Below are 114459 nucleotides of genomic sequence, written 5' to 3'. Positions count from 1 at the left end.
GCTCTGGCCGAACAACGGGCAGAAGGACGAGCGTCCGAGCCAGACTGAGCCGTACCGGAAACTGGCACCGATCGCGCCCGCGCATCCCGTGGTGCCGACCGAGGCGCCCGGTGGGTTGCGGCGCCTCCCGATCGAGCCGGTCAACTCGGGCGGCTAGCGAGCGGTCTCTGCCCGCCGGGGGCGGATTCCAACAGGGCCTCGAACAGCCGGGTCAACGTGTCGACGTCCACCGTGCCCGGTTGGAGCACCTCCTCGGAGGCGATGCCGGAGCTGATCGTGACGACCAACTGCGCGAGTGCCGACAGCTGTCTGCCGGGTAGCGACGTGCCGGCCTGTTCGACGATGCGCAGGGCTTGATCGGCGGCCGCGCGACGGCGGGCGACCAGGCGTTCGCGCAGTTGGGGATCGCGTACCGCGCGCAGCCAGTACTCGATCAGCACGATCTGGTACTCCGTCTGATCGTGGATTGACTCCAGCGTTGCGCGACTCAGTGCCGCGGCGATCGCGGCGGTGTCGCCGTGCCCACTGTCGAGCGCGGTGGCGATGAGGGCGCCGCGGCTCTCGAACTGCCGGTCCAGCAGGGCCAGGAACAACTCGTCCTTGGATTCGAAGTTGGAATACACCGCGCCTTTGGTGAATCCCGCGGCCTGACCGATGGCGTCGATGGTGGCGCCGGCGAAGCCTTCTGCGGCGAACACCGTCAGCGCGGCATCCAGGATCCGGTCGCGAACCTCGTCGCGCGTGGGGCGGGTACGTGCCGGTTTGACAGCAGCCATGACCAACACAATACTCGCCAGTATCCAATTGGATACCGACGAGTATCGAAAGGTCGGAGATGGAAGACGAGGACGGCGCGGAGAGCGCGCCGCAGATCGCCACGACCGGACTCGGCGTCGACGGTGAGCACGGCCCGCTGTTCTCGGAGATCGACCTGGAGCTCACGCCCGGTTTTCACGCCATTCAGATGCCCGGGGGGTGGGGTCAGACCGCGCTGCTGTTGACGCTGGCCGGCCGCCTGGCGCCCACCCACGGCACCGTGACCGTGTGTGGCCGGACTCGGCCGCGAGACATCCGCCGACACTGCGCGATCGCGGCCTTCGCCGACATCGACGAACTCGAGGATTCGGTCACCGTCCGCACGGTGCTCGCCGAGCAGCGCCGCTGGCTGGCCCCGTGGTATCGACGGGTGCCGGCCGAATCCGGCGACTCCGCCCTAGAGGAGGTGTTCGGCGACCTGACGCCACCCGAACCCGACACCTACATCAGCGAACTGTCCGACCTCGACCTGTTCCTGCTGAAGGTCACCCTGGCGTTGTTCTCGAATCGCCCCATCCTCGTGGTCGGTGACCTCGAGCAGGTGCGGGACCACTGCCGTCGCGCGATCGCGGTCGAGCGACTCGGCGCCATCTCCACGCAGCGCAGTGTCGTTGTCGGAGTGACCAATCCGCTCGGCCACGATGCTCCTGACCACGGTTTGCACGATCACCGCGTCCTGACGGGAAAGAACTGACATGTTGGCTGGACTCACCGACCTGGTTGCGGGCTCGGAGATCAAACGCTTCGGCCGCAGCCGGATGACCCGGGCCGCGATCGTGGTGCTGATGCTGCTCCCGCTGGTGTACGGTGCGCTGTATCTGTGGGCCTACTGGGACCCCTTCGGTCAGGTCGACAAAATGCCGGTGGCACTGGTCAATTCGGACCGGGGTGCGGTGGTGTCGGGACAACACGTCAACGTCGGCACCGAGATCGCCAAGAGCCTGACCGACGACGCCGGCCTGAACTGGCATGTGGTGGACGAGGACGAGGCCCGCAACGGCGTCGAGCACGGCACGTACTACTTCATGCTCGAGCTGCCGCCGGACTTCAGCGAGGCCATCGCCTCACCGCTGACCGGAAACCCCGAGCAGGCCAACCTGAACGCGGTCTACAACGACGCCAACAACTACATCTCGTCGAACATCGGCCGCACCGCGATCGACCAGGTGCTCAACGCGGTGTCGACGCGGATCTCGGGCCAGGCGGTCAACCAGGTGCTCTCCGTGGTGGTCAGCTCCGGCGCCGGGATCAAGCAGGCCGCCGACGGCGCGGCCCAACTTGCCGCCGGCGCAGTGAAAGTCGACGACGGAGCCGGCCGGCTGGCCGCCGGGCTGCACACTGCGCGGTCCGGATCGGCGCAGCTGGCCACCGGCGCCGAGCAGCTCTCGGTGGAGATCAACAAGGCCACCGATCCGCTGGTCGCGGTCACCTCGGCACTGTCGAAGATCGGTGGCGAGACACAGAAACTGGAAGACGGCACCGCCGCGCTGCGGCAGGCCAACGACCAGATCGGTGCCCTCACCGGAGCGCAGGACTCCGCCGCGGCAGCGCTGACCTCGGTGATCGACCAGCTGTCGACCAGTCCCGATCCGATCGCCAACAATGCCGCCGGAACCCTGCGCGGTGTGGCGGATGACCTTCGGGCCCACCAATTCACCCCGCAGATCCGTCGGCAACTCACCGACGCCGAGAACGCGGCCATCTCGATGACCTCGTCGCTGCGTAACCCCGGCAGCCCGTTGAACTCTGCGCTCGATCAGGTGGGCAGCAAGAACTCCGACCTCAATGCCAAGCTGAACCAGCTGCGTGGGGGAGCCCGGAAACTGGCCACCGGCAACGCCGAATTGGCCAGTGGCATAGCAAAACTCGACACGGGTGCCGGTCAGCTGAAATCTGGCACCGCCCAGTTGCGAGGCGGATCGGCCGAGTTGGCCACCAAGCTCGCCGACGGTGCCGGCCAGGTACCGAAATGGACTCCCGCGCAGAAGGAGGCGATCGCCGACACCATCGGCGGCCCGGTTCACCTGCAGAACTCGGCCGAGAACGCCGCACCCAACTTCGGCACCGGGATGGCGCCGTTCTTCATCACACTCGCGCTGTTCTTCGGTGCGCTGGTGCTGTGGATGGTGTTGCGTCCGTTGCAGAACCGGCCGATTGCCGCGGAGGTCCCGGCGATCCGGGTGGTGCTCGCCAGCTACCTGCCCGCGGTGATCATCGGGGTGTTCCAGGCGATCATCCTGTACTGCGTGGTGCGGTTCGCCCTCGGCATGCACGTGGTGCATCCGGTCGCCATGCTGGGCTTCATGATGCTGGTGTCATGCAGTTTCGTGGCCGCGACCCAAGCGGTCACCGCCCTCGTCGGCCCCGCGGTGGGTCGGGTGCTGCTGATGGCCCTGTTGATGCTGCAGTTGGTCAGCGCGGGCGGGATGTACCCGGTGGAGACCACGTCACGACCGTTCCAGATGTTCCACGACTACGATCCGATGACCTACGGCGTCAACGGATTACGCCAGCTCATCCTGGGCGGCATCGACCACCGACTCTGGCAGGCGATCATCACGCTCGTGGTGATCTGGGTGGGTGCGCTGACCATCTCGTCGCTGTCGGCGCGACGGAACCGGCTGTGGAACATGACCAGGCTGATGCCGGCGATCAGGATGTGAGTCAGACCGCCCGGAGCAGTGCGGCATCCGCGAGCGGTCGGCTCGGCTGTCCGTGGATGTCGACGGGGACGTCGCCGGCCAGCGTCACGCGGTGCATCAGGCGGCGCTGGTCGTCGTAGTCGTCGACGGCGCGGTGCTGGGTGGCCCGGTTGTCCCACATCGCGACGTCGCCCGGGGTCCAGTTCCAGCGAACCGTGTTCTCCGGCATGGTGATCCGACGCTGCAACAACTCCAGCAGGGTCGCGGACTCATGGCTGTCCAGGCCGAGGAAGCCGCGGGTGAAGTCTCCGGCCACCAGCGTGCGCTCACCGGTCTCCGGATGTACCCGCACGACTGGGTGTTCGGTGCGGAAATCGGGCTTTTCGAACGCGGCCCGCATCTGTTGCTGTTCTTCGCTCAGTGCGGCGACGGGTGCCGCCGCGTAGTCGAAGCGGTTGCTGTGGACGGCCCAGAGGTTTTCGGTGAGGGCCTTGAGCGGAGCGGGCAACCGGTCGTAGGCCGCCGCGGTGGAGGCCCACATGGTGGATCCGCCGTATTCGGGCAGCGTCACGGCCCGCAGGATCGAGATGGCCGGGTAGTCGGGCATGAACGTGACGTCGGTGTGCCAGCGGGTGGCCTTCGCGTACTCGGAGTCGAGCGGTGTGATGAGCGGGGCTTGACCTTGCGCGACGGACTGCTTGAGCGCGTGGTGACCGACGGGCTTGCCGAGAAGTCGCGCGAAGGCGTGCTGCCGTTCGTCGGTGAGATCGTGCTGACCGCCGAAGAAGACGACCTTGTGCTCGAGCAGTGCGCGCCGGATCTCGGCGACCGTGCCTTCGTCGAGATCCCCGCTCAGTTGCACGCCCTCGATGCGGGCGCCGATGCGACTGCCCAGCTTGCTGACGGTGAGGCGAGGGGCGGCAAGAGTGGTCATCGGCTTGTCCTTTGGGCTGGTCGAGGTCACTGTAGTCAAGTGACTACATCGGTATGTGAGCTAGTGTAGCCACATGACTACACCGACGCCACCGGGCAAGGACGTGGCCGGTCCGGTGGGCAGGGACGAGGTGGTCGCGGCCGCACTGTCGGCCGCGGCCGAATTGTTCGCCGAGCGGGGGCCTGCGGCCACGTCGATCCGTGACATCGCGGCCGAGTCCAAGGTCAACCATGGGCTGATCTACCGGCACTTCGGTACCAAAGAGCAGTTGGTCGGAGCCGTACTCGAACATCTCGGTGCCCGGCTCACCGCGCTGTTGGACGAGAACGGCCGCCCCGACGAGATCGAGCGGGCCATGGACCAACACATGCGGTTGATGGCCAGGGCGCTGCTCGACGGCTACCCGATCGGCCAACTGCAGACCCGGTTTCCGGGCGTCACGAGGCTGCTCGAGCAGGTCCTGCCGCGTTTCGACGATGAGCGCAGCGGACGTCTTGCGGTGGCCAACGCCGTTGCCCTGCAACTGGGTTGGCGGCTGTTCGAGCCGTTCCTGAAGTCGGCGGCCGGACTGGACGCGATCGACGACGGCGAGGCGCGCGCGGCGGTCGGCGCCGAGATCGCACGGATCCTCGAACCCGGCGCCGCCGCGGCTCAGTCAGTCACCATTGCGGACTGACGACTCGACTTTCTCACCGAGTTGTTTGTCGACGTTCTTCCAGTATTCGAAGGCCCGTTCCAGTACGTGCTCGGAGACCCCCTTCGACAGGTGCCCGGCGATGTTGGAGACCAATCGGGCGCGCGCTGCGTCGTCGAGCACGTCCCGCACCATCGTTCCGGCCTGGCCCCAGTCGTCGTCCTCGGCGTGCAACGTGTAGGCGGCGCGAACCATGTCGCCGTCGGCGTGCCACAGTGATTCGGCGGTGCGGGCCGGATCGGCCTGCGGACCGCCGTAGGAATTCGGGGCGTAGACCGGGTCGGACACATTCTTGATCCGCATCGCGCCGTCTTTCGAGTAGCTGTTCACCTCTACCTTCGGCGCGTTGACCGGGATCTGCTTGTAGTTGCTGCCGAGCCGGTGACGGTGGGCGTCGGCGTAGGCGAAGTCACGGGCCAACAGCATCTTGTCCGGGCTCAGGCCGGTGCCGGGCACCCGGTTGTTCGGTTCGAACGCGGCCTGTTCCATCTCGGCGTGGTAGTCCTCGACGTTGCGGTCCAGATGCAGGGTGCCGACGTCGATCAGCGGATAGTCACCGTGCGGCCACACCTTGGTCAGGTCGAACGGGTTGAACCGATAGTCCTTGGCCTCCTCGAACGGCATGATCTGCACCTTCAGTGACCACGTCGGGAACTCACCGCGCTCGATCGCGTCGTACAGATCGCGCTGGTGGGCATCGCCGTCGATGCCGGCCAGCTCGTCACCCTCTTCCTGGGTGAGGAACTCGACGCCCTGGTCGGTCTTGAAGTGGTACTTCACCCAGAAGATCTCACCGGCGGCGTTGATCCAGCTGTAGGTATGGCTGGAGTAGCCGTTCATGTGGCGCCAGTCGCGGGGGATACCGCGATCGCCCATCAGCCACGTCACCTGATGCGCGGATTCGGGAGACAGGGTCCAGAAATCCCACTGCATGTCGTTGTCGCGCAGGTTGTTGGCCGCACGTCGTTTCTGGGACCGGATGAAGTGCTGGAACTTCAACGGGTCGCGCATGAAGAACACCGGGGTGTTGTTGCCGACCAGGTCGAAGTTGCCGTCGGTCGTGTAGAACTTCGTGGCGAAGCCGCGGGGATCCCGCCAGGTGTCGGGGCTGCCGCGCTCACCGGCCACGGTGGAAAACCGGTTGAGGGTCTCGGTTTTGACGCCCGGCTGGAACACCGCGGCCTTGGTGTAGGCGCTGACGTCGTGGGTCACCTCGAAGTGGCCGAATGCGCCCCCACCCTTGGCGTGCGGTTGGCGCTCGGGGATGCGCTCCCGGTTGAACATCGCCATCTGCTCGATCAGGTAGTGGTCCTGCAGCAGGATCGGACCATCCGGACCGATCGTCAACGAATGCTCATCGCTGTACACCGGAATTCCGGCGTCGGTGGTTGTCGGCTTGGGCTGGGTACCGGTCACTCCGTCGCTCCTTTCGCTGTTCAGCGGAGAACGCCGCGCACGACGAAACCGCTGAGACGTATGGGAGCCGGGTACCCCGCGACGTTCAGGGCCCAAACCTGGTCGGACGATCCCCCTTATCGGTCGGTGTGGCCGGTTCGCCGACGGACCGGTTCCCGCCCGGGCGGCTGGGACGGCGGCGGTAACAGCGGATGCCGGGGAACGATCGCGACGGTGGTCGGTTCGGTCGTTCTGAGCGTCACCTCGCCACCGGCGTGACGGATGGTCAGTACCCCGTCGGGTCCGTCCCGCAAGGTGTAGGTGGCGGTGTCGTGGTGCGCGTCGACGGTCACCCGGAATCCCTTCCACCGCAACCGGAACCGCAGGCACGAGATGCCGTCGGGCAGGTGTGGGTCCAGGGACAGGATGCCCTCGTCGTCGCGCAGTCCGCCGAAACCGGCCACCAGTGCCGTCCATGCGCCGGCGAGCGAGGCCATGTGCAGGCCGTCGCGGGTGTTGCGATGCAGATCGCGCAGATCGATCACCGCGGCCTCATAGGCGTAGTCGTGGGCCAACTCCAGATGGCCGACCTCCGCGCACATCACCGCCTGGGTACATGCCGACAGTGACGAGTCCCGGGTGGTGCGCCGCTCGTAGTAGTCGACGTTGCGGGCCTTCTGTTCCGGGGTGAAGGCGTGGCTCTGCCATTGCATCGCCAGCACCAGATCGGCCTGCTTGAGCACCTGGGCCGGGTACAGCCGTACGTACGGTTCGTGCAGCAGCAGCGGGTAGGAGGTGTTGGCCGAGAAGTCCCACTCGGACAGGGTGGTGAACCCCGTGCACTGTGGGTGCACGCCGAGTTCCTCGTCGTAGGGGATGTGGGCGGCGTCGGCCGCGTCGCGCCAGGCCGCCGTCTCCTCCGTGGTCACGCCCATCGAATCGGATGCTTCGGGATGTCGCATGCAGGCGTCGGCGGCGACCCGCAGGTTGTGGGCGGCCATCAGGTTGGTGAAGACGTTGTCGCGCACCACCGCGGTGTATTCGTCGGGTCCGGTGACGCCGTCCAGATGCCAGATCCCGTGGCGGTCATGGTGTCCCAGCGACATCCACAGCCGGGCGGTGTCCACCAGCACCACGAGGCCGCATTCGCGTTCCAGCGAGTCATCGCCGGTGACAACGCGGTAGCGCTCGAAGGCGGCCGCGATATCGGCGTTGATGTGCCACGCGGCGGTGCCCGCGGGCCAGTAGGCCGAGCATTCCTCGCCCCGGATGGTGCGCCACGGGAAACTGGCCCCGTTCAGATCGAGGAGCGACGCGCGCTCGCGGGCCAGGTCCAGCGTGGAGGCCCGCCATCGCAGCGCGTCGGCCGCCGCCTGGGGTTTGGTGTAGGTCAGTACCGGCAGTACGAAACCCTCGGTGTCCCAGAAGGCATGGCCGTCGTAACCAGGACCGGTCAGTCCTTTGCCCGCGATGGCGCGCCGCTCGGTGCGGGCACTGGCCTGCAGGACGTGGAACAAACCGAACCGCACCGCCTGCTGGCAATCCGGATCTCCCTCGACCTCGACGTCGGCACAGTCCCAGAACTCGTCGAGGTAGGCCCGCTGGGAGTCCAGCAGTCCCTGCCAACCGCGGTAGCGGGCACCGGCGATGGCGCCGGCGGCTTGATCCCGCAGTGCCGGACGTGACCGCAGGCTCGACCATCCGTAGGCGAGGTATTTCACGATGCGAAGCTTCTGGCCGGGTCGCAGCCCGCAGATGACAGTGGTGCGGGCCAGGTCGTCGCGCGAGTCGGTGCCGACCTCGACGCGTCCGGGCACCTCGACGTCATGGTCCATCGCGGCCACCATCATCAGTCCGCTACCGCGGGTTCGGTGTACCAGAAGGGCGCTGTGGTCGGTGTTTTCGTGGTGCACGGCTTGCAGTGGTCGGCGGAGCACCGCCGAGACCCGTGGATCCTCGGAGGTCTCGGGTTGGTCCTCGTTGGTGACAAGCTCGGATTGCACTGTCACCCGGGTGTATTCGTCGACCGCCTCGACGATGTACTCGATGGCGGCGACACCGCGGTGGGCGAACGACACCAGGCGGGTGGACAGCACCTTGATCGCTTTTCCCGCCGGGGACCGCCAGTGGGCGTGGCGGGTCAAGGTGCCGGCCCGCAGATCCAGGGTGCGCTCGTGGTCGAGAAGTTCGCCGTAGCGCACGTCGAAGGGCTCGTCATCGACCAACAGTCGCAGCAGCTTGCCGTTGGTGACGTCGACGACGGTCTGCCCGGCTTCGGGGTAGCCGAACCCGGCTTCGGCGTAGGGCAGTGGGCGGACCTCGAAGAACCCGGCCAGATACGTTCCGGGTAGGCCGTGCGGTTCGCCCTCGTCGAGGTTGCCGCGCAGGCCGATGTGACCGTTGGACAGCGCGAACAGCGATTCGGACTGAGCGATCAGGTTGAGGTCCAAACGGGTTTCCCGCACCTGCCACGGTTCCACCGGGTACGCGTCGTGGGTGATCATCATGGCGCTACATCAACTCCGCCAGATCGGTGACGACGACGTCGGCACCGTCGCGACACAACTGCTCGGACTGACCCACCCGGTCTACTCCCACCACGAATCCGAAGTTCCCCGCCCGGCCCGCCGCCACCCCCGCCAATGCGTCCTCGAAGACCGCGGCCTGGGCGGGGGAGACGCCGAGGAGTTCGGCCGCGCGCAGGAAGCTGTCCGGTGCGGGCTTGCCCGGCAGGTTCTCGTCGCGCATCGTCACCCCGTCCACCCGCTGCTCGATGAATGTGTCCAACCCCGTAATCCTCAGCACCTCCTCGGTATTGGCGCTCGATGACACCACCGCCCGGCGCAGACCCGCATCCGCCACGGCCTGGAGGTACCGCCTTGATCCGGGGAAGACGTCGACGCCGTCCTTCTTCAGGTCTTGCTGGAACATGGTGTTCTTGCGATTGCCGAGGTCCTCGATGGTGTCGGCGGGGAGCTCGATTCCGCGGCCGGCCAGAAACGACCGGACGCCGTCCTCGCGACGCCTGCCGTCGACGTAGCGCAGGTAATCGTCGTCGATGTCGAACGCGACGAATTCATCCCCGGTACGTGCGGCCCGCGTGCGCAAGAAGTCATCGAACATGGCCTTCCAGGCCTTCTTGTGCACGCTGGCGGTATCGGTCAGCACACCGTCGAGATCGAACAGGCACGCGGTGATCTGCTCGGGCAGGCCCAACACAGCGTCCTCGCTTTCGCCGACGTCTTCTCCATCATGCGCAATCACGGCACGAGGGGTGGGATCTCCGGCAAAGTGTTTGCCCCGGCTCGATTCGACTTAGCGGCAACGAGGCAGATTGGTGTGCCGATCACATCTCACGGTGTCGTAATGTGACGAATGGTTGGTGAATTTGTAGTTGTGAGGGGGCTATCGAGTGGTTGGTTTCGCAGACCTTCGTTCTGCGCAGCCGCAACTCTGGCACGAGGCGGCGTTGGATTTGCGGACTGCTTCAGTCCTGCACGACGACACCTGTGATGAGATCCACGCCAACGGCATACGCGCACTGGACAATAACTGGTACGACGCGGTCGGTGATCTTGCGAAGGCTGAATTGAGACATCTCGCCGAGAAGTTTCGCAGTCTAGGACTGTTGGATGCCGGCGCTGCCTCTGCGGTGGACACGCTTGAAGATGCAGTCAAGGTCGCACAGCGGGAGCTCAACGATGCAGTCTATGGGGCGGAAAACAAAGGGCTGGTTGTCTCTACTGATGGACAAGTGAGCCTTCCGTCCGACACCACGGGCTTGGACATCGAACTGCTCGAATTCTATCGCGACAATGCGCAGCGCCTGATCGACGATGCGGTGGAAGCTGCAACGCAGGCCGACGATGCAGGCCGTTCCGCGCTCGAGGGATTGAAGGTGGACCCTGACACGACGACCACAGAACGTGCTCTCGAATTGCAAGCCGACGCTGTCCATGACGCACTGTCAATGATGCGCAACCAACTGCCAGATGGTCTCACACCAGACCAGCAGGCGGCGTGGTGGAACGCGCTCACCCCTGAGATGCAAGAGGACTTCAAGAAGGCCGTCCCACTCGATCTATACAACCTGGCGGGGCTACCGGCCGGCGTGAAGACCGAACTAGAGGCGAAAGATCGGGGTTATAACGCCATGGAGACATTGCAGTATGCCCGGGACCACTGGGACGACACGGACGAGGACCTCTTTCCGAACAACTGCGCCCACTTTGTGTCACAGGCGCTTCATGCTGGCGGACTTCCTTATAAGGGCCAAACCACATTGGACGAGAACGGCTGGGGCCGCAGTCGTGCGGGCGAGTGGGGATGGAACACGCCGGACAGTCGCTGGCTGCCAGAAGTTGAGGGGCTGAGCCACACGAGATCCTGGTACTACGCTGACGCCCAACAAGACTTCTTCCTCAACAATGGTGGCGATCGGGTGGGAATGTCCGGAGCTCGGCCCGGTGATGTGCTCTATTTCGACTACGCCGATGGGCCTGGCGGTCATACAGACGGCGAATCTCATCACGCGGCGCTTGTCACGGCGGTTCTGCCTGACGGTGACGTTCTGTACACGCAGCACACACCTGGTGCGCAGAATTCCAGCCTCACGGGTCGCATCCCGGTTGTCGAACAAGGTGAAGGTGCTCAGCAATACACAGTCGTCCGGCCGAGGCAAGCCTGGTGAAACGCGCCAACATTCGGGTCGCTTCTTCAGCGCTGGCGCTGACCAGCTTTGTGATGCTTCTTGTGGGCGCTGCGGCCGCTGCCGGACTAGAACGCGTCGATACGTACCGATTCCAGACGATTCTGAACGCGCCGTGTACGAAACGAGTGCTGGAAATCGCGCCGTTTGAGGCTCCGCTTTGGTGGATCGCACTGGGCGGGTTGTCCGCGGCCGTGATCGGGTTTTTGGCCACGCTCGGACTGCCGTTTGTCAACCGAGAGTTCCGGGTGCCTCGCGTCGTTTATCTGTTGTTGGTGATTGCGGTTGTTCTGCTGATCTTGTCGGTGGCGGCGCACGCCAACCCGACTGATTTTTCTGACAGCACTCTGCCAACGTGTGGTGCTGCCAGCGGAAGTGTCCTGCGGTGAGGGCCAGGGTCGGTACCGCAATATCTGGTGCGGTCGCGTGGATCGCAGGATTGGTGGCGATATGGTCATTGGCGGGGTTCACCGCAGTGACCGCCTACCGCCGCGGCCAGATTGAAAGTCATCGGTGCCTTGCGGAACTGCCAATTCCTGTGAACCTTTTCCAGGTGGGTGTGGTGGCGCTGATGCTTGCGGTTGGCGCAGGCATCGTGACGGTGTTTCTCAAGAATGGTCAGTCGCAGAAGCTAATCGTCTGCATTTTGGCTGGCTATGTCGCTGTGATGGTCCCGCTTCTGGTGGCTTCGGTTGCCTCGTACACCGGTGTCCGTCAGCCAGAACCGATGGCGCATACCGCATGTATCAGTGGTGACGACGCAGTGCACGAGGGGGACGGTTGACCAACGATATCCACATCAGGCCAGAGGAAGTGAAGAACTCTGGTGGGTTGATAGATGAGAAAGCCGAAGAGGCGCGCGCACGTATCGCGACGCTGTACGACTCAGGGATGCCCGCGAGGGATGGAAATCGGGGTTTCGCCACGGGCGCGGCGCTGGCGGCATACTGCGACGCGATGAGGACCGAAGCTTTGGACGCGGTGCAGCGACTGCAAGAGACGGGACAGAAGATCGTTGCCGCGGCGCAGGGCATCGATCGGACCGATGACAAGTCGGCAGAAGCGATCAGCCGGGTAGCCACGGCGCTCGATGACCCTGGCAGCTGAACTCCGGGTGCCGAATCTCCAGCACTAGACTGTTGCGGTGACATCTGCATCTCCCCGTCCTGTCCTCGTCGTCGACTTCGGCGCTCAGTACGCACAGCTGATCGCCCGCCGGGTCCGCGAGGCGCGGGTGTTCTCCGAGGTCATCCCGCACACCACCACGGTCGAGGAGATCAAGGCCAAGGATCCGCAGGCCATCGTGCTGTCGGGCGGCCCGGCCAGTGTGTACGCCGAAGGCGCCCCCCGGCTGGACCCCGCATTGTTCGATCTCGACATCCCGGTGTTCGGTATCTGCTACGGCTTCCAGGCCATGGCCCAGGCGCTGGGCGGCACCGTCGAACACACCGGGACCAGCGAATACGGGCGCACCGAGCTGAGCGTCGCCGGTGGCGATCTACATGCCGACCTGCCCGGGATCCAGCCGGTATGGATGAGCCACGGAGACGCGGTGACGGCCGCGCCGGAAGGCTTCGAGGTGATCGCGTCGAGCGCCGGTGCTCCGGTCGCGGGCTTCGAGAACCGGGCCCGCCGCCTGGCCGGTGTGCAGTACCACCCGGAGGTGCTGCATTCCCCGCACGGCCAGCAGGTGCTGAGCCGGTTCCTGCACGAGTTCGCCGGCATCGGCGCGACCTGGACCGCCGCCAACATCGCCGAGCAGTTGATCGAGGCGGTGCGCGCCCAGATCGGTGACGGCCAGGCCATCTGTGGTCTGTCCGGTGGTGTCGACTCCGCGGTGGCCGCCGCTCTGGTGCAACGCGCCATCGGTGACCGGTTGACGTGTGTGTTCGTCGACCACGGCCTGCTGCGGGCGGGGGAGCGGGCGCAGGTGCAGCGCGATTTCGTCGCCGCGACCGGCGCCAAGCTGGTGACCGTCGATGTTGCCGACCGGTTCCTTGAGGCATTGACCGGGGTCACGAACCCCGAGGGCAAGCGCAAGATCATCGGCCGCGAGTTCATCCGCGCCTTCGAAGGGGCGGTGCGCGACACCCTCAGCGAAGCGGACATCGACTTCCTGGTGCAGGGGACGCTGTACCCCGATGTCGTGGAATCCGGTGGCGGCACCGGCACGGCCAACATCAAGAGCCACCACAACGTCGGCGGCCTGCCCGACGACCTGAAGTTCAAGCTCGTCGAGCCGCTGCGGCTGCTGTTCAAGGACGAGGTGCGCGCGGTGGGCCGTGAACTCGGCCTGCCCGAGGAAATCGTTGCCCGCCAACCCTTCCCGGGGCCGGGCCTGGGTATCCGCATCGTCGGCGAAGTGACCGCCGACCGGCTCGACACCCTACGCCGCGCCGACGCGATCGCGCGTGAGGAGCTCACCGCCGCCGGGCTGGATCAGCAGATCTGGCAGTGCCCGGTGGTGCTGCTGGCCGACGTGCGTTCGGTCGGTGTGCAGGGCGATGGACGTACCTACGGGCATCCGATCGTGCTGCGGCCGGTGTCCAGCGAGGACGCCATGACCGCGGACTGGACCCGGGTTCCTTACGAAGTGCTGGAACGGATTTCGACCCGCATCACCAACGAGGTGCCCGAGGTCAACCGGGTGGTGCTGGATGTCACCAGCAAGCCGCCGGGCACCATCGAGTGGGAGTGATCAGCGGCCCGGGTCGTTACGCCAACGAAAACTGTTGACGTACTTGCCCATGTCCAAGGCAAGGTCCAAGTTCGCGCCGGACGGAATTCCCGGACCGAAATCCGGGCCGTACGCGTGATACGGGCCGGTTGCCACAGCGATCAGGGCCAAGTCGTCCTTCACCGCGGCCAGGATGACCACCCGCATCCTCATGTAGTCGCCGGTGGCGTTTTGCGGCCAGCTGTCGAGGACCATCCCGTACCCGGGCTGGTAGCCGACCATGGCATTCGGGATCTCGTAGTCCAGATCGGTGTCGGGATAGGTGTTCTCGACCAGGGCGGTGGCGATCTCCTTCGGGGTTCGTCCGGCCGCGGCTTTTCCGATGAGCTGCATGGTGCCGCCGTCGCCGGCCAGGAAATCCGCTGTCACCCCGTCGTCGGCGGTGGTGATCCGGTACGCCGCGCCGGATGCCGGGTAGTTCACCGAGAACGCGCCGTCCGGGGCGGTGAAGCGGGGATTCGTCGCCACCGGATCGCTGGTCGGGGGACGGCCGCAATCCGGTGGACATCGATAGCGTGCGGGTGGACTGCTGACCACGGCCGACACCACGACGAGGGCGGCCGTCAGGAGCATGACGCCGGTCCCCCACGTCACCAGCAGTGTGCGGTCCGGGTGATCCGCCGTCCGTTGTAATGCGCGCATCGCCGTGCCGCAATTCAGGCAGAACGTCATATCGGCAACGGAGTGATCGCATTGCCGGCACCGCACCACTTCGCCGGCATGGACGGTGCCGTGCGCCTCGTGCAGCAAGGCGAGCTGCAGACCGACTCGCAACGCCAGCAAGGCCAACGTAGCCACGGCTAAATACACTGCCAGAAGCAAGATTTCAGGTACGGGTGCAACACCGATCAGGCCGAGGACCGCATAGCAGGCCGGTGCGGATGCGACGGTCAGCGCCAAGGCCGCGCGCACATGTCTCGGGCGCCAGGCGTTGCCGGCCCCCGGTGTGAACCACAGGACCACCCCGCCGAGAGCCCCGGCGGCCGCGGCAGTCAACGGCACCGCCAACCCCTGAATCCCGGCCTGGACCAACAGCCCGCTCAACGGTCGGTCATGGTCCACCATTCCGTCATCGAACTGAGGAGCCAACCGGCTCAGCGTGGCTGCCGCGCTGAAAGCAAGTGCGCCGAGGGCGCCGATAGCTGAGCCGTCCAACGATTCCCGGGTGCGCGGCCCGAACATGCGGATCACCAACACGGGGGTGAGCAGCAACAACAAGGCGCCCAGCGGGACGGCAAGGCCGTCGCGCATCACCCGGAACTCCGGCACGTCGACGCCCATCGGCATGTCGTACTCGCGGGCCACCGCGGTTCCGGTCAGCAGCGCCCAGGCTGCGCCCAGTCCGGCGCCCAGGGCACCGGTCAGCAGCAGGGTTCGCGCCGAAAGATTTTGAATGACAGCGGATTCACGGAGATATGTGACGAACAGCAGTGGCAGACCGAACGCGGCCAGTGCGGTAATCGCGGCGGGCACTCGCAGCAGTGTGCAGGCGAGCATCGCAACCACCAGCGCGGCGATCCCGAGTCGGTACCTCGCGCGCGAGCGGTGCGGTAGCACTGGAAACAGCGAGCTGACCACCGACGGCCACAGCAGGTGCTCGCGACCGGCGCAGTACGCCCGTGGCCTCAGCCACCCGGTGTCATGGCGCTGTGGATCCAGGTAGGCGCCGCACACCCCGCAGAATGTGCCTGCCGGCACTTCGGCTCGGCATACCCGGCACACCCGGCACACCCGGCATTCGGTGGTGAGCGCAGGGTCGTCAGAGCCGGTTCCGGCGTTATTGCCTATGAGGGCTGCCGACCCCGTGGCGCCCGGTGGGCGGCGCCGCCGGTTCTACGTGGGTGGGCGTGAAACGGTTGGGGCTCCGGGTGGTGCCTTGCTTCTCGGTGGGCTGCGCCGGCGGCGGCGTCGACGGGGTCGTGGTCGTCGTCGTGGTGGACGGCGTGGTGGTCTCTGGTGCCTTCTCGCCGGTACCGCAAGCGCTGAGCCCGATCATCCCGACGATCGCGGCGGAGGCTGCGGCAGCTGCGAGGCGACGAGTTGATCGACGTGCCCTCATGATTAGTCCTCACTGTCCCCCGCGGACGAAACAGACACAGGCCCTGAAACGGGTCTGCCAGCAAACTCTAACCCAGAGCGCTCCGGCGCGGGCGTCAATTGTGTCTTTCTGATCCGGACCCCAGACGCCCATGCGGGAGAGTCAGCGGTCGGGATCTCCGCGCCACCGGAAACTGTTGACGTATTTTCCCATGTCCAGCGCCAGCTGCAGGTTGGCGCCCGAGGGTTTACTGGCGCCCGAGCCGGGGCCGAATTCCCGATACGGGCCGACGGCCGACGCGATGAGCGCAAGGTCGTTCTTCACCGCCACCAACACCAGTACCCGCATCCGCGTGTAGTTACTTGTGGCGCCCTGCGGCCAGCAGTCGGCGACCAGACCGAAACCGGGGTGGTAGCCGACCATGGCGTTGGGAATTTCGTAGGCGGTCTTGGTATCCGGAAATGTCTTCCTGACCAGAGAATTGGCGATGTCCTCGGCGCCGCGTCCATTCGCCGGCTCGCTGAACAACTGCAGCATCCCGCCGTCCCCGGCCTGGAATTCCGCGGTGACACCGGTCGGGTTGGTGGTGACCTGGTATGCCGACGAGGCGACCGGGTAGGAAACCGAGAAGCTTCCGTCGGGGGCGGTGAATACCGGATTGATCGCCACCGCCTGTCCGGTGGGGGGTCGCCCGCACTCCGGTGGGCACATGTAGCGGACCGGGGGTTCGCTGGTCGCATGTGAGACCCAAGCCAGCACACCGGCAACCAGGGCGATGCCGACGCCCAGGATCGTCAGTACTTTCAGGGCCGAGGTGCCGCGGACAGCCCGGGTTGTGCCGGTGGAAATGGGTACCGCATAGCCGGGGAAGAACGTGCTCATCCGGCATCGGATCCCGGGTCGCGCACCGGCCGGTGCGCGCGGCGCTCTTCGCGGGAGGTGCGCGACGATGCGTGAGTGGCCGCACCGCAGTGGGGGCAGAACGACATGTCGGGCACGACGTGGCCGCAGCGTGCGCAGAAGATCGGTTGGTCGGAGGCGATCTCGTCCTGCGCTTCGTGCAGCAGCGCCAGATGCACACCGACCCTCAACGCCAGCAATGCCATCGCCGACACCGTGAGATGCACCGTCAACTGGAACCATTGCGGAATGCGCGCGACATCGATCAGACCGAGTGCGCAGTAGACGATCAGCACCGCAACGGCACAGGAGAACATCACCAGCCGGACATAACCGACGTGTTTGTCGACCTTGGTGACGGGGCGGGTGAACCACAACGCCGCACCGATCAGGCCTCCGATGGACGCTGCGGTCAAAGGCACTGCGATACCGCGGATCCCGGCCTCGACGAGCAGCCCGGACATCGGGCGGTTGTGCGCCACCATTCCGGTGGTCAACTGTGGTGCCAGTCGGGTCAGGGTGGCCGCCGCCGTGAATGCCGTCGCGCCGAGAGCGCCGATCATGAAGCCGTCCAACGATTCCCGACTGGCGGGCCGGGTCAGCCGCACCGTGACCGCAGGCGCCAGCATCAGGACCGCGCCGCCCAGTGGAATCCCCAAGCCGTTGCGCATGATCCGGAATCCGGTCACCCCGGAACCGAGTGGGACGCCGTAGGACTTGGCCATGACGTGGCCGGTGAGAAGCACCCACCCCACGCCCAGGGCAATTCCGAGCACGATGGTCAGCGCGAGGTCGGCGCGGTGTAGGTCGCGGAAGGCGTCCGACTCGTAGAGGTAGATCAAGAACAGTAAGGGCAGCCCGAGCGCAGCGACCGCGATCAGGGCCGCGGGCAGTCTCAGCAGCGCGCAGACCACCAACCCGGCCAACAGGACCAGCATCGCGATGCGGAACGGGGTGCGGGACTGGTGCGACAGATGAGGGAACAGTGAGCTGGCGATCGACGGGCGCAGCAGGTGCTCATCGGGAGCGACACAGGATGCGCTGAGGCGCAACCATTCCGGTCCGTCGCCTCGCTCCTTGCCGATCGGCACCCCGCACAGCCCGCAGTACTTCCCGTCGGGCACGTCGATCTTGCAGACGCGGCACTCGGTGGTGGGGACGTCGGGGACGTCGGTCATCGGTGTGCCTTCTGCAGGTCAAGAATGTTCTTGGCGAGGTTCTCCACGTCGGGTGTGCCCAGCCCGGTCACCAGGTCGTATCCGGGCGAAGCGGTGGACACCGCGTTGCCGCCGAGGTTGACGTCACGGAAAGCCGGAAGCGGGGCGCCCGAGGCGATCTTGTACAGCAGCGGGTTGAGGTCGCCGAGCGCACGGCCGCCGTTGGCGATCAGGTACTGATTCATCACTGCGGCCATCCCGGCCCACAACGGTGCGGACTGCGATGTGCCGCCTCCCACCAGAACCTGGTTGTCCAGCACGATTTTCACGCCGGTGAAGGGGTCGGCCACTGCGGCCACATCCGGGGTCAGCCGCCGCCCGGCGCTGCCGCCGGGCGCAGACACATCGCGCTGCCACTCGGGGCGGTCGAAGATCGCCGAGACGCCACCGCCGGTGCCCTGTGACAGCGGGACATCGAACCAGGCCTGCTCGGCCAGCCAGCCGCCGTGGGCGTCGGTGGACAGCGTGGTGCCGCCGACACCGGTCATCTCCGGAAGGGAGGCCACCGAGTCCAGGCCGATGTCATCTTCGCCGGGTGCAGAGGACCAGTCCTGTCCGCCTTTGCATTCCAGACCCGCCAGATCGCCGCTGGCGTCGAATGCGGTGGTGCCGTGGGAATGTGCCGTGGACAGGGCCGAGCGGACCGGGGCGAGATCGGCGGCGGTGATCAGCTTGTCGCAGCCCCAACCGATCGAGAAGCTCCACACTGCACCGGGAAACTGCTGGTCCGCGGACTCGAGCATCTTCCCGATCTTCTCGTAGGCGCCGTCACCCTGGACTGTCGGCCGGGCATTGACCACAACCTTCTGTGCATCCGGGGCGATGGCATGGGCGATCTGCAGATCCATGGTGGTCTCGCCGTGTGGGGCACTCGGTTGCCCGCCGACCACGACCGGTGTGAACCTCGGAAGCCCGAAGGTGGTTGCGAAAGTGTCCAGGTCGGCCTGATCGAAGCCGTCGAACGCGAAGAACACGATGGTGGTGCCCTTGCCGGTGAACCCCTGGTCCGCGAGATTGGCGAGGTTGTAGGTGTTGCGCACCCCCTGTGGCGTCAACCCCTGGTCCGGAACATCGGTCGGCAGGTTACGAAGATCCGGCAGCGACATCCGGTACGGCGTATAGCCCAGGATGCGACCGACCCCGGTGACCTCCCCGGACAACCGCTGGGGTATCGACGGCTGCTGTGGTGAAGCGTAGAAATCCTGACCGCGCCGGCCCCGGTAGTCATGGATGTCCACTCCGAAAGCGGTTGCCAGGTCTGCGGACCGGCCTTCGGCGATCGCCCAGGTATCGCCGGGCCGCCACCGGATCGACAGTGAATGCTGCTCGGCCCAGCTGAACAGTTCAGCGGGTCGGGCGGCGCTGTGCAGTGTCATGGTGAGCTGTGCCGAGCTGTACGCGGCTGGTCCGAGATCGGTTGAGGCAGAAAGTAGTTGGGCGTACGGACCGGTGATGTGAGTAGGTCCGTACACCGTGCCGTCCGGGGTGGGCACGGTCCGCAGGTCGGAGACCAGCAGGGCGCTGAACAGGATCACTGCCAGTAACGCCCGCCCGGAGGCGATGTTCATCCCGGCCATGGCGAGCGACCGACTTTCTGCGCTCCGCGTCTAGTTGTCGCCGGGAACCGCGGTCGGGGCCGGAGGCGCCTTCACGCCGGGCGTGAACAGGTTGCCGCCGGTGGGGTTGATCGACTTCTCGGTCGGCTCGATCGGAGGCGGCGGGGCGGGGGTGGCCGGCGTGGTGGTGGTAGTCGTCGTGGTCGGTGTGGTGGTCTCGGGACCCTTCTGCTCCTCGGTGCCGCATGCCGCGGTGAACGAGATCATCCCGATGACTGCCGCGCCGCCCGCGATGACGGTGAGTCGGCGCGTCAACTGCCCTGACTTCATGATGTTGTCCTCACTGTCCCCGTGCTGTCACAGAACTCTGGTCTTCGGCGAATCGCGGTGGATTCCCACCACCTGTAACGCAAAGTCGTGGCCAGTCCCATCCCGAAGTGGGTTCTGGTCAACGAACTCTAACTGAAGGTTCGCCCGGTCGCAGAGCCATTTCGGCCGGTCCCGCGCCCGGGTCGGCGGCTGCCGCCCGCAGCTTGACGCTGTCGGGGGGTGGGTGTTTACTCAAGTGATCGAACGTATATTCGAACACGATGGAATGCGGATGGTGCGGGAGGTGTTGTTGTGACTGTTGCGGCAGAACGTGATTTGCACCTGCTTACCCGCTCTGAACAGGTCGAACACCTCCGTCGCAAGATTGCCTCGGTGTCAGGGAAGGTGGGCCCCGCGCATCGCGGTGCACCCCGGTCAGAAACCGTGATCCCGGCTCCGGAATCTTTGCTGGATCCCTCTGAAACGCTGGTTGAGGCGTTGCCGGAGGGCCTGCCGACGACGCTGCCGCGTGGGTCTGTCGCAGTGGCGGCGGGTGCCCGGTCACTGTCGCTGGGCATGGTGGCGGCGGTGACGGCCGCGGGCGGGCATGCGGTGATCATCGGCCAACCCGATGTCGGCCTGCTGGCCGCGGTGGAGATGGGCGCCGATCTGAGCCGGCTCGCGGTTATCCCCGATCCGGGTGCCGATCCTGTCGAGGTGGCCTCGGTGCTGATGGATGGGATGGATCTGGTGGTGCTCGGGCTGGGTGGACGTTCGGTTCCGCCGAGCCGGGCCAGGGTGATGGTGGCGCGGGCCCGGCAGAAAGGCTGCACCCTGCTGATCGTCGACGGTGACTGGCAGGGCGCATCGGCTCGGCTGGAGGCCCGGGTATGTGGTTATGAGGTGGCCGGTGCCGGCCAGGACATCCCGACGCCCGGACGAGGCCGGATCAGCCGAGTCCGGCTGGCCATGCGTGCCCGGGGACGGGGCATCGGATCATCTTGTGCGGCAGGTGGATAGCTCGTGCCTGCGGATTCCAGGGTGCTGGCCCTCTGGTGCATGGACTGGCCGGCAGTGGCCGCGGCGACGGCGGCAGGTTTGACCTCGACGGTGCCGGTCGCGGTCACTCTGGCCAACCGGGTGATCGCCTGCTCGGCGTCGGCACGTGCGGTCGGGGTCCGGCGCGGCCTGCGCCGGCGCGAGGCTCAGGCCCGGTGTCCGCAACTGCATGTCGTCACCGCCGACCCGGCCAGGGACGCCCGTCATTTCGAGAACGTGACGCTTGCCGTCGACGATCTGGTGCCGCGCGCCGAGGTGCTGCGTCCGGGATTGCTGGTGCTCTCGGTGCGCGGCGCGGCGCGGTACTTCGGATCCGAACCGGTTGCGGCCGAACGATTGATCGACGCCGTCGCCGCGGCGGGGGCCGAATGCCAGGTCGGTATCGCCGATCAACTTTCCACCGCGGTCTTCGCCGCCCGGGCGGGGTGCATCGTCGAACCTGGGAACGATGCACGGTTTCTGTCCGGGTTGTCGATCCGGCAGCTGTCCACCGAACCCGCCCTGGCCGCCCCCGGCCGCGAGGAACTGGCAGACCTGTTGTGGCGGATGGGTATCCGAACTCTCGGGCAGTTCGCCGAGTTGTCCCGCACCGATGTCGCCTCCCGGTTCGGGGCCGACGCGGTGACGGCGCACCGGTTCGCCTGCGGGGAGCCGGACCGGGGTCCCTCCGGACGAGATCCGGCCACCGAACTCGATGCGGTGATGAACTGTGACCCGCCGATCGAAAGGGTGGACGCGGCAGCCTTCGCCGGACGGTCCCTGGCCGGTGATCTGCACCGTCATCTGGAGGCGTCCGGGGTGGGCTGTACCCGGTTGGCCATCCACGCCCTCACCGCCAACGGTGAAGAGCTGGAACGGGTCTGGCGGTGTGCCGAGCCACTGACCGAGGATGCCACCGCCGACCGGGTGCGTTGGCAGCTGGACGGCTGGCTGAACCGCCGCACCATTGATCGGCCTAGTGCGCCCCTCGTCATGCTGCGCCTGCGCCCGGTGGAGGTGGTCTCGGCATCGGCGCTGCAATTGCCGTTGTGGGGCGGGCTGGGGGAGGAGGATCGGCTGCGGGCCCGGCGCGCGCTGTTGCGGGTGCAGGGGCTGCTCGGCCCGGAAGCGGTACAGGTTCCGGTGCTCAGTGGAGGGCGCGGTCCTGCCGAGCGCATTACCCTCACGCCGTTGGGAGACGAGCCGGTGCCGCGAGCCGACCCGCGCCAGCCCTGGCCCGGCCAGTTGCCCGAGCCCTCACCGACCGTACTGCTCGATGACCCGGTGGAATTGCTTGATGTGCAAGGAAATCCGGTCCGGGTCACCAGCCGTGGGTTGTTCTCGGCCGATCCGGCGCAGCTGGCCGGCGCCGGCCGCCGTGACGGCAGGCTGCGCTGGTGGGCGGGGCCGTGGCCGGTCGACGAGCGGTGGTGGGATCCGGAGAATCGGGGAGCCGGGCGCACGGCGCGGGCCCAGGTGCTGCTGGGCTCTGGAGACCGGGACGAAGACGATCTCGCTCTGCTGCTGTGTTACCGGCAGCGCCGGTGGTATCTGGAGGGCGCCTATGAATGAGGCACGGTCAGCTCAGGCGCTGCGCGAACTCCCCGACCCGGTTGATGAACCGGTCGAAGAACACCGTCGGGTCGACCTCGGTGCCGACGAGGGCATTGGGTGGACGGCCCCAGTGTCCGCGCCAGTCGGCCACCGTCATGCCGCGGGTCAGGGTGCCGCTCAGCTCGACATCGACCGTGGTTTCCCGGTAGCTCACCAACTCCGGGTCCAGCGCGACCGCGGCGGCCAGCGGATCGTGCAGATGCGCCAGATACCCGTCGCCGGTGTCGAAGTGGAACTCGAAGTAGAACCGCATGGCGTCCTCCAGGACGCGGATCAACGGGTTGTCCGCCGAAGACCGCGTACCCCGCTCGTCGAGCACGCTCATCGGCGCCGACGGTGACCCGGCCGCGGCCGCAAGTCGGTTCAGTAACGCAGGTGTCATCGCGATGTTCTCGGTGAGGTTGAGGCCCAGCATGATTGGCATATGGGTGGCATCACCGAGATCCCAGGCGGCGTTCCAGCCGCCGAACACCTCGGCGGCAGATTCGGGGTCGACGCTGATGTTCCACTCCGACACCGGTGTGGTGTTGCCTCGGTAGTCGAAGGCCCCGCCCATGATCACCAGGCGGCGCAGCAGCTTGGGCAGGCTGGGTTCGGCGCGCATGGCCAGTGCCAGGTTGGTCAGCGGCCCGGTGGCCAACCCGATCAATTCACCCGGGTGCGCGCGTGCGGCGCGGACCCAGGCCTGCGCGGCGTCGTGCGCGGTGAGTAGTCGGTCGCTGTCGGGCAACTGCGCGTATCCCAGGCCCTGTGGCCCGTGAGTGTCCTCGGCCGTGCGCAACGGTGCGACCAACGGGCGCTCGGCCCCCTTGGAGACCGGGATCCCGGTCACCCCGCACAGCTCCAGCAGACCCAGGTTGTTGGTGCAGACCTGTTGTACCGGAACATTTCCCGCGGTCGAGGCGATACCGACCACCTCGGCTTCCGGGCTGGCCAGCAGATACGCCAGCGCCATCGCGTCGTCGACACCGGTGTCGACGTCGGCGAACACGGGCGCTGGCGGTGTCGTCACGACACCAACGATAGGACCGAATCGGCTACCAGTGCACGCCGGGCACCAACCGCACCGCCCGCTTGACCGGGCGGGCGACCGCACGCGGGAACCGCAGGGTGCGGACGCTGCGGACCGGTCGCTTCGGCTGCCGCTGGGTCGGTTCGCCTGTCGTCCCCTGCGGGCTCTCGCCGATCTGACCCTGCGCGGCCGCGGAGTCCGGATAGCCCAGATACAGCTGATGCAGAACGCGGCGGGACAGTTTCGGGGTCAGGTAATGACCGAAATCGGCGACGGTGCCCAGCGGGGTGTCGATCCGGGCCGGTTTGTCGACCAGGCCGCGCACCACCATGGCCGCGGCATGTTCGGCCGAGATCGGCGGTACGGGGTTGAGCTTGCGCGACGGCGCGATCATCGGCGTCTTCACCAGGGGCATATGAATATTGGTGAAAGTGACGTGATCCGAGAGCGTTTCGGTGCCGACCACCTCGGAGAAGGCGTCGAGTGCGGCCTTGGACGGGAGGTAGGCACTGTACTTCGGGCTGTTGGCCTGCACACCCGCACTGGACACGTTGACCACGTGGCCGAACCGGCGCTCGCGCCAGTGCGGCAGCAGCGCCAGCACCATGCGTACCGAGCCGAAGTAGTTGACCGCCATGACCCGTTCGTAGTCGTGCAGGCGGTCCGTCGAGTTCACCACCGACCGGCGGATGGACCGACCGGCGTTGTTCACCAGATAGTCGACATGGCCGAACCGGCCGAGGATGTCCTTGACGGTGTGCTCGACCGATGCCGAATCGGTGACGTCGCAGGTGAATGCGTGAATTTCTCCGCCGGCCTGGCCGCCGGAGGAACGGATCTCGGCGACCAGGTCGTCGAGCGCCTCACCGTTGCGGGCCAGCGCGAAGACACAGGCGCCGCGTTCTGCGACCGCGATGGCCGAAGCCCGGCCGATACCGCTGGAGGCGCCGGTGATGATGACGTGCTTGCCGACCAGGGGGCCGGCCGGATCGTCGCGCCGGGCCCGGTCGGGATCGAGCTGCTGGGCCCAGTAGCGCCACAGTTTCGGTGCGTACGTGCAGAATTCGGGAACCGAGATCCCGGTACCGCGCAGCGCGGCGGTGGTGTTGTCCGCGGTGAAGGTCGGCCGCAGCTCGGCCACGTCGAGCACCTCGCCGGGGATGCCCAGCTGGGTGGCGACGATGTTGCGCACCGCCTTGACCCGCCCCCGCGCCTGCAGGACCGGTGCCGCGGTGGCTCGTGGCAGTGACCCGCGCAGCGGAGGCAGTCCGGCCTCGCCGGCCACCCCGCGGTAGATGTCGCGCAGTCCGATGGTCTTCGGCGCGGTGAGGTGGAAGGTCTCACCGTCCTTGCCTTCGACGTGCATGAGCGCGACCATCGCGTCGACCACGAAGTCCACCGGCACCACGTTGGTCCGGCCGGAGTCGGGCAGCATCATCGGCGTGAACTTCGGCAGCGCCGCCAGCCGTGCCAGCACGCCGAAGAAGTAGTACGGCCCGTCGACCTTGTCCATCTCGCCGGTCTGCGAATCGCCGACCACGACGGCCGGTCGGTACACCCGGTAGCGCAGGCCCGGTGTCGAGCGCACCAGCAGTTCGGCCTCGAACTTGGTCTGGTGATACGGCGTGGGCAGATCCTGGGCGACGTCGAAATCGTCCTCGGTGAACACACCCCGGTGGTTGCCGGCCACCGCGATCGAGGACACGTGGTGCAACGTGGCGTCCAGGCGCCGGGCCAGCTCGATCACCGCGCGAGTGCCCTCCACATTCGCGGCCCGTTGCTCGGATTCACCGATCGTCATGTCGTAGATGGCCGCGCAGTGCACCACATGCGAGACGTCACCCAACTCGGCGATATCGGCGTCGGACAGTCCGAGACCTGCCTCGGTCAGGTCGCCGACCAGCGGTTTCACTCGCTCATCCCAGTTCTGGGCCAGCTGCTCGAACCGTGTCAGCGACTCACGGCGTACCAGCACCCACACCTCGGCGCCGGGTTCGCGGGACAGGATCCGGGTGATCACTCGGCGGCCAATAAACCCGGTACCGCCGGTAACGACATAACGCATGCGAGCCATCGTGGCCCTAGATCGGGCAAACGTCAACAAGGGCGTTCGACTCAACTATCGTCGGCACGCATGCCCCTCAATCCGGACGCCGTTGGCGAGACCACCGATCCGATTCCGTTCGAATGGACCGACCGCGACACCCTGCTGTACGCCCTCGGCGTCGGCGCGGGCACCGATGATCTCGCCTTCACCACCGAGAACAGCCATGAGATCGAACAGCAGGTGCTGCCGACCTATGCGGTGATCGCCTGCTCGGCCTTCCCGGCGGCGCTCAAGATCGGCACCTTCAACTTCGGCATGCTGCTGCACGGTTCCCAGGAGATCCGGCTGCATCGGCCGCTGCCCCCGTCCGGAAAGCTCAGCGTGGTCTCCGAGGTCGCCGACATCCAGGACAAGGGTGAGGGCAAGAACGCGGTGGTCATGCTCAGGGGCATCGGCACCGATCCGGCCAGCGGCGAGGTCGTCGCGGAAACCCTTACCACCGTGGTGATTCGGGGCGAAGGCGGATTCGGCGGGCAGCCCGGGCAGCGCCCGGTGGCACCGCAGATTCCCGACCGTGAACCCGACGCCCGGGTGGCGCTGCCCACCCGTGAGGATCAGGCGCTGATCTACCGGCTGTCCGGGGACCGCAACCCGCTGCACAGCGATCCGTGGTTCGCGCAGAATCTCGCCGGGTTCCCGAAGCCGATCCTGCACGGCCTGTGCACCTACGGGGTGGCCGGGCGCGCGCTGGTCGCCGAACTCGGTGGCGGCGACGCCACGAAGGTCCATGCGGTGGCAGCGCGGTTCAGTTCGCCGGTGTTCCCGGGCGAGATGTTGACCACGTCGATCTGGCGTACCGAACCGGGGCGGGCGGTGTTCCGCACCGAGGCTGCCGGGCCCGACGGTGCCGACGCCCGACTGGTGCTGGACGACGGTGTCGCCGAGTACTCCGACTGATCCGCCGGTCGCGGAAATTTCCTCCGAAGCCCTGCACACCGCGGGGTGGATTGACAGGATCGAACCACTACGGTCGCACGGCTAGGTGCGGGATGGGTGGTGGCAGGTGACGCAGGTAAGCCTGGTCGTTGGGTATCTGGCCACCCCCGGTGGCGCCGATGCGCTGGCGTTGGCGGTTCGGTTCGCCCGCACGTTGGCCGCTGAGATCCACATCTGCATCGTGCTGCCGCCCGACAACGCGCCGCCGGGCAGTGTTCCCAAAGGCGGTTACGAGGAATTACTGGCCGGGCAGGCGCAGGGTTGGCTGGATGACGCCCTGGCCCTGGTACCCGACGACGTTGTGGCGCACACGCATCTGAGCTTCGACGAGTCGTTCACCGACGGTCTGATCCGCGAGGCGCTGCGACTGCAGGCGATCGCGATCGTGGTCGGCGGTGCCGGCGGGGGGCTGGTCGGCAGTTACTCCCTGGGATCGGTGGTCAACGAGTTGTTGCACTCTTCACCGGTGCCGGTCGCGGTGGCGCCGCGCGGAACCCGCGATTCCAAAGTTGAGCGGGTACATGAAATCACCTGCGCCCTAGGCCAACGTCAAGGTTCGGATCTGTTGCTCGCCACTGCGGTGCGGGCCAGTCGGGTTGCGGGCATTCCGCTGCGATTGGTGTCGCTGGTCGCGCTCGATCCGACTTTCGGCTCGCTGCGGGGCGACAGTGAGGCCGTGCGGACCCACGCGCTCGAGCATGCCGAACGGACCTTGGCGGCCGCCAAAGATGAACTCCCCGAAGATTTTCCGGTGACCTCCACCATCGTGAACGGTCCCAGTGTCGAGGCCGCCGTCGAACAGCTGGGCTGGGATGACGGCGACATCATCATGGTCGGATCCAGTCGGCTCAGCGCACCGCGGCGGATCTTCCTCGGTTCCACCGCGGCCAAGATGTTGCGCGTATTGGACGTGCCGATGGTTGTGGTGCCCCGGGATGAACTCACAGACGGCGAGGATCACTCATGACCGAGTCGGTATCGGAATCCGCGTCGCATCAGAAGCTCGAAGCCGCCGAACACTCTGCCGGGCTGGTCTCCAAGGGACTGGCCGCCGGCAAGGTCGGCACGTTCTCCGGGGCGATCCTCGGAATCTCGTGTGTGGCACCCGGATACACACTGACCGCGAGTATCGGGTTGATCGTGGCGGCCGTCGGACTCAAGATGCCGGCGATCTTCATCGCCGGGTTCATCCCGATGTTCCTGACCGCCTACGCCTACCGCGAACTGAACTCGCGCGCACCCGACTGCGGGGCATCGTTCACCTGGTCCACCAAGGCATTCGGCCCGTATGTCGGCTGGATGTGCGGGTGGGGCATGGTGATGGCCTCGATCATCGTGCTGTCCAACCTCGCTGCGATCGCCGTCGAGTTCTTCTACCTGTTCATCGCTCGGGTGACCAACCAGCACTCGATCGCCGAGCTCGCCGGCAACAAGGCCATCAACATCGCCACCACGCTGGTGTTCCTGGCCATCGCCACCGCCATCGCGAGCCGCGGCATCACCACCAGCGAACGGGTGCAGTACGTATTGGTCGGATTCCAGATGATGGTGCTACTGGCGTTCGCGGTGATGGCGTTCGTGCACGTGGGCCGCGGGGATGCACCGGCCGGGCTGTCCTTCGACCCGGACTGGTTCAACCCGTTCAGCGGGCTGGCGTTGAGTGCCTTCGTGATTGGCGTGACCGGGTCGATCTTCGCGTTCTGGGGTTGGGACACCTGCCTGACGCTGGGGGAGGAGTCCAAGGATCCGACGAAGGTGCCGGGCCGGGCCGGGCTGTTGTGTGTGCTGTCCATCCTGGCGACGTATCTGCTTATCGCGGTCGCGGTGATGATGTATGCCGGCGTCGGTGAAGCCGACCTGGGACTGGGCAATCCGGACAACGCCGAGAACGTGTTCGCGGCGTTGGCCGATCCGGTGCTCGGCACGTGGGCAGGGCCGCTGCTGTTCCTGGCGATCCTGGCCTCGTCGGTGGCCAGCCTGCAGACCACGTTCCTGCCCGCCGCCCGGGCGATGCTGGCGATGGGCGCCTACAAGGCGTTCCCGCCACGCTTTGCCGAGGTCAGCCCGCGCTACCTGGTGCCGGTATTCGCAACCGTCACCGCCGGGGTGGTCACCGGGGTGTTCTACACCGCGGTGAGCCTGCTGTCGGAGAGCGCACTGCTGGATACCATTGCGGCCCTTGGCATCATGATCTGCTGGTACTACGGCATCACGGCGTTTGCGTGTGTCTGGTACTTCCGCCGTGAGCTGTTCGCCAACGCCCAGAACATGGTGTTCAAGTTCCTGTTCCCCCTGCTCGGCGGAATCGTGCTGGCCGCGGTGTTCGTCATCTCGATCGGCGAGAGCATGGACCCGGACAACGCCAGCGGGGCCGCGGTCGGCGGCATCGGCCTGGTGTTCTACATCGGCTTCGGCGTGCTGATCCTCGGTGCCGTGCTGATGATGATCTGGCGGTCTCGCAGCCCCGAGTTTTTCCGGGGCCAGACACTGCGGCACGACACGCCGTCACTCGTCGAGTAGCGGCTGCCGAAACGCCGAGTCAGCCGGCGGCGTTGCCGATACCGGACTTGCCCGGATTGTGGGCAATGTGAAGTGGATCGAGCAGATCCCACACCGTCGCGACGGCCTGGACCTTCAGATCGGCGGCCGGACCCTCCAGGTTGATCACGTCGGCGACGAGGTCGTAGCCGTAGTACACGAACGATCCCGGCGGGGTGGTCTTGATCAACTCGTTGATGATGGTCTGCCTGGCATCCAGGGCGGCTGCATCGTTGCCGACTGCGGGAGCCAGGTTGGTCACGATCTTGCCGATCGGGATGACGGCGTTGACCCACGGGATCATCTGGCTACCCCGGTAGATCTGTTCGGTCGCCTCACGCACGAGGGGATCGAGCTCATTGGGTGAGGCATCCATCAGTGCGTTCCGGAGATCCATGATCGGCTGGGGGATATCCGTCGGCTCCGGATCGTTGCCGCGGAACGGGTTGGGATCCCATGCCGGGCCATCGTCCGCGGTGTCGGCCTGGGCCTGTACTGCGCGCGGCGCGACGGTCTCGGTGTCCGGCGTGTCGGCCACTACCGGCGCCGGTTTGGGTGCCGCCGCCTGCTTGGGAGTGAACAGGTCCTTGAGCTTGGCGACCTCGCCGGCCTCGAATTCCTCGGCGCTGGGCTTCGGCTTGGGCTTGACCGCCTCCGGCTTGGCGGGTCTTGCGTCCTGTACGGCCTTGTTGACGCGTGCGGCCGCTTTCTCGATCGTGTCGGCCTGCTTGTCGAGGGTGTCCTTGAAGACGTTGTCCTTGAACGTGGACAAAGGCTTGGGGCGCTTGGTCTCGCCGGCCTTGGTCTCACCGCGTTTGGGTCCGGCGTTGACGTGCTGGGATGTGCTGCTGGTCGAGTCCTTGGCCGCGCCGTCGGTCGAATCAGCGTGGGCGGTGCCCTGTCCGGCCACGGCGATCGCCGCCCCGACTCCGGCCGCCACCGCGACACCACCGACGTAGCCGATGTACCTGGTTGATGCTGACGTCGATGCCATTGCCCGTCCTCTCACAGCCGATCCCCAGCCCAGCAGCATCGTAGGGGGCGGCGGCGTGGTCGGCATCACGAGGTACGCACCCCATTCAACTTCGAACAAACGTTCGATATGCTGAAGTGGTGAGTTGGCACAACGGGCCGCCGAGCTGGTCGGAGATGGAGCGGGTGCTGACCGGCAAGCCGCGCCGTTCCGGCCTGCCGTTGGAGCTCGCGGGCGACGGTGGGGACAGCCCGGCCTGGTCGCGTAAGCGCGGCACCTATCAGCCGCCGGAGCTCGACCGGTCGCGAACGTCGATCCGCTATGCCGAACTGCACACGCACAGCGCCTACAGCTTCCTCGACGGTGCGAGCACCCCGGAGGAGTTGGTCGAGGAGGCGGCCCGGCTGAACCTGCGGGCCATCGCGCTGACCGATCACGACGGGCTCTACGGCGTGGTCCGGTTCGCCGAGGCGGCCAGGGAGCTGGATCTGGCCACGGTATTCGGCGCCGAGTTGTCGCTGGGGAACATTCCCCGCACCGAGGATCCCGATCCGCCCGGCCCGCATCTGCTGGTCCTGGCCCGCGGGCCGGAAGGGTACCGGCGGTTGTCCCGAGAGATTGCCAAGGCGCACCTGGCCGGTGGTGAGAAGGGTAAACCCCGTTACGACTTCGACGGCCTCGCCGAAGCTGCCGGCGGGCACTGGCACATCCTCACGGGCTGTCGTAAAGGTCATGTCCGCCAGGCACTTTCAGAAGGTGGGCCGGAAGCTGCCGCCGCCGCGCTGGTCGATCTGGTGGATCGCTTCGGAGCCGGCCGGGTCAGCGTCGAGCTCACCCATCACGGCCATCCGTGTGACGACGAGCGCAATGCCACCCTGGCCGGACTGGCTCAGCGGTTCGGGCTACCGGTGGTGGCGACCACCGGCGCGCACTTCGCTGCACCCGACCGGGGTCGACTGGCCATGGCGATGGCGGCGATCCGGGCCCGCAACTCGATGGACACCGCAGCGGGGTGGCTGGCCCCGTTCGGCGGGTCTCACCTGCGCTCGGGGGAGGAGATGGCCCAGCGGTTCGGCATCGAGATCGTTTCGGCTGCAGCCGATCTCGGTGAGCAGTGCGCCTTCGGGCTGGCACTCATCGCCCCGCAGTTACCACCGTTCGACGTCCCGGCCGGGCATACCGAGGACAGCTGGCTGCGCGAGTTGGTGATGGCCGGGGCTGCCGAGCGGTACGGGCCCGTCGACAACGCAGGCAAGGCCTATGCGCAGATCGAACACGAACTGCGGATCATCGAGCAGCTGAAGTTCCCCGGCTATTTCCTGGTGGTGCACGACATCACCCGGTTCTGCCGGGACAACGACATCCTGTGCCAGGGCAGGGGATCGGCGGCCAACTCGGCGGTCTGCTACGCGCTCAAGGTCACCAACGTCGACCCGATTGCCAACGAGCTGCTGTTCGAACGGTTCTTGTCCCCGGCCCGTGACGGGCCGCCCGACATCGACATCGACATCGAGTCGGACCTGCGCGAGAACGTCATTCAGTACGTCTACGAGCGTTACGGTCGTGACTACGCTGCGCAGGTCGCCAACGTCATCACCTACCGCGGCCGCAGTGCCGTCCGCGACATGGCCCGGGCACTGGGTTTCTCCCAGGGGCAGCAGGACGCCTGGAGTAAGCAGCTCAGCCGGTGGAGCGGTCGCCCCGACTCGCCGGAGGCGGAAGGTATCCCGCAGCAGGTGATCGAGCTGGCCACCCAGATCGCCAATCTGCCAAGACATCTCGGCATCCATTCCGGCGGCATGGTGATCTGTGACCGCCCCATCGCCGACGTGTGCCCGGTGGAGTGGGCCCGCATGGCCAACCGCAGCATCCTGCAGTGGGACAAGGACGACTGTGCGGCGATCGGTTTGGTGAAGTTCGACCTGCTCGGCCTCGGCATGCTCTCGGCGCTGCACTATGCCATCGACATGCTTGCCGAGCACAAGGGCATCACCGTCGACCTGGCCAAGCTGGATCTGGCCGAACCGGCGGTCTACGAGATGCTGCAGAGAGCCGACTCGGTCGGGGTGTTCCAGGTGGAGTCCCGGGCGCAGATGGCCACCCTGCCCCGGCTCAAACCCAGAGAGTTCTACGACCTGGTGGTGGAGGTGGCGCTGATCCGGCCCGGCCCGATCCAGGGTGGCTCGGTGCATCCCTATATCCGTCGCCGCAACGGTCTGGAGGAAGTCACCTACGACCATCCGTCGATGGAATCCGCGCTGAAGAAAACTCTGGGCATCCCGCTTTTCCAGGAGCAGCTGATGCAATTGGCAGTCGACTGTGCGGGTTTCACCGCGGCCGAGGCCGACCAACTGCGCCGGGCCATGGGATCGAAACGCTCCACCGAGAAGATGCGACGGCTGCGCAACCGGTTCTACGACGGCATGGCCGAACTCCACGGCATCACCGGCGAGGTGGCCGAGCGGATCTACGAGAAGCTGGAGGCTTTCGCCAATTTCGGTTTCCCGGAGAGTCATTCGTTGAGCTTCGCGTCGCTGGTGTTCTATTCGTCGTGGTTCAAACTGCATCATCCGGCGGTGTTCTGCGCGGCCCTGTTGCGGGCCCAGCCGATGGGGTTCTATTCGCCGCAGTCCCTGGTCGCCGACGCGCGTAGGCACGGGGTGGCGGTGCACGGTCCCGATGTCAACGCCAGCCTGGCCTACGCGACGTGCGAGAACCGTGGCATGGACGTGCGGCTGGGCCTGGGCAGTGTCCGCCACATCGGTGACGAGTTGGCGGGGCGGTTGGTCGACGAACGAGATGCCAACGGGCCGTTCGGAACCCTGATCGACCTGACCAACCGGGTGCAGCTGTCGGTGCCCCAGACCGAGGCCCTGGCCACCGCCGGTGCGTTGAGTTGTTTCGGGATCAGCCGACGCGAGGCGCTGTGGGCGGCGGGCGCGGCGGCCACCCAGCGGCCGGACCGACTGCCGGGGGTGGGGTCCTCCTCGCACGTGCCGCCGCTACCCGGGATGAGCGCACTGGAGTTGGCGGCCGCCGACGTGTGGGCCACCGGCATCTCACCGGACAGCTATCCCACCCAGTATCTGCGCGCCGACCTCGATGCGCTGGGCGTGATTCCCGCCGACAGATTGCTGGAGGTCATGGATGGGACCCGAATCCTGGTTGCCGGAGCGGTGACTCACCGCCAGCGTCCGGCGACCGCGCAGGGGGTGACTTTCATGAACCTGGAAGATGAGACCGGGATGGTCAACGTGCTGTGCGCCCCGGGGGTGTGGGCGCGCTACCGCAAGCTGGCGCAGACAGCTCCGGCACTGGTGGTCCGCGGCATCGTGCAGAACGCGAGCGGTGCGGTCACCGTGCTCGCCGACCGGATGAGCCCGGTCGAGCTGAGGGTCGGGTCCCGGTCGCGAGACTTCCGCTGAGGCTCAAGCCGGATTCAGCGCTCCGCACTGGTAGCCGGATTCAGCGCTTCCGCACTGGTAGCCGGATCAGCGCTGGACGCGGTGGTGTTGTCCCGGAGCCCGGACCGCAGCAGCGACCACGCCAGTCGCCGCGCGGCGGTGGCCCGCTCGTGCAGCAACCGCTGGACGGCGGGGATGGGGTTGGTCTCCGGGATGCGACCCTCGATCACGTCGGCATGCAGATCCTCGGCGACCTGAATCGCCATCAGCACCGCATCGTTGACCCGGTGCAGTGCATCCTGAAGGCGGTCGTCCTGGCTGAGCAGGTGGGCGTTGTCGAGCTCGACCGAAACGTCGCTCACCACCTGGCTGATCTGCTCGAAGAGGGCGTTCATCGCGGTTTCCCGCTCGTCGTGGTCCGGGTTGCGCAGTTGAGTCGCACCTTCGGTCCACAGCGTCGCGAGCATCCGGGTGTGTGCACCCACCGCACGCGACACCTCGATCATCGCCTGCTTCTGCAGCTGATCGAGCAGGTTGTCGCGTTCGGTGCGGGCGAGTTCCCGCTGGGCCACCAGTTCGGCATCGTGCAGTTTCTGCTGTGACTCCATCTGGGCCCGATGCCATTTCTGGGTCAGGGCGAGTTCCAGTGCCGAACGCTCGTCGGCAGCCGCCAGCTCACGCCGCAGGCGCTCGTCGGCCCGGGCGATGTCGTACTTCGCCTGCCGCTGGATGGTCAGGGTCAGCCACATCGTCACCATCACGACGACGAAGACGACGGCACCGAAGAACCACTCGGCCTTGCTGCCGAGTTCGCCCGGAATGAAGAGCAGAAAACAGATGATGGCCAGGCCGCCCAGGCCGCCGCATACCAACCATCCGATGCTGGTCCTGGCGCCGGACGAGGTCGCTTTCGGGGCCGTGTTCTGATCCACCGCAGCCACAAGCATCGGCTCGGTCACCTCGCCCACCTGGCCGTAGTTCGGCGGGGCGCCCCCTGAAGACTCAGCGGCCCTTGTCGATTCAGTTAGTCCGGCCATGTCGACCTCCTGTCGGCCAAGCCTGCCACCGTGCCGGCGTTCAGAGTAGGGCCATCCTCGGCAGCGGCTGCTACCGGCCGGTGGCCGCCGCATCCGCATACCTTGTTTTCATTCATTCTTCAAGTGCCCCTAGCGATGACGCGCCGCCCCGAAACCGCTAGTGTCATCGGCGTGCTCACCTGAGCGGCGGTAGAGCGGACCCGGTGGGTCCGGGCACCGGCCGCTCATTTCCATTGATCTGTTCGCTTGAGAATTGAGGGCCCATGGGACAAAACGCGACGCTGGAAGGTGATTCGGCGGTCATCGTCAGTCTGTCGGAAGCGGCAATGCACATGTATTCCGCCGCTATCGATGCACTGCCCTTCCCCGAGGACAAGAAGTTCCACAAGCGCGCCGACGTGGTCCTGTCCGGCCTGCGCAAGCTGCGTGCCTCGCTCGCTGAGGCGGCCAGCAGCAGCCGGCCTTCACCTGCGGTCATCGTGGCGCTCAGCGGGGTTCGCCAGCGGTATGACTCGCTGATGGCCCACGCCGCGTCGGCCCCGGGTTCCTCTCTGGGACAGCAGATCTACGTCACCCGCATCCACGCCAAGCTGTCGGCCCAGGAAGTGGCCAACGGTGCCGGCCTGCGTGACGGACTGCTGGACCAACTCGAGGCAGGCGCAACGCCGACGGACGCCGAGGCGGCAAAGATCCGCGACACGATCGCAGCGCTCGGAGGGTTGCCCGGCGACGATCACGGCATCCATGCCGTCCCGGCCTCTGCCGGCTACGGGTCGTCCGACGAGTCGCAGGCCAACGGCTGGGAACCCGTGCTGGTCTCTGACACTGCCGGCTGAGAACCTCGCGTGCCGTCGCGGATCAGGCGGCGGCGTGCAACCTTCATCGGTTAGCTGAGTTGTACTGCGGCGCACGATGATTAGAAGCTCCCCAGCAAACTGCTGGGGAGCTTCTCGCCGTTTCCGGCGGGGCCGGTTGTAGTCTCGCGACATGACAGCCGAACCAGCCCTGAACTTGACCGTCGATGAACTCCTCACCACGACGCGGTCGGTGCGCAAACGCCTCGACTTCGAGAAGCCGGTGTCGCGCGAGGTGCTCATGGAGTGTCTCGACCTGGCGCTTCAGGCCCCGACCGGGTCGAATGCGCAAGGCTGGCAATGGGTTTTCGTCGAGGACCCGGCAAAGAAAAAGGCCTTGGCCGACATCTACCGGGCCAACGCCAACCCATATCTGGATCTACCCAAGCCGGAGCGCGGCGACATCCGCGACCAGCAGATGGATGCGGTGACAAGCTCGGCCAGGTACCTCACCGACAACTTCGAGAAGGCGCCGGTGCTGATGGTGCCGTGCCTTGAGGGCCGTCCCGACGGTGCGCCCGCCGGAATGAGCGCGTCGTTCTGGGGATCGGTGCTGCCCGCGGTGTGGAGCTTCATGTTGGCGCTGCGGTCGCGGGGTCTGGGGTCGGCCTGGACGACGCTGCACCTGCTCGGCGACGGCGAGAAGCAGGCCGCCGAACTGCTGGGCATTCCGTTCGACCGGTACGCCCAGGCGGGCCTGTTCCCGATCGCCTACACCGTGGGCACCGATTTCAAGAAGGCCAAGCGGCTTCCTGCCGAGCAGTTCTCGCACTGGGACAGTTGGTGAGCCAGGGGCGCCGGATGCCACTGGTGTAATCGTGAAGCCGCTGTATGAACACTCTGTGAGATTCGGGCGTGGGGCGCATGGCGCCCCACGCCCGCGGCGTAACTAGACGCCGCCGGCGAACCCGTGTTGACGCCATGCCTCATAGGCGGCGACGGCAGCCGCATTCGACAAATTCAGTGACCGCCTGCCGGCGAGCATCGGAATACGTACCTGAGCGGTGATATTGGGATCGGCCAGAGTTTCTGCGTCCAGTCCGGTGGGTTCCGGGCCGAACATCAGCACATCGCCCGGTTGGTAGGAGACGTCGGTGAACGAGGTCGACGCGTGCGCGGTGAACGCGTACACCCGCCCCGGCATCAAGGCGCGCCAGGCCGCTGCCAGATCAGCGTGCACCGTCACCGATGCCAGGTCGTGGTAGTCCAGACCGGCCCGGCGCAGCTTGGGTTCGGACAGGTCGAAACCCAGCGGCTCGACCAGATGCAGCTCGCACCCGGTGCCGGCCACCATCCTGATCGCATTACCGGTGTTGGGTGCGATGCGGGGAGAAAAGAACATCACCCGGAACATCAGTCGATGATCGTATGGCGACCCGCCTTGTGACGAATCGGGACGCAAATGCGGCCGTGAAATCCGTCCCCAAATCCGAGTGCGAAAATCAGCGCGCGATCCGGCAAGGATGTTGTTGTTTGCTCGATTACCACACAACTGCGCTACAGCTCGGTCACGAACTCTGTCTGTTCAGTAAGAATTGTGGAAACGCTTGCGAGCTGCTGTCATACTCGTGCAATTGCCAAGGCGCTTGACGCCCGCCCCAGCGTGGGCGGAAACAGCAGGAAGTCTTATGAAAAACGCCCCACGAGTAAATTGCGGCCACGCAGCAGGTAGTGCGGTTGGGTGCCGATGACTGCCTTTACGCAGCTGAAACAGGCTGACGGCACCCTCGTCGAATTCTCCCCAACGCCATCGACTCCGGCCAAGCGTCCTTCCCGCTGGTCACCGGCCAACTGGCCGGTCAACCGGAAAGTCCTTGCCATCGTCATCGTGCCGTTGATCCTGGCCGCGACGTTCGGTGGGTTGCGCATCTATGCCAGTGCCGGCGCGGCCGGAGATCTCCGGTTGGCCGCCGACCGGGCCGAATTGATTCCGCACATCGACGACTACATGGCGGCGATGGAGGGCGTTCTCATCGCAGCTACTGAGGGCGGCGATGGGCAGGCTGCGATGTCCACGTTCGATAAGCGGAAATCTGATCTTCAGCAACGCCTGGAAGCCACCGATGCAGCCGAAGATGTCGGCCAGGCGGTCGGCAGCCTGCTCGGTAAGGGGTCGGAACTGGTCGACGCGGTGATGTCGAACTCGATCGACCTGCGTCAGCGCATCCTCGACTACGGCCCGCTGCTGCTGACCGGGGAAGCTGCCATCACCGGTTCTGTGCACAGCAACCAGCAGTCGCTTCAGGCCCAGGTCGAGGCGCTGGCCCGGGCGGTCGGTGCCCGCGGGCAGATGGCTATTCAGCAGATGCTCGTCACCGCCGGCGGCGCCGAGCCGGAACCGTTGCTCCGCACCTCGATGATCACGATGGCCGGTACCGAACCGTCCACGGTCGCGGCACTCACCAAGGTGCTGGGAGGTGGCTCCGAGGAGGCGGCCACACTGCGCGCCGAGATGGTCAAGCGCATGGCGATGATGTCCAACCCGGGGGTTCCGCTGGTCGGTAACGCGGACATGCTGGCCTCGTTGCAGGCCACCGACACGATCGCCGGGCAGATCATCGAGAACACCACCGCGTCGATTCCGGCCGCGGTCGAGGCTCAGGCCAACGATGCCCGCAACGACGCGATCCGTGACGCGATCCTGGTCGCGACCGCGATCATCAGCGCCATCGTCATCGTGTTGTTGGTGGCCCGCTCGCTGGTGCGCCCGCTTCGGACGCTTCGGGACAGCGCCCTGCGGGTGGCTCACCAGGATCTGGCCACGGAGATCGAACGGGTCCGCGCCGGTGGCGAGCTGGTCCCGGTGACCCCGATCCCGGTCCAGACCACCGAAGAGATCGGTCAGGTGGCCCATGCTGTCGACGAGCTGCACGAGCAGGCGGTATTCCTCGCCGGTGAGCAGGCTCAGCTGCAATTGCAGGTCTCGGACATGTTCGAGACCTTGTCGCGGCGTAGCCGGTCCCTGGTCGACCAGCAGTTGTCGCTGATCGACCAGCTGGAACGCAACGAGGACGACCCCCAGCGCCTGGAGAGCTTGTTCCGGCTCGACCACCTGGCTGCCCGCATGCGTCGGAACGGGGCCAACCTGTTGGTGCTGTCCGGGTCGAAGCTGGCACGCGAGCACAGCCGGCCGGTCCAGCTGGCGACCGTCATCAACGCCGCTGCCTCGGAAGTCGAGGATTACACGCGCGTGGTCACCGCGTCGGTGGCCGACGTCGAGATCACCGGTTCGGTGGCCGGCGACCTGATCCACCTCCTGGCCGAGCTGCTCGACAATGCGCTGCGCTACTCACCGCCGATCTCGCAGGTGCGGGTGTCGGCCGTGCATGCGGCCAAGGGGGCGTTGGTGATCGAGGTCAGCGACGTCGGCCTGGGCATGACCGAAGCGGACCTGCGGGTCGCCAACACCCGTCTGCAATCCGGTGGTGAGGTCAACCCCTACACCGCGCGTCACATGGGTCTGTACGTGGTCGGGCGGCTGGCCACCCAGCACGGTCTGGTGGTGCGGCTGCGCAGCACCGTCGCCGAAGAACCGAGCTCGGGCACCACGGCGGGGGTGTACATCCCGGCCACGCTTCTGGCCCGCGACGGTGGCGATGTCGTCGAGGACCTTCCGTACGGCAGGCCTGTCGACGCCCACGCCGGGATCGCCACGGCGCTGTCGTCGGACGCCGATCCCACTCATGGCTCGGACCTCGGATCCGGGCCGGACGAATCCCACCTCAACGGCGGCGAGGTGCCGTTCGACCTGCTGCCGCAGCGCAGTCCGGGCGCCAGCGGTATCTCGGAACTGCCCGGCACGCTCGCCCCGCAACCGGAGCCGGCGGCTGAGGTTCCGGTCGAGGAGCCCGCGGACGAGCCGGTCAGTGAGTGGCCGCAGCAGTGGCCGGTGCACACCGAGGAAAGTGCGGCCCTGGCCAAGGGACAAGCCGCCGCGGCGGCGGACACCGCACCCGTCGACGAGTCCGGACGTCCGTCGCCGACCAACACCTCGTCGTTCTTCGCCTCGCGCGGGCAGGCCGCCACCCACGGTGTCAACGGTGCCGGTGATCTCAACGGACACAGTGCGCCGAACGGTCACAGCGACCTCAACGGTGTCAACGGTGTACACGTTCCGGCCGATGATCCCGGTGAACCGGAAGAACCGGCGGAATCCGCGCCGGACCGGGCCGAAAGCCAGGAGGTCGAGGGCGACTCGATCTATCAGTCGATGATCTCGGAATTCGAGATCGACCCGACGACCCACGTGCGCAGCGCCGACCTGGACTGGAAGACGGTCTGGGAGAAGGGGTGGTCGGTGGCCGCCGCGGCGCAGGACGCGCCCGTGGACCAGCGCACCGAAGAGGGCCTGCCGATGCGTACGCCGGGTGCCCGCCTGGTGCCGGGCGGTGTTGCCGCGGTAGTCGCGGCATCCGCCGACGCCGAGGGGCGTCACCGCAACGGCGGAGTGCACCGCAACGACGACGGCTCGGAGACGGTAGCATCGGCAGACGAACCTGACAGCGGCATGTTCGCGGCGTTCACACCGCGTGATCCTGAGGCCGTCCGGGCGAGCACCAGCAACCTTTTCGGAGGCGTGCACGCCGGGCGATCGCGTGCCCGTGAGACCAGAGGAACCGATAACGAATGACGCGTCCGACGCAGCGCGACTCCCTGGACTGGCTCGTGTCCAAGTTCGCCCGCGAGGTATCCGGGGTGTCCCACGCGGTGCTGGTCTCGGCCGACGGACTGCTGATGGCTGCCAGCGAACACATGCCGCTCGAACGGGCCGATCAGCTCGCCGCGGTCGCCTCCGGTCTGGCCAGCCTGGCCACCGGTGCCTCCCAGTTGTTCAACGGCGGTCATGTGATGCAGTCGGTGGTCGAGATGGAGAACGGCTACCTGCTGTTGATGCGGGTCGGTGACGGCTCCAACCTCGCGACGCTGACTGCTCCTTCATGTGACATCGGGCAGGTCGGCTACGAGATGGCCATTCTGGTCGAGCGGGTCGGCGCGGTGGTGCAGTCTTCGCGCCGTACGCCGCAGCCGTCCTGAGTCGCCGACCCTTCTGCCTTCGCGAGGTGCCTGTGGACGAACCGGAAACCACCGATCGACCGAGTTTGGTGCGGCCGTACACCCTGACGGCCGGCCGCACCGACTCTCGGGTGAACATTCCGCTGGAAGCACCGGTGAAAAAAACCGACACGACCCGTGAACCGCGCTGGACTGGGCACGATGTCCGCGCACAGATCGTAGAGTTGTGCACCGGCACTCCCTCGGTTGCCGAGATTGCCGCTCATTTATCTCTCCCGCTCGGCGTGGCGCGCGTGCTGATCGGGGACTTGGTGACGCAGGGTTATCTTCGGGTGGAAGCCACCCTTGATGACTCGGCGAGCTTCGACGAACGCCGCGAATTGATTGGAAGGACCCTGCGTGGCCTACGAGCCCTCTGAATCCCGCTCGGCCTCCGGCGGCGGCGCCCCCCGGCGTGGGGCCGCCTCTACGAAGATCGTCATTTCTGGCGGGTTCGGCGTGGGGAAGACGACATTCGTCGGCGCGGTCTCCGAGATCATGCCCCTGCGCACCGAAGCGTTGGTCACCAACGTATCCGAGGGTGTCGATGCCTTGGACGGCACTCCGGACAAGCGCACCACGACGGTCGCGATGGACTTCGGCCGGATCACGCTGGACGAGGATCTGGTGCTGTACCTGTTCGGTACGCCCGGGCAGCGACGGTTCTGGTTCATGTGGGACGACCTGGTGCGTGGTGCGATCGGTGCGATCATCCTGGTCGACGTCCGTCGCCTGCAGGACAGCTTCGCGGCGGTCGACTTCTTCGAGGCCCGCAAGCTGCCGTTCATCGTCGCGGTGAACGAGTTCGACGACGCGCCGAAGCATCCCACCCAGGCGGTGCGCAAGGCTTTGGCACTGCCCGAGCACATCCCGGTGGTCGCCGTGGACGCCCGCGACCGCAACTCGGCCAAGGCTGCGCTGATCGCGGTTACCGAGTATTCGTTGAGCACGCTTTCCGCGTTGCCTGGCTGACCCGTGGTAGCCGACGAAACCGCCTGGACGGACCGGGAATTCACCGGTCATGATTTCCGCGACGAAGATCTGAGCCGGTTGCGCACCGAGCGCGTGGTGTTCACCGAGTGCAATTTCAGCGGCGTCGACCTGTCCGAGTCCGAGCATTCCGGTTCGGCGTTCCGCAACTGTAATTTCCGCCGCGCCACGCTGTGGCACAGCACGTTCACCAACTGCAGCCTGCTGGGTTCGGTGTTCACCGAGTGCCGGTTGCGGCCGATCAGGATTGTCGAGTCGGATCTGACCCTGGCCGTGCTGGGCGGTTGCGATCTGCGGGGCGTGGACCTGTCGGGCTGCCGGTTACGCGAAGCCAGTCTGGTCGGGGTGGACCTGCGCAAGGCGGTGCTGCGGCAGGCGGACCTCACCGGAGCACGGGTGCAGGACGCCAAGCTCGACGAGGCGGATCTGCGCGGCGCCCGCGTCGACCCCACCTTCTGGACCACTGCGAAGCTGCGCGGCGCCAAGATCGATATCGCCCAGGCGCTGGCCTACTCGGCCGCCCATGGCCTCGACGTCCACGGCGGGTAGAACTCAGCCGGCCTTGAGGCGGATCCGCCAGCGAACGAACCCGGTGTAGACGATGCAGAGCAACACCAGGATGCCGATGTTGATCAGCCACGCACTCGGGGTGTGCTTCCAGAACGAATCGGCGGGCAGCAGCGGCGGCGGCACCAGGCGGGTCAGGTCGACGGTGGAGGCAGAGGCCGCGAAGCCCCAGCGCGCCGGGGTGATCCAGGACAACTGATCGAGCCCCACGCGGTCGGTGACCGGGATCATGCCGCCAGAGAACACCAACTGGCTCATCACGGTGACCACCAGCAGAGGCATGATCTGTTCGGCCGATCGGGCCAGCGCCGACAGCGCCAGGCCCACCATCGCCGAGGCCACACACGTCATGGAGATGTCGATGAACAACTCCAGGCTGCGGCCGCCGAGGAACGCGCCGCTCTCGACTGCGCCTGGGCCCCAGCCCTTTCCGAGGATCGTGATCACCGTGACGATGGCCGACTGGATCACCGCGAACACGGCGAACACCGCGATCTTGGCCAGCAGGTAGGCGGTCGTCGACAGACCGACCGCCTGCTCGCGACGGAAGATCGCCTGCTCGCCGATCAGCGCCCGGATGGTCAGCGCGGTACCCATGAAGATCGCGCCCACGTTGAGCATCACCAGGATCTGGCCCGGTTCGTTGGGTGCCTCGCCGCCTTGGACTGCCGGCACCGGCAGACCGAATCCGACATCACCGGGCACCGACAGCGACAGCACCCCCATGATGAACGGCAGCATCAGCAGGAACGCGGTGTAGCCGCGGTCGGACACGATCAGCCGGACTTGCCGCCGGGCGATCGTGGACAGCTGCCGGAACAGGCTGGTCTTGGCCGGCTCGCCCAGGTCGCCGGGCTGTGCCGACGACGCCGCTGCCGCCGGTGCCGGGCCGGTGCGCGCCAGATACTTGCGGTGGGCCTCGGCCGGGTCGCCGGCGACGGTGCTGAAGATGTCGGCCCAGTTGGTGGTGCCGAGTTCCGGGCCGATCTGGTCGGGCGAGCCGCAGAAGGCGGTCTTGCCGCCGGGCGCCAGCAGCAGCACCTGATCACACACGTCGAGGTAGGTCAGCGAGTGGGTGACGACCAGCACCACACGGCCGGCGTCGGCCAACTGGCGCAGCATCGTCATCACCTGACGGTCCAGTGCCGGGTCCAGACCGGAGGTGGGCTCGTCGAGGATCAGCAGTGACGGACCGGTCAGCAGCTCCAGCGCCACCGAGGCACGTTTCCGCTGCCCGCCGGACAGCTTGTCGACGCGGGTGTCGAGGTGCTTGGTCATCTCGAGTTCTTCGAGCACCTGCATGACGACCTGTTCGCGGTCTTCCTTGGTGGTGTCGGGCGGCAGTCGCAGTTCGGCGGCGAACATCAGCGCCTGGCGCACGGTCAGCTGCCCGTGCACCACGTCGTCCTGCGGGACCATCCCGATCCGGGAGCGCAGCGAGGCGTACTCGGCGTGGACATCGTGGCCTTCGAAGGCGACGGTGCCGGTGGTCGGATGGGTGTAACCGGCGACCTGTTTGGCGAACGTCGATTTGCCGGCGCCGGACGGGCCGATCACCGCGGTCAGGGTGCCGGGCCGGGCGTCGACGGAGATGCTGTCCAGCAGGGTCTTGTTGCCCTCGATGGTCCAGGTCAGGCCGCGGACTTCGAGCCCGCCGGTGCGGGTGTCGGCCTCGGTTTCGCTGCGGCGGACCAGGGTGCCGCCGGTGAACACCAGGTCGACGTTGCCGATGGTGATGACGTCCCCGTCGTGCAGGACCGCCGACTCGACCCGTGCGCCGTTGAGGAACGTGCCGTTGATGCTGCGCTCGTCGCGGATCTCGGTGCCGCCGGGCAGCGGGATCAAGGTGGCATGGTGCCGCGAGGCCAGTACGTCGGGGATGACGATGTCGTTGTCGGTGTTGCGACCGATCTTCACCGCACCTGCCGGCGCGGGCGTGGTGCGCCCGGGCCGCAGGATCTTGAGCATGCTGGTCGCGATGTTGCCGCCGGGCTCACTGCTACCGCGGTCCGAGCCGGCGGCCGGACCCATCGTGGTCGGCGCCGCGGCTGGGTTCGAGTTGCGTACCGGTGGGGGCTGATAGGCCTGTGGCCCGGGATACCCACCCTGCGGGCCGCTCGGGTAGCCGCCCTGCGGACCGCTGGGATATCCGGTGGGCGGTGTCGGGTAGCGCGGTTGGGGACCGGACGAGTAGCCGGGGCGCTGGGCCGCGGGCGGCTGACCGTACTGCTGCCGGCCCGGGGCGGCCTGGGTGGGCCAGGCGCCGCTGGGTCGGTTCACGATCGGCACCGCCGCGGTCGGGGTGCGGCCGACGGCGCCCTGATGCCGGCCGACCTCGAACGTCAGCTGCGGACCGTCCGGGTTGCCGATGTTGACGACCTGGCCGTCGTGGATGTCGATCGTGGGCACCCGCCGGCCGTTGGCATACATGCCGTTGAGGCTGCCGTTGTCGATCGCGACCCATCGGCCTTGGTCGAAACGCAGCACCACGTGGGCACGCGAGATCAGCGGGTGGGCGATGCGGACGTCGGCGCGGAGGTCTCGGCCGATGACGACATCGCTGCCTGGGGCAAAGGTACGGGTCGAACCGTCGTAACGAACGGTCAGCGCAGGGCTCATCGCGCTCAACTCTATCGGTTGTTTTCACCGGGGCTGGGCCGTTGCCGCGACGTCGCGGCGTGTGACGATGGCACGCATGGGTTCTGAAGGTGCGCAGAAGGCGGCTGTCCGGGTGCTCGGCGGGCTGCGGCAGGTGGGCACGGTCCTGGCCGGTGCGGCAGTGGTGTGGTTGGTGTGGGCCGTGGCGTTGAGCGCCTGGGCGCGGCTGGTTGCACCGCGCAGTGCAGGTGAAAGCGACTGGTACGTATTCGGCCTGCACCGCTGGGGCGACGCATTGCCGGGCCGGATGGCGCTGGCGGTGACGGTGATCGCGCTGGTGCTGCTCGCGGCGATGGCCTACAGCGGGTGGCGCGGACGCACGGACCGTGATCTGGCTGCCACCCCGGTCGGCGCGGCGAGCGTGGCGGCGCTGCTGGTCATCGCCTACATCAGTCAGGGCATTCCGGCGTTCTACCGCAAGGTGATGGACAGCGCCCCGGTCACCACGGCGTTGCCGCTCGGTGCGACAGCGTGGTGGTTGTGCCTGGCTGGTGCGGCGGCGGCGTTCCTGGCGGCACGCGCCTTCCCGCGCTTGGAACGCGGCTCGGTGAAGTTGCTGGCGATCGGTGCAGCGATCGCGGTTGTGGTTGCCGCGGTGGTGACCGTGGGTGCGTTGCGCGCCGGTGACGACGGGCGTTTCGTGGACGCGACGACGGCGCCGGCAACCGATGTGCCCGCAATGCCCGCCGGCTTGGGGAAGCGGACGTTCACCGTGTCGGTGCCCGATGCCTTCGGTGGCGATCAACGTGTGCCGGTGTATGACTTGGATTCTGCGGGCACCGGTTTCGCGGTGTATCGGGACGGCCGCATCACGGCCTACGGTTCTGACGGCAAGGAGCGCTGGCACTACGCGCGTACCGGCCCCGGCGGTGTGGGCGTCGACGGGATGCGAGTGGTCGACAACGGCGCCACGATTCTGGCGTTTCTCGGTGGTGGCCTGGTCGGCCTGGATGCCGTCACCGGCGAACATCTCTGGGCCAGTGACGATGCGGCCTTGCAGGAGGCGGCACGCGGACGTCTAAGTTCTGCGACCGGCCCGTTCATCGTGGGGTGGGATGACGAGCACATCTGGACGCGGTACGACAGCCGGAGCGGGCAGGCGATGTGGAGTGTGCCCGCACCGCATCCCGGCTGCGGCATCACCGAACCCGTCGTGACCGCCTCCGGGGTGGTGTCGACGGTCCAATGTGAAGACGGCAAGGTCTGGTTGAGCGTGCTCGATCCCGAAACCGGGCAAATCGGTTGGGACACAGTGCTGACGGAGAGAAAGATCGACCCGACGGCGCCGGTCGATCAGCGCTATCTCAGACTCGGGGCCAAGCCGGCCAACGGTATCGGGGTCTTCATCTCGCTGCACGGGGCCGGTGCACCCGACTCGGCCCGGTATGCCGATATCGTTCACCGCACCGTCACCGAATTGCCGGCAGACGGTCGCTTGGCCGAATCGTATGGTCCCAGTGACGATTTCGTGGTGTGGTTTCTGACTGACCGGACCACGCGGCTGACCCTGTTCGGGTCTGACGGTCGTCAACGGTGCCAGGTTCCCGACGGCGTCGAGCCGGTTCGGACGAACGTGCCGAGCCGGCGAGTCGACCAACCCGCCTACGTCGCGTTCCCCGACACATTGGTTCTCGCCGACCGCGGCGTCCGGGGCACGCCGGGATCGCTGCGTACGTTCGACGCGAGGACGTGCGCGCAGACCGCGACCGCGCCCGCCGACCTTGTGGAGGGTTTCGTTCCGGCGCCGGGTGCGGTGCTGGTGTTGCGGCGTGACGGGCAGACACTGCAGATCGACGGATACACCGCCTAGACAGGGGTATTGGCCAGGGCCGGCACGGCTGCTTCGGGGTAGCGGTCCTGGGCTTCCCAGACGTCGGCGGTTTGCACGGCCCAGAACACCGCGAACAGCACGATCAGGGTGAGTTCGGTGGCGATGACACCGAAGTGCCACCCCAGGACCAGTAGCACGATGCCGGCCACGACGGTGATCAGCATGAGCACAGCGATGGTGGCGTAGAACCGGGCCAGGTGGTGGCGCACGGCAGCACGTGCGTAACACGCGTGGTAGACCGCCACGAGTGTGATGGCCAGGAACATCGCCACTGCGGCGATGACGTGTGCGTGTTCGGCGAACCAGTCCCACAGCATCAGTGGGGCACCGGCGATGGCGATGGCCAATAGCGCTGCCGGTAGCCACTTTTCGGCCCGCAGCAATGCGGTGGCGACGGTCTTCCACAGGGTGGCGGCCTCGGCGCAGGACTGGGCGGAGGGCACGGGTGCGTTCTGCGGGCGCCGCCAGCGGTTCAGCGCCAGGTACATCCCGGTGCCGACGGCGACGGCAACGAACAGTGCGGCGACGTTGTTGGAGACGCCTCCGAACGGGTCGCTGACCGTGGGAAGCCACGGCCGGCACAGGTCGTCGGAACCGGTGGGAACCAGGGCGACGATGAAGGCCATGAACCCGGAGTAGTTCAACAGCGCGTCCTCGCCGACCCGGCTGCCCTTGTAGGCGATCAGACAGATGCCGATCGCGCACAGGGAAGCCAGGAACACCGCATGGGTGCGGGTGTAGAAGAACGCGCTGATCGACCCCTGTGGGCAGGTGTGTGCCCAGGTCAATGCCAGCGAGGTCAGCAGGAACACCACCAGAGCCACCAGGCCCACCCGTACGTAGCGGTAGGTCACCATGGTGTCGCTGAGGGCGTCTGTGCTCACTTCACGAGTGTGTCGGGGGCTCCCGTCACCACGCAATGGGTGTGGCTGTAGATGGTCGGCATGCACTCGTTGCAGTGCGTGCACAGGGATTTCACGGAACCCTTGGTTTCCTCGGCCTTGATCCGGTTGAGCAGATCCGGTTCGGCGAGCAGCGCGCGGCCCATCGCGACGAAGTCGAAGCCCGCCGCCATCGCCTTGTCCATGGTCTCGCGGTTGGTGATACCGCCCAGCAGGATGATCGGCATGCTCAGCTCGGCGCGGAACTTCTCGGCGTCGCGCATCAGGTACGCCTCGTGGTACGGGTATTCGCGGAAGAACTTGTGGCCGCTCATCCGGATGCCCCAGCTGATCGGGGGTTTGAAGTTCGCGGCGAATTCCTTGACCGGTGCGCCGCCGCGGAACAGGTACATCGGGTTGACCAGCGAGCTGCCCGCGGTGAGCTCGATGGCGTCCAGGCCGCCGTCCTCCTCGAGCCACTTGGCGGTCTGCAGCGACTCGTCCATCGGGATTCCGCCGCGGATACCGTCGCTCATGTTGAGTTTGGCGATGACGGCGATCTTGCGGTCGCCGTGCTTGTCGACGGCGTCGCGCACCGCACGCACCACGCCTCGGGCCACCTTCGCCCGGTTCTCCAACGACCCGCCGAACTCGTCGGTACGCCGGTTGATCAGCGGGGACAGGAACGAGCTGGCCAGGTAGTTGTGGCCGAGGTGGACCTCGACCGCGTCGAATCCCGAATCGATGGCCAGCCGGGCGGCGTTGGCGTGCGCTTCGGTGACGTCGCGGATGTCGTCGATGGTGGCCTTCTTGGCGAACCGCATCGACAGCGGGTTGAAGAACCGCACCGGCGCCAGCGCCTTGGCCTTGTTGGTTCGCGAATTGGCCACCGGGCCGGCATGGCCGATCTGGGCGCTGATGGCCGCGCCCTCGGCGTGGATGGTCTCGGTCAGTTTGGTCAGTCCGGGAACGGCCTCGGGCCGCATCCAGATCTGCCAGCCGTCGGTGCGGCCGCCGGGGGCCACCGCGCAGTAGGCGACGGTGGTCATGCCGACGCCACCGGCCGCGGGCAGCCGGTGATAGTTGATCAAATCCTCGGTGACCAGCGCGTTCGGCGTTGACGCTTCGAAGGTGGCGGCCTTGATGATGCGATTGCGCAGTGTCAACGGGCCGAGCTGGGCCTCACTGAATACATCAGTGAACACATTGGGCTGGGTGTTCATATGCTGAGCCTGCCACGTGGCTGACACAATGGCACCTGTGGGTTCCATCGTGTTGGACGGTAAGGCCACGCGTGACGAGATCTTCGTCGATCTCAAGCAGCGCGTCGCGAAGTTGACCGAAGCGGGCCGGACGCCCGGGCTCGGGACCGTGTTGGTCGGCGACGACCCCGGTTCACAGGCCTATGTGCGGGGCAAGCACGCCGACTGCGCCAAGGTTGGGATCAACTCGATCCGCCGCGACCTGCCCGCCGACATCACCCAGGCCCAGCTCGACGAGACCATCGACGAGCTCAACGCCAACCCGGACTGCACGGGCTACATCGTGCAGCTTCCGCTGCCCAAGCATCTCGACGAGAACGCCGCACTGGAACGCATCGACCCGGACAAGGACGCCGACGGCCTGCATCCGACCAACCTCGGCCGGCTCGTGCTCGGTAAGGCTGCACCGCTTCCGTGTACCCCCCGCGGCATCGTGCACCTGTTGCGCCGGTTCGACGTACCGATCGCGGGGGCGCACGTGGTGGTGATCGGGCGCGGGGTGACCGTCGGGCGGCCGATGGGCCTGCTGCTGACCCGTCGTTCGGAGAACGCCACCGTCACCCTGTGCCACACCGGAACCCGCGATTTGCCCGCGTTGACCCGGCAGGCGGACATCATCATCGCCGCGGTCGGGGTGCCGCACATGGTGACCGCCGACATGGTCAAGCCCGGCGCGGCCGTCGTCGACGTCGGTGTGAGCCGGGTGGACGGCAAGCTCACCGGTGACGTCGCACCCGATGTCTGGGACGTGGCCGGGCACGTGTCACCCAATCCGGGCGGAGTGGGGCCGTTGACGCGGGCGTTCCTGCTGACCAACGTCGTCGAGCTCGAAGAGTCGAAACTGGCGTGACAGTAAACGAATTCGTCCGCAAGGTGTTCGCCGGACAGTGGCCGATCCTGGTGGTCGGGCTGTTCTTCATCGCGGCGTTCGCACTGGTGGCGGCGGGCTACTGGCGCCGCGGGGCGCTGGTCATCGGGATGGGTGTGGGCGCTGCGGCCGCGCTGCGGCTGGCCCTGACCGACGAGCGGGCCGGGCTCCTGGTGGTGCGCTCGCGGACCATCGACTTCACGACCACCGCGACGGTATGTGCCGCCGTGCTCTACATCGCCTGGACCATCGACCCGCTGGGCACCTCGTAATTTTCTCGCCCGAGTGGCAAGTTCTTGCACTGAGCTGGGGAAACTCCGGGTAATAACTGGCCTTTCGGTGCACCGGCAAGGACCTAGATGCAAGGCGCCTGATGGGCTCGGCACTCGCGATCCTCACAGGAAATGCCCAGCGGGCAATATTGCCCAATAGGCAACAATTGGTCTAGCGTGGTGGCATGGAGCCGGGACTGCGGGAGCGTAAGAAGCTCGATACACGACGGGCGCTGAGCGATGCGGCGTTGACGTTGGCGTTCGAGCGCGGACTGGAGAACGTCACCCGCGAGGACATCGCCAATCTGGCCGGGGTCTCGCTGCGCACCTTCACCAACTACTTCGCCGGCAAGTACGACGCGCTGGCATACCGGCAGCAGGAGCGCTTGCGTCGCAGCATCGACCTGCTGAGGTCTCGCCCGGCAGACGAACCGCTGTGGACCGCGATCGCCGAGTCCGTGACCAGTCCGGTGGACGCCGATATGTCCGATGTCTACGGTGCGGAGAACGTGCTGCCGACCCGCCGGCAGCTGGCCGAGGTCCGAAAACTGCTGATGATCCCGGAGATACGCGATGCGACCTTCCGAGGGATGTCCGACGAGTGGGTGACGGCGATCGCCGAACGGACCGGCACCGACCCGGAACGCGATATGTATCCGCGGCTGGTGGCCGCCGTGGTGCGTGCGGTCGGCGATGTCGCGATGGACGAATACGGGATCGCCGATCCACCAGTGCCTTTCACGTCACTGCTGCGTAAAGGGTTCGCGGCGGTGGCCGCGGGCCTGCCTGAGCCAGGAGGGAAGAAATGAAAGATCAGGTAGACGTCGTCATCTGCGGCGCCGGTCCCAACGGCCTGCTGGTGGCGGGGGAGCTGGCGCTGGCCGGGGTGCGGCCGGTGGTGCTCGAGCAGCTGCCCGAGCCGAGCCCCGAACTCAAGGCGAATGGCATTGTCGGGCAGGCAAATCGCGTGCTCGATCTGCGGGGTCTGTATCGGACGCTCAGTGGATCGGGCGAGGCTCCGCAGCCTATGGGCGGCTACATATTCGCCGGCATGCAGGTGCCGTTCGCCGATGTTGTCGAGAACCCCATGTACGGCATGGTGATTCAACAGCCCAAGGTGGTGCGCCAACTGGTGGACTGGGTGCAGGGCCTTGGGGTCGAGATCCGTTGGGGGCACGAGCTCGTCGATCTCCAGCAGCAATCCGATGGCATCACCGTGGATGTCGCGGCATCCACGGGGAGCTACCGACTGTCGACCACCTACCTTGTCGGCGCCGACGGGGGCCGTAGTCCGGTCAGGAAGAAGGCCGACATCGAGTTTCCCGGGCTGACCTCCGAGGTGATCGCACGGGTGGCCCACATCAGCCTGCCGGAGGAGTTGCGTTCCGGCTACGGCGCGTTGAACATTCCCGGTGTCGGACATATCCCTTTCGGGCACAATCGGTTCGACGGCGGTGTACTGATCTATGCGGAATTCCAGCAGGGACGGTCGATGCTCGGGACCATCGAATACGGATCCATCCTGCCCGACGACGCGCCGGACCTGACGATCGACGAGTTGCGTGAGAGCGTGAGGCGAGTGGTCGGCGCTGACCTGCCGATCGCGCCCCCGGACGGGCCGGGACCACATGCCCTGCGCCGGATCAACGGACAGAACACCCGTCAGGCAGCGCAGTACCGGGCCGGTAACGTCTTCCTGGTGGGCGACGCCGCACATGTCCACTCGGCCATGGGTGGCCCCGGTCTGAACCTGGGACTGCAGGACGCCATGAACCTGGGATGGAAACTGGCCGCCACGGTGCAGGGTCGGGCACCCGACGGTCTGTTGGACAGCTACCACAGCGAGCGTTGGCCGGCGGGGCAGCGGGTGATGATGCAGGCGATGGCCCAGGCTGCCCTGATGGCTGCCGGTCCCGAAGTCACCGCACTGCGAACGCTTTTCGGTGAACTCCTGGCGACGCCGGACGGCTCGGCGCACATCGCCGGGGTGCTGGCCGGCTCGGATGTCCGTTACGACGTCGATGACGAGCATCGGCTGTCCGGATTCTTCGTCCCCGATTTCGTCCTGGATGACGGTCGCCGGATTGCCGAGTTGCTGCAGTCGGGGAGGCCGTTGTTGCTCGACCTGTCCGGCGGCGACTACGCCGACGTGATCGAAGGCTGGCGCGACCGGCTGGAGGTGGCGGTGGCGACCGCAGAAGACCGGCCCGCCGCGTTCCTGCTGATCCGGCCCGACGGCTATGTCGCCTGGGCGGCAGACGATGTCGCCGAGTCCGACCGAGACCGACTACGTGGTGCGCTGCAGCGTTGGGTTGGGCCGGAATCGGAACTGGATGCGCTCAGCGCCTGAGGGCGCGGCGCCGGAGCGGACTAGGTCAGGGTCGCTCGGATACCGACCGTGACGTAGGGCAGCGCCAGGCCCGATGAATGGGCCAGCGCCGGGTGGGTGGCCAGCAGTTCACGCACCTGCACCAGCGTCCGGGTGCGCACCCGCTCCGGTGAGGTGATGCAGTAGCTGCGTGAGGCCACCAGATCGATGAGGGCCTGGGGCGTCAGGTAACTCGTCCACTCCACCTGGCGGCGTTCGATTTCCCCGAATGGCTCGGCCAGCGCCACCTCGTTGTTCGGATCGTGCTCGGGCCCGATGATGCGGCCCAGATCCTTGACCCAGCCCGACCGCTCGTCGCGCGTGTTCCACACCAGGCCCAACCGGCCGCCGGGGCGCAGCACCCGGCTGACCTCTTTCACGGCCCGCTCGGGGTCGAACCAGTGCCAGGCCTGGGCCACCAGCACGGCGTCGACGCTGTTGTCGGCCAGCGGGATCTCCTCGGCCGTGCCCAGCAATGCCGGGGTGTCCGGCAACGAGTTCGACAGCAGCTCAAGCATTTCCGGGATGGGGTCGACGGCGATGACGTCCAGTCCGCGCTCGACGAGCCGGGTTGTCAGCTTGCCGGTACCTGCGCCCAGGTCCAGCACATCGCGTGCGTCCGCGGGCAGCAACCAGTCGATCGCCTCCGGCGGATACGACGGCCGGCCGCGTTCGTATGCCGCGGCCTCTGAGCCGAAGGACAGGGAACGCGCCTCGGGTGAGCTCACCGCTGTGCCAGCTCCAGGGTGCGGCGGATCAATTTGCCCACCACTTCCGTCTCGACCAGGAAGCCGTCGTGACCGTACTCCGAGTCGACGACGTCGAGGCCGTTGCAGCCGGGCAGCAACTCGGCCAGTTCCTGCTGGAGTCGAATGGGGTAGAGCCGGTCGGAGGTGATCCCGCCGACGATGACCGGCACCGGGCACCGGCGCAGCGCACTGGCGACGCCGCCGCGATCTCGGCCCACATCGTGGGTGGACAGCGCATCCGAGAGGATCACATAGGTACCCGGGTCGAAGCGGCGGGCCAACTTGCCGCCCTGGTACTCGAGATAGCTCTGTACCCCGTAGCGCCCACCGGTGGCCGGGTTCTCGTCGCCCTGGGCTTCGTTGCCGAAGCGCTCGTCGAGTTCCTCTTCGCCGCGGTAGGTCAGGTGCGCGAAGCGCCGGGCGATCTCCATCCCGGACAGCGGCGCCCGACCGGTGTCGTGGTAGTCACCGCCCTGCCAGTCCGGATCCGCCTTGATCGCTGCCACCTGCGTGCTCTGGGTGCCGATCTGGTCGGCGGTGGCGCGGGCCCCGACGGCCAGGACGAGACCGGCTCGCACCTCGTCGGGGTGTCCGACCATCCATTCGAGCGCCCGGGCTCCGCCCATCGAACCGCCGACCACCACGGCCACCTCGGTGATGCCCAAGGCGGCCAGTGCGGCCCGGTCGGCCTCGACCTGGTCACGGATCGTGATCTGGGGAAACCTTGAGCCCCAGGGCTTTCCGTCAGGGGCCAACGAGCCGGGCCCGGTGGAGCCGCGGCAACCGCCGAGCACATTGGTCGAGATCGCGCACCACTGGTCGGTGTCGATCGGGGCGCCCGGTCCGGCAACCCCGTCCCACCAGCCTGGGGTCGGGTGGCCGTCGCCGGCCGGTCCCGTGACGTGCGAGTCGCCGGTCAGCGCGTGCAGCACCATCACCACGTTGTCGCGTGCCGGGGACAGCTCGCCCCATCGCTGCACGGCGATCGACACGTCCGGCAGGACGATGCCGCTCTCCAGCGTCAGGGCACCGATGTGCACCACGCTGGTCTCGCCTTCGGCGGGCAACGGGAGGGTGGACACGGCGGGTTCTTCGGTGATCGTCATGCCGGTCTTCTCGCCGTCCTACAGCGTCGCCGCGGTCTGCGCGACGCCGCTGAACGGACGGGCGGCGGCGAATCCCTGCTCCAGGTCGGCGAGGATGTCGTCGATGCCCTCGATACCGACGGCCAGGCGAACCAGACCGGGTGTGACGCCGCTGGACAGCTGCTCCTCGGGGGAGAGTTGCGCGTGGGTGGTCGAGGCGGGATGGATCACGAGCGAACGCACGTCACCGATGTTGGCGACGTGGCTGTGCAGCGTCAGCGCGTTGACGAACGCCTTGCCCGCGTCCACACCGCCGGCCAACTCGAACGCGAGCACCGCGCCGGTGCCCTTCGGGGCGAGCTTCCGGCCCAGCTCGTACCAGGGCGAGGAGGGGAGTCCGGCGTAGTTCACCGATGTCACGCCGGACTGCCCGGCCAGATACTCGGCGACCTTCTGTGCATTGGCCACATGGCGTTCAACACGCAGCGACAGCGTTTCCAATCCCTGCGCGATCAAAAAGGCGTTGAAGGGTGACAGGGCGCTGCCCAAGTCGCGCAGGAGCTGCACCCGGGCCTTCAGTGCGTAGGCCGGCGCGCCGAGCTCGGCGAACACCACACCGTGGTAGCTGGGGTCCGGGTTGGTGAAGCCGGGGAAGCGCCCGCTGGCCGTCCAGTCGAAGTTGCCGCCGTCGACGATCACCCCGGCGATCGCCGAGCCGTGCCCGCCCAGGTACTTGGTCGCCGAGTGCACCACGATGTCGGCGCCGAGCGCGATCGGCTGGATCAGGTACGGCGTGGCGATGGTGTTGTCGACGATCAGCGGGACACCGTTGTCGTGCGCCACCGCGGACACGTTCGGGATGTCGAGGATGTCGATCTGCGGGTTGGAGATCGTCTCGGCGAAGAACGCCTTGGTGTTGGGCCGCACGGCGGCGCGCCAGCTGTCCGGGTCGTCGGGGTTGTCGACGAAGCTGACCTCGACACCGAGCTTGGGCAGGGTGTGCTGGAACAGGTTGTACGTGCCGCCGTAGAGGCGCGGGCTGGACACGATGTGGTCGCCGGCGCCGGCAAGGTTGAGGATCGCGAATGTCGACGCGGCCTGGCCGGAGGACAGGAACAGCGCCGCGACCCCGCCTTCGAGCGCGGCGACCCGCTGCTCGACGACGTCGGTGGTGGGGTTCATGATCCGGGTGTAGATGTTGCCCGGCTCGGCCAGGCCGAACAGAGCGGCGGCGTGGTCGGTGTCGCGGAACGTGTAGGACGTGGTCTGGTAGATCGGCAGGGCACGGGCGTTGGTGGCGCTGTCCGGGGTCTGGCCGGCGTGGACCTGCTTGGTCTCGAAAGACCAGTTGGCGTTCTCTGGGGTTGTCATGGCTGGGTCTCCTCGGTGAGGGGATCGGAAGGTAGAAGTGTGGTCGGTTACCGGGGGTCGCGCCTGTCGTCAGCGACGACAGGCAGCAGACACCAGCAATTCACGGACACATACATATGGCTGACCTCCATCAGGTTTCCCTGTCTGTCTGGGGGCCCGTACCTTCGGACCCGCGCTTGCCTTGCAGCCGGCCGGAAAAGTTCCGTCGACTGCTCAACCTGGTCATCACCCGGGGCACCCCACCGCGGTTGGAGGGTTGCCGGCCAGCAAGCCGGGGCTTGATGCTGACACTCATGACCGGCCTGCAGCTTATCGCAACGCGCGGAGGCCGTGCCAGTCGGTTGTTCGGGGTGTTTGCCTGTTCTGCGCCCGCGGGACTGGAACACGTTCGGATCGGTCGGCATATGGAGGTGTCGGACGCCTCGCTGCGCACTAAAGTTACTGGTCAGTAACGAAAGCTGCCCCGCCGCGGTTCTCGGCGCCCTTGTAGTCTGGCCCGCGATACGACAGCAGCGAATAACCGCGGGTGACAACGAGTGATCCTCGTCGAACCGAACCTGACGCCGGGAGAGCAACCATGACTGCCCAGCAGCCGACCATCATCTACACGCTGACCGACGAGGCGCCGCTGCTTGCGACGTACTCCTTCCTGCCGATTGTCCGCGCCTTTGCCGAACCGGCCGGTATCGATATCCAGACCAGTGATATCTCGGTGGCGGCCCGCATCCTGGCCGAGTTCGGTGATTACCTGACCGACGAGCAGAAGGTCCCCGACAACCTCGGCGAGCTGGGTCGACTCACCCAACTGCCCGACACCAACATCATCAAGCTGCCCAACATCAGCGCCTCGGTCCCGCAGCTGCTGGCCGCGATCAAGGAGCTGCAGGAGAAGGGCTACGCGCTCCCGGACTTCCCCGGTGATGCCAAGACCGACGAAGACAAGGCGATCCGCGACCGTTATTCGAAGATCCTCGGCAGCGCGGTGAATCCTGTTCTGCGCGAGGGTAACTCGGATCGTCGCGCTCCTAAGGCGGTCAAGGAATACGCGCGCAAGCACCCGCACAGCATGGGCAAGTGGTCGCAGGCCTCGCGTACCCACGTGGCCACCATGAAGACCGGCGACTTCTACCACGGTGAAGAGTCGCTGACGCTCGACAAAGCCCGCAACGTGCGCATGGAGCTGCAGACCGCCGGGGGCGAGACCATCGTCTTGAAGCCCGAGGTGAAGCTCGATGAGGGCGACGTCATCGACAGCATGTACATGAGCAAGAAGGCGCTCATCGAGTTCTACGAGGAGCAGATCGAGGACGCCTACAAGACCGGCGTGATGTTCTCGCTGCACGTCAAGGCGACCATGATGAAGGTCAGCCACCCGATCGTGTTCGGCCACGCCGTCAAGGTGTTCTACAAGGACGCATTCGCCAAGCACGAGAAGCTGTTCGACGAGCTCGGCGTCAACGTCAACAACGGCCTGTCCGATCTGTACTCCAAGATCGAGACGCTGCCCGCGTCGCAGCGCGAGGAGATCATCGAGGATCTGCACCGCTGCCACGAGCACCGCCCCGAGTTGGCCATGGTCGACTCGGCCAAGGGCATCTCGAACTTCCACTCGCCGTCCGACGTGATCGTCGACGCGTCGATGCCGGCGATGATCCGGCTCGGCGGCAAGATGTACGGCGCCGACGGCCGCACCAAGGACACCAAGGCGGTCAACCCGGAGTCGACCTTCTCCCGGATGTACCAGGAAGTGATCAACTTCTGTAAGACCCACGGTCAGTTCGATCCGACCACCATGGGCACGGTCCCCAACGTCGGCCTGATGGCGCAGAAGGCCGAGGAGTACGGCAGCCACGACAAGACCTTCGAGATCCCGCAGGCCGGGACGACCAAGATCGTCGACATCGACACCGGTGAGGTGCTGCTGAGCCAGGAGGTCGAAGAAGGCGACATCTGGCGCATGCCGATCGTCAAGGACGCCCCGATCCGGGACTGGGTCAAGCTGGCCGTCAACCGGGCCAGGCTGTCCGGAATGCCTGCCGTGTTCTGGCTCGACGACGAGCGCCCCCACGAGAACGAGCTGCGCAAGAAGGTCAAGGCCTACCTCAAGGAGGAGGACACCGAGGGGCTGGAGATCACGATCCTGCCGCAGGTGTGGGCCATGCGCTACACCCTGGAGCGCCTGATCCGCGGCCAGGACACCATCTCGGTGACCGGCAACATCCTGCGCGACTACCTGACCGACCTGTTCCCGATCCTGGAGCTGGGCACCAGCGCCAAGATGCTCTCCATCGTGCCGCTGATGGCCGGTGGTGGCCTGTACGAGACCGGTGCCGGTGGTTCGGCGCCCAAGCACGTGCATCAGCTGGTGGAAGAGAACCACCTGCGCTGGGATTCGCTCGGTGAGTTCCTCGCACTCGGCGCCAGCCTGGAGGATCTGGGCAACAAGTTGGGCAATGACAAGGCCAAGGTGCTGGCTACTGCGCTGGACACCGCGACCGGAGAGTTGCTGAACGAGAACAAGTCTCCGTCCCGCAAGACCGGAGAGCTCGACAACCGTGGCAGCCAATTCTACCTCGCGCTGTACTGGGCCCAGGCGCTGGCCGAGCAGACCGAGGACAAGGAGCTGGCCGCGCACTTCGCGCCGCTGGCCAAGGCGCTCGGTGAGCAGGAGCAGACCATCGTCGCCGAACTCAATGCGGCCCAGGGTAAGCCGGCCGATATCGGTGGCTACTACTACCCGGACGCCGAGAAGACCGCCGCCGTGATGCGTCCGAGCAAGACGCTCAACGACGTGCTGACGGCTTCCGAGAAGGCCTAGGTTTGGCGGCTCACCCCGTCGCGCGCGTTTGACCGACATGCCGGTCGACGAACTCGGTGATCACCCGGGTGATGGTGTCGGGTGCCTCGAACATCGGGACGTGTCCGACCCCCTTCAGGGTGGTGACGACGGCGTCCGGCGCCAGGCTGGCGGTGAAGTGCCGGGTGAACCGGGGTGCCGGTAGCACGCGGTCCTTCTCGCAGATCACCAGCTGCGTGGGGGTGCGGGAATTCCGGATCTCCATCAGGCCCGCGGTGGTCAGCGCCTTGAGCATGAGCTTGAAGTACGCCGGGCAGTGTGCCAGGTCCTCGATCAGGTCGTGTCGGTCGCTGTCATTGAGCGCTTCGGGAGTTGCGCTTACGGCCAGATAGGAGATCTGTTCGGACAGTGGCAGTTTCAGCACCTGCTGGCGCAGTGCCGCGGTGGCCAGCACGACCGGCAGTGCGGCCATGAACTTGGCGATGATCTCGTACTTGACCGGGGTGAACCGAGACCAGCCGCCCGCGGGGGCGATGCCGGTCAGGGTACGGGCGCGGCCGCGACGTTCCAGCTCGAACGCCACCCAGCCGCCCAGCGAGTTCCCGACGATGTGGGCGGTGCCCCAGCCGAGGTCGTCGAGTCGGCGTTCGATGTCGTCGGCCAGGGTCGCGACGTCGAGGAGCATCGGTGCATGTGCGCCGCCGTGGTGGCCGGCCATGGTGGGCGCGAACACCTCGTAGCGCCCGGTCTGCGCGAGTTGGGGTGCGACGTACTTCCACACGCTCTGCGACAGCAGGAACGGGTGCAGCAGCAGGATGGGCTCGCCCGAGCCGAGATGGATGGGTGCACGTTCAGCCATGCCGCCCGACATTAAGGTGATACCGCCGGTACCGCAAGGGGCCTGTCGGCGCGGGTCGGTAGGGTCTGGGCGTGGCATCTCCGGGACCTCTGACCGTCAGCACCATCAACGTCAACGGTATTCGTGCCGCGGTCAAACAGCGGTCCACCGAGAACCTGGGCCTGCTTCCCTGGCTCAAGGAAACCGACGCCGAGGTGGTGTGCCTGCAGGAGACCCGGGCCGATGACGAGCAGCTCAACGATGCCCTGGCGCCGGCCCTGGCCGACGGCTGGAACCTGGCTTCGGCCGAACCGCATGTCAAGGGCCGCAACGGGGTTGCGGTGCTGTCCCGGTATCCCGTCGAGGCGGCGCGGCTACTGGTGTCCGACGAGTTCGAGGCCCATGGGCGTTACCTCGAGGTCGATACCGCCGGGGTGACCGTGGCCAGCATCTATGTCCCGACGGGCGAGGCCGAGACGGATCGGCAGCTGGAGAAGGAACGGTTCATGGCCACCGTCGCGGCCCGGATGGCCGAGCTGCACGGTGCCGACGCGGTGCTGTGCGGGGACTGGAACATCGCGCACACCGAGAACGACATCAAGAACTGGAAAGGCAACCTCAAGAAGGCCGGCTTCCTGCCGAGTGAACGCGCCTGGCTCACCGAACTTCTGGGCACCGGCTGGGTGGACGTGGTGCGGGTGCTGCATCCCGACGTGGCCGGCCCCTACAGCTGGTGGTCATGGCGCGGCAAGGCCTTCGACAACGACGCCGGTTGGCGCATCGACTATCACCTGGCTTCCCCGTCACTGGCCGTGCGGGCGAAATCGGCGCGGGTGGACCGGGCCGACCTCTACGCCCTGCGGTGGTCGGATCACTCACCGGTGACGGTCAGTTACGGCTGACGCCAGTCCGGCCGGCGGCCCAGGTGGGCCAGAATCTTCTCGAAATCCGTTGCCGCCGAGGCATTGACGGCCCGGTCGAACGGTGAGGCCGAACTGTCCCGAAAATCCCCGTCCGGGATCGCCATGACCAGCGGCAGGGCGGCGGTGACCACGTCGACCGGCAGCTCGTAGGCAGAGCCCAGGGTGGCGGCGACATCCCATCCGTGCACGGCGTAATCCACGAGGTGGAACCCGATCGCGATGGCGCCCGGGAAGGTCGCATCCGGCCCGAACTCGGGCAGCATGAACGTCGCCTCGGCAATTCCGTCGGCGGCGAACGCGTCGAGCACATCGTGGGCGGCCGCGGCGTAGGCGCCGGCCGGGTCGGCGCGCACCGCGTCGGTCACGGTCTCGGCCTTCCATATCGCTTCCTCGGCACCGTGTCCGCGTGCGGCGGCGGCGAACCCATGATGCTGCACCGTCATGTGCGCCAGGAGATCGGCCAGCGTCCACTCCGTGCACGGAGTGGGGCGGTCCAGGTCGGAGGGGCGGACCGCGTCGACGGCTTCGACGGAGCGCAGAACGGCGAGGCGGTGCAGGGGGCGTATATCCTTCTCAATAGTATGCATGTGCCTACGATAAGCGTATGCATACGATATGGCAACGCCTACGATGACCCGGTGTCGAAGCGCCCGGACCTGGCAGCCATGCTCGCCCCGTTGATGCGGGACCTGATCGCCGCCGAACAGCCGGTGCTGGACGCCCACGGCCTGACGATGTGGGGCTATGTCGTGCTGCTCGCCCTGGACCGATCCTCGGTGCGGACGCAGTCGGCACTGGCCGAGGCGATCGGCGCTGACAAGACCCGCATCATCCGCACCCTCGATGACCTGCAACAGCAGGGCTTCATCGAGCGCGGGGCCGACCCCGACGACCGGCGGGTGCGGCTGCTGGCCATCACCGACGCGGGCCGTGCGGTCAAGGATGCTGCGCAGCGGGAAATCCAGCGCGGAGAGGAACGCTGGCTGGGCGAGCTGTCGGCCGACGATCGGGACGCGTTCCTGCGGATCCTGCAGCAGCTGACCCGTGAATAATCCGAATGACGGCAGTGCGAAAATCGGAAGATCATGAGTAGCGGAAGCAAACAGGTCGTATTCTCGGGCGCCCAGCCCACCTCCGACTCCCTGCATCTCGGCAATGCCCTGGGTGCCGTCACGCACTGGGCGCAGCTGCAGGACGGTTACGAGGCGTTCTTCTGCGTCGTCGACCAGCACGCCATCACCGTGCCGCAGGACCCCGAGACCCTGCGCCGGCGCACGCTGGTGACTGCCGCGCAGTACCTGGCACTGGGCATCGACCCGACACGCAGCACCGTGTTCGTCCAGAGCCACGTGCCCGAGCACAGCCAATTGGCTTGGGTGCTCGGGTGTTTCACCGGATTCGGCCAGGCGTCGCGGATGACGCAGTTCAAGGACAAGTCGCAGAAGCAGGGTGCCGATGCCACCACCGTGGGTCTGTTCACCTATCCGGTGCTGATGGCCGCCGACGTGCTGCTCTACGACACCGATCTGGTCCCGGTCGGGGAGGACCAGCGCCAGCACCTCGAGTTGGCCCGCGACCTGGCGCAGCGGGTCAACGCGCGATTCCCCGACACCTTCGTGGTGCCGGAGGCCATGATCCCCAAGGCGACGGCCAAGATCTACGACCTGCAGGATCCGTCGGCGAAGATGAGCAAGTCCGCGGCGTCCGATGCCGGGCTGATCAGCCTGCTCGACGATCCGAAGGCCACGGCCAAGAAGATCCGCTCCGCGGTGACCGACAGTGAGCGTGAGATCCGGTTCGATCCGGAGGCCAAGCCCGGCATCTCGAACCTGCTGACCATCCAGTCCGCGGTGACCGGTACCGATGTCGACAAGCTGGTCGAGGGCTATGCCGGCCGCGGCTATGGCGACCTCAAGAAGGAGACCGCCGAGGCCGTGGTGGAGTTCGTCACGCCGATCAAGACCAGGGTGGACGAATTGCTGGCCGATCCGACCGAACTCCAATCGGTTCTGGCCGCCGGGGCGGAACACGCCCGGGAGGTCGCGGGGAAGACCCTCGCCCGGGTTTACGACAGGATAGGGTTTCTCCAGCAAACGCGATGAGGGCCAGGGGGAGGGTCGGCGTGAACGAGCCGGAGAAGCCGGGATTACTGGCACGGGTCCGCACACGCTTTCCCTGGTTCGATCATGTGATGCGGGCGCAGGAGCGCTACAACGACTGCAACGGCAACTTCTACGCCGCTGGCATCACCTATTTCACGATTTTCGCGCTGTTCCCGCTGCTGATGGTGGGCTTCGCCGGGGGCGGTTTTCTGCTGTCGCGCCGTCCGGATCTGCTCGAAGAAATCGAGGAGCGGATCCGGCAGGCGGTGTCGGGTGATCTTGGCCAGCAACTGGTGACCCTGATGGACTCGGCCATCGCCTCGCGCGGCACGGTCGGTGTGATCGGCCTCGCGACCGCGGCGTGGGCCGGCCTGGGTTGGATGGCCAACCTGCGTGAGGCGTTGAGCCAGATGTGGGAGCAACACGCCGAGTCCAACTTCGTCGGCAACAAGCTCTCAGATCTGTTCGCCTTGGTGTCGGCATTCCTGGCGATGGTGATCACCATCGGACTGACCGTCCTCGGCGACCCCGCACTGATGCGTAAGGTGTTGCGCTGGATGGGCCTTCACGACGGCGCCATACTCGGTAGCGGGTTGCGCGTCATCTCGATCGCGGTGTCGGTATCGGTCTCGTGGTTCCTGTTCAGCTGGATCATCTCGCGATTGCCGCGCGAACCGGTGCCGTTCCGGAGTTCGATCCGGGCCGGGTTACTGGCCGCGGTGGGCTTTGAGATCTTCAAGCAGGTGGCGTCGATCTACCTGCAGTCCGTGTTGACCGGACCTGCCGGGGCGACGTTCGGCCCGGTGCTGGGGTTGATGGTGTTCGCCTATGTCACCGCGCGGCTGATCCTGTTCGCCACCGCGTGGGCGGCGACATCCAAGGAGAGCCTGGCCGTCGCGCCGGTGCCACCACCGAACCCCGCGCAGATCGTCACCAGGGTGCAGGTCCGCGAGGGGATCGGGGTGTCCGGCGCTTTGGCCGCGGCCGCCATGGGGGCCATTGGCGCCCTGGGGCTTTCGCGGCTACTGCGGCGCTAGTGAGTTACCGCCTTCAGACCGACGATGCAGCCGACGATGCCGAGCATGAGCACCACCTTGATCACCGATGCCGATTCAGCGCCGGTGATCATCGCGAAGGCGATCGTGAGCACCGCGCCGATGCCAACCCATATCGCATAGCTGGTACCGGGGGGCAGGCTGCGCATCGCGATGGCCAGTCCGCCCATTGAGAAGGCAAGCGCCACAAGGAACACGACTGACGGAACCAGGCGGGTGAAACCCTCTGTCTTGCTCAGGGCGGTCGCCCAGACCGCTTCCAGGACACCTGAGACGACGAGAATCAGCCAAGCCATGGCACACCTCCAAACACCCCGTCTTGTCGCTGGCCGGGTACGGGTGCGCCTCGTCCGGTGCCATGTGCTGGCGGTTCCATTGTAACAACGACGTAAAATTGCAGGCTGTGAGCTTGGCAACCACGTGGTCGCGGTCAATCGGCATCGATGCCCCCATCATCAACGCGCCGATGGGCGGTGCGGCAGGAGGCCGGCTCGCTGCTGCGGTCTCGGCCGCCGGCGGCCTTGGCATGGTCGGAATGGGCAGTTCGGCGACGGCTGAACAGCTAGCTGCTGAATTGACACAGCTCGATGGGCAGCGATTCGGAATTGGCCTGGTGCACTGGGTCATCCAGGATCGGCCGGACCTGTTAGAAGTGGCGCTGGCCGCCCGGCCGGCGTTGCTGAGCGTGAGCTTCGGCGAGGACTGGGACTGGGTCCGTCGGGCGCATGATGTGGGCCTGACGGTGACGACTCAGGTGGCCACGGTCGATGCCGCCCGGTGCGCGGTCGATGCCGGCGTCGATGTGGTGGTGGCGCGCGGCGCCGAGGGTGGCGGCCATGGTGAGCCGACGGTCGGCACCCTGCCGCTGTTGGCCGAGGTGCTCGACGCCGTCGACGTACCGGTACTCGCGGCGGGCGGGATCTCGTCGGCACGGGCGGTCGCCGCGGTGCTGGCCGCCGGGGCGGGCGCAGCCTGGGTCGGCACAGCGTTCGCGGCGTGTGCCGAGGCGCTGACCCCGGCGGCGGCACGTGCTGCCTTACTGGCCGCCGACAGTGACGCCACCGAGCTGACCACTGAATATGACGTCGCCGCCGGATACCGATGGTCGGCAACCATTCCCGAGCGGGTGCTGCGCGGATCTCCCGTCAATGCCGGGCAGGGCGTGGGGGTTATGCGACACCCGGCCACCGCGGCCGAGATCGTGACATCACTGTCCGAAGGGGCGGCGGAGCTACTCGCACGCTGGCGTTGATGAGCCTGCCAAACCGCCGAGAGCGGCGGCGGATTGGCAGGCCCGGGATGTATTTAACTCGAGCGGCAATTACTTGTCAGCCGAATCGGCAAATATATGACCGGTTGCTGCCAGGTGCCGGTGTGCGGAACATCGGGTTGAATTACTTGCCGCTGCCCTTGTCGGCGCGGTGCTTGCCGCCGGTACTCTTCTCGGCCTTGGCTTCCTTCTTTGCTTCCTGGCGTGCCTGCTGACGATCTGCCCCGGCTTGTTGCCGGGCCGGCCGCTTGTGTTCGCTGGCGTCCTTCTTGGATACCTTGTCGGCCTTGGTGTTTGACGTACCCGATGCATCGTTGTCGGCGTCCACGTTGGCTGAGGTGTCTGTGCTGCCGGCAGTGCTGGTGTCCGCGGAACTTTCACCCGGGGTGGACGCCTCGGTCGCGGCAGGCTTCGGATCGACCTTCAACGTCACGGTTTTCACCGCATCGAACGCAGAGGTAGCGGCGCTGGTGATGCTGTCAACCGTGTCGGTCACGCCGCTCGTGAGCTCTTTGGCGAGTCTGGCAGACACGGGCGTTTGGTCGGTGGTCGCGGGCAATGCGTTGGGCGTGGCGACGCTGGCCTCGATGGCCGGCATATCCGCGGCAGGTAGCGCATCGGCTCCCGCGGGGCCGGTCACAGGGGTACCGGGCGCAGATTCCACGGCTGCGGGTACGACCGGGGAAGCCGGGGGCTTGAGCACGTCCGCGATGATATTGGGGACGCCCACCACCAGAGCGCCGACAAGTCCGGTAAAAACCTCGTGGGTGTACGGCTTGAGCAGCTCGTCGAGGAGGGCGCCTGTCATCGCGGCGGGAATGTTCAGCGCCGCGTTCGCCGCGGCGACTGGGTCGCCGGCGTTCACCGCGTCGACAAGGCCTTGCACCTGACGACCAAACGCATGAAATGGAGCCTGGGCCGCCACGATGGTGCTCAGCCCGATCATCGTGACTGCCCTTGGTATGGCCTGCACCACATCTGCGAAATTCTGCGCCATCGCGCCCGGGATCTTCAGGGTGTCAAGCATCGGGAACATCGCCGTTGGTATGCCGCTCAAGGCGTAGACGACATAGCTGATCGCGTCGCCGATCTGGCCCGCGTTGAACTGCTCGTACGCATAATCCAGCATCCACTGGTTGTTGGTCTGCCAGTTCGCGAGTCCAGTGCCCGTGTTCTGGAGTGCGGTGCCGTAGGCCTGGAGGTAGCCCGTCAGGTTGGCGATGACCTGGGTCAAGGCGGGCGCGCCGTTACCGACTACCTGCTGGCCCATCGCGCCCACGTTCTGGGCGGTGCCCGTGAGGACCTCGACCAACGCCGTGATGGGGTCGGCGGTGGGGTTGGTGACGCCGGTGAGCTCCACGGCCGCTGAAGCGGCGTGGACTTGGAGGTCGGGCAGCGACGGTGTGACGGGGCTGATCGGACTGACAGCGATGACGCTGGCACCGGCCAGTGCAATGCCGGCGGTGACGTAGGGGCGAAGTGTGAGTTGCAAGCGGGATTCCTTTGCTGATGGGGTCGGGCGGCCCTGACCGGCGATGAATTTAGCAGAAGGTATCGAATTTCCGGCCACTATTGGTTATAGTTTGAAAACGTTCGAAAAATATTCGAATTGTTCGCAAAATAATGTGTAAGTGTGTGCTGTTTTTGAAACTCAGGTGTCGCCATCGCAGCAGTTCGCAGCATATATTAGCCCGTGATTCCGGCAGGTTTCGGCGCCGGTACTGGCTGAATGATTCGCTGACAAATCGACCAACTGGAACACGTTCATTCCCGGATCTGGAACCCACTGATCCTCGTGCCACCTAATGGCAGATGATGCTGGCGACTAGGCCTCGGCAATCGTGCCGTTGGGTGAATGTCTCATCGCCCGATGTTGAGTATTCGATCGGCGCCTGCGACCACTCGGCCCGCGCCGTCGTCGCTGTCTACCCGTGGAGCCAGTTCCGCGGCACGGTCTCGGAAGCCGTTTTCTGACAACACGGTGCGTATCGCTGAGCCGAGGTTGTCGGCGCTGAGTCGACGTTGCGGAATCGGCTGCGGGCTGACGCCGAGGGCGAGGAGCCTTCGCGCCCAGAACGGTTGGTCGCCGTAGGCGGCCGGTACCGCGATCGCCGGCACACCCGCGCGTAGTCCGGCCGCGGTTGTGCCCGCACCGCAGTGGTGGACAACGGCCGCCGCCCGAGCGAACAGCCAGTCGTGGGGCACGTCGCCGACCGCGATCACGTCGTCCCCGCTGGCATCGAGCCCAGCCCAACCGGCCTGGATCACCGCACGGGCACCGGCGGCCCGAACTGCCTGTGTCACAAGCGTGGACAACCGTTGGGCTTCGGCGCTGCTGTTGACCGTGCTGCCGAAGCCGATGATGACCGGCGGCGGGCCGGCGTCGAGGAACTCCGCCAGCTCGGCCGGCGGTTGCCATCCGGTCGGGCGGGCCGGCCACCAGTAGCCGACGACCTCGATACCCGGTCGCCAGTCCGACGGCCTCGGTAGGACCGCGGGGGAGTAGCCGTAGAGGATCGGCCAACGAGCGTCGCTGCGGCGTCGTCTCAGTGACCGAGCCGAGGCCTTCGGCAGGCCGAGTTGTGTGCGAAAGTGGTTGACGGCCCTGCCGTACAGCCCGTCGATCATCGCCCCACCGATTCGCGCGGCCGCCCTGTTTCCGGACCGACCGGCGGTCCACGCTCCCAGCACCGCCGGCGGATAGTCGGAGGTCGCCGAGAAGGGCTGCAACCGGACGCCGATGGCGGGAACATCGAGCGCATCGGCAAGCGGATGGCCGGCCAGTTCTGCGAACGGTGACAGCAGCAGCGCATCGAGCGATTCGTCACGGACAGCGGCCAACACGCGATCGCCCAGAACCTGCATGCCGCGTGGTGAGAGAAATGCCCCCATGGCCTTCGCCGCTTGGCGCGCCGATACGTCCGCAAGATCGGCCGAGGTGTCGTCGAGATCGTCCGCGAGTCCGCGAAATTCCAGGCCACATGCGGTGACAAGATCGGCGAATGCCTGATACGCCACCACGATCACGCGATGCCCAGCTCGCTGCAATCGCGCACCGACCCCGGTCAGCGGCGCCACATCGCCGTGACTGCCGATCGCGATGATCGCGACGGTCGCCATCTATCCGCCCGGAGTGGCGAACACGAACAACGCCATGAACGCGATGTTGATGAAGAAGGTTGCCTCCACGAGGCTCACGGTGATGAAAAACGGTGTGTACAAGCGTGCTTGGGCTTCCGGCTGGCGCGCTACACCGGCGATGAACTGGGAGCCGGCGAGTCCGTCGCCGATCCCGGCGCCGATTGCCCCACCGGCCAGCACGATTGCCCCCGCCAACAGGGCGTTGCCCATCAGTGCGTCACTCGCCATGGTGAACCTCCTGTGATCGGTTGAGCAGTTCGGCGATGCGCCGCGCCGCCATGCCTGCTCCGTCCTCACCGGCGAGCAGTGCCGAGAGCTGTTGAGCGCGTGTCCGATATGTCGGATCGCCGCATACCTCGCGGACGGCAGGGCGAGTTCGGAGGCGGTCAGGTTGGCGCGTGGAAGGGCGGCAGGTGCGGCGCCCAGGAGTCGCAGCCGCTTCGCCCGAAACGGTTGATCCATAATTCCGGTGATGGGTATCGACGGAACACCGGCCCGGAGCGTCGCTGCGGTGGTGCCCGCCCCGCAATGGTGCACGACCGCCGCGACCCGCGGAAACAACCATGAGTGCGGAAGCTCGTCGACCATCAGAACGTCGTCGCCGGTGCAGTGCAGCCCGGCCCAGCCGGTCTGCACCACCGCCCTCATGCGGGTGGTGCGCAGCGCTGAGCTGATGGTGTCCGACAGCTCGGGTCCCCGCGCCGTCGCGGTACTGCCGAGACCGACGAACACCGCTGGCGGACCGGCTTGCAGGAAGTCGACCAGTTGGCCTGGCGGAGACCAGTTGTCGGGCTCCGACGGCCACCAATAGCCCGTGACGTGCAGGTGCGCCGGCCAGTCCGCGGGCCGCGGAACCACGTGTTCGCTGAACCCGTGCAGGGCGGGCCAGGTGGCTGCGCGCCTGCCTTGGTACCCGGCCAGCGTTGTCGGGCGTAGTCCGAGCTCGGTGCGTAGCTCGTTGATCAGCGTCAGGTGTGGCTTCTCGCCGAGCGCACCCAGCCGGCCGACGATCCGGTTGCCCCAACGGCCGAGAGATCGGGCGCTGAGTACCGACGGCAGGAAGTCGCCGGTGGGGGCGGTCGGTTGGAGCAACACCCCAACGCTGGGGATGCCGAGTCCTTCGGCGACGTGGTATCCGAGGAGGGCCGCGACGGACGGAAGCAGCAGTAGGTCTGCATCTTTCGCCGCCTCGATCAGGCCGCGGCCCAGCTGCCGCAGATCCTCGCGCATCTCGTCGAGCAGTTCCCGGGAAGGTCGCATCCTGGCGCCGTCGACGAACGCCTGCGCAGCCGGTGAGGCCTTGGTGGCGCGTTCGGTGTCTCCGGGCAGCGAGCGAAATTCGATTCCGGAGGCGGACAGCAGTTCTCGATAGGGCTCCTGCGCCGCGACAACGACGCGGTGACCCTCCTCGGCGAGCCGCCGCGCCAGACCCGTGTACGGGGCGATATCCCCGCGGCTGCCGAAGGCGGCGATGACGATGGTGGTCACGGTGCGGTGGCCTTCTCGAAGATCTCGACGAGCACTTCGCCATGGGTGATGACGTCGTAGTCGGGGTCGCGGGCATACTCCTGCGCTGCACTGTCCAGCGCGCCGCGCAGGACGTTCTTCATGAACAGCGGTGACAGTTCCCGGAACTCACCGCTTTCCAGGCCCTCGGCGAAGATGCTCTGCGGGTCGAGAGCGGCCAGGTCACCGGTCGGAGGATTCTCTTGGACGGCTTTGGCCGCGGCTTGGTCGACCCGCAATCCGTTCGCGTCGCGGTAACCGGAGATGAGTTCGAGCATCGCCACTGCCGCGGATCGGTTACCGGCGACGAACGCGACATTGGCCCGGATATAGGCGGACAATTTTGCCGCCGCGGTGGTTTCGGCGTTGACGGCGGGCGCGATCGCCGCGACACCGCGGGTGAAGATCTCGGTGAAGACTGCCTCGACCACTTCGGACTTGCTGGTGAAGTGGTATAGGACAGCGCTTTTCGCGATACCGATGTGTTCGGCGATGCGTGCCAGGGAGGCCTGCGGATAGCCCTGCTCGGCGATCACCTCCAGCGCGCCCTCGACAATCTGCCGGCGGCGCGCCTGCTCGGTAAACGTCTTGGCGCGTTCTGACCGCATGGTCTGAGATTAGACCGATCGGTCAGACTTTTGCAAGGTCTCGTCCCCGTCCGGCCGAGTATCGGTTCGTTCGGTGGGTATCGCAGATTGGTGCGACGTAGGGGCTGGAAGAGCTACATCACATCTGATCGGGCGAGATGTCGCTGGATGACGTTGGTTCTGGTGCGATCGATAAGCTGCTGAGATGAGGTGCATTATCTTCCGATTGCTGGCCGTTCTGAGCGCCATGGCTGCGACGTCGTTCCTGGCGGCCTGTAGCGGCTCGACGCCGGATGAGAAGCCGCAATCGACATCGGAAACGCCTGTCATCACTGGCAAGCCGGCCGGATCGAATGCTGGCGATGCTGCGTTTGCGGTCAACATGATCGCCAATCATGACCAGGCTATGCAGGTTTCAGAATTGGTTGGTGATCGCTCGACCAACTCGGACCTCGTCGAATTGGCGGCCGACATTACATCGACACGCACGATGGAGACCGAAATGATGAAGGCACTCCTGGTCCAGTGGAACGCAGATTCCGGTACATATTCGGTGCCCGATCACCCTGCTACCCCGGCGCGAGGCACCATCGATGAGCTGACTGTGACTCGGCTGCAAGGGTTGAGCGGCCAGGACTTTGACGTTCTGTGGCTTCAGTCGATGGTTGCGCACGGCCAGGGGGCCATTCAGATTGCCAACGCCGAGATTGCCGACGGCGCAAACGTCGATGCCGTCGGGCTGGCTAAGAAGATCGTCGGAAAACAGCAGGCGGAGGTCGACCGAATGCAACAGATGCTCGCGAATGTCGCATAGGGAGTTCGCCGAGGTGCCTGGCTATCGGTCGTTGCGGCGCAACTGATCCGCGAGATTGTTCAAGCATCCAGGGCAGATTCGACCGCAACCTGAACCTCCACGGTGCGGGAGACACGTTCGCCGCTGAAGCCATCCGACACTGCAAGACTAGGGACGGTGAAGTGTCGGAACCGTCGCCGCACTTCGTCTTCGAACTGATCCATCTCCTCGGCGGTGAGGTGCGTCTGCACGGCGAGGCCACAGATGCCGGGCGACTGTACTGCGCTTTCGGCACGCCGTCCTGCGCACTTTTGAGCGCGGCGGTCATACGCGTGTCGAATATCTCGTGAAGCACGCCGGCGATCATGGTCAGGGTTGTATTCCCAGCCAACTCGACCAATCCGCGGTGTCGTTTGGTCGTGGCCGCCGCCAGCCGCCCCGTCTCCCACGCGGTGGGGATCTCATCGATCAGGCGTTGAAGTTGTCGATGCGTGTTCGCGGTGCCGTCTTTCGAGAACTCCCGCTGCATAGGGCTCGATACCGATCCGTGCCGTCATGACGTCGGCCAGCGTCGTTCCTGATAGCGCGAGCAACACACTTGCGGGCCTCGCGTGGTCTCGCGTCGCAGAGGAAGCGCCCCATCTCCACCGACATGTTCTGGCCCCGGTAAATCGATATATGATTAACTGTCTCGATGAAGTATCAGTGGTCGCTGAGTACGTGCGGTGTGAGGCGCGTTCAGCAAGGCGGGCCCCCACCCTCGGGTTGTGTGTGAGCAACGAGGTGCGCGTGCCGCTGAGCAAGGGTTTCAGTTGGGAGGGCGGCCCGACTGGCATATCGCCCGGTTGGTCGGTTCCCGGTCACCGCCGGGGTTGGCGGCCCCACCTGCAGTGATGACTGCACCACCGTCGCATCCGGCAAGAGGCGGTCGCCGAGTATGACCCGGCGACGGAACGTACATCCAGGCAGGGCAGAAGCTTCACGCCCAACCAACGTGGCCCATGACGCAAAGGAGCAGACATGGCAGACAAAGCAGACGCCGTCGGGACGGTGACTGGGGTCGGCGACGTCGACGAGCTTGTCGTAGACAGCGACGCCGCTACTGACGACGGTGATGGAACAGAGGTCGACGCTGCTGACAACGCGGCGGTAGCCAAGGGTGCGACCTCGCCCCTGCGGCTCGCGCTCATCGCCGGACTCATCGGGGTTGTGGCGCTGGGTGGTCTGACCGGCTGGCTCGGCTTTCGTGCCCACCAGTCTCAGCAGGCCAAGGAAGAACGCGAGCTGTACCTGCAGGTCGCCAGACAAGGCGCGCTGAACCTGACAACCATCGACTACCAGAACGTCGACTCCGATGTTCAACGCATCCTCGACTCCGCCACGGGTCAATTCCACGATGACTTCAGCCAGCGCGCAGAGCCGTTCGTCGACGTCGTGAAAAAGGCGCAATCGAAGTCGGTGGGCACCGTTACCGACGCGGGTCTGGAATCCGTCACGGGTGACGAGGCCCAGGCAATCGTTGCGGTGACAGTCAAAACCTCCAACATCGGTGTGCCGGAACAACAGCCCCGATCGTGGCGGATGCGTATGACAGTGCAGAAGGTCGGCGAGGGCGTCAAGGTATCGAATGTGGGGTTTGTAGCGTGATCAAGCTGAAGACGCGGCGTGCCGACCTGGACGCCGTTATTGACGAGGCGGCTGCCGACGACAGTGTTGACTGTGACACCGCGGAGCCAGTTGCCGATGACATCACGGACGCGGATACCGACCAGGACGACGTACTACCTACGGCAGACGACGACAGTGATGCCGCGGGGGGTACAGGAGGTAACAGTGCAGCCGCGGAGTCGGAGGCTTCGAGTGCGCAGCGCGGAATCAACTGGACCCGCGTACTCGCATATGGGGTGCTGCCAGGCCTGATCTTGGTGCTCGGGCTCGCCGCGGGAATGCTGAAATGGCGAGATTCAACGGTCCGTGCCTCTGAGGCGGCAGCTGTCGAATCCGTTCAGGTGGCCAAGGATTCGACTGTCGCGCTGCTGTCGTACAAGCCGGACAATGTAGAAGCGGATCTCACCGCAGCGCGGGATCTGCTGACCGGGAACTTCCGTGACTCCTACGCTCAGCTGACCGATGACGTCGTGATTCCGGGATCCAAACAGAAGCAGATCACCGCAGTAGCGACAATTCCTGGGGCTGCTTCAGTCTCAGCGACGCCGAACCGTGCGGTCGTCATCGTGTTCGTCAATCAGACCACCACTGTCGGGCAGGACCGCCCGACCGACTCTGCGTCGAGCGTGCGGGTGACGCTCGACAAGGTCGGGGATCGCTGGCTCATGTCAGGGTTTGATCCCGTCTGATCCCGACCATTCGTGGATCAACTCGTCGACGGTAGTGAGCCGACCGAGGACGGCAATGGTGTTGTCCAGCACCTGCTGTGCATAACTGGCGGGCGTACCGCCGACGGCGTCGCGCGGCACAACGAGATGAAACCCGGCCTGTGTGGCGTCGCCGGCGGTGTGGGTGATCGCCAGGTTCAACGAGACTCCGGTAAGAACGATGGTCGTCACACCGAAGCCCTTCAGCACCGGCAGTAGTTCGGAGCCCGACGTTGGGAACAACCCGTGGTGCCGTGGCAGCACCAGGTCAGTGGGGGCCAGCAGATCGGGAACTACAGACGTGGCGGAGCTCCCTGGCTTCCACTCGGCAGTTGCAGCTCCCAGCGCCCTCCACAGCCGTGCGGTTCCTGTTGGTCGACCGCCCAGGTCGCCCTCGTAGGTTGCATGCACCACCCGCGCACCGAATTCGCGTGCGCTGTCGAGTAATCGACGTATGTTTCCCACCAGGTCCGCGGAGTCGGTAGCCAGTGCGGGTAACACCGCATCGGGGCCGAGCACACCGTTTTGGCATTCCACACAAACGACGGCGACGTTGCTGGGATCAGCGAGTGGTGTTGGCATCGCTCAAACCTAGTTGAGTTTTCACGCTAAAGCCAACAAATGGGTCATGAAATCGATTATCGCATAGCACTTTTCGAGATATCTCCCTGCGCCTTCATGGAAGGACCCTCGTCCAGATTCGTGAACACGCTTCATCCGGCAAGCCGGCGGTAATCCTCGCCGGATCCGGCGAGGCGATCGGCTTCGCCGAGTTGGAGGAGCGTGCTAATCGCCTGGCGCACTTCTGGCGTGCTGTCGGTCTGCACGAAGGTGACACCGTTGCCGTGATCATGGAGAACAACGAGCACGTGCACGCTGTGATGTGGGCGGCCCGGCGCAGCAGGCTGCACTACGCGCTGGTCAATACGCACCTGACGGCGGCTGAGGCGGCCTACATCGTTGACAACAGTGGCGCGAAAGCGGCTGTCGGCTCGCGTGCGATGCGTCCAGTCTGCGAACGGCTGGCAGAACACCGGCCCGACGGATTGCCTGATCCGGGGGAGGCCGCCGGCGAGTTCGCAGTGGAGCTCCTCGGCTGGTTGCGAGACCGATTGGCGCACTACAAGTGTCCGCGGTCGTTGTCGTTCGAGGCGCAACTGCCGCGAACCGATACGGGCAAGCTGTACAAGCAGCAGCTGGTCGCGAAATACTCGCCGACGGTGTAAAGATCAGCCAAGTTTCAGTGGTAGTCGGTGAATCCCGAAGGTGTTCGCGGGAAACACGATCTGCGGCTGGTAGCCGGGCATGAGTGCGAACTCGGGGACGCGGCGCAGCCACTCTCCGACGATGAGCGTCAGTTCCATACGGGCCAAGTGCGAACCGAGGCAGCGGTGTGGACCACCGCCGAAGCCCCAGTGCCGGTGCACTTTTCCATCCATCACCACTTCGTTGGTTGAGATCTCGTCGCTGCCGTCCCGGTTGATCGCACCGATGCAGAGCCGAACCTGCGTGTCCGGGGGCAGGGTGATATCCCCGATGGTGACCTCTGCGGTGGTTACCCGTGGGACCATTGGCGCCGGCGGCTCCAACCGGACGATCTCCTCGACGAACACGCCAATCTGGTCAGGGTCGGCGCGGAGGGTGCTCCGCAGTCCCGGATTACAGGCCAGCTCGAGCAGTGCGGCAGTCATCGCGGCGGTGACGGTGTCCAGACCGGCCAGTACGAACAGGTAACTCAGGCCGATGGCCTCTGCATCGTCGAGGGGATCCTCTCCTGTGATCACCTGGGACAGGATGTCGCGGCCCGGGTTCGCCCGCCTTTCGTTAATCGCCTCGGTGAGATAGGCGAACAGTTCGAGTGCAGGTGTCAGGTCGGCACCGTCCAGCGACGGTGAATCCGCCAGCGCGATGACCGCGTCCTTCCATCCGATCAACCGGTCTCGGTCTTCTAGGGGCAGCCCGAACAGTGTCAGGAACACCTGTGACGGGTAGGGAATCGCGATATCGGTCACCACCTCGCACACCTCTTTGGCGGCCGCCGAGTCGATGATGTCGATCGCCTGCTTCTGCAGGGAGGGCAGCATCTCAGCAAGGGTGTGCGGGCTGAAGAACGGCTGCAGCATCTTGCGGAACCGGGTGTGCTCTGGGGGATCGAAGGAGATCGGTACCAGGGGGAGCGGGCTGCCCAGGACGTCAAAGGCCTTCTTCGATGAGAACAACTCAGGGTTCCGCAGGGCAGCCAGCACGTCGTCACGGTGGGTCAGGTAGAACCAGCCGTCGACGAAGACCACCGGACCGGCGTCACGCAACGTCTTCCAGCCGGTGCTGCGGTCAGTCGCCATCGGCAGGGTTGCATAGGAGAGTTCGGGTGCGCCAAGGGTTTCCACGTATTCTCCTACAGAGTCAGAAGGCCGACCGGTGCAGGCCACCGTCGACTTCAATCCAACCGCCGGTGAGATATCCGGCGGGCTCGGAGCACAGATAGGTGATGAGCGATGCGATCTCGCCGGGCTTGCCCATCCGTGCGGCAGGCACGCGGGCCTGGTTCAACATGAACTCACGCCGCTGTGCTTCGGAGCTCGTGCCGAGGTGGTGCTGCAGGTAGTCGATCGCGTTTTGTGTCTCGATCCATCCCGGCGCGACAGTGTTCACCGTGATGCCATACCGGGCATATTCATCGGACACGGTCTTGAGCAAGCCGATGGTCGATGGCCGGCTGGTGTTCGCCACGGCGTGGTGGATGCTGCCTGCGGGCTCTTTGGCCGTGGCCGACCCGATGTGCACGAAACGGCCCCAGCCGGCATCCTTCATCGCTGGAAGCACCGCCTGCAGCAGCAGGATCTGGCTCATGGTGTGCGCTTCGAAGGACTCGCGGTAGGCATTGACGTCGGTGATGTCGGCGAAGTCGCCGGGCCGTTGATATTTGGCCTGACCGACGACAATCAGTGGCGGGCCCTGCGCGGCGGCAACCTCGCCGATGGCCTCGGTGAGTTGCTCCCCGCTGCTGACGTCCGCGGGGACGCCAAGAGCGGTGCCGCCCTCGGCCCGGATCGCTTCCACCGCGACGTCGACGTCTGTCTTTGTCCTGGCCATTAGGGCCACCGGAGCACCCTCAGCGGCAAGCATTTTGGCGACCTCGAAGCCGATCCCCTTACTGCCGCCGACGACGAGTGCTGACCGCCCCTCGATTCCGTAGTGCATGGGCGCCGCTGCTAGCCTCGCCGCACATCCATGCCGGCGTCTACCTTCAACATGCTCCCGGTGAAGGACCGGCCCGCGTCGCTGATGAGGAACAGGATGGCGTTGGAGACGTCGCGCGGCTCGATCAGCGGTAGGTCCGGCAGCGCGGTCTGAACGGCGTTGACGATATGCGGGCTCTCCTCGATCACCTTGAACAGCGCCGGGTTGTCGGTGATCATGGGCGTCGCACAGTTGGTCGGTGCCACAGCGTTGACGCGGATGCGGTCGGCCGCGAGCATGGCCGCGTAGGCACGGACCAGGCCGACGATGGCCACCTTCGACATCAGATAGGCGTCGCTACCGCCACGGCCATCGGTCAGGTCCAGTAGCGCGATCATCGAGCTGGTCGCGATCAGGTTGCCGCCTTCGCCGCGTTCCTTCAGGTGCGGGATCGCGACCTGGAAGGCGTTCCACACGCCGATGAGCATGATGTCGAGGCCCAGTCGCAAGGCTTCGGAGGCATCGCGCTCGTCGGCGTTGGTGAGTACGACTCCCGCATTGGCGATCACGGTGTCGACGTGGCCGAATTCTTTGACGCCCGCGTCGAATGCCTCCTGCAGCGCGGCAAGATCCCGGACATCGGCCTTTCGGGTGATCATCTTCCTGCCGGTCTTCTCGACCAGGCGGGCAGTCTCTTCCAGGTCCTCGGATGTGCCCAGGGCGTAGGGCACGACGTCCAGGTTCTCGCAGATGTCCACGCCCACGATGTCGGCGCCTTCTTCTGCGCACATCACCGCGTGCGACCGGCCCTGTCCGCGGGCGGCGCCGGTGATGAAGACGACCCGGCCGTCGAGTGAACCCATTCTGTATTCCTCCGGTTGTCGATCGATATCGGGCGCGCTCGGTGGGATGCGCTCCGGCCATGGCGTTGTGATGTGTGCCACGTCGAGGATGCTACGCCGGAAGTTTGGAAACATACAACTATTTCGCTAATTTGATAGATACTGGCCAACGACGTTCTGGAAGGGATATCACATGTCCGACACTGCCAACAGCGGCCCGCGACCACCTGACGGCGATTGGCTGGGTACTCCCTTCCTCACCTTCAAAAGGGAAGGTGCGTTTGCGATCTGCACGTTGGACCGCCCGCAGGCACGCAATGCGATGACGCCGGCGATGTACTTCGGCATTCGGTATGCCATCAACCACGTGAATGCCGACGCCGACCTGGCCGGCCTGCTCATCACCGGCACCGGCGACGTTTTCGCGCCGGGCGGCGACCTCGGCCAAGCTGCCGAGGACAACTGGATGGATTTCGCATCGACCATGGGTATGGACGTCACACCCTTCGACGTGCTGCGCCAGTCGCCGAAGCCGGTGGTATCAGCGGTCAACGGGCTCTGCCAGGGAGGTGGTCTGCAGATTGCGATGTGTAGCGACCTCGCTGTCGTCAGCGACCGGGCTACGTTCCGGGTGCCCGAGCTCTTCCGTGGCATTGCGGACACGTACTACAGCCAGGTGCTCGCACGGCTGATCGGCCCGGTCCGCACCAAAGACCTGATGTTCACCGGGAGGACCCTCACCGCGGAAGAGGCGCTCGACTGGGGCATGGTGACCAGGGTGGTTCCACACGATGAGCTGTTGGATGTTGCGAAAGAGCTTCTCGCGCAATGCTGCCGGACTGCGCCGGGAGCGCGGAGCGTGATCAAGGCCAGCCTGGACAACTACCTGGGCCTGTACGACCGGATCGGCATGCAGACAAGCTTGTTCGGCTCTGAGGCGCGGGAAGGCTTCCGCGCGTTCAAGCAGAAGAACTCCCCGGCCTGGGTACACCCCGAGTTGCAGATTGGCGGCCGACTCTAGTGCGCCACGCACGGTCTGGCGCTCATGAGGGGTGCGCCAGACCGTGGCCGCGACGTTCGTCGGCGGGCTACTTAGGGGTGAATCGTTGCGCCCCGTCGAGACGCATAACCTCGCCGTTGACGTAACCGTTGCTCAGCAGGAATGCCGCGGCGTCCGCGTACTCGTCAGGTGTGCCCAGCCGCTTCGGGAACGGGATATTGGCGGCGAATTTGGCGATGGCCTCGTCACCCACCGACTCCATGATCGGCGTCTTCATGGTGCCCGGTGCGATCGTGTTGACCCGAATACCAGCCGAACTGAGGTCGCGAGCGGCAGCGATGGTCAACCCGATGACACCCGCCTTCGCCGCGGCATACGCCGTCTGGCCGATCTGCCCCTCATATCCCGCCACCGAGGCGGTCATCACGATGGCACCCCGCTCACCGTCCTCACGAGGCTCTGTGCCGGCCACCGATGCCGCCACCAGACGGGTCAGGTTGTAGGTGCCGGTCAGGTAGAGGTCGATGGTCTTGGTGAAACCACCCAAGTCGGCTGGGCTGCCGTCGCGCTGCACGATCCGTTGGGCGACACCGAAACCGCCGTGTGCGACGACCGCGTAGCGAAGCTGACCGAGTTGGTTGGCCTGCTCGATCGCACCGAGGATGCTGTCGTCGCTTGTCACGTCGGTGCTGACGAAGAGCGCCCGGCTGCCCAACTCATCGGCCAGCGCCTTGCCTTTGTCGACGGCGAGATCCGCGATCACCACCCCGAGTCCGTCGGCGTGGAGCCGGCGTACTGCAGCTTCTCCCAGGCCGCCTGCACCGCCGCTGACAATCGCCGACGCGCCTTCGAATTTCTTAACTGTCACCAGTTCTCCCTTTCTACTGTTATTTTCGACTGCTTCATGTCGCCGCGACGAGATCCCACGGATCCTCGGCGGCTAGGGCCAGGCGGCCCAGCCGGCGCGCGTAATGTGTGGCGGTGCCGTAGTCCTCGGCCCAGCTCTGGGCGCGCAAGGTGAACAGCCACAGGGGATGCTCGCGTGTGACGCCGATTGCACCGTGAAGTTGGTGCGCGACGGTTGTCACCGGACCGACGGCGCGTCCGACAGTCACTTTCGCCACCGTGACCGCATAGTCGGTATCGGCCGAATCGAAGCCGTGCTCGACTGCCGCAGTCACTGCCAGTTCTGCAGCTGCACGGGCCTTTTCGATCTCCCCGGCCATGCCGGCCAGCGACTGTTGCACGGCCTGGAAAGCACTGAGCGAGCGTCCGAACTGGACACGCTCCCGGGTGTGATTGACACACAGTGCCGCGGCAGCGTCCAGCGCTCCGACTATCTGCACGCAGCGCGACCACGCACCGCGCCGCGTCAGTTCCTCACCCAGTGCCGGGGCGACGGCACGCAACTGATCGGCGGGCAGATCGAACGTGATCGAATCGCGGGGTTCACCGGCGAGGTTGTGATCTTCTTGCAGGCTGCTGGGCGGTACCTCAACCAGGCCGACACGCAATCCATCCGGAATGCGAACCGCCAGCAGCACCGCCGCACAGGATCGTGCCCACGGTACTGACCGTGCTGTCCCAGTGATCCGGCAGCCGTCGGTATCACCGTCGGCGATAGCGACTGTCAGCGGGCCCTCCGGCAAGTCGATGCCGGTTTGCCGGCCCAACCATCCTGTCAACAGGTCGGTTTCGGCCAACGGCACCGATCCGGCATGACGGGCCAGACCATAGAGCGTCATTGCGAGCTCCCGCGGGCCGGCGTCCACATCCGGGGTGCTCGTCAGGCGGGTCAGCCCGGCGTCTTCGAGGATTCGCCACAGGTCCGCATCGAATCTGTCGGGTAGGCCTCGGTGGCCCAGCCGGGCATCGAAGGCAAGCTGACCCAGATCGTCGACGAGCTGCCGAAGTTCGGCATCGTTGTCCTCGCGGCCATCGGTGCCGAATACTCCTCCTGCGAGTGCAGTCACCTCAACCCCATCCCGCGAGCGATCACGCCGCGCAGCACCTCATTGGTACCGCCGCGCAACGTAAACATCGGCTTGTGCAGCCAGGCCGTTCTCAGCATCGTCTCCAGCTCCGGGTTCGGGGGTAACGCCTCGATCAGATCCGCGATCAGCTCGACCGACTCGGCCTCGTAGCGGGTGCCGAGGTCTTTCACCAACGCTGCCTGGTTTGTGGCATCGCCACCGTTGGTGAGCCTGCGAGCGACCGAGAGTGACAGCTGCCGCAATGAGATCAATCGGGCCAACAGCTCACCGACGGCAACCGCGGAGCGGTCATCGGGTGTAGGTCCGGAACCCAGCACGCGGATCGCGGCGAACAGCAACGGACCGGTGGACAGGATGCGCTCGGGCCCGCTGCGTTCGAAGGACAACTCCGAAGTGACCTGGTGCCAACCATTTCCGACGTCGCCCAGCACGTCAGCATCGGGAACGAAGACCTGGTCGAAGATCACCTCGTTGAAGTGGTGCGCGCCGGACATCAATACGATGGGCTCGACACGGACGCCCTCGGCAGCACACGGCACCAGGAACTGGCTGAATCCGGCGTGGCGGTGCTGGGGGTCGGCAGGGCTGGTACGAGCGAGCACCACGACCTGGTGGGCATGGTGGGCTCCGCTTGTCCACACTTTGGTTCCGGACAGCAGCCAACCGCCATCGGTTCGGGTGGCCTTGGTCGCCACCGCTGCCAGGTCGGACCCGGCGCCGTGCTCGCTCATGCCGATCGACGAATAGAGCTGGCCCGCAACGATCTTCGGTAGCAATCTCTCGCGCTGCTCCTCGGTGCCGTAGGTCAAGAGACTCGGAGCAACCTGGCGGTCGGCGGTCCAGTGCGCCGCCACCGGCGCTCCTGCCGCGATCAGTTCCTCGGTCACCGCGTAGCGGTGCAGGTGGCCGAATTCGTGGCCGCCGTACCGGCGCGGGATCGTCAGGCCAACGAACCCGGCGGCGCCCAGCCGTGCCGAGAACCCCTCGTCCCAACCGCCCAGCCAGGAGTCGACGGCGGGTTGCCAGCCGAACTCGGCGCGATCGGCGGCCAGAAAATCCCGCACGACGGAACGCAGTTTGGCCAAGTCAGATTCGCGTACAGCCGCGTCGGTCGCATTCACCGGGCGGCCGACGACAGGTAGAAGTTGGGCGTCAAGTCCTCTTCGCGGGCGGCCAACCGGTACTCACCCAAATCGTCATCGTCCCAGCCCTCTTCGCGAAGGATTTCCTCGTCTGTATAGAAGTTTCCGGTGCACGTTGCAGCGTTTCGGGTGATCAACGCGTGCACTGCGTCAGACATGATCTGCGGCTTGCGGGCCTGAGCGCGCACCGCCGCCTCACCCATGGCGACCATCATTCCGGTGCTGGCGATGGTGGTGGCCGGCCACACCGAGTTCACCGCGATTGGTACCCCGGCGAATTCGTCGGCCCAGCCGAGGGTGAGCAGGCTTTCGGCGTACTTGCCAACGGTGTGTCCGACGTGAGTGCCCACCCAACGGGGCTCCAGGCTCAGCGGGGGAGAGATATTGACAACATGCGCATTCGACGATCGGCGCAGGTGCGGCAAGGCGGCCTGGATAACCGCAAACGGACCTTCGACGTTGACCTCCAACAGGCGGCGCAGGCTCTTTGGAGGCAGACTCTCCGTTGATCGCAGGTCCAGCGCGCCGGCGTTGTTGATCACGACGTCGATGCCGCCGAACGCTTCAGCGACTGCCTCGATGGCCGCGGCCACCGCGGTGGCATCGCGTACATCGCAGGCCAGTGGCAGCGCCCGGCCACCTGCGCACTGCACAGCGTCCGCGGTCTCGGCCAAGGTGCCGGCGATCTTGGGGTTGGGTGTTTCGGTTTTGGCCAGTAGCGCGACGGCCGCCCCATCCTCCGCCGCGCGCACGGCGATGGCGGCGCCGATGCCGCGGCTGGCACCGGTCACCACGACGACGCGGTCCCCCAGGGCTCGGGGAGCAGGAATGCTCACAGTTCGGTTGTCCTTCCGCCGTCACTCACCCATATCTCGAATGCTATAACTATATAGCGCATTAGTTGGCTGCTGTAACGCGGCCGTGTACCGAAGTGAGGCTCTATGACTCAGGTCGCCGCGATCGGCACCTATCTGCCGCCATGGACCGTGCGTGAACGTCGGGTGAAAGGGCCCGACGAGGACGCTCTGACCATGGCAGTCGCCGCCGGGCGAGCCGCCGACCCGGATGCCACCGCGCGCCAGGTCGTGCTGGTGACGCGCGACTTCCCGTTGCTGGAAGGGGGTAATGGCGCGGTGCTGCTGGCGGGGTTGTCGCTGCCCGCCGACGTGGCGGTCAGCGAAGTGCTGGGTGGCGGACCTGCAGCGCTCGATCAGATCGTCGCGGCGGTCGAGGGCACTCTCGTCATCGCCGCCGACGATGCAACGGTAGCCGGGGCGGCCGCGGTCTTGATCGGCACCGAAGGCACCGGCTTGGCGCCAGTCGCCCGGCAGACTCGCAGCCTGCCCACCACCGTGCGTGCTGAGGATGGCACCCGTCACAGCTACGGCGACCCCCGGCTACAACGGGAGATCGGGGTCAAGTCGACGGTCGCCCGAATGGGGCTGAACAACTCCCAGACGGTCGCGGCCGTCGTAGGTGTGAAGGCTAAAGAACTTGGCGGCGACGTCGACGTTGCCGGTGCGACCGAAGACCCGATCTCGTCGGCATCCGGAGTGATTCGGGCACTGGCCGACCTCGTCGAGAGCGGTCACGTGGGCGGTCTGCTGGTGGCCGTCGAGCAGTCGAGTGTGACGGCGGCCGAGCTGACCCTGCCCGGCGGGCCAGTTGAAGCCCCGACGGTGACCCGCGACGAGGCCCCGGCGCGGGAGCTACCGACGTTCCGCACGGCCGACGGCAATGGCATCCCGATCTCGCTGCCCGCCTACGCCCGCGCGTTCGAGCCCAAGTTGCGATGGGAGGCGGCAGTATTCGACGAACGGCCCGGCATCGACACCGCGCCGCAGTTCCCGCCGCGCGCCCGTGTCGACGATGACGGTGAGCTGGTCACCGATTACCGGCTGGAACCGTTGCCGCGCACGGGAACCGTGTACACCCAGACCACCATTCGAATCCCCGTACCAGACCTGCCCAGCCCGTACTCGATCGCCGTCGTCCAACTCGACGACAGTCCCGTACGGGTGCTGATGAAGGTCACCGGTGTCCCCGCGGGGGAGGCCACCATCGGTCAGGCCGGGGCGGTGGTGCTGCGCAAGATCGCCGACCGCGCCGGCGTCCCCGATTACGGATACGCGTTCCACCCTGCGACACCCAAGGGAGTCCAAGCATGAGAAGAGTCGCCATGGTCGGGGCGGGGATGACCCCGTTCGCCGAGCACTTCGCGCTCGGCATCAAAGACCTCATCCCGATGGCCTACGCAGAATGCGTCGCCAACGTCGACAAGGGCATCAAGAAGTCGGACATCGAGGCCGCCTGGTTCGGCGAGTTGTCCACTACCGACGGATTCCCGTCGGGGATCCTGGCCGACACCCTCGACCTCACCGACATCCCGGTCACCCGCGTCGAGAATGCCTGTGCCACTGGTAATGACGCGATCCGCAACGGCACTCTGGCGATCGCCTCGGGTCTGTATGACGTAGTGCTGGTGGTCGGTGCAGACAAGGTGAGGGAGACCGCGTCCAACACCACGTTCTGGGACTGGGCGGCGATGACCCGTGACAACGCCTGGGACTATCCGTTGGGGCTGGTGGCGCCCGCCAACTTCGCGCTGCACGTCAATCGGTACCTGCATGAGTCGCAGGCAACCAAGGAGCACATGGCGATGGTCGCGGTGAAGAACCACTTCCACGCGCTGAAGAATCCGAAAGCCCAACTGCGGTACGAGATCACCGTCGAGCAGGCGTTGTCCGCGCCGATCGTGGTGGAGCCGTTCGGGCTGTATGACTGCACCCCGCAGAGTGACGGCGCGGCGGCGGTCATCCTCGCCGCCGAGGAGGTCGTGGACCGCTACACCGACCGACCGGTCTGGGTGCGCGGCGTCGGTCTGGGTATGGATCGGGTGATGCATCAACATAAGGCCGATATGACGACCTTCCCCCCGACGGTGCGCGCCGCGAAGACCGCGATGGAGATGGCCGGCGTGACACCCCGCGACATCGACGTGGCCGAGGTCCACGACTGCTTCACCGGGGTCGAGTTGATCAGTTACGAGGACCTCGGGTTCGCCGAGCGATTCGAGGCGTACAAACTGGTCGAGGGGCGTGAGCACTACGTCGGTGGGGCGATGCCGATCAATCCCAGCGGTGGCTTGAAGGCCAAGGGACACCCGCCCGGCGCTACCGGCGTCGCGCAATGCTACGAACTGTTCAACCAACTTCGTGGTGAAGCCGAGAATCAGGTCGACGGTGCGCGAGTGGCCTTGGCGCACAACATCGGCGGCCCGACCGCGGTCTCCGCGGTCACCATCCTTTCCAACCAGAAGAACTGACGGGACACCACAATGACGACATCCGAGATCGCCACGCTAGCCGGCTACGAACAGTTCGCCCCGTGGCTGCTGGTGGAGAAGCGCGGCAACGTACACGTCGTGAGCATCAACCGCCCCGAGGCGCTCAACGCCGTCACCGAAGAGGTGCACCATGCGTTCGCCACCATCTGGCGGGTGCTCGACGCCGATGACGACGTGCGCGCGGTCGTGACCACCGGGGTTGGCAAGGCCTTCTCGGCCGGCGGCGACATGGTGATGTTCGGTCGCCTGATCGAGGACGAGGCCGCGCGGGCATTCCAGATACACGAAGCGCGGACGGTCTTTCTCGAGGTGATCAACTTCCCCAAGCCACTGGTGTCCGCGGTCAACGGGCCTGCCGTGGGGCTGGGCTGCTCGATCGCCCTGCTGTCCGATCTGCTGGTCATGGGGGAGAACAGCTATCTGGCCGATCCGCATGTCGCGGTCGGACTGACCGCCGGTGACGGTGGTGCGGCGATGCTGCCCCTACTGGTCGGCATGATGAAGGCCAAGGAATATGTGCTGCTTGGTGATCGGATTACCGCGCCGATAGCGGAGAAGCTGAACCTGGTCACCAAGGTGGTCAATGATGACGCGGTGCTCGATGAGGCACTGGCGCTCGGCGAGCGACTGGCCGCCCTGCCGCCGCAGGCTCTGCGGTCGTCGAAGGTGGCGCTCAACATGCACCTGTCACGAGCGGCGCACGGTGTGCTGGAATACGCACTGGCCGAGGAATTGACCTCGTTCTCGACACCGGAGTTCAAGGAACGAGTGGCTGCTTTCCGGTCCCGCTCCAAGGACTCCAAGAAGTAGGGATCAAATCAGCGGTAGGCGGTCACCCGCGCGGTGACCGCCACCTTCCCGTCGTCACCGATGGCCTGCGCGTCGCCGACGCCCGTATTGCGGCCCGCCCGTAGCGGAGTGCCCACGTAGCGGGACTCCGTCCCGGCGAAGAACGGGCGCAGGAAGTTCACCCGTAACGAGCCCGTCCGCAGCGCTCCGTCGGTCCCATTGATCGCCGCTGACGCGGCGAGTTCGAGCCCGGCCGCCGCCACACCGCCATGCACGATGCCGATGTCGTTGTTCAAGTTGGGGTCGACACGCTGCGCCAGTACGCAATCGCCGGCGTCTCGGCGGACCTCCAAAGCCATCAAGTCCGCCAACGTGGTCTCGGCACCGCATTGCAACGTCTCCGGTGGCCGTTCGGTGAGTACCCCATCAGCCGGTATGAAGAAAGACCGAACCGTACCGCCGCCGATGACGGAGCCTCGGTAGGTCAGCGTGCAGATTGACAGCGATGCGGACCCTGATGGGCCGAGGGTACGTGCGCTTGCGATCACGGATCCGTCGAGATCTCGGATGTCATCATGGTTGAGCTCCAGCGACAACTCCGACGACACCGTCCACTGGCCGGTGGGGCGGCGGTAATGGTTGACGATCCCGCCTGCTGCGTCGACCAGGATGGCCAACGGCCCGACCGTTGGTGCACCAGTGACGGGGTTACGGAAGCGTTCCATCGGCATCGAGTACACCGCGGTACATTCGTCCGGTCGCGATTCGAGGTACTCGATCCCGAACCGCACCTGAATGGAGTCCGGCGTCTCCAGATCATACTCGGTGGGACGTTCGTCTACCCCTGTCATTCGAGAAGATCGACGACAGTCGACAATTCGGATCCGGTGAGGACGAACTCCTCTGCCTTCTGCAGGTGCTTCTTCCAGAGTTCGCCGGCCTTTTCCGCATCGCCCGCTTTGATCATGTCCAGCACCATCCGGTGTGTCTTGGCAGAGCGGCGGACCGCCTGTTCGGCGCGCGTGCCCTTGGTGGGCTGCAACGAGCGGTTGGCCTTTTCGATGATGTGATGCAGCATGTCGCTGACGATCTGCAACGTGGCGTTGCCTGACAAGCGAGAGATCGCGGCGTGGAAGTCGGTGAGTTGGTCGACGGCGTCGCTGCCCGGTTCCAACTGTGACTCGCGTTCTACGATCTCCTCGAGCTCGGCAATCACCTTGGGATCGTGGTCCTTGGCCAACTGCTCGACCATCGGCACTTCGAGGGTTACCCGGGCTTCGTAGACGTCCTTGACGGTGACACCCTCGTATTCGAGGATGAGGCCGGCGTAGCGGGCCAACGTTTCGCGGCGTGGCCGGGTGACGCGGGCACCGCCTCGCACACCGCGCTGGACCTGGATGAGTGACTCCGACTCGAGTACACGGAATGCTTCCCGCAAGGTCGGCCGCGACACCCCGAAGCGCTCCATCAGTTCGGATTCCGGTGGCAGCATGGTGCCTTCGGTGATCTCGCCCCGGATGAACATCCGGCGCAGCACCGTGGCCACCCGATCGGCCATCTTCGGCTCCCGAAGACTGGTGACCTCCATTGCAACCTCCACCGTTAGTGCAAAGCATGAATCTATTAACTGTTTTGCAGGTTAACCGAATCCTCGTCTCGATCCGGGGATACGCAGCCTGCCCGTGACCAAGATCATCGCGGCATCTCTAGTACCCCATCGCCCGACCCATGAGATCTTTCATGATCTCGGTGGTGCCTGCGTACAGTCGCTGGACCCGCGAGTCACGCCAGAGCCTGGCTACCTCGTACTCGTTGATGTAGCCGTATCCGCCGTACATCTGCAAACAGCGGTCGATGATCTCCCACTGGACTTCCGAGGTCCACCACTTCAATCCGGCAGCGTCCTGATCGCTCAGAGTGCCGTCGTTGACTGACAGCACGCACTGATCCAGATAGGTCTGGGCGGCGTCGAGCTTGGTCTGCATCTCGGCCAGGAAGTGCCGGTTGACCTGGAACTTGCCGATCGGCTGGCCGAACGCGGTGCGCTCCAACGCGTAGGCCTTGGTCAGATCGAGCGCACGGCGGGCAGCGGGCAGCGCGTAACAGGCCACGCCGACCCGTTCGCTGGGGAGGTTCGACACCAGATGGTAGAAGCCGCGGTTGAGTTCACCGACGAGGTTCTCCTTGGGGACCTTGACGTCCTCGAAGAACAGTTCGGCGGTGTCGGCGGAGTACTGGCCGATCTTGTCGAGCTTGCGGCCGCGGGTGAACCCCTCCATACCGTCTTCGATCATCAGCAGGCTGATGCCCTTGTGCCTTGCGGACGGGTCTGTCTTGACCGCGGTGAGCACGAGTTTGGACAGCAGACCGTTGCTGATGAAGGTTTTCTGGCCGTTGACCACCCAGTGATCGCCTTCGTCGCGGGCCGTGGTCTTGATGCCTGCCAGATCCGATCCGGCCGCGGGTTCGGACATCGCGATGGAGCCGATGTACTCGCCGGCGATGAACTTGGGCAGCCACCGTTGTTTTTGTTCGTCGGTGGTGAGGTTGTTCAGGTACGGCATCAGGATGTCGTTCTGCACGCCCAAGCCGATGCCGACGGACCCGGTCAGGAACATCTCCTCGGAGATGATCTGGTTGAACCGGAAATCCTTGACACCCAATCCGCCGTACTTTTCGTCGAACTCCCAGCCGATCAAGCCGTGTTCGCCTGCGGCCAGCCAGGCCTCGCGGCTGACCTTGCCGTCCTTCTCCCACTTCTCGACGTTCGGGACGCATTCCCGTTCGAAGAATGCTCGTGCGGTAGCCCGGAAGTCATCGTGTACTTCCTCGAAGATGTTGCGGCGCATGTACTTTCCCTCTGCTCGGCAGGTCAGTTGGCCCAGGTGACGACGGCGGGTAGCGCGCAGCCTGGGCCGTAGGTCTCGAAGAGTTGTTCGCCCAGGAACGACTCGAGCTGATCATGTGAACCGCACAGCGCATCCAGCTGGAAGCCGCGCGTGACGTAGCGGTGCAGATCGTGCTCGGCGGTCAGGCCGATCGCACCGCACACTTGTAAAGCCACATCGCTGACCGCGCGGTGTGCCCGTCCGGCCGCCGACTTCGCTGTCACCGCTGACAGCTGGCCGCCATACCGCCACGATTCCCCGAGGAGGGCCCGCGCGCCGGCCAGCACAGCCGACGCGTCGGCGAGTGCATGTCGGGGCGACTGGAACGATCCGATCGGTCCGCCGAACTGCACGCGCACGCTGACGTGTTCGACCGCAATGTGCAGCGCCTGCTCTGCCAGTGCCACCAGCTCAGTAGCGAGCGCACGCTGCGCCGCGGCGACGGCCTGGTTCCACTGGGCCGACGCCTCGACCAGGGTGGCATCCAGGGGTCCGCTGACCCGAGTCCAGAACGCCGACGCGTCGAAGGTGTCCAGCCGCTCGCCGTGTAGCCGTGACGTGTCGACCACACCGAGTGACACGGTTCCCATCGGCCCAGATACCGGGACCATCAATCGGCCTTCGAGCGGGCCGAGCACGATGCCAGACACCTGGCCTTGGTTGGAACCCGGAACATGTCCACGGGCCAGATCGGGCAGCAGGACGTGATCGACACGCTCGTCGAGCACACCGGCCAACTCGGCCAGCATGACGCGGTCCAGGCAGTCGGTGAGCGCCAGCGATCGCCCCTGGGCGCGGAACAGCAACTCGCACGCCTCGACCGGGTACTCGGCCTCGATATCCGACCAGCCCAGGTCGGCGAGCCGCGGGCCGATCGCCACGTGCTGGGGGGTGCCCTTGCCGGCCAGCTCGTCGAACAGACGGAATACCGCCACCTCGACCATCGGCCACGATTCGTCGGTCATTTACCCCTCTCCTTCGGGAGGCCGAGCAGGTGGTCGGCGATGATGCCGCGCTGCACTTCGGCTGTGCCGCCCATCACCGTCGCGGCTCGCGAATACCACCACTCGGCGCGCGCGGTGTTCAGCGCCGCGCCTCCGGTGCCCGCGAGCATGTGTGCGCGGTTGATGTCCAAGATGAGGTCGTTGACCTCCTTCTCGGCCCGGCCGAACAGCAGCTTGTCGATGCTGCTGTCCGCGCCGACCGCCTCACCCGCGGCGAGTCGGCGCACAGTGGTAGCGGTACGGGCCTGCGCGGCCGCCACGTCGACATACACCCGGGCGAAGCGCTGGCGCTGCGCATCGGTGGCACCTGCCGTGACCATGTCTTCTCGCAGGCGGCCCAACTCGGTGAGCACCTTGTTGAGCACGGCGTAGCCGTACATGCCGCGTTCGTACTGCATGAGGTGCATCGCCACGGCCCAGCCGCCGTCGACGTCGCCGACCACCCGCGCGCGGTCGACGCGGACGTCATCGAAGAACACCTCGGCCAATTCACGGCGTCCGCTGGCCAGTGCGATCGGGCGGATCGTGACTCCCGGTGCGTCGGCGTCGACCATCATCATGGTCAGCCCGCGGTGGCGGCTCTCCGGTGCACCGGTGCGCACCAGCGCCAGCAGGCGCGCGGCGGTCGGCCCCTGGCTGGTCCAGATCTTCTGGCCGTTGATGACGAACCCACCGGTGCCGTCGTCGACCGCGCGCGTGCGCAGAGTGGCCAGGTCGCTGCCGGACTCCGGCTCGGAGAAGCTCTGCCCCCACCATTCCGCGCCGCTGAGGTAGCCGGGCAGGTACTGCGCGCCCAGGTGCGGCGCGAACTTCAGCAGGGCCGGCCCGAGCGTCTCCAACGTCCAGTGCTGGGCCGGGATCGGCAGCATCGCATGGCCGAGTTCCTCGTAGTACACCGCGCGGTGTATTTCGTTGCCGCCCAGGCCTCCTGCGGACTCCGGCCAGCCGTACCGGTTCCAGCCGTCGGCGTACAGCCGGGCCATCACCGTGGCGTCGTGGGCCAGGCCGTCCTCAGCGCTGGTGAACGCGGCCGAGCGCCATTGATCGGCCGTGTCCAGCTCACACAGGTATCGCCGGAACTCCTGGCGGTACACCGCGACTTGGGCGACATATTCGTCGTGACGGCGGCCGGTTACGGCGCTGTCTGCAGGGGCGGTCAACCGGGTCCCCCTTCATTGGGTCAAGGACTCAGAAAGGAAACTGAATCCGCTAAACAGTTATCTATAAACCGCTACAATAGCCCACGCTGACACTTCCAGGAGAGGGACCGCCAATGACGGCTTCACCCATCGCTGCCGCCACCGTCAACTTCAACCCCGAGACCCGGCTGTTCATCGACGGCCAGTTGCGCGACGCGTCGACCGGTCGGACCGCCGACAACATCAACCCGGCCACCGAGGAAGTACTCGGCATCGCCGCCGATGCCGGCGCCGAGGACATGGACGCCGCGATCGCCGCGGCCCGGCATGCCTTCGACAGCACCGACTGGTCGACCAACCGAGAGTTCCGCCAGCACTGTCTGATGCAGTTGCACGAGGCGCTGCAGCAGGAGAAGGAGGAGATGCGCGCCGAGTTGGTCGCCGAGGCCGGCGCGCCGTTGGGCATGACGTACATCGCCCAGTTGGACTGGCCGCTGGCCGATGCGATCCGCTGGCCGGCCGAGCACATCTCGGAGTTCGCCTGGGAACGTCAGCTCGGCGAGGACGCCAAAATGGGTGTTCCCTATAACCGCATGGTGGTCAAAGAGGCCATGGGCGTTGTCGGTGCGATCACACCGTGGAATTTTCCGGTCGAGATCGTCGCCAACAAGGTCGGTCAGATCTTGGCCACCGGCAACACCATGGTGCTCAAGCCGGCTATCGAGACGCCGTGGAGCGTGCTCCGCTGGGGACGCATCATCGCCGAAAAGACTGACATCCCACCGGGTGTGGTGAACATCGTGACTGCCGCCGACAACAATGTCGCCCAGCGCCTGCTGACCGATCCGCGGATCGATATGATCTCGTTCACCGGCTCGACGGCCGTCGGGGAACTGATCCAGCAGCTGACGGCACCGACCATGAAGCGCAATCTGCTCGAGTTGGGCGGCAAGTCGGTCTACCTGTTGCTCGACGATGTCGACCTTGCCGCAACGGTTCCCGGCTGCATCGGCGCGTTGATGCACTCCGGGCAGGGCTGCGCCCTGACCACTCGAATGCTGGTGCCGCGCAAATACTATGACGAAGCCGTGGAGATAGCCACCGCGACATTCGGCGGAGTGCCCGTCGGCGACCCGGCCGACCCAGCGAACTTCTGCGGCCCGTTGGTGTCGGCAAAACAGCGCGACCGGGTGCTGGGCTACATCCAGGTGGCCAAGGAGCAAGGCGCACGGGTGACTGTCGGCGGCGGGGCGCCCGCCGGACTGGACCGCGGATTCTTCGTCGCACCAACAGTTCTGGCTGACGTCCGCCCGGATCACCGGGTATTCCAGGAGGAGATCTTCGGTCCGGTCATCACCATCACGCCGTACGACGGCGGCGATGACGGAGCGGTCGAGATGGCCAACAACTCGACATACGGCCTGGCCGGCACGGTGTTGGGCTCGTACGAGCGTGCGATGGCCGTTGCACGGCGTATCCGCACTGGCTCGGTGAACGTCAATGGCGGCATCTTCTACGCCGCAGATGCACCGTTCGGGGGCTACAAGATGAGCGGTATCGGCAGGCAGAACGGCGTCGAGGGATTTGAGCAGCACCTGCAGACCAAAGTGATCGCCTACACGACGGACTAAATTTCTGACGTCATCGTCCATACTGTTGTTGCCGCTGAATTGCATGGTTGTCCGAATAACCCCTTCATTTTGGTGGCCGGGTCCGATACTCTTCTGACAGTACTGTTCACTAAATGAAAGGCGATCGTCGGTGGATTTGAATGTCCGCGACAAGGCATATGTCTTCGTCGGAGGTACGGCTGGGATGGGCCTGGCAGGCGCCATGGTGTTGGCAGCTGACGGGGCTGCGGTCGCAGTGATCGGCCGTGATGAGACGAGGGCCAAAGCGGCGTCCGATGCTCTCGCGGAGGCCGGCGCGTCGGCGGTGTACGCCGTCACCGCCGACGTGAGCCAGGCAGGCGCGGCCGTCGATGCCGTGACCGAGGCGGCGACACTGTTGGGCCGCCTCGACGGCATCGCCGTCACGATGGGCACCGCGGGCATGATGCCGGTCGATTCGGACGACGAGGCGTGGGACGCGGCCTTTCGTGATGTGCTGCTAGCGACGACGCGGAGTGTTCAAGCAGCAATCCCACATCTGGTCAAGACGAAAGGGGCGGTCGTCACCACGTCCGCCTACTCGTCACGTGCGCCGCACGAGCCCCGGTTGCCGTACGCCAGCCTGAAGGCCGCGGTTGCGACGTTCACCCGCGGTATCGCCCGTACGTACGGCAAGGACGGTGTCCGGGCCAACTCCATCGCACCGGGCGCAGTGGAAACCGATGCGCTGCATGCTATTCGCGGCTACATCGCGGAGAACAAGGGTTATCCGTACGAAGAGGCGCTGGAGCGTGCGCTTGTCGAAGACTTCGGGTTCGACGCGGCGCTGGCCCGCCCGGGCCAACCCGACGAGATCGGTGCGCTGATCGCGTTCCTCCTGTCGGATCGGTGCGCATTCGTGACAGGCCAGACCATCTATGCCGACGGAGGAGCACCGTAGCCATGGCTGATCGTGCAGAGGTCGAACGCGAGTTCCGCCATTACTACCTGACCGGACCTGTGATGGAGGATTGGGTTGGGTGGGCCGAGCTGTTCACCGACGACGCGCCCTACTTCGACCATTTCTACGGAACTTTCATCGGCCCCAACGAGATTGCGCCGTACCTTGAAGGCACCATGGGCGCTTCGCCCATGGTGTACACCGTCCTGAAGTGGTACGTCATCGACGGTGACCGGGTGGTGTACGAGTGCCTCAACCGGGCGGACAACCCCGAACCGGGAGGTCCACCGATCGATTTCCCGTCCTATCAGATCGTCGACTACGCCGGCGGCGGCAAGTGGAGTCGCGAGGAAGACATCTGGATCATGGGCGAGATGAAGGATTTCGCTCGGCGCTATGCAAAAGCCGAGCGTGCTTTCCCGCAGACCCTCGAGGACAAATTGAGCCGGGCCGATTGGGGGCCCTGGGTCGACTGGGCGCGTCCCCAGACCGGCCATCAGGCCCGTCCATCGTGGTACGGCAAGCCCGATTTCACACCGTTTCGGGGTATCGACGACATCCACTTCGGGATCCGCTCCCACTGACCACCAGCCACTGACGTGAAGCGAGGCAGGCAATGACAGACATACTCAATGGAATCCGTGTGGTCGAGCTGGCGGCATGGACGTTCGTTCCGGCTGCCGGCGCGGTACTCGCCGACTGGGGTGCTGACGTGATCAAGGTCGAACATCCCGAGACGGGCGATCCGCAGCGGGGCTTGATCAGCTCCGGAATCGTCACCGGCGCAGGGGGAGTGAACCACTTCATCGAACAGCCCAACCGCGGCAAGCGCAGCATCGGGTTGGACACCTCCACACCCGAGGGGCTGGAGCTGCTGATGAAGCTGATCGAGACCGCTGATGTCTTCGTCACCAACCTGCTGCCGGATTCGCGCCAGCGGATGGGCATTGATGTCGACCAGGTCCGAGCGCGGAATCCGAAGATCATCTACGCCCGGGGCCATGGCTACGGGACCAAGGGTGACCAGGCTTCGCAGGGCGGTTTCGACCTCGCGGCCTACTGGGCACGCGGCGGCATCGGTGACGCGTACTCCGACGGCGCCGGTTCCTACCCGCCGATCCAGCGGCCCGCGTTCGGCGACTCATACGGCGGCTTGGCAATCGCCGGAGGAATCGCCGCTGCGTTGGTGAAGCGTGAACGCACCGGCGAACCTTCCGTCGTCGATGTCTCGCTGCTCAACGCCGCGATCTGGCAGCTGGGCCCGGACATCGTCGGGTCAGGCGTCACCGGCGAGGACATTCCGAAGTTCAACCTGGATGAGATGCCCAACCCGATCGCCAGCATCTACAAGACCCGTGACAATCGGTTCATTGCGTTCGTGCTGCTGCAGGCCGACCGGTTCTGGACCGACTTCTGCACGCGGCTGGGCAGGCTCGATCTGATCGACGACGAACGGTTCGCCAACGCCATGGTGCGGTTCGGAAACCGGGTCGAGTGCATCGCCGAGTTGCGTCGTAGCTTCGAATCCGAGGATCTTTCCCACTGGGAGAAGGCGTTTGCAGGCTTCGACGGCGTCTGGGATGTCATGCGCACCGCACACGAGGTGCACAGCGATCCGCAGGCGATCGCCAATGGATATCTGCCGCGGGTCACGGACGCCAAGAACAACGAGTTCGCACTGGCGGCCAGCCCCGTGCAGTTCGACGAGGTGGCGTTGGACCTGACCTGCGCGCCGGGGCATGGTGAGCACACTGATGCGGTGCTTGCCGAACTCGGATTCAACGAAGACGAGATCATCGACTTCAAGATCAACTCGGTCGTCCTGTAGTGACACCAGAAACCCTGGCCAGGCGCTTCCTGCACGTCAACCTCAATTGCGCGTCGCTGGATGCTACCGAACGGGTGTACGGCGACGTGCTCGGTCTGAACGCGCGTATGCGTACCGACCCCGTGGTCGCCACGGACGGGACGATTCTCGGTCTGGACGGTGAAACCTTCTGTGCCACCTCATTCCTCTACGACGCCCGCGGTGGCCGGGGCGGCTGCGCGTTGGAGACCATCGAGTATTACTCGCCGGCGTTGAGGCGCGACTCCAGTGCTGATCCAGTGCGGCCCGGGATTCGCGCCGCGCAGCTGGGCGTAGCGGACATCGAGAGTGTGGCCACGGCACTACGTGACGCGGGGCTGACGGTAGGGGAGCCGGTCGACGGTCTGATCGGGGGCGGGAAGTCGGTGCTCGCGTTGGACCCCGATGGCGTCGTGATCGAGCTGACCGAACTGCCCGCGGGTGCGGATGCGTCGAAGGGCGCACTGTTCAACGGCATCCGGATCGCGGCGATCGACGCTGCGGCCACCGGCGAGTTTCTGACCGCGATCGGGTTCGACGAGGTGGTTGCGCCGAAGACGGCAGCGGTGGCGGGTGCCCAACTCAGTCCCGCCGGAACCGACGAAACCGACTGTACGGTAGCGCGTTACGCGCTGGCCGAAGATGGGCATCAGTTCACCGTGTCGGTGGTGCAGAACCCCGGCACGGCACCGACGCCGGTACCGTGGGGCGGCAATCGTCAGGGACTGTACCGCTGCGCGTTGCGGGTGGAGAACGTCCATGACGCGCTGGCTTCCGTGCCCGATTCGGTTGAGCGCATGGGTGATCCGGTGTGGTGCCCGCTGCCCGGAACGAAGATCGAGGGATTGCACATCGCGTTCCTGCGCTCACCCGACGGTGTGGTCTTCGAGTTCGTCGAGCGCCCGCTCGCCTACTTCAGCCGCTAACCACGCCGTCGAAAGCGGTGTGAGGACGGGATCGATATGGAACAGCTGGCAGGCAAGGTCGCGTTGGTTACCGGCGCGGCACGGGGCCAAGGACGCAGCCACGCCGTGGCGCTGGCCGAAGAAGGCGCCGACATCATCGCGGTCGATATCGCGGCAGATGTCGACTCGATTCCGTACCCGCTCGGAACCAAAGAGGATCTCGACGAGACCGTCCGACTCGTTCAGGATACGGGCCGACGCGTCGCGGCCTACGTCTGCGATGTTCGCCACCTCGCCGATCTACAAGACAGTGTGCAGTCGGGGATTGCCGAACTCGGCGACATCGACATCGTGGTGGCCAATGCAGGTGTGGTCGCGACCGGACGGACCGACCCGCTCGACGAGCAGGTCTATCGGGATATCGTCGAAACCAATCTCTTTGGCGCCTGGAACACGATCGTCACCGCAGTGCCTTCGATCATCCGTAAGGGTCAGGGCGGTTCGATCATCTTGACGAGTTCGACGCAAGGCTTGGTCGGTCGCGGGGGTGACGGGTCGGCGGCCGCGTTCGGCTACGCCTCGTCCAAACATGGTGTCGTGGGTCTGATGCGGTCGGCCGCACACGCGTACGCCGAGCACAACATTCGGGTCAACACAGTCCATCCCACCGGGGTGGCTACTCCCATGGTGCTCAACGAACACATGGGCCGGGTGTTCCAGGAGAATCCGTCGGTGCCGAAACTCGCGACCAACCTACTGCCGGTTCCGTTCATCGAGGCGCAGGATGTCACCAATGTGGTGGTGTGGCTCGCCAGCGACAAAGCGCGGTACATCACCGGAGCCACTCTCCCGGTCGATGCCGGCTTCACCGCCCTGTAGAGCAATGAGGTTGACAAGCGAGACATGACGGAAATCAAAGCGGTAGCTTGGGAACTGGCCGAGCTGGTTGGACCACATCTACGCCGTGTAGAACGGGCCGAGCTCTACGCCAGTATCGGCAGCGGTGAAACGCTTTCTCCCACCCGGTTTCTGATGGCAGCGGTGGTGCGATTGAGGTTGTCGGTACCTGGCGAGGTCGTCGACAAGTGTGCGGCGTGGCTGGCGGGCTATGTCGGCCATGATGCCGAACCGACCCTTCGGGACCTTGTCGCTCAGATCCGGGCGAGTTCTCGCATCCAGTCGTCCACTCCGCCACCGCAGCGCAGGTACCTGTCTGTTACTGCCCGCTACCGGCATGCCCCTTCGCCCACGGCGCGGGTGTTGTAGCGGTGGCGGGTCGCACCAAACTGGTAATCGGTGCCAGTGGATTCCTGGGGTCACACGTGGTACGCCAGCTGGTCGAACGTGGAGAATCCGTACGGGTTCTGCTTCGTCGCACCAGCTCCACCAAGGCCATCGACGACCTCGACGTGGACCGCAGGTATGGCGACATCTTCGACGACACTGCTGTGCGCGATGCGTTGGTTGGCTGTGACGACGTCTACTACTGCGTCGTGGACACGCGGGCCTGGCTGCGTGACCCGACTGATCTGTTTCGCACCAATGTCGAAGGGCTGCGTCAGGTTCTCGAGGTCGCTGCCGACGCCGAACTGCGCCGATTTGTGTTCACCAGCACCATCGGCACCATTGCGCTCTCCGAAGATGGCAGTCCGGTCGCCGAGGATGCGCCGTTCAACTGGCTCGATCGGGGCGGGGCCTACATCCGTTCCCGAGTCGAAGCCGAGAATCTGGTGCTCGACTACGCACGCGACCGCAGCCTGCCGGCGGTCGCACTGTGCGTGTCCAATACCTACGGCCCCGGCGATTGGCAACCCACCCCGCACGGATCTTTGGTGGCCGCAGCCGCCGCGGGCAGAATGCCGGTCTACGTCAAGGACATGGCGATGGAGGTCGTCGGTATCGAGGATGCCGCGCGGGCACTGATCCTCGCCGCAGACAAAGGCCGGGTGGGGGAGCGCTACATCATCTCCGAACGGTTCATCACGGCCCGCGAGTTGTATGAAACCGCCGCCGACGCCGCCGGAGCCAAGCGGCCGAGGTTCGGGATCCCGCTCAAGGCGATGTACCTCTTGGGGTTCGGCGGAGATGTGGCCGCAACCTTGCTTCGCCGCGACATGTTGTTGTCGACGTTGAGCGTGCGGCTGATGCACATCATGTCGCCGATGGATCACGGCAAGGCCGAGCGGGAACTGGGGTGGCGTCCCGAACCGATCCACGACTCGATCCGCAAAGCCGTTGAGTTCTATCGCCGCCGAGCCTCGGCTGACGCCGAGGCACGGTAGAACGGAAAGCGGCTCGTTACGCCGGTCCGAGCCCGAGGTTCTGGCAGATGTCGGCCAGGGCTGACCGCAGCTGCTCGAGGCGCCGGTCTCCGATGATGTTTGCGATCTCGGCATCGAGCCGCTCACCGACGGCGGCAGCATCGGCCATCATGTCGACCCCTCGATGGGTGTATCGAACGATCTTGGCGCGTCGGTCCTCTGGATCGGCGACACGCTCGACATAGCCCAGCTCCACGAGTTCATCGACGAGTTGGCCGATCGCGTTCTTCGAGACATCTTGGGCGCGGGCGATATCGGAGATGCGGCTACCCTCCCAGCCGAGAAAGACCATCAACCGGGCGTGCGCGGGCCGCAGGCCGGTATGGCCGAGCGAGTGCGCACGTTCGAGGCTGGCACGCATCATCCACTCGCCGAATTCGATGGCGTGACGCTGCAGCGAACTCGTCTGAAACAGGATGAGTTCGCGGTCTGTTCGCGCGGGGGCACGAATCGGTTCGCCGTTCAGTTGGGCACCTCTTCCTCGTTACCACCGACACGTGGTTGACATTCCAACGGAAAATGGTGAAGCTAACTTCACTATATATTGAAACTGGAGGGACCCTGTGTATCCCGTCTCGGAGGAGTTGGTACCCCCGGCCACGCTCGATCCCAGCGGGGTCTGGGTGTTCAACTGGGTGATACCGATCGTGGGCAGCATCTTCGTGGTCCTGGCGATCGTCGATGTCATTCGCAGGCAGCGGTTCACCTGGGGTTTCCTGTTCCTCTTCAACAGCATCGCCGTGTACTGGATGGAGACCATCGGCGACTGGGGGCAGCAGCTGTTCTACAGTCCGGCGTTCACTGAGCACCACCTGTTGGAGTGGTTGCCGTTGAAGACGCCCAACGACCCCTTGTTCATGCCCTTCGCCTATGCCGTCTACTGGGGTGTGCATGCATTGCTGGTGCTATGGCTGAGTCAGTGGGTGTCATCCAAATTCGGCTGGAGCATGCTGAAATCGATGGTGGTCCTGGCGATTCCGGTGAACTATGTGTGGGACTTCATCGTCGAGGGCACCGCCACTGCAATGGGTTGGTGGACCTACGATCCTGGCATCGGCCCGGTCCTGGAGTGGGGCAACGGCGGCCGGATCACGCTGCTGTGGACGATCGGCATCATGTGCACCTGGCCGAACCTGATCGCCTACTGGGCGGGCAAGCCCCCGATTCGCGGCCTGAACCATCTCGAGCGATTCTGCCGTCTCGACCGGTTCACCAGGCCCAAGACGCCACACGGGGTGGCGAAGAATGGCGGGCTCACGTCTCAGGGCGGTGCCGCGGTTATGCAGGCGGCGACACCGACCACCAAACAGCAGGAGTTCGACAGCTTCCTCAACTACGAGGTCACCATTGCGCGATGGCGATTCGAGTTGATGCGTCTGGGGACATGGTTCGTCGGTTTCCAGGTATCGTTTTTCCTGTTCCTCGTTGTGCCGCTGCTGATCATGCGGTGGCTCACCGGCTCCGGCAGCCCCTACATTCCATGACCTGGGAGGACGGCATGAACACAGAATCGCGCAAGCACATGAGCATGAAGGACATGCCCGCCGAGTTCTTCCTGCCGCCGCAGAGCAACGCCGCACTGTGGGCTGAGACCGTCAAGCTCGTCGTCGGATGCCTGGTATTTCTGGTGATTCTGGGCATTGCCGTGGCGCTGACCCAGGGCATCGTCATCTCAGTGTGAAGGCAGCGGACCGGCCAACCCTCGTGGCGACGTTCCGTAGAGCCAGCTGACCGCCTGACCGATCTCGGAAAACGCCAGTGAAACACCATCGTTGGCGTCGTAACGGCCGGGCGCCTCGGTGAACCCCTCGATCCGGCTCAGCCGGTGCCCATTCACCCGCAGAATCTGACCGGTGAGCCAGGACGACTCGTGTGATTGGAGCCAGGCCACCACTGCCGAACTGCGGGCCGGATCCAATGCGGGGTCGGCGGCCTGCTCACTGCCGAAGAAATCCGCACTGATACGGGTGACGGCGAGCGGTGAAATCGCGTTCACCGCAACACCGTAGCGACGCGCCTCCATAGCGGTGACCACCGTTAGGTTGGCGATCGCCGCCTTGGCTGCGCCGTAGGCGCTTTGGCCGACGTTGCCCCACAATCCCGCGCCCGAGACAGTGTTGACGATGTGTGCGTCGATCAGATTGCCGGCCTTCGACTGGGCGCGCCAGTAGTCGCAGGCGTGCCGCGTCACCGCGAACGTACCCTTCAGGTGCACGGCCATCACTGCATCCCAATCGGACTCTGACGCGGTGGCAACCATGCTGTCCCGCACGATGCCCGCGTTGTTGACGACACCGGTCAGGATGCCGAACGTATCGACGGCGGTGGAGATCATGTCGGCGACGTCGTCCCACGACGACACCGACCCCGTGTGTGCTATGGCTTTTCCGCCCGCCTGCTCAATCTCCGCGACGACCTCGGCGGCGGGACCCGCTCCATCGGCGCTGGAGCCGTCCCTGCTGACGCCAGGGTCGTTCACCACGACGGCGGCCCCCTGCCGCGCCAGCTCGAGGCAGTGGCCGCGGCCGATGCCGCGTCCGCCGCCGGTCACGAGGACGACCTTGCCGGTCAGTGTGCCCTCATGCATGCGCGTTGTCTCCTTCATTACGAGAACAGTTGAGTTATCAGTTGTTTGCGCTGCGACCAGTCGGCGCCGCGTAGGTCGATATGGCCGGACTCGGTGACGACGACATCGATATCGTGCGCAGGCGTGGAGGCGGGTCTGCTGAGCTGCTCGACAAGTGGTGAGCGGCCATTCGTCCGACTCGGTACGGCGATGATCGACAGGCCGCCCTGGCTCATGCGGGCGGCGGCGCAGTAGTCAGGATGTCCGCCGATGCCGCCGATCACCTTGTCGCCGAAGCCCTCGACGTTGACCTGACCGTACCGGTCCAGCTCAATGGTGGTGTTCACCGCGATCAGTGGTGCGCCCCTGGACAGTCGGGTGAAGTCGTGGGTGTAGGCCAGCCCGTGCAGGATTGGGCGTCCGTCCGCCCAGTCGTAAAGCGCCCTGTCGCCCAACAAGTAGGTCGCCGACGGGGTGCCTGCCAGCAGCCCGCGACGGTCGAGGTCCACGACGCCGTCGGTGAGCATGCCGGTGTCGATGTGCAACGGCACCTTGGCCCGTCGCAGCAGGGCGATGCCGAGCTGCCCCGGCCCGTACTGCAGGCGTGCGCCCTCGGGAACCAAGTCCAGCACCGCATCGGCCAGCGCATCGTGGATGGGCTCGGGCTCACGCTGGGGCCGGCGGATGGGCCCGCCGTGAACCGTGCCGAGCACCTCGACGTCGCCCGGATCAATCGAGCGCTCCGCCGACGCCGCAGGCGTGTCGGTGTCAATGACGCCGAATACCCTTGCACCGCTGTCGATCACCCCGAGTTGCCAGGACACTTCGGTGCCGAACTGCAGCACCCCTGCGCGGCGCACCAGGCGGCTGAGCAGCAACTGTGGGCGCAGCACGTCGGACAGGAGGGCGGGAGTGGCGGCCAGCCGGGTTGGAAGGAAGCGCACCGTCGGGCTGCGCAACATGTTACGTACGCCCCAGCCGGGCATCAGGGCGACCACCTCGGCGAAGGCATCGGGGTCCAGGTCATCGATCGGTTCGGGCAGCCAACCCAGCACCAGCCGCACCGACCCGATCGCGCGCGCCGCACTGCTGAGCGCCTCTCCGATCGAGGTGCCGTCGTCGAGACACCGTAACTGGCCCACGCCGTCTCCGAGAGCCACCGTCATACCGGGGCGCAGCGCATCGCGCAGCGCCCCTGTGAGGGTCGCCGCGGTCAACGACGCGGTCACCGTGCTCGTCTGCTCATCGTGGCTCCTTGGGGAGCCCCAACACCCGCTCACCCAGGATGTTGCGCTGAATCTCGCTGGTGCCACCCAGAATCGTCTGCGCCCGACCGACCAGCATGTGATGTACCAGGTGGGCAGCGTCATCGGGGCCCGCCGGATCGGTGCATGCATCGGTGCCCAATACCTCGGTGGCCATGTCGCCCAGGTCCCGGTCGGTCTCCGAGGTCATCAACTTGAGCACCGAGAAGGCCGGCGACGTCAGGTCGCCCGAATCGATGGCGCGTTGCCAGGTGAAGCGCAGCAGCCACATTCGAGCCCACAACCGGGTCATCGACCGCGACAGCACTTGGTCGAGCAAGCCGCGTTCACGGGCTGCCGCGACCATCTGTTCGTGCAGTTGGAACATCGCCACGGCCTGCGTACCCAGGGTGAGACGCTCGCGGCCCAGCGTGACCATTGCCACCGCCCAGCCCTGACCGACCTCACCGATCAGTGCGTCCTCGCTCAGCTCGACACCGTCGAGGAAGACCTCGTTGAACTTGCTCTCACCATCCATTTGGGTGAGTGGGCGCACCGTCACGCCGGGAATGCCCATCGGCACAACGAACATCGACAGGCCGTGGTGTTTGTCGGGACCGGTGCGGGCGAGCAGCAGACCGTAATCGGCTGATGCAGCTGCCGAACTCCACACCTTCTGTCCGTCGACGCGCCAACCTTTGTCGGTGCGCTCGGCGTGGGTCCGTACGCCGGCCAAGTCTGAGCCTGCTCCCGGCTCGGAGAACAACTGGGTCCAGATGTCGTTGCCGAGTCGGATGCCGTCCAGATAGCGGTCCTTCTGGTCCGCACTGCCGAACTTGATCAGCACCGGGCCCACCAGATCCGCCCCGGTGATGTTCAGTTGACGTGGCACGCCGGCACGGGCGCACTCCTCGGCGAAGACGGCCTGGTATGCCACCGAGGCTGCAGCACCACCGAATTCGAGCGGCCAGTGCAAACACGTGTAGCCATGCTCGGCGAGATACCGGTGCCACTGCTGACCGGCCCCGACGTCGTCCGCAGTGGGGGTGGGCCCGTAGTTCCGCAGACCCACCGGTTTGGGGGCATCGCCCAGAAACTCGCGGATCTGGGCGCGCATCGCGTCGATGTCCTCGACGACGTCAGCGGAAGCCGACACGTATTACTCCTTGTTTCGGTCGGGTCGCAGTCACTTCCCGGCCAGATAGTCGTTGTACTCATTGCTGGTGGACTCCATGGCGTCGAGTCGGCGTTCCAGCAAGGTGATCTCGGCTCCATCACCGGACCCCGCCCTGACTTCATCGAGTCGCGCCCGGGTACGGGCGATCTCCTCGACGAGGCGCTCGCGCGCCTCGTCCTTGGTGAGCAGATCTTGATCCGTCCAATCCGATTGGGGGAGTTGCTCGATTCGGTCCACGGCCACCCCTTCTGAGGCCACGCTGATCAGGCCACGCGCGGGAAGTTGTACAGCTTGCGGGTGTTGAGCTCGACCATCTGGTGCACCTCGTCGTCTGGCACGTTCGCGAACGCCTGGGCGGCCCGCTCCCGGCTCTGCGGCCAGAACGAGTCTGAATGCGGGTAATCGCATTCCCAGGTGATGTTGTCGATCCCGACGTGATGGCGGACCTCGACCCCGAAGTCATCCTCGATGAAGCAACCGTGGAAGTGCTTCCTGAACAGATCGCTTGGCAGCACTTCCTGATTGATGTTCTGGTAATACCGGTGCTTGCGCCACACGCTGTCGCAACGCTCGAGGATGTAAGGAATCCAGCCGATCCCGCCCTCACTCAAGCCGATCTTGAGCTTCGGGTGCTTGTGCAGCGCCGGGGAGAACAGCCAGTCCGTCAGCGCGTTCATCGAGATGGTGCCCATGAGTGCGATGAACACCGCAAACGGGGCGTCCGGAGCGATCGGCGGCGGAAAGCCGCCCGAGCCGAAGTGCTGGGCGAGCACCAGATCGGTCTCCTCGAAGGCGGCGAACAGCGGATCCCAGTGATTGCTGTGCAGCGACGGCAGGCCCAGCTTGTCGGGTAGGTCGGGAAAGGTCACGCACTTGGCACCCTTCTCGGCGACCCGATGAAGTTCGGCGATGCTGGCGTCGAGATCCCAGAAGGGCAGCATCGCGACGGGAACGAACCGGTCTGGAGCCGTGGCCGCCCACTCGTCGATGTGGAAGTCGTTCCACGCGGCCGAGCACAGCTTGGCGAGCTCCTTGTCTTCACCTTCTGCGAAGACTGCCCCGGCGAACCGGGGGAACGACGGGAAGCAGGTCATCGCCTGCACACCGTCGATGTCCATGTCGGCTACCCGCGCCTTGGGGTCGTAGCAGCCAGGGATCATGTCGTCGTAGCGCACCGGCTCGATGCCGTACTCCTCGGGCGTCTTGCCCGCGACGGCGTTGAGGCCGATGTACGGGTAGATCCGGCCCTCGTATTCCCAGACCTGGCACATCTGGCCGGTGTCCGGACGCTCCCACTCGATGATCTTCGGCCCGGCTGCCAGGTACTTGGTGGGCAGTCGGTCGCTCCACACCTTCGGATGCTCGATCAGGTGGTCGTCGACGGAGATCAATTCCATCCAGGGCTGCAGCGGCACAGGTGCCTCCTCGTGATGTTGTGGTTCAAACGGGCAGGAAAAGAGAAATACATTTAGTTATTTAACTGTGAGTCTAGTCACCCGCAATGGGGGTGGGCAAGCGAATCCTGGCTGGGCGTAATGCGAGGTCAGACCAACTTGGCCAACGTCGCCAAACGGTCCCAGTGTTGACCTGGGGTCCCGAAAAGCACCTCGTCGGTCCGGGCTCGTCTCAAGTAGAGATGTGCGGAGTCTTCCCAGGTGAAGCCGATCCCGCCGTGGATCTGGACATTGGCGTGGACCGCGTTGCGTAGCGCCTCCGAGCACACCGCCTTGGCCATGCTGGCCCGCCAATCCGCTTCCCCGGCATCGCTGTCCGTGCCGTCAAGAGCCTGCAGCGCCGCCTGCGACGCGGACCGCGCCCACTCCAGATCGACCAGCATGTCGGCGCACTTGTGTTTGATTGCCTGGAAGCTGCCGACCGGTCGGCCGAACTGCTCTCGGGTCCTCGCATAATCGGTGGCGATTTCCAGAACCCGCTCGCAGGTACCGACCTGTTCGGCCGCGAGTACCGCAAGTGCCACGTTGAGGTTCCGTTGGATGAGTTCGTCTATCGGACCGGCGCCGGAGAGGCGTACCGCGCGCGCCGCACTGAGAGTCACGGTGGCCAGCGGTCTGGTCCGGTCGAGTACCTGTTCCGGCTCGGTGGCGACGCCGTCGTCGGCCGAGTCGACGACGAACACCGCAGGCTCGCCGTCCTCGGCATTGGCAATCACGACGAGGTCATCGGCGACGCTGCCGCCCAGCACGTGACGAGCAACGCCGTCGACACACCATTGCTCGCCGCTGCGAGTCGCATTCAGCGTCACCGCATTCCGGCGCCATAGGCCACCGTCGCCGGTGAGCATCGCCGCGGCGGTCCGCCGACCTTCCGCAAGTCCGACCAGCCGTTTGTCCGAGTCTGGGGTGTGTGCTGCCAGTTCGAGCAACAGGCCGGTCGCCAAGACTGCGGAACTCACGAACGGCACCGGCGCCAGTGCGCGGCCCAGTTCGTGGGCGACCACGCCCAGCGCCGACGCGCCGTAACCGGCGCCGCCCAACTTCTCGGGCAGCGCGATCGCTGCCACCCCGACCTGGTTGCACAATGCGTCCCACAGGACTGTGTCGAAACCGGAGCCGCCGTCCCCGCCGTCGCCGGCTTCGCCGTAGGCGATGGCACGCACCCGATCCTCGGACGCCATCCGCTCGCAGGCGGCACGCACCGACTGTGCGAGTTCCTGACGTTCGTCGTCCGCCAGCGCGGTCATCGGGTTCCTCCTGTGATCTGTTGGACCAGATCGGATTTGGCTACCTTGCCCAACCCGGTCAGCGGAAAATCGTCAACGACGACGAGCCGCTCCGGCCACTTCTGCTTCATCAGTCCGCGCTCGTCGAGGAACCTGCACAGCTCGTCGAGGGTGACATCGCGGTGCTGCCGCGAGCGCCGCACCACCGCGCACACCAGCTCACCGCGCAACTCGTCAGGCTGGCCAAGCACCGCGATTTCGTCGACAAGCGGATGCGCGAGTAACTCGTTCTCAATCTCGTCGGGCGCGATGTTCTCGCCCTTGCGGATGATCAGATCTTTGGTCCGGCCGGTGACCACGATGCGACCATCAGGACGTAGGTGCCCCCGGTCACCGGTGCGAAACCAGCCGTCGGTGGTCTTGGCCCGGTTCCACTGTTCGGCCTCCACGTAGCCCGGCGTCAGGTTGCCCCCGCGCACCTCGATCTCACCGGACGATCCGATCCGGACCTGCGATCCGGGGATCGGCCGCCCGGCGCTGTTGGTGAGCTGTTCGTCAGTGTCGGTCGACTCGCTGACGCAGACCATCGGAGCCTCGGTCATGCCATACGCGTGTACCACCGGAATGCGCAGATGCTGACGTACCTGCCGGTGCACCTCGGGCGGGCAGGCGGCGCCCCCGCCGATCAACATGCGCAGTGTCGGGATCAGCGGTTCGGTTGTCTTCGCGTCGAATTGGGCCGCGACCAGCATCTGGTAAAAGGCGGTGCTGGCGCCGGTGACGGTCACGCCGTGCTCGGCGAGCAGACGGGGCAGGCTGTCGGGCACGACTTTCGGCACCAGCAGCACGGGAAAGTCGCCGAGTAGCGCGGCCGCGAGGTAGACCATTCCTCCCACGTGAGCAATGGGGAAGGCGATGGTCCCGACTTCCTGCGGATGATTGCCGAGGCCGAGATGACTCACGTATCCGCGCGACGCGCTGAGCAGGGTCGCATCGGTATGCACCACGCCCTTGGGGCGGCCTGTGGTGCCCGAGGTGAAGTACACCCAGCGCGGATCTGTCGCTGCGCGTGGGGCATCGAGCTCTGGGTGTGGTTCCCGCTCAGCAGGTAGTCGTCCGAGGATGTCGTCGGGTAGGACAACGGTGGTGATGCCGGCAGGGGCGTTATCGGCAGTCGTCTTGTCGACCAACAGGATATCGGCGCGTGCAACATCGAGGGCGGTGCTCACCTCCCGTCGGCGATAGAGGTGGAGCACCGGTGCCTGGGTAACGGGCATCCGAGACAGTGCCAACATCACTACGGCTGCCGTGACGTGCGAGGGCAACTGCCAGGCCACTGTCATACCTGGCCGCACGCCGGCGTCCGACAGCCACCGCGTGGCCGTCGCCGACATCGAGGCGACCTGTGACACCGTCAGTGTCGCGCCGGCGGTGTCGCGCAGCAGCGGCCGATCCGGACGGGCGGCCGCACACTCGTCGAGCAGACCGGCAACAGTAGTCGCCAATGTCAGCTCGACCGTCGGCCGGGCGCGAATGTCACCGGCAACTCGCGCACTGCGTACACCTCACCTGCGTCCTCGAACAGCTTTGCCTCACCGGCCAATTGGAAGTCCGGCAGACGCGACAGAATCTGGGTGAGCATCACGTCGAACATCATTTTCGCGTAGTGCGAACCGAGGCATCGGTGCATACCGATGCCGAATGCCATGTGCTTCTTGGCATTCGATCGGTCAAGGTCCAACTGGTCGGGGTTTTCGAACATGGCTGGGTCGCGGTTGGCGGCCGCCCACATCAGAATTGCCCGGTCACCCTGGCACAGCGGTTGGCCGTGGAATTCGGCGTCGTGTGAGACGGTGCGGGCCAGTCCCAGAGTGGGAGAGTACAGCCGCAGCAATTCGTCGGTGGACTTCTTGATCAGGCTGGGGTCGGCGATGAACTTTTCCCGCAGCTCAGCGTCCTTGCACAGCCGAAGCAGTACGTTGCCGGTGAATCCGCTGGTGGTGTCCATTCCGCCCAGCATCATCAGCACCGTGTACATGGTGATCTGGCCGTCGTCGAGCGGCTGACCGTTCAATGTGCCGCGCAGGATATCGCTGAACAGGTCATCGCCGAGGCCCTGCGCGCGCCGCTCGGTCATGTGCTTGACGATCTCGCCGAACATCTCCATGCCTGCGGCTCCGGCCTTCTCCGGGTCGTGGGCGCGGTCGTGCACCGTCGTGTGTACCCAGTGCACCCAGTCCATCGCGCGCGACTCGTCAAATTTCAACAGACGCAGGATCAATCGGGCAGGCAGCGGCGTGGTCAGCTCGCCGACGAGATCACATTCTCCACGCTCGATGAACGCGTCGATCGCCTCGTTGGTCATCTCGATCGCGCCCTCCCGAAACCGCTCTGCGGAGCCTGGGGAGAATCGCTTGAGGGTCACCTCGCGCAACTCTTGGGTCTCCGGCGGATCGGACTCGATCGGCAGGATCGGCAGCGGAAAATCGCTGGCCGGCACACCTACCGACGGATAGGAGTTGAACAACGCGTCGTCGCGAGCGGCTTCGAACACGGAGGCGTAGTCGGTGAGCGCCCAGAAGCCTTCGTAATGGTCGGAATGAGCCACCGGACAGCCGGACTCGCGCATCTGCCGGAACTTGCCGTAGGGGTCTTCACGGAACTCCGGCGAATGGTGGTCGAGGTCCACCTCGGCGCGGCGCTGAGCTTCAGCCTGAATGTCGGTCATCGGCACTGACTCCCTTTTCGTTGGGCTACCTGGACAGAATGGCGACTGCGGCGGTTCCGGGTGCCCCGTACAACTGGGCGAGTCCGACCCGCGGATCATTGGGCACCTGACGGTCGCCGGCGGTGCCACGTAGCTGCTGTACCAACTCGTAGACCTGACGCAGGCCTGACGCACCGACCGGTTCACCGTTGGCGAGCAATCCACCGTCGGTATTGATCGGCAGCCGACCGCCGATCTTGGTGGCTCCGTCGGCGAGTAAGGCCTCCTGCTCGCCGTCCTTGCACAGGCCGGTCTCGGCCATGTGGATGATCTCCGAGCCGGCATCGGTGTCCTGCAGCTGGGCCACGTCGACGTCGTCGGGGCCAATGCCGGCCAATTCGTATGCGGCGGTGGCCGCCTCGGCGGTGGTGCCCGGCACGATGGGCAACTCGATCGACGTCCGCAGCAACTCGTACGCGCCCTCACGACGACTGCGCAAGGCGGTTGACCGAAGGTAGATGGGGTTGTCGGTGTACTGCTTGGCTTTATCGGCGCGGCACACCACCACTGCGGCAGCACCCTCGTTCGGGTTGCAGTACATGAATTGCCGCAGTGGGGCATTCACGACCGGCGAGCCCAGGATTGCCTCGACGCTCATCGGCTTGCGACGCCACGCGTGCGGAGCCAGTGCGCCGTTGTCGAAGTTCTTGGCCGCGACGCGGGCAAGTGTCTCCTCGCTGATGCCGTGGTCGTGCATGTAGCGCGTGATCTTGGTGCCGAAGTAGTGGGTCGTGAGGAACATGCCCTGATCGCCGTACCACTGCGGCAGCCCGGACACCGACGGATCGGCACCGAATGCGCCGCGGGGGTGCTTGTCCAGGCCGACGCCGACCGCGATGTCGGCCTCTCCGAGCTGGACGTCGCGGGCGGCCAGCGTCAGCAGCGAGTTGCCGGTGGCGCAGCCGCTCAGGGTTGCCCGCGCGGGGACGCCGGTCATGCCTGCCAGCCCGGTGACCGCCTCAGGGTTGGCCACCTCCAAACTGCCCGCGTAGAGGCTGCCCACGGCCGACCACTGCACCCCGGCATCACGCAGCGCCCTGCTGATGGCGACGGCGCCCATCTCCAGAGCGGAGCGGTCCTCATACCGTCCGAACGGATGGAGACCGACGCCGATGATGGCGATATCGGGCGTGCTGCTCATTCTGCTCCTGTGGTGTGCTTTGACTCGAGTACGCTAACTCTATAACTATATATCGGATTCCGGGCACCGGGTCTAGAATCGCGTCAGCACCAATTGGTGGACTGACTGGCAAGCTCGCGTGAAAGCTGAGGATGTTGAGTATCTCGTTGCTTCTTGAGATGGCTGTTTCGGGCGATCCGGACCGGGTTGCCCTCGTGGACGGCGATATTCGGCTGACCACCTCCGAGCTCAGCCAACTCGCCGACGGCGGTGCGGGCGTAATCGCCGGTTCAGGAGCGTCGCATGTCGTCTATGTGGGTACCGGGGGTGCGATGTTGCCGCTGCTGATGTTCTCCGCAGCACGCGCCAACGTCGCGTTCACGCCGCTGAATTACCGGTTGAGCGCCGACGGGCTGGGTCAGCTCGTCGAGCGGCTGGCCAACCCGTTGATCGTGGTCGATGACGATTACCGCGATATGGTGGCCGGGGCAGGCGCCCGGGTATTGAGTTCCGACGAGTTCATCGCCTCCGCGCGGGCCGCGGAGCCTGCGTCGGAGTTCGCCGACCCCGATGACGTAGCGGTCGTACTGTTCACTTCGGGCACCACGTCGCGACCCAAAGCCGTTGAGCTGACGCATAATAATCTCACCAGCTACATCACGGGCACTGTGGAGTTCAGCTCTGCTGAACCCGCCGACGTCTCGCTGGTATGCGTGCCGCCCTATCACATCGCCGGGGTCATGGCCGCGCTGTCGAACCTGTACGCCGGCCGGACAGTCGTGTATCTGCGCCGGTTCGATCCGCGGGAATGGGTGCGTCTCGTGGCCGGCGAGCGGGTCACCACCGCGACCGTGGTGCCGACCATGCTGGACCGCATCGTGTCCGTCTTGGAGCGGGAAGGCATCGAGCTACCGACCCTGCGCAGCCTGGCCTACGGCGGATCGAAGGTCGCGCAACCACTGGTCCGCAAGGCGCTCGACCTGCTTCCGCAGGTCGGCTTCGTCAACGCCTACGGACTGACCGAGACCAGCTCGACCATCGCGGTGCTGACGCCGGACGACCACCGCCGGGCCCACGGCGCCCACGATGACGTTGTGGCGCGACGGCTGAGCTCGGTCGGTCGTCCGGTCCCTGACATCGAGGTGCAGATCCGTGCGGAGGACGGCACCGTGCTCGGCCCGGGCGCAACAGGTGAGCTGTTCGTGCGTGGCCCACAGGTATCCGGCCGCTACGCCGAGATCGGCTCGGTGCTCGACGCGCAGGGATGGTTCCCGACCAAGGACATCGCGATGCTCGATGACGAGGGCTACCTGTTTATCGGCGGCCGGTCCGACGACACCATCATCCGCGGCGGGGAGAACATCGCACCTTCGGAGATCGAGGATGTGCTCGTCGAACATCCCGACGTCCGCGAGGTTGCCGTCGTCGGTCTGGAGGACGCCGAATGGGGTCAGATCATCGTCGCGGTCATCGTGCGGGAGGATGGCCGAGATCCAGAACCCGAGGAACTGCGTGAATTCACCCGCACGAAACTGCGCGGGTCACGCACGCCCGACCGTGTCGTGTTCCGCACGCACTTGCCGACCACCCCGACCGGCAAGGTACTGCGCCGCGAGATCCTCGACGACCTCAGGCTGGCCTCTGCTGAGCAATGAATAGATCCACCGAAAAATCAAGGAGCACAACATGATCAAAAACGGCACCCGGTTGCAGAGCCAGGTGTGCGACACCCAGGTGATCGTCGTCAAGGCCAGTGAGAGCCTCGACGATCTGCGGTGTGGTGGCCTGCCGATGCTGCCACTGGACGCCGCGCGCCCCGATGGTGCCACGCCGGACCCGGCCTTCGCGGACGGCAACGCGATGGGCAAGCGCTACGTCGACGCGGGTGAAGCCGAGGTCCTGGTCACCAAGGCCGGAGCGGGAACTCTTACCGTCGGCACGACCGCGCTGGCGCTCAAAGAGGCCAAGCCGCTGCCGGCCAGCGACTGATCGAGTATCGAAAGAGCGCCCGGGTGTAAGCCCGGGCGCTCTTTTCGTTTGTATGGGGCTGTGGCTCAGGCGTTCGCCAGCACCGGCGGCTTCACGGCTTCCGGATCGGGGTTCGCGATGGGAAGGCCCATGAAGCGCCTTGCGTTGTCGCCCATGAAGTCGTAGGTGCGGCGAACGTCCATACCCTCGGCGTACTTGAAGTAGCCCTTTGGAGTCTCGAGACCTTCGGGATGCGGCCAGTCGGAACCGAACAGCACCTTGTCCCACCCGACGGTTTTGACCACATCGGCCACCGAACCCTCCCAGAACGGGCTGACCCAGATGTTGCGGCGGAAGACCTCGTGCGGGTGCTCGGGGAAGTTCTGCGGCATCTTGCCGTAGGTCGAGGCCAGGTCGTCGAAAAGTGGTTTGATCCAGGCACTTCCGTTTTCGACGCTGGCGATGCGCAACTTCGGGAATCGGGTCAGCGTGCCGTGGCAGATCATGCTGGTCAGCATGTCGGCGATCTCGCGGTGGCCGAGCGCGGTCCACTTGAACGCCGACATCTCGAAGGCATTGCTGGTATCGGCCGGCTCCCATTTCTCGATGTACTCCTGCAGCGGGGGCTGGCTGGCGTGGAACACGATCGGTAATCCGGCGTCCTCGACGTCCTTCCAGAACGGGTCGAACTCGGGCAGCGCGGGGGAGCGCCAACCCTTGTAGCCGTACACCGGCGCCGGTTTGATCAGGGCGACCTTGGCGCCGTTGTTCAGGATGTATTCGAGCTCGCGGCGGCCCTCATCGACGATGCCCAGGTTGATGACCGGCGTCGAGTAGATCCGGTTGGCGTGGCTGAAGCCCCAGTGCTCGAGCATCCACTGGTTGAGCGCGTGGATGATCGCCGCGGTCAGCTCGGGATCCTCAGCCGAAGAGTGCTCGACCAGATTGGCCAGCGTGGGGTAGTTCAGGCAGGAGTCGACGCCCTGGCGGTCCAGTTCGGCGATCCGGTCTTCCGGATTGCGTGACGCCAGTGGCGCATCGATACCCCGGCCCGACATTTCCCGCATCGACAGACCTTCGGGGTTCTGGCCGGAGTAGAACTTTTCGTGAGCGCCGGGAGCGGCGACCCGTTCGAACGTCGGGTTCGGCATGTAATCGGTGATCTTGCCCAGGATCGCGATGCGGGTATGGCGTCCGACCTGGACGAACTGCACCTTCGACTTGTATTTGTCCGGCAGGAACTTGAGCAGCGCATCGGGCGTCTCGTACATGTGTTGGTCGGCATCGAAGATCGGTGCATCCGTGAACTGATCAGTGGACTGTGTCATCGCGGTCTCTCCCTTGAGTCAAACGTGGGGCTTGGATAGAGCATCACCCACACTTGACAGTAGTGTCAAGTGTGCGCAGGCAAATGGAAAGAAACAACAGTGAACTGTGATTATTGAACTTGACAGAGTCGTCATATATCCTCGCTCCATGACGGTGACCTCGGGTACTGCGGCGGAAGCGCAAACGGACGGCAGTCGAGGTGAGCGCACCCGGTCGGCCATCCTGGATGCCAGTCGTCGGCTGTTCCTGGAGCGTGGCTACGCCGGCACGCCGATCAACGCGATCACCGAGGCCTGTGGCATTTCGCGGGCCGGCTTCTACACGTATTTCAAGGACAAGCGGGAGATCTTCAACGTCCTGGGCAAGACTGCGTACCACGAGGTCCTCGGAGTCATCGCCGAGTGGGCGGACGCCGATGCACCGTTCGGCGCCAACGACATTCGCGCCTGGGTTGGCCACTACTTCGATTACATGGATCACCATGGTGCGTTCGTGCTGGCTTCGACGCAATCGGCGCCCGACGACGAAGAGTTCCGGAACTCCCGCAACCGCATGGTGACTCGTGCGTCGTGGAAGTTGGGCCAGGCCATCGCGGGTGACGGCGCGCACTCACCCGACGTCATCGGCGTCGCGGTGATGGGCTTGCTGGACCGGGCCTGGCATACCGTGCACCGGCAGACGGTCGCCGTGGATCGCGACGAGATGATCGCGGTGGTCGCCGAGATGATCGGTCCGATGGTGGTGCGGTAGCCCGCGCGCCATGCCGGATCAAGAGGAAGAAACTATGAAGGGCTTGCCCAGCATGCAGCCGACCGGTTGGTTCCAGGTCGGTTGGAGCGCCGATATCGCAGAGGGTGATGTCATCGGATTGCGGTACTTCGGTATCGAACTCGTCGCCTTCCGCGATCTGGAAGGTGCGGTACACGTGCTCAACGCCCACTGCCAACACCTCGGGGCCAACCTGTCCAAAGGCGGCTGCGTCGTGGAGGACGGTATCCAGTGCCCGTTCCACGGCTGGGTGTGGAACGGACAGGGACGCAATGTGCGAATTCCTTATGAGAACCGTCCCAATCGGGGCCGCAAGGTGCGGTCCTGGTCGGTGACCGAACTCAATGACTCCATCTACATCTGGCACGATGCGTCCGGACGCGGCCCGATGTGGGAGGTGCCCGACGGGTTACAGGTGCTCGGGCATCATATCCGTGATCGGGAGTACCTCCCGGTTGGCCCGGAAGCACGGATCAAGTTCCCGGGGGTCCACGTGCACCCGCAGATCATCGCCGAAAACGCTGTCGATCCACATCATTTCCGATTCGTCCACCACACTCCGGTCAGCCCGACCGTGTTGCGCGAAGAGTCCGACGACGTCACCTGGTCGGCGAAGGTCGGTTTCGGCAGACGCTGGAGCGATGGCGTCGACATAGCAGGGGAGACGACCAACACCTTGGAGATCTACTGGTCCGGCCTTGGCATCGCGTTCAACGGCGAGCACACCCGTGAGGGGTACCGGGTCATCGCGATCTGTGCCACGCCGGTCGATGACGAGACGTCAGACATCTTCTCTACCTACTGGATCGACGAGGCCAACGGCAATTACGCCCAACGCCTGACGGCCGCGCAGGCGGCATTGCCGGACGATATCGCGATCTGGGACAGCCAGCAGTACATGGATCCTCCGGGGCTGACCACCTCGGAAGCCGCAGGGTTCAAGCAATTACGCCTTTGGGCGCGCAACTTCTATCCCGACGCTGACGCGGCCGATTCCAGGGTGTCCGGGGTTCGTTAAGCGCCCCGCACCAGCTCAATCAGCGTCTCGGCGTCGGCGACGCTGCGCAGCAGATCGTTGGGGTGGGTGCAGGTGC

At 65.8% G+C, this 114459-nt stretch carries 108 protein-coding genes, 2 pseudogenes and 2 riboswitches (2 of these 112 only partly in view); of the genes and pseudogenes, 55 read left to right on the top strand and 55 right to left on the bottom strand.

What is annotated here, in order from left to right:
• Positions 1 to 157, top strand: partial view of a GMC family oxidoreductase gene (locus G6N44_RS11255; protein ID WP_163663969.1) — the 3' portion only. 1580 nt of this gene lie to the left of the window's left edge; 157 of the gene's 1737 nt are visible here — the last part of the coding sequence; its start codon lies beyond the left edge, outside the window; its stop codon occupies positions 155 to 157.
• On the opposite strand, the gene G6N44_RS11250 is transcribed toward G6N44_RS11255, so the two are convergent.
• Positions 141 to 788 (bottom strand): TetR/AcrR family transcriptional regulator, encoded by a 648-nt coding sequence (locus tag G6N44_RS11250; protein WP_163669838.1) that lies wholly within the window; start codon positions 786 to 788, stop codon positions 141 to 143. The genes G6N44_RS11255 and G6N44_RS11250 overlap by 17 nt on opposite strands.
• A gap of 47 nt (positions 789 to 835) precedes the next feature.
• On the opposite strand from G6N44_RS11250, the gene G6N44_RS11245 reads away from it, so the two are divergent.
• Together G6N44_RS11245 and G6N44_RS11240 are read left to right on the top strand one after the other, a co-directional pair.
• Positions 836 to 1510 (top strand): P-loop NTPase family protein, encoded by a 675-nt coding sequence (locus G6N44_RS11245; protein WP_163663967.1) that lies wholly within the window; start codon positions 836 to 838, stop codon positions 1508 to 1510.
• Between the two features lies 1 nt (position 1511).
• Positions 1512 to 3479 carry a YhgE/Pip family protein gene (locus G6N44_RS11240; RefSeq protein WP_163663965.1) on the top strand — a complete coding sequence of 656 codons (1968 nt, stop codon included), beginning with the start codon at positions 1512 to 1514 and terminating at the stop codon, positions 3477 to 3479.
• A gap of 1 nt (position 3480) precedes the next feature.
• Here the strand turns inward: G6N44_RS11240 and G6N44_RS11235 are convergent, their stop codons facing one another.
• Positions 3481 to 4392 (bottom strand): TauD/TfdA dioxygenase family protein, encoded by a 912-nt coding sequence (locus G6N44_RS11235; protein WP_163663963.1) that lies wholly within the window; start codon positions 4390 to 4392, stop codon positions 3481 to 3483.
• Between the two features lie 73 nt (positions 4393 to 4465).
• Here G6N44_RS11235 and G6N44_RS11230 point away from each other — a divergent pair, with 73 nt between their 5' ends.
• Positions 4466 to 5068 (top strand): TetR/AcrR family transcriptional regulator, encoded by a 603-nt coding sequence (locus G6N44_RS11230; protein ID WP_163663961.1) that lies wholly within the window; start codon positions 4466 to 4468, stop codon positions 5066 to 5068.
• Here the strand turns inward: G6N44_RS11230 and G6N44_RS11225 are convergent.
• The 3 genes from G6N44_RS11225 to G6N44_RS11215 form a co-directional block, all read right to left on the bottom strand.
• Positions 5048 to 6502: a catalase gene (locus G6N44_RS11225; protein ID WP_163663959.1), complete on the bottom strand. Its 1455-nt coding sequence runs from the start codon at positions 6500 to 6502 to the stop codon at positions 5048 to 5050. The two genes, G6N44_RS11230 and G6N44_RS11225, sit on opposite strands and share 21 nt — an antisense overlap.
• A 116-nt stretch (positions 6503 to 6618) precedes the next feature.
• Positions 6619 to 8985 carry a glycoside hydrolase family 65 protein gene (locus G6N44_RS11220; protein ID WP_163669836.1) on the bottom strand — a complete coding sequence of 789 codons (2367 nt, stop codon included), beginning with the start codon at positions 8983 to 8985 and terminating at the stop codon, positions 6619 to 6621.
• 7 nt (positions 8986 to 8992) lie between these two features.
• Complete coding sequence (locus G6N44_RS11215) at positions 8993 to 9700, bottom strand: beta-phosphoglucomutase family hydrolase (protein ID WP_163669834.1); 708 nt, start codon at positions 9698 to 9700, stop codon at positions 8993 to 8995.
• Between the two features lie 193 nt (positions 9701 to 9893).
• On the opposite strand from G6N44_RS11215, the gene G6N44_RS11210 reads away from it, so the two are divergent.
• From G6N44_RS11210 to guaA, 5 genes are all read left to right on the top strand, one after another.
• Positions 9894 to 11171: an amidase domain-containing protein gene (locus G6N44_RS11210; protein WP_163663957.1), complete on the top strand. Its 1278-nt coding sequence runs from the start codon at positions 9894 to 9896 to the stop codon at positions 11169 to 11171.
• Positions 11168 to 11578: a hypothetical protein gene (locus G6N44_RS11205; protein WP_163663955.1), complete on the top strand. Its 411-nt coding sequence runs from the start codon at positions 11168 to 11170 to the stop codon at positions 11576 to 11578. The genes G6N44_RS11210 and G6N44_RS11205 overlap by 4 nt, the downstream gene beginning before the upstream one ends.
• An 86-nt stretch (positions 11579 to 11664) precedes the next feature.
• Positions 11665 to 11973, top strand: a complete 309-nt coding sequence (locus tag G6N44_RS11200; protein ID WP_163663953.1) for a hypothetical protein — start codon at positions 11665 to 11667, stop codon at positions 11971 to 11973.
• Entirely contained in the window at positions 11970 to 12296 is a 327-nt protein-coding gene (locus tag G6N44_RS11195) for a type VII secretion target (RefSeq protein ID WP_163663951.1), read from the top strand. The genes G6N44_RS11200 and G6N44_RS11195 overlap by 4 nt, the downstream gene beginning before the upstream one ends.
• Before the next feature lie 37 nt (positions 12297 to 12333).
• A complete protein-coding gene (gene guaA / locus G6N44_RS11190) occupies positions 12334 to 13887 on the top strand; it encodes a glutamine-hydrolyzing GMP synthase (protein ID WP_163663949.1) in 1554 nt (517 codons plus the stop codon).
• Here the strand turns inward: guaA and G6N44_RS11185 are convergent, their stop codons facing one another.
• The 6 genes from G6N44_RS11185 to G6N44_RS11160 all read right to left on the bottom strand — a co-directional run bounded on the left by G6N44_RS11185 (position 13888) and on the right by G6N44_RS11160 (position 19967).
• Positions 13888 to 15624 (bottom strand): zinc ribbon domain-containing protein, encoded by a 1737-nt coding sequence (locus tag G6N44_RS11185; protein WP_235683003.1) that lies wholly within the window; start codon positions 15622 to 15624, stop codon positions 13888 to 13890.
• Between the two features lie 79 nt (positions 15625 to 15703).
• Positions 15704 to 15985, bottom strand: coding sequence for a hypothetical protein (locus tag G6N44_RS11180; protein WP_235683002.1), 282 nt, complete (start codon positions 15983 to 15985; stop codon positions 15704 to 15706).
• Positions 15986 to 16126: 141 nt separating this feature from the next.
• Positions 16127 to 16846 (bottom strand): hypothetical protein, encoded by a 720-nt coding sequence (locus G6N44_RS11175; protein WP_163663947.1) that lies wholly within the window; start codon positions 16844 to 16846, stop codon positions 16127 to 16129.
• The gene (locus G6N44_RS11170; protein ID WP_163663945.1) at positions 16843 to 18042 is read right to left on the bottom strand and encodes a zinc ribbon domain-containing protein; all 1200 of its coding nucleotides are present in this window, start codon (positions 18040 to 18042) and stop codon (positions 16843 to 16845) included. The genes G6N44_RS11175 and G6N44_RS11170 overlap by 4 nt, the downstream gene beginning before the upstream one ends.
• Positions 18039 to 19649, bottom strand: coding sequence for a S53 family peptidase (locus G6N44_RS11165; RefSeq protein WP_170309445.1), 1611 nt, complete (start codon positions 19647 to 19649; stop codon positions 18039 to 18041). The genes G6N44_RS11170 and G6N44_RS11165 overlap by 4 nt, the downstream gene beginning before the upstream one ends.
• Positions 19650 to 19688: 39 nt before the next feature.
• A complete protein-coding gene (locus G6N44_RS11160) occupies positions 19689 to 19967 on the bottom strand; it encodes a hypothetical protein (RefSeq protein ID WP_163663941.1) in 279 nt (92 codons plus the stop codon).
• A gap of 291 nt (positions 19968 to 20258) precedes the next feature.
• On the opposite strand from G6N44_RS11160, the gene G6N44_RS11155 reads away from it, so the two are divergent.
• Positions 20259 to 20966 (top strand): DnaE2-dependent mutagenesis accessory factor ImuA', encoded by a 708-nt coding sequence (locus G6N44_RS11155; RefSeq protein ID WP_163663938.1) that lies wholly within the window; start codon positions 20259 to 20261, stop codon positions 20964 to 20966.
• A gap of 39 nt (positions 20967 to 21005) precedes the next feature.
• Complete coding sequence (locus G6N44_RS11150; protein WP_179964569.1) at positions 21006 to 22556, top strand: DNA polymerase Y family protein; 1551 nt, start codon at positions 21006 to 21008, stop codon at positions 22554 to 22556.
• 7 nt (positions 22557 to 22563) lie between these two features.
• Here G6N44_RS11150 and G6N44_RS11145 read toward each other — a convergent pair whose 3' ends face one another.
• Both G6N44_RS11145 and G6N44_RS11140 read right to left on the bottom strand, forming a co-directional pair.
• Entirely contained in the window at positions 22564 to 23553 is a 990-nt protein-coding gene (locus G6N44_RS11145; protein ID WP_235683072.1) for a nucleoside hydrolase, read from the bottom strand.
• 82 nt (positions 23554 to 23635) lie between these two features.
• A complete protein-coding gene (locus G6N44_RS11140; protein WP_179964512.1) occupies positions 23636 to 25675 on the bottom strand; it encodes an SDR family oxidoreductase in 2040 nt (679 codons plus the stop codon).
• Between the two features lie 69 nt (positions 25676 to 25744).
• Here G6N44_RS11140 and G6N44_RS11135 point away from each other — a divergent pair, with 69 nt between their 5' ends.
• The 3 genes from G6N44_RS11135 (at position 25745) to G6N44_RS11125 (ending at position 29173) form a co-directional block, all read left to right on the top strand.
• Complete coding sequence (locus G6N44_RS11135; RefSeq protein ID WP_163663936.1) at positions 25745 to 26614, top strand: MaoC family dehydratase; 870 nt, start codon at positions 25745 to 25747, stop codon at positions 26612 to 26614.
• 106 nt (positions 26615 to 26720) lie between these two features.
• A complete protein-coding gene (locus G6N44_RS11130; RefSeq protein WP_163663935.1) occupies positions 26721 to 27620 on the top strand; it encodes a universal stress protein in 900 nt (299 codons plus the stop codon).
• Entirely contained in the window at positions 27617 to 29173 is a 1557-nt protein-coding gene (locus tag G6N44_RS11125) for an APC family permease (RefSeq protein ID WP_163663934.1), read from the top strand. The genes G6N44_RS11130 and G6N44_RS11125 overlap by 4 nt, the downstream gene beginning before the upstream one ends.
• A 19-nt stretch (positions 29174 to 29192) precedes the next feature.
• Here G6N44_RS11125 and G6N44_RS11120 read toward each other — a convergent pair whose 3' ends face one another.
• Complete coding sequence (locus G6N44_RS11120; RefSeq protein WP_163663933.1) at positions 29193 to 30185, bottom strand: hypothetical protein; 993 nt, start codon at positions 30183 to 30185, stop codon at positions 29193 to 29195.
• 119 nt (positions 30186 to 30304) lie between these two features.
• Here G6N44_RS11120 and G6N44_RS11115 point away from each other — a divergent pair, with 119 nt between their 5' ends.
• Positions 30305 to 33589, top strand: a complete 3285-nt coding sequence (locus tag G6N44_RS11115; protein WP_163663932.1) for an error-prone DNA polymerase — start codon at positions 30305 to 30307, stop codon at positions 33587 to 33589.
• Between the two features lie 14 nt (positions 33590 to 33603).
• Here the strand turns inward: G6N44_RS11115 and G6N44_RS11110 are convergent, their stop codons facing one another.
• Positions 33604 to 34605: a hypothetical protein gene (locus G6N44_RS11110; protein ID WP_235683001.1), complete on the bottom strand. Its 1002-nt coding sequence runs from the start codon at positions 34603 to 34605 to the stop codon at positions 33604 to 33606.
• Positions 34606 to 34868: 263 nt separating this feature from the next.
• Here G6N44_RS11110 and G6N44_RS11105 point away from each other — a divergent pair, with 263 nt between their 5' ends.
• Positions 34869 to 35441, top strand: coding sequence for an XRE family transcriptional regulator (locus G6N44_RS11105; RefSeq protein WP_163663931.1), 573 nt, complete (start codon positions 34869 to 34871; stop codon positions 35439 to 35441).
• Positions 35442 to 35592: 151 nt separating this feature from the next.
• A complete protein-coding gene (locus tag G6N44_RS11100; RefSeq protein ID WP_163663929.1) occupies positions 35593 to 36246 on the top strand; it encodes a nitroreductase family protein in 654 nt (217 codons plus the stop codon).
• A gap of 102 nt (positions 36247 to 36348) precedes the next feature.
• On the opposite strand, the gene G6N44_RS11095 is transcribed toward G6N44_RS11100, so the two are convergent.
• Positions 36349 to 36813 carry a tRNA (cytidine(34)-2'-O)-methyltransferase gene (locus G6N44_RS11095; RefSeq protein WP_163663927.1) on the bottom strand — a complete coding sequence of 155 codons (465 nt, stop codon included), beginning with the start codon at positions 36811 to 36813 and terminating at the stop codon, positions 36349 to 36351.
• 333 nt (positions 36814 to 37146) lie between these two features.
• On the opposite strand from G6N44_RS11095, the gene G6N44_RS11090 reads away from it, so the two are divergent.
• The 5 genes from G6N44_RS11090 to G6N44_RS11070 are packed head-to-tail and all read left to right on the top strand — an operon-like array spanning position 37147 to position 42050.
• A complete protein-coding gene (locus G6N44_RS11090) occupies positions 37147 to 40089 on the top strand; it encodes an ATP-binding protein (RefSeq protein WP_163663925.1) in 2943 nt (980 codons plus the stop codon).
• Positions 40086 to 40493: a roadblock/LC7 domain-containing protein gene (locus tag G6N44_RS11085; protein WP_163663923.1), complete on the top strand. Its 408-nt coding sequence runs from the start codon at positions 40086 to 40088 to the stop codon at positions 40491 to 40493. Before G6N44_RS11090 ends, G6N44_RS11085 begins: the two co-directional genes overlap by 4 nt.
• A 32-nt stretch (positions 40494 to 40525) precedes the next feature.
• Entirely contained in the window at positions 40526 to 40891 is a 366-nt protein-coding gene (locus G6N44_RS11080) for a DUF742 domain-containing protein (RefSeq protein WP_163663921.1), read from the top strand.
• Positions 40872 to 41483: a GTP-binding protein gene (locus G6N44_RS11075; protein ID WP_179964511.1), complete on the top strand. Its 612-nt coding sequence runs from the start codon at positions 40872 to 40874 to the stop codon at positions 41481 to 41483. The genes G6N44_RS11080 and G6N44_RS11075 overlap by 20 nt, the downstream gene beginning before the upstream one ends.
• A 3-nt stretch (positions 41484 to 41486) precedes the next feature.
• Positions 41487 to 42050, top strand: a complete 564-nt coding sequence (locus G6N44_RS11070) for a pentapeptide repeat-containing protein (protein WP_163663919.1) — start codon at positions 41487 to 41489, stop codon at positions 42048 to 42050.
• A 3-nt stretch (positions 42051 to 42053) separates the two neighbouring features.
• Here the strand turns inward: G6N44_RS11070 and G6N44_RS11065 are convergent, their stop codons facing one another.
• The gene (locus tag G6N44_RS11065) at positions 42054 to 44687 is read right to left on the bottom strand and encodes an FHA domain-containing protein (RefSeq protein WP_179964510.1); all 2634 of its coding nucleotides are present in this window, start codon (positions 44685 to 44687) and stop codon (positions 42054 to 42056) included.
• Positions 44688 to 44763: 76 nt separating this feature from the next.
• Here G6N44_RS11065 and G6N44_RS11060 point away from each other — a divergent pair, with 76 nt between their 5' ends.
• Entirely contained in the window at positions 44764 to 46536 is a 1773-nt protein-coding gene (locus G6N44_RS11060; protein WP_163663915.1) for a BamB-related PQQ repeat family beta-propellar protein, read from the top strand.
• Here G6N44_RS11060 and G6N44_RS11055 read toward each other — a convergent pair.
• Complete coding sequence (locus tag G6N44_RS11055; protein WP_163669821.1) at positions 46533 to 47414, bottom strand: diphosphate--fructose-6-phosphate 1-phosphotransferase; 882 nt, start codon at positions 47412 to 47414, stop codon at positions 46533 to 46535. The genes G6N44_RS11060 and G6N44_RS11055 overlap by 4 nt on opposite strands.
• A 23-nt stretch (positions 47415 to 47437) precedes the next feature.
• Entirely contained in the window at positions 47438 to 48661 is a 1224-nt protein-coding gene (locus G6N44_RS11050; RefSeq protein WP_163663913.1) for an NADH:flavin oxidoreductase, read from the bottom strand.
• Positions 48662 to 48698: 37 nt separating this feature from the next.
• On the opposite strand from G6N44_RS11050, the gene G6N44_RS11045 reads away from it, so the two are divergent.
• The 4 genes from G6N44_RS11045 (at position 48699) to G6N44_RS11030 (ending at position 52190) form a co-directional block, all read left to right on the top strand.
• Positions 48699 to 49550, top strand: a complete 852-nt coding sequence (locus G6N44_RS11045; protein ID WP_163663910.1) for a bifunctional methylenetetrahydrofolate dehydrogenase/methenyltetrahydrofolate cyclohydrolase — start codon at positions 48699 to 48701, stop codon at positions 49548 to 49550.
• The gene (locus G6N44_RS11040) at positions 49547 to 49840 is read left to right on the top strand and encodes a DUF3017 domain-containing protein (RefSeq protein ID WP_163663908.1); all 294 of its coding nucleotides are present in this window, start codon (positions 49547 to 49549) and stop codon (positions 49838 to 49840) included. Before G6N44_RS11045 ends, G6N44_RS11040 begins: the two co-directional genes overlap by 4 nt.
• A gap of 185 nt (positions 49841 to 50025) precedes the next feature.
• On the top strand, positions 50026 to 50649 hold the full coding sequence (locus G6N44_RS11035) for a TetR/AcrR family transcriptional regulator (protein ID WP_163663903.1): 624 nt from the start codon (positions 50026 to 50028) through the stop codon (positions 50647 to 50649).
• Complete coding sequence (locus G6N44_RS11030) at positions 50646 to 52190, top strand: FAD-dependent monooxygenase (protein ID WP_163663902.1); 1545 nt, start codon at positions 50646 to 50648, stop codon at positions 52188 to 52190. Before G6N44_RS11035 ends, G6N44_RS11030 begins: the two co-directional genes overlap by 4 nt.
• Positions 52191 to 52210: 20 nt before the next feature.
• Here G6N44_RS11030 and G6N44_RS11025 read toward each other — a convergent pair whose 3' ends face one another.
• The 3 genes from G6N44_RS11025 to G6N44_RS11015 are packed head-to-tail and all read right to left on the bottom strand — an operon-like array spanning position 52211 to position 55413.
• Entirely contained in the window at positions 52211 to 52936 is a 726-nt protein-coding gene (locus G6N44_RS11025; RefSeq protein WP_163663900.1) for a class I SAM-dependent methyltransferase, read from the bottom strand.
• The gene (metX, locus tag G6N44_RS11020; protein ID WP_163663898.1) at positions 52933 to 54063 is read right to left on the bottom strand and encodes a homoserine O-acetyltransferase MetX; all 1131 of its coding nucleotides are present in this window, start codon (positions 54061 to 54063) and stop codon (positions 52933 to 52935) included. Before metX ends, G6N44_RS11025 begins: the two co-directional genes overlap by 4 nt.
• 18 nt (positions 54064 to 54081) lie before the next feature.
• Complete coding sequence (locus tag G6N44_RS11015; RefSeq protein ID WP_163663896.1) at positions 54082 to 55413, bottom strand: bifunctional o-acetylhomoserine/o-acetylserine sulfhydrylase; 1332 nt, start codon at positions 55411 to 55413, stop codon at positions 54082 to 54084.
• 167 nt (positions 55414 to 55580) lie between these two features.
• Positions 55581 to 55712: riboswitch (SAM riboswitch) on the bottom strand.
• Positions 55713 to 55990: 278 nt separating this feature from the next.
• Between G6N44_RS11015 and G6N44_RS11010 the strand changes: the two genes are divergently transcribed.
• Entirely contained in the window at positions 55991 to 58231 is a 2241-nt protein-coding gene (locus G6N44_RS11010; RefSeq protein ID WP_163663894.1) for an NADP-dependent isocitrate dehydrogenase, read from the top strand.
• A 10-nt stretch (positions 58232 to 58241) separates the two neighbouring features.
• Here G6N44_RS11010 and G6N44_RS11005 read toward each other — a convergent pair whose 3' ends face one another.
• Complete coding sequence (locus tag G6N44_RS11005) at positions 58242 to 59069, bottom strand: epoxide hydrolase EphH (RefSeq protein WP_163663892.1); 828 nt, start codon at positions 59067 to 59069, stop codon at positions 58242 to 58244.
• A gap of 71 nt (positions 59070 to 59140) precedes the next feature.
• Here G6N44_RS11005 and G6N44_RS11000 point away from each other — a divergent pair, with 71 nt between their 5' ends.
• Positions 59141 to 59950, top strand: a complete 810-nt coding sequence (locus G6N44_RS11000) for an exodeoxyribonuclease III (RefSeq protein ID WP_235683000.1) — start codon at positions 59141 to 59143, stop codon at positions 59948 to 59950.
• Here the strand turns inward: G6N44_RS11000 and G6N44_RS10995 are convergent.
• Positions 59941 to 60558: a TIGR03086 family metal-binding protein gene (locus tag G6N44_RS10995; RefSeq protein WP_163663890.1), complete on the bottom strand. Its 618-nt coding sequence runs from the start codon at positions 60556 to 60558 to the stop codon at positions 59941 to 59943. The two genes, G6N44_RS11000 and G6N44_RS10995, sit on opposite strands and share 10 nt — an antisense overlap.
• Before the next feature lie 78 nt (positions 60559 to 60636).
• Here G6N44_RS10995 and G6N44_RS10990 point away from each other — a divergent pair, with 78 nt between their 5' ends.
• From G6N44_RS10990 to yhjD, 3 genes are read left to right on the top strand one after another with little or no spacing between them, the layout of a single operon-like run.
• A complete protein-coding gene (locus G6N44_RS10990; protein ID WP_163669817.1) occupies positions 60637 to 61023 on the top strand; it encodes a MarR family winged helix-turn-helix transcriptional regulator in 387 nt (128 codons plus the stop codon).
• Positions 61024 to 61056: 33 nt separating this feature from the next.
• Entirely contained in the window at positions 61057 to 62073 is a 1017-nt protein-coding gene (trpS, locus tag G6N44_RS10985) for a tryptophan--tRNA ligase (protein WP_163663888.1), read from the top strand.
• 20 nt (positions 62074 to 62093) lie between these two features.
• Positions 62094 to 63110, top strand: a complete 1017-nt coding sequence (gene yhjD, locus G6N44_RS10980) for an inner membrane protein YhjD (protein WP_163663887.1) — start codon at positions 62094 to 62096, stop codon at positions 63108 to 63110.
• Here the strand turns inward: yhjD and G6N44_RS10975 are convergent.
• Positions 63107 to 63424 (bottom strand): DMT family transporter, encoded by a 318-nt coding sequence (locus G6N44_RS10975; RefSeq protein ID WP_163663885.1) that lies wholly within the window; start codon positions 63422 to 63424, stop codon positions 63107 to 63109. The genes yhjD and G6N44_RS10975 overlap by 4 nt on opposite strands.
• Before the next feature lie 12 nt (positions 63425 to 63436).
• Positions 63437 to 63501, bottom strand: a riboswitch (guanidine-III (ykkC-III) riboswitch).
• A 30-nt stretch (positions 63502 to 63531) separates the two neighbouring features.
• Between G6N44_RS10975 and G6N44_RS10970 the strand changes: the two genes are divergently transcribed.
• On the top strand, positions 63532 to 64380 hold the full coding sequence (locus tag G6N44_RS10970) for a nitronate monooxygenase (protein WP_235682999.1): 849 nt from the start codon (positions 63532 to 63534) through the stop codon (positions 64378 to 64380).
• A gap of 142 nt (positions 64381 to 64522) precedes the next feature.
• On the opposite strand, the gene G6N44_RS10965 is transcribed toward G6N44_RS10970, so the two are convergent.
• The 5 genes and pseudogenes from G6N44_RS10965 to G6N44_RS10945 form a co-directional block, all read right to left on the bottom strand.
• Positions 64523 to 65968 (bottom strand): hypothetical protein, encoded by a 1446-nt coding sequence (locus G6N44_RS10965; RefSeq protein WP_163663883.1) that lies wholly within the window; start codon positions 65966 to 65968, stop codon positions 64523 to 64525.
• A gap of 290 nt (positions 65969 to 66258) precedes the next feature.
• Entirely contained in the window at positions 66259 to 67518 is a 1260-nt protein-coding gene (locus G6N44_RS10960; RefSeq protein ID WP_163663881.1) for a glycosyltransferase, read from the bottom strand.
• Positions 67519 to 67767 carry a F0F1 ATP synthase subunit C gene (locus tag G6N44_RS10955; RefSeq protein WP_039378287.1) on the bottom strand — a complete coding sequence of 83 codons (249 nt, stop codon included), beginning with the start codon at positions 67765 to 67767 and terminating at the stop codon, positions 67519 to 67521.
• Between the two features lie 198 nt (positions 67768 to 67965).
• A pseudogene (locus G6N44_RS29860) lies at positions 67966 to 69027 on the bottom strand (glycosyltransferase); the annotation flags it as partial.
• Positions 69024 to 69653: a TetR/AcrR family transcriptional regulator gene (locus G6N44_RS10945; RefSeq protein ID WP_163663879.1), complete on the bottom strand. Its 630-nt coding sequence runs from the start codon at positions 69651 to 69653 to the stop codon at positions 69024 to 69026. The gene G6N44_RS10945 and the pseudogene G6N44_RS29860, both read right to left, overlap by 4 nt.
• 205 nt (positions 69654 to 69858) lie before the next feature.
• On the opposite strand from G6N44_RS10945, the gene G6N44_RS10940 reads away from it, so the two are divergent.
• The 3 genes from G6N44_RS10940 (at position 69859) to G6N44_RS10930 (ending at position 72782) form a co-directional block, all read left to right on the top strand.
• A complete protein-coding gene (locus G6N44_RS10940) occupies positions 69859 to 70446 on the top strand; it encodes a DUF305 domain-containing protein (protein WP_235682998.1) in 588 nt (195 codons plus the stop codon).
• A gap of 999 nt (positions 70447 to 71445) precedes the next feature.
• A complete protein-coding gene (locus G6N44_RS10935; RefSeq protein WP_163663875.1) occupies positions 71446 to 72072 on the top strand; it encodes an Rv1363c family protein in 627 nt (208 codons plus the stop codon).
• Complete coding sequence (locus G6N44_RS10930) at positions 72072 to 72782, top strand: Rv1363c family protein (RefSeq protein ID WP_235683071.1); 711 nt, start codon at positions 72072 to 72074, stop codon at positions 72780 to 72782. The genes G6N44_RS10935 and G6N44_RS10930 overlap by 1 nt, the downstream gene beginning before the upstream one ends.
• Here G6N44_RS10930 and G6N44_RS10925 read toward each other — a convergent pair.
• The gene (locus G6N44_RS10925; RefSeq protein ID WP_163663873.1) at positions 72762 to 73382 is read right to left on the bottom strand and encodes a cysteine hydrolase family protein; all 621 of its coding nucleotides are present in this window, start codon (positions 73380 to 73382) and stop codon (positions 72762 to 72764) included. The genes G6N44_RS10930 and G6N44_RS10925 overlap by 21 nt on opposite strands.
• Before the next feature lie 86 nt (positions 73383 to 73468).
• Between G6N44_RS10925 and G6N44_RS10920 the strand changes: the two are divergent.
• Positions 73469 to 73855 (top strand): annotated as a pseudogene (locus G6N44_RS10920) (AMP-binding protein); the annotation flags it as partial.
• A gap of 174 nt (positions 73856 to 74029) precedes the next feature.
• On the opposite strand, the gene G6N44_RS10915 reads toward G6N44_RS10920, so the two are convergent.
• From G6N44_RS10915 to G6N44_RS10905, 3 genes are all read right to left on the bottom strand, one after another.
• Positions 74030 to 75142, bottom strand: coding sequence for a cytochrome P450 (locus G6N44_RS10915; protein ID WP_235683070.1), 1113 nt, complete (start codon positions 75140 to 75142; stop codon positions 74030 to 74032).
• A gap of 61 nt (positions 75143 to 75203) precedes the next feature.
• Positions 75204 to 76001 (bottom strand): SDR family oxidoreductase, encoded by a 798-nt coding sequence (locus tag G6N44_RS10910; RefSeq protein ID WP_163663869.1) that lies wholly within the window; start codon positions 75999 to 76001, stop codon positions 75204 to 75206.
• Between the two features lie 11 nt (positions 76002 to 76012).
• Positions 76013 to 76843 carry a mycofactocin-coupled SDR family oxidoreductase gene (locus G6N44_RS10905; protein WP_163663867.1) on the bottom strand — a complete coding sequence of 277 codons (831 nt, stop codon included), beginning with the start codon at positions 76841 to 76843 and terminating at the stop codon, positions 76013 to 76015.
• A gap of 172 nt (positions 76844 to 77015) precedes the next feature.
• Here G6N44_RS10905 and G6N44_RS10900 point away from each other — a divergent pair, with 172 nt between their 5' ends.
• Positions 77016 to 77843 (top strand): enoyl-CoA hydratase/isomerase family protein, encoded by an 828-nt coding sequence (locus G6N44_RS10900; protein ID WP_163663865.1) that lies wholly within the window; start codon positions 77016 to 77018, stop codon positions 77841 to 77843.
• A gap of 67 nt (positions 77844 to 77910) precedes the next feature.
• On the opposite strand, the gene G6N44_RS10895 is transcribed toward G6N44_RS10900, so the two are convergent.
• The 4 genes from G6N44_RS10895 to G6N44_RS10880 are packed head-to-tail and all read right to left on the bottom strand — an operon-like array spanning position 77911 to position 81794.
• On the bottom strand, positions 77911 to 78690 hold the full coding sequence (locus G6N44_RS10895; RefSeq protein ID WP_163663863.1) for an SDR family oxidoreductase: 780 nt from the start codon (positions 78688 to 78690) through the stop codon (positions 77911 to 77913).
• A 34-nt stretch (positions 78691 to 78724) separates the two neighbouring features.
• The gene (locus G6N44_RS10890) at positions 78725 to 79795 is read right to left on the bottom strand and encodes an acyl-CoA dehydrogenase family protein (RefSeq protein ID WP_163663862.1); all 1071 of its coding nucleotides are present in this window, start codon (positions 79793 to 79795) and stop codon (positions 78725 to 78727) included.
• A complete protein-coding gene (locus G6N44_RS10885) occupies positions 79792 to 80937 on the bottom strand; it encodes an acyl-CoA dehydrogenase family protein (protein WP_163663860.1) in 1146 nt (381 codons plus the stop codon). Before G6N44_RS10885 ends, G6N44_RS10890 begins: the two co-directional genes overlap by 4 nt.
• On the bottom strand, positions 80934 to 81794 hold the full coding sequence (locus tag G6N44_RS10880; RefSeq protein ID WP_163663858.1) for an SDR family oxidoreductase: 861 nt from the start codon (positions 81792 to 81794) through the stop codon (positions 80934 to 80936). Before G6N44_RS10880 ends, G6N44_RS10885 begins: the two co-directional genes overlap by 4 nt.
• A 105-nt stretch (positions 81795 to 81899) precedes the next feature.
• Here G6N44_RS10880 and G6N44_RS10875 point away from each other — a divergent pair, with 105 nt between their 5' ends.
• The 3 genes from G6N44_RS10875 to G6N44_RS10865 are packed head-to-tail and all read left to right on the top strand — an operon-like array spanning position 81900 to position 85114.
• Entirely contained in the window at positions 81900 to 83126 is a 1227-nt protein-coding gene (locus tag G6N44_RS10875; protein ID WP_163663856.1) for an OB-fold domain-containing protein, read from the top strand.
• Positions 83123 to 84283, top strand: coding sequence for a thiolase C-terminal domain-containing protein (locus tag G6N44_RS10870; protein WP_163663854.1), 1161 nt, complete (start codon positions 83123 to 83125; stop codon positions 84281 to 84283). Before G6N44_RS10875 ends, G6N44_RS10870 begins: the two co-directional genes overlap by 4 nt.
• Positions 84284 to 84295: 12 nt before the next feature.
• A complete protein-coding gene (locus tag G6N44_RS10865; protein ID WP_163663852.1) occupies positions 84296 to 85114 on the top strand; it encodes an enoyl-CoA hydratase/isomerase family protein in 819 nt (272 codons plus the stop codon).
• Between the two features lie 8 nt (positions 85115 to 85122).
• Here G6N44_RS10865 and G6N44_RS10860 read toward each other — a convergent pair whose 3' ends face one another.
• The 5 genes from G6N44_RS10860 to G6N44_RS10840 all read right to left on the bottom strand — a co-directional run bounded on the left by G6N44_RS10860 (position 85123) and on the right by G6N44_RS10840 (position 90145).
• Positions 85123 to 85944 carry a PaaI family thioesterase gene (locus tag G6N44_RS10860; RefSeq protein WP_163663850.1) on the bottom strand — a complete coding sequence of 274 codons (822 nt, stop codon included), beginning with the start codon at positions 85942 to 85944 and terminating at the stop codon, positions 85123 to 85125.
• Positions 85941 to 86681, bottom strand: a complete 741-nt coding sequence (locus G6N44_RS10855) for a FadR/GntR family transcriptional regulator (RefSeq protein ID WP_163663848.1) — start codon at positions 86679 to 86681, stop codon at positions 85941 to 85943. Before G6N44_RS10855 ends, G6N44_RS10860 begins: the two co-directional genes overlap by 4 nt.
• A 118-nt stretch (positions 86682 to 86799) precedes the next feature.
• Positions 86800 to 87942 (bottom strand): acyl-CoA dehydrogenase family protein, encoded by a 1143-nt coding sequence (locus tag G6N44_RS10850; RefSeq protein ID WP_163663846.1) that lies wholly within the window; start codon positions 87940 to 87942, stop codon positions 86800 to 86802.
• Between the two features lie 23 nt (positions 87943 to 87965).
• Positions 87966 to 88946 carry an acyl-CoA dehydrogenase family protein gene (locus tag G6N44_RS10845; protein WP_163663844.1) on the bottom strand — a complete coding sequence of 327 codons (981 nt, stop codon included), beginning with the start codon at positions 88944 to 88946 and terminating at the stop codon, positions 87966 to 87968.
• A complete protein-coding gene (locus G6N44_RS10840; RefSeq protein ID WP_163663842.1) occupies positions 88943 to 90145 on the bottom strand; it encodes an acyl-CoA dehydrogenase family protein in 1203 nt (400 codons plus the stop codon). The genes G6N44_RS10845 and G6N44_RS10840 overlap by 4 nt, the downstream gene beginning before the upstream one ends.
• 113 nt (positions 90146 to 90258) lie before the next feature.
• Between G6N44_RS10840 and G6N44_RS10835 the strand changes: the two genes are divergently transcribed.
• The 8 genes from G6N44_RS10835 (at position 90259) to G6N44_RS10800 (ending at position 97707) form a co-directional block, all read left to right on the top strand.
• Positions 90259 to 91755 (top strand): aldehyde dehydrogenase family protein, encoded by a 1497-nt coding sequence (locus G6N44_RS10835; protein WP_163663840.1) that lies wholly within the window; start codon positions 90259 to 90261, stop codon positions 91753 to 91755.
• 184 nt (positions 91756 to 91939) lie between these two features.
• A complete protein-coding gene (locus G6N44_RS10830) occupies positions 91940 to 92674 on the top strand; it encodes an SDR family NAD(P)-dependent oxidoreductase (protein WP_235683069.1) in 735 nt (244 codons plus the stop codon).
• A 2-nt stretch (positions 92675 to 92676) separates the two neighbouring features.
• A complete protein-coding gene (locus G6N44_RS10825; RefSeq protein WP_163663836.1) occupies positions 92677 to 93258 on the top strand; it encodes a nuclear transport factor 2 family protein in 582 nt (193 codons plus the stop codon).
• 32 nt (positions 93259 to 93290) lie between these two features.
• Positions 93291 to 94502, top strand: coding sequence for a CaiB/BaiF CoA transferase family protein (locus G6N44_RS10820; RefSeq protein WP_163663834.1), 1212 nt, complete (start codon positions 93291 to 93293; stop codon positions 94500 to 94502).
• Positions 94502 to 95446: a VOC family protein gene (locus G6N44_RS10815; RefSeq protein ID WP_163663832.1), complete on the top strand. Its 945-nt coding sequence runs from the start codon at positions 94502 to 94504 to the stop codon at positions 95444 to 95446. Before G6N44_RS10820 ends, G6N44_RS10815 begins: the two co-directional genes overlap by 1 nt.
• A 36-nt stretch (positions 95447 to 95482) precedes the next feature.
• A complete protein-coding gene (locus tag G6N44_RS10810) occupies positions 95483 to 96304 on the top strand; it encodes a mycofactocin-coupled SDR family oxidoreductase (protein WP_163663830.1) in 822 nt (273 codons plus the stop codon).
• A gap of 24 nt (positions 96305 to 96328) precedes the next feature.
• Positions 96329 to 96691 (top strand): hypothetical protein, encoded by a 363-nt coding sequence (locus G6N44_RS10805; RefSeq protein ID WP_163663828.1) that lies wholly within the window; start codon positions 96329 to 96331, stop codon positions 96689 to 96691.
• 2 nt (positions 96692 to 96693) lie between these two features.
• Positions 96694 to 97707 carry an NAD-dependent epimerase/dehydratase family protein gene (locus G6N44_RS10800; RefSeq protein ID WP_163663826.1) on the top strand — a complete coding sequence of 338 codons (1014 nt, stop codon included), beginning with the start codon at positions 96694 to 96696 and terminating at the stop codon, positions 97705 to 97707.
• A gap of 16 nt (positions 97708 to 97723) precedes the next feature.
• On the opposite strand, the gene G6N44_RS10795 is transcribed toward G6N44_RS10800, so the two are convergent.
• Complete coding sequence (locus tag G6N44_RS10795; protein ID WP_235682997.1) at positions 97724 to 98107, bottom strand: MarR family winged helix-turn-helix transcriptional regulator; 384 nt, start codon at positions 98105 to 98107, stop codon at positions 97724 to 97726.
• Positions 98108 to 98309: 202 nt separating this feature from the next.
• Here G6N44_RS10795 and G6N44_RS10790 point away from each other — a divergent pair, with 202 nt between their 5' ends.
• Positions 98310 to 99230 carry a hypothetical protein gene (locus G6N44_RS10790; protein WP_163663822.1) on the top strand — a complete coding sequence of 307 codons (921 nt, stop codon included), beginning with the start codon at positions 98310 to 98312 and terminating at the stop codon, positions 99228 to 99230.
• 14 nt (positions 99231 to 99244) lie between these two features.
• Positions 99245 to 99427, top strand: a complete 183-nt coding sequence (locus tag G6N44_RS10785; RefSeq protein WP_163660022.1) for a DUF7156 family protein — start codon at positions 99245 to 99247, stop codon at positions 99425 to 99427.
• Here G6N44_RS10785 and G6N44_RS10780 read toward each other — a convergent pair.
• The 9 genes from G6N44_RS10780 to G6N44_RS10740 all read right to left on the bottom strand — a co-directional run bounded on the left by G6N44_RS10780 (position 99419) and on the right by G6N44_RS10740 (position 109321).
• Entirely contained in the window at positions 99419 to 100333 is a 915-nt protein-coding gene (locus G6N44_RS10780) for an SDR family NAD(P)-dependent oxidoreductase (RefSeq protein WP_179964509.1), read from the bottom strand. The two genes, G6N44_RS10785 and G6N44_RS10780, sit on opposite strands and share 9 nt — an antisense overlap.
• Before the next feature lie 17 nt (positions 100334 to 100350).
• Positions 100351 to 101541 carry an acetyl-CoA hydrolase/transferase C-terminal domain-containing protein gene (locus tag G6N44_RS10775; protein ID WP_372508179.1) on the bottom strand — a complete coding sequence of 397 codons (1191 nt, stop codon included), beginning with the start codon at positions 101539 to 101541 and terminating at the stop codon, positions 100351 to 100353.
• Between the two features lie 13 nt (positions 101542 to 101554).
• Positions 101555 to 102673, bottom strand: coding sequence for an acyl-CoA dehydrogenase family protein (locus G6N44_RS10770; RefSeq protein WP_163669807.1), 1119 nt, complete (start codon positions 102671 to 102673; stop codon positions 101555 to 101557).
• Positions 102674 to 102742: 69 nt separating this feature from the next.
• A complete protein-coding gene (locus G6N44_RS10765) occupies positions 102743 to 102970 on the bottom strand; it encodes a hypothetical protein (protein ID WP_163663820.1) in 228 nt (75 codons plus the stop codon).
• A 26-nt stretch (positions 102971 to 102996) separates the two neighbouring features.
• Entirely contained in the window at positions 102997 to 104148 is a 1152-nt protein-coding gene (locus G6N44_RS10760; RefSeq protein WP_197907507.1) for an amidohydrolase family protein, read from the bottom strand.
• Between the two features lie 128 nt (positions 104149 to 104276).
• Positions 104277 to 105434, bottom strand: coding sequence for an acyl-CoA dehydrogenase family protein (locus tag G6N44_RS10755; protein WP_163663818.1), 1158 nt, complete (start codon positions 105432 to 105434; stop codon positions 104277 to 104279).
• Positions 105431 to 106918 (bottom strand): class I adenylate-forming enzyme family protein, encoded by a 1488-nt coding sequence (locus G6N44_RS10750; protein WP_163663816.1) that lies wholly within the window; start codon positions 106916 to 106918, stop codon positions 105431 to 105433. The genes G6N44_RS10755 and G6N44_RS10750 overlap by 4 nt, the downstream gene beginning before the upstream one ends.
• Positions 106919 to 106920: 2 nt before the next feature.
• Entirely contained in the window at positions 106921 to 108141 is a 1221-nt protein-coding gene (locus G6N44_RS10745; protein WP_163663814.1) for a cytochrome P450, read from the bottom strand.
• 25 nt (positions 108142 to 108166) lie between these two features.
• Complete coding sequence (locus tag G6N44_RS10740) at positions 108167 to 109321, bottom strand: thiolase family protein (protein ID WP_163663812.1); 1155 nt, start codon at positions 109319 to 109321, stop codon at positions 108167 to 108169.
• A gap of 134 nt (positions 109322 to 109455) precedes the next feature.
• Here G6N44_RS10740 and G6N44_RS10735 point away from each other — a divergent pair, with 134 nt between their 5' ends.
• Entirely contained in the window at positions 109456 to 110955 is a 1500-nt protein-coding gene (locus G6N44_RS10735; protein ID WP_163663810.1) for a class I adenylate-forming enzyme family protein, read from the top strand.
• 31 nt (positions 110956 to 110986) lie between these two features.
• Complete coding sequence (locus G6N44_RS10730) at positions 110987 to 111289, top strand: hypothetical protein (RefSeq protein ID WP_163663808.1); 303 nt, start codon at positions 110987 to 110989, stop codon at positions 111287 to 111289.
• Between the two features lie 65 nt (positions 111290 to 111354).
• Here the strand turns inward: G6N44_RS10730 and G6N44_RS10725 are convergent, their stop codons facing one another.
• Positions 111355 to 112596 carry an amidohydrolase family protein gene (locus tag G6N44_RS10725; RefSeq protein ID WP_163663805.1) on the bottom strand — a complete coding sequence of 414 codons (1242 nt, stop codon included), beginning with the start codon at positions 112594 to 112596 and terminating at the stop codon, positions 111355 to 111357.
• 148 nt (positions 112597 to 112744) lie between these two features.
• Between G6N44_RS10725 and G6N44_RS10720 the strand changes: the two genes are divergently transcribed.
• Together G6N44_RS10720 and G6N44_RS10715 are read left to right on the top strand one after the other, a co-directional pair.
• Positions 112745 to 113347 (top strand): TetR/AcrR family transcriptional regulator, encoded by a 603-nt coding sequence (locus tag G6N44_RS10720; protein WP_163663803.1) that lies wholly within the window; start codon positions 112745 to 112747, stop codon positions 113345 to 113347.
• Positions 113348 to 113381: 34 nt separating this feature from the next.
• Entirely contained in the window at positions 113382 to 114383 is a 1002-nt protein-coding gene (locus G6N44_RS10715) for an aromatic ring-hydroxylating dioxygenase subunit alpha (RefSeq protein WP_163663801.1), read from the top strand.
• Here G6N44_RS10715 and G6N44_RS10710 read toward each other — a convergent pair.
• Positions 114380 to 114459, bottom strand: partial view of a DUF2889 domain-containing protein gene (locus tag G6N44_RS10710; RefSeq protein ID WP_163663799.1) — the 3' end only. Its footprint extends 937 nt past the window's final position; only the last 80 of its 1017 coding nucleotides appear in the window; the start codon falls outside the window, past its right edge; it ends in the stop codon at positions 114380 to 114382. The genes G6N44_RS10715 and G6N44_RS10710 overlap by 4 nt on opposite strands.

Origin of the sequence: Mycolicibacterium alvei (assembly GCF_010727325.1) — a bacterium.
Classification (GTDB): Bacteria; Actinomycetota; Actinomycetes; order Mycobacteriales; family Mycobacteriaceae; genus Mycobacterium; species Mycobacterium alvei.
The sequence above is the reverse complement of the archived record's forward strand: the minus strand, read 5'-3'. Positions and strand labels throughout refer to the sequence as shown.

What these genes read in the sequence shown, in the direction of transcription:
- G6N44_RS10865 (WP_163663852.1), top strand. Translation starts at nt 84,296, where the DNA reads ATGACGACATCCGAGATCGCCACGCTAGCCGGCTACGAACAGTTCGCC.
- G6N44_RS11015 (WP_163663896.1), bottom strand. Translation starts at nt 55,413, where the DNA reads ATGACAACCCCAGAGAACGCCAACTGGTCTTTCGAGACCAAGCAGGTC.
- G6N44_RS10870 (WP_163663854.1), top strand. Translation starts at nt 83,123, where the DNA reads ATGAGAAGAGTCGCCATGGTCGGGGCGGGGATGACCCCGTTCGCCGAG.
- G6N44_RS11120 (WP_163663933.1), bottom strand. Translation starts at nt 30,185, where the DNA reads ATGGCATCGACGTCAGCATCAACCAGGTACATCGGCTACGTCGGTGGT.
- G6N44_RS11145 (WP_235683072.1), bottom strand. Translation starts at nt 23,553, where the DNA reads ATGGCGCTGGCGTATCTGCTGGCCAGCCCGGAAGCCGAGGTGGTCGGT.
- G6N44_RS11035 (WP_163663903.1), top strand. Translation starts at nt 50,026, where the DNA reads ATGGAGCCGGGACTGCGGGAGCGTAAGAAGCTCGATACACGACGGGCG.
- G6N44_RS11095 (WP_163663927.1), bottom strand. Translation starts at nt 36,813, where the DNA reads ATGTTCCGGGTGATGTTCTTTTCTCCCCGCATCGCACCCAACACCGGT.
- G6N44_RS10770 (WP_163669807.1), bottom strand. Translation starts at nt 102,673, where the DNA reads ATGCGCGCCCAGATCCGCGAGTTTCTGGGCGATGCCCCCAAACCGGTG.
- G6N44_RS10820 (WP_163663834.1), top strand. Translation starts at nt 93,291, where the DNA reads ATGACAGACATACTCAATGGAATCCGTGTGGTCGAGCTGGCGGCATGG.
- G6N44_RS10785 (WP_163660022.1), top strand. Translation starts at nt 99,245, where the DNA reads ATGAACACAGAATCGCGCAAGCACATGAGCATGAAGGACATGCCCGCC.
- G6N44_RS11030 (WP_163663902.1), top strand. Translation starts at nt 50,646, where the DNA reads ATGAAAGATCAGGTAGACGTCGTCATCTGCGGCGCCGGTCCCAACGGC.
- G6N44_RS10780 (WP_179964509.1), bottom strand. Translation starts at nt 100,333, where the DNA reads ATGCATGAGGGCACACTGACCGGCAAGGTCGTCCTCGTGACCGGCGGC.
- G6N44_RS10960 (WP_163663881.1), bottom strand. Translation starts at nt 67,518, where the DNA reads ATGGCGACCGTCGCGATCATCGCGATCGGCAGTCACGGCGATGTGGCG.
- G6N44_RS10975 (WP_163663885.1), bottom strand. Translation starts at nt 63,424, where the DNA reads ATGGCTTGGCTGATTCTCGTCGTCTCAGGTGTCCTGGAAGCGGTCTGG.
- G6N44_RS10955 (WP_039378287.1), bottom strand. Translation starts at nt 67,767, where the DNA reads ATGGCGAGTGACGCACTGATGGGCAACGCCCTGTTGGCGGGGGCAATC.
- G6N44_RS11140 (WP_179964512.1), bottom strand. Translation starts at nt 25,675, where the DNA reads ATGCGTTATGTCGTTACCGGCGGTACCGGGTTTATTGGCCGCCGAGTG.
- G6N44_RS10915 (WP_235683070.1), bottom strand. Translation starts at nt 75,142, where the DNA reads ATGGCGACTGACCGCAGCACCGGCTGGAAGACGTTGCGTGACGCCGGT.
- trpS (WP_163663888.1), top strand. Translation starts at nt 61,057, where the DNA reads ATGAGTAGCGGAAGCAAACAGGTCGTATTCTCGGGCGCCCAGCCCACC.
- G6N44_RS10825 (WP_163663836.1), top strand. Translation starts at nt 92,677, where the DNA reads ATGGCTGATCGTGCAGAGGTCGAACGCGAGTTCCGCCATTACTACCTG.
- G6N44_RS11010 (WP_163663894.1), top strand. Translation starts at nt 55,991, where the DNA reads ATGACTGCCCAGCAGCCGACCATCATCTACACGCTGACCGACGAGGCG.
- G6N44_RS11160 (WP_163663941.1), bottom strand. Translation starts at nt 19,967, where the DNA reads ATGAAGTCAGGGCAGTTGACGCGCCGACTCACCGTCATCGCGGGCGGC.
- G6N44_RS11230 (WP_163663961.1), top strand. Translation starts at nt 4,466, where the DNA reads ATGACTACACCGACGCCACCGGGCAAGGACGTGGCCGGTCCGGTGGGC.
- G6N44_RS10745 (WP_163663814.1), bottom strand. Translation starts at nt 108,141, where the DNA reads ATGACCGACATTCAGGCTGAAGCTCAGCGCCGCGCCGAGGTGGACCTC.
- G6N44_RS11135 (WP_163663936.1), top strand. Translation starts at nt 25,745, where the DNA reads ATGCCCCTCAATCCGGACGCCGTTGGCGAGACCACCGATCCGATTCCG.
- G6N44_RS10715 (WP_163663801.1), top strand. Translation starts at nt 113,382, where the DNA reads ATGAAGGGCTTGCCCAGCATGCAGCCGACCGGTTGGTTCCAGGTCGGT.
- G6N44_RS10725 (WP_163663805.1), bottom strand. Translation starts at nt 112,596, where the DNA reads ATGACACAGTCCACTGATCAGTTCACGGATGCACCGATCTTCGATGCC.
- G6N44_RS11165 (WP_170309445.1), bottom strand. Translation starts at nt 19,649, where the DNA reads ATGAACATCGCCTCCGGGCGGGCGTTACTGGCAGTGATCCTGTTCAGC.
- G6N44_RS10835 (WP_163663840.1), top strand. Translation starts at nt 90,259, where the DNA reads ATGACGGCTTCACCCATCGCTGCCGCCACCGTCAACTTCAACCCCGAG.
- G6N44_RS10905 (WP_163663867.1), bottom strand. Translation starts at nt 76,843, where the DNA reads ATGGGTTCACTCGACGGCCGGGTCGTCTTCATCACCGGCGCCGCCCGC.
- G6N44_RS11245 (WP_163663967.1), top strand. Translation starts at nt 836, where the DNA reads ATGGAAGACGAGGACGGCGCGGAGAGCGCGCCGCAGATCGCCACGACC.
- G6N44_RS11105 (WP_163663931.1), top strand. Translation starts at nt 34,869, where the DNA reads ATGGGACAAAACGCGACGCTGGAAGGTGATTCGGCGGTCATCGTCAGT.
- G6N44_RS10860 (WP_163663850.1), bottom strand. Translation starts at nt 85,944, where the DNA reads ATGACAGGGGTAGACGAACGTCCCACCGAGTATGATCTGGAGACGCCG.
- G6N44_RS11150 (WP_179964569.1), top strand. Translation starts at nt 21,006, where the DNA reads ATGGACTGGCCGGCAGTGGCCGCGGCGACGGCGGCAGGTTTGACCTCG.
- G6N44_RS10850 (WP_163663846.1), bottom strand. Translation starts at nt 87,942, where the DNA reads ATGCGCCGCAACATCTTCGAGGAAGTACACGATGACTTCCGGGCTACC.
- G6N44_RS10810 (WP_163663830.1), top strand. Translation starts at nt 95,483, where the DNA reads ATGGAACAGCTGGCAGGCAAGGTCGCGTTGGTTACCGGCGCGGCACGG.
- G6N44_RS11005 (WP_163663892.1), bottom strand. Translation starts at nt 59,069, where the DNA reads ATGGCTGAACGTGCACCCATCCATCTCGGCTCGGGCGAGCCCATCCTG.
- G6N44_RS11065 (WP_179964510.1), bottom strand. Translation starts at nt 44,687, where the DNA reads ATGAGCCCTGCGCTGACCGTTCGTTACGACGGTTCGACCCGTACCTTT.
- G6N44_RS10805 (WP_163663828.1), top strand. Translation starts at nt 96,329, where the DNA reads ATGACGGAAATCAAAGCGGTAGCTTGGGAACTGGCCGAGCTGGTTGGA.
- G6N44_RS11055 (WP_163669821.1), bottom strand. Translation starts at nt 47,414, where the DNA reads ATGGTGACCTACCGCTACGTACGGGTGGGCCTGGTGGCTCTGGTGGTG.
- G6N44_RS10730 (WP_163663808.1), top strand. Translation starts at nt 110,987, where the DNA reads ATGATCAAAAACGGCACCCGGTTGCAGAGCCAGGTGTGCGACACCCAG.
- G6N44_RS11110 (WP_235683001.1), bottom strand. Translation starts at nt 34,605, where the DNA reads ATGGCCGGACTAACTGAATCGACAAGGGCCGCTGAGTCTTCAGGGGGC.
- G6N44_RS10755 (WP_163663818.1), bottom strand. Translation starts at nt 105,434, where the DNA reads ATGACCGCGCTGGCGGACGACGAACGTCAGGAACTCGCACAGTCGGTG.
- G6N44_RS11235 (WP_163663963.1), bottom strand. Translation starts at nt 4,392, where the DNA reads ATGACCACTCTTGCCGCCCCTCGCCTCACCGTCAGCAAGCTGGGCAGT.
- G6N44_RS10830 (WP_235683069.1), top strand. Translation starts at nt 91,940, where the DNA reads ATGGGCCTGGCAGGCGCCATGGTGTTGGCAGCTGACGGGGCTGCGGTC.
- G6N44_RS10740 (WP_163663812.1), bottom strand. Translation starts at nt 109,321, where the DNA reads ATGAGCAGCACGCCCGATATCGCCATCATCGGCGTCGGTCTCCATCCG.
- metX (WP_163663898.1), bottom strand. Translation starts at nt 54,063, where the DNA reads ATGACGATCACCGAAGAACCCGCCGTGTCCACCCTCCCGTTGCCCGCC.
- G6N44_RS11240 (WP_163663965.1), top strand. Translation starts at nt 1,512, where the DNA reads ATGTTGGCTGGACTCACCGACCTGGTTGCGGGCTCGGAGATCAAACGC.
- G6N44_RS11170 (WP_163663945.1), bottom strand. Translation starts at nt 18,042, where the DNA reads ATGACCGACGTCCCCGACGTCCCCACCACCGAGTGCCGCGTCTGCAAG.
- G6N44_RS10945 (WP_163663879.1), bottom strand. Translation starts at nt 69,653, where the DNA reads ATGCGGTCAGAACGCGCCAAGACGTTTACCGAGCAGGCGCGCCGCCGG.
- G6N44_RS10995 (WP_163663890.1), bottom strand. Translation starts at nt 60,558, where the DNA reads ATGCATACTATTGAGAAGGATATACGCCCCCTGCACCGCCTCGCCGTT.
- G6N44_RS11090 (WP_163663925.1), top strand. Translation starts at nt 37,147, where the DNA reads ATGACTGCCTTTACGCAGCTGAAACAGGCTGACGGCACCCTCGTCGAA.
- G6N44_RS10875 (WP_163663856.1), top strand. Translation starts at nt 81,900, where the DNA reads ATGACTCAGGTCGCCGCGATCGGCACCTATCTGCCGCCATGGACCGTG.
- G6N44_RS10845 (WP_163663844.1), bottom strand. Translation starts at nt 88,946, where the DNA reads ATGACCGACGAATCGTGGCCGATGGTCGAGGTGGCGGTATTCCGTCTG.
- G6N44_RS10990 (WP_163669817.1), top strand. Translation starts at nt 60,637, where the DNA reads ATGCTCGCCCCGTTGATGCGGGACCTGATCGCCGCCGAACAGCCGGTG.
- G6N44_RS10925 (WP_163663873.1), bottom strand. Translation starts at nt 73,382, where the DNA reads ATGCCAACACCACTCGCTGATCCCAGCAACGTCGCCGTCGTTTGTGTG.
- G6N44_RS10910 (WP_163663869.1), bottom strand. Translation starts at nt 76,001, where the DNA reads ATGCACTACGGAATCGAGGGGCGGTCAGCACTCGTCGTCGGCGGCAGT.
- G6N44_RS10720 (WP_163663803.1), top strand. Translation starts at nt 112,745, where the DNA reads ATGACGGTGACCTCGGGTACTGCGGCGGAAGCGCAAACGGACGGCAGT.
- G6N44_RS11050 (WP_163663913.1), bottom strand. Translation starts at nt 48,661, where the DNA reads ATGAACACCCAGCCCAATGTGTTCACTGATGTATTCAGTGAGGCCCAG.
- G6N44_RS11220 (WP_163669836.1), bottom strand. Translation starts at nt 8,985, where the DNA reads ATGATCACCCACGACGCGTACCCGGTGGAACCGTGGCAGGTGCGGGAA.
- G6N44_RS10795 (WP_235682997.1), bottom strand. Translation starts at nt 98,107, where the DNA reads ATGCGTGCCAGCCTCGAACGTGCGCACTCGCTCGGCCATACCGGCCTG.
- G6N44_RS10900 (WP_163663865.1), top strand. Translation starts at nt 77,016, where the DNA reads ATGTCCGACACTGCCAACAGCGGCCCGCGACCACCTGACGGCGATTGG.
- G6N44_RS11085 (WP_163663923.1), top strand. Translation starts at nt 40,086, where the DNA reads ATGACGCGTCCGACGCAGCGCGACTCCCTGGACTGGCTCGTGTCCAAG.
- G6N44_RS10935 (WP_163663875.1), top strand. Translation starts at nt 71,446, where the DNA reads ATGGCAGACAAAGCAGACGCCGTCGGGACGGTGACTGGGGTCGGCGAC.
- G6N44_RS11060 (WP_163663915.1), top strand. Translation starts at nt 44,764, where the DNA reads ATGGGTTCTGAAGGTGCGCAGAAGGCGGCTGTCCGGGTGCTCGGCGGG.
- G6N44_RS11125 (WP_163663934.1), top strand. Translation starts at nt 27,617, where the DNA reads ATGACCGAGTCGGTATCGGAATCCGCGTCGCATCAGAAGCTCGAAGCC.
- G6N44_RS10855 (WP_163663848.1), bottom strand. Translation starts at nt 86,681, where the DNA reads ATGGAGGTCACCAGTCTTCGGGAGCCGAAGATGGCCGATCGGGTGGCC.
- G6N44_RS11100 (WP_163663929.1), top strand. Translation starts at nt 35,593, where the DNA reads ATGACAGCCGAACCAGCCCTGAACTTGACCGTCGATGAACTCCTCACC.
- G6N44_RS11175 (WP_163663947.1), bottom strand. Translation starts at nt 16,846, where the DNA reads ATGAGCACGTTCTTCCCCGGCTATGCGGTACCCATTTCCACCGGCACA.
- G6N44_RS11180 (WP_235683002.1), bottom strand. Translation starts at nt 15,985, where the DNA reads ATGAGGGCACGTCGATCAACTCGTCGCCTCGCAGCTGCCGCAGCCTCC.